Below are 115,343 nucleotides of genomic sequence, written 5' to 3'. Positions count from 1 at the left end.
AATTCCCAGTTAGCAGTTTCTAAATCGGTAGATAATACTCCTAATGAACCGTTAATGGTGTTCCAACGTAATAATAATTTAATATCATCAACAGAACGCTCGTTTAAAATTCCGCTTAATGCTTTAAAGTATCCAAGATCGGTAACAATTATTTTTTCGATATCGTTAACTCCAATACCTTTTAAGTGTGCTGCCCAGTCGATTGCAGGAGCCAATTCGCTTAATTCAGCAACTGTCATAGGGTTATACATTTTACGTGTATCTCTGCGCTCTTCTTTGGTCATCATTGGTGTTGCTAAACTTTTTTCGAAAGCAACAATAGTTTCTGCATTCTTTTTAGCTGTAGCTTCATCATCACCAAAAGTAACTAACATCTTAGCAACAAATTCTTGATACTTAGCTAACTTGTCTGCTACTTTAGTATCTACGTAATAATCACGCGATAAACCTAAACTACCAGCGCCCATATAACCTGCGTATTGGCTACTGTTTTTTAAATCGTTATACACCCCAAAACCATAAAAACCACCGCCACCGTAAGGTGCCATGTTTGTAATATAGTTTTCTACATCTTTTTTAGATTTTATTTCATCAATTTTAGCTAAAAAAGGTTTGATTGGCTCAATACCTTGTTTGTTTCTGGCAACAGTATCCATGATGGTTTCGTAATAGTTTACTGCTTTTTCTTGATCAGAATCTATTTCGTTTCCTTGAGCGTCTTTTACTTTTGGAAAATTACCTTCTTCAATGGCTTTGTTTAAAATAACTAATACATCAGCATCTGTTTTTTTACGTAATTCACCAAAACCTCCCCAAGAAGTTCGGTCGGCAGGAATTTCGGTTTTATCTAACCAACTTCCGTTTACGTATCTAAAAAAATCATCTGTAGGTTTTACAGAAGTATCCATGTTTTCTAAAATAATTCCTTGAGATTTCTCTTCAGGACTTTGCTGAGTTTTTGGACCTGTTTTACACGAGGCAATAGCTAAAGAAGCAACAGCAGTGGTAAACAGCATTTTGTGAATGGTTTTCATTGTGTATGATTTGATTAATTTGATTACAAGTGATATTTAACCGTTTTCTTTCTTCTTTAGCTTTTCTTTTCTTGTATAAGAGTATTAAAAATTAAAATTGTTACAGTTTTAACTTTTAATTTTTGATTTAGGATTATTTGGTAATTGTTTAAAGCCCATATTATGTAATGTGAACCCGAAAATATCAGCATATTGCTCGATAGTTTTTGCTACCGGAGTTCCTGCTCCGTGACCTGCATTAGTTTCAATACGAATTAACACAGGGCTTTTACCTTGTTGTTTGTCTTGTAATTCTGCTGCAAATTTAAAACTGTGTGCTGGTACTACACGATCATCATGATCACCAGTGGTTACCATTGTTGCTGGATATGAAACTCCTTTTTTAACGTTATGTACAGGTGAATATCCTTTTAAATAATTAAACATTTCTTTGCTTTGTTCTGCAGTTCCGTAATCGTAAGCCCATCCTGCGCCAGCAGTAAAGGTGTGGTAGCGTAACATATCTAAAACACCAACGGCTGGTAAGGCAACTTTCATTAAATCTGGTCGTTGTGTCATGGTTGCACCTACTAATAAACCTCCGTTTGAACCTCCTCGTACGGCAAGGAAATCAGATGAAGTATATTTTTGGTTGATTAAATACTCAGCAGCAGCAATAAAATCATCAAATACATTTTGTTTTTTTAACTGTGTTCCTGCATCGTGCCATTTTTTACCATATTCACCACCACCACGTAAGTTTGGTACGGCATATACACCTCCTTGTTCCATCCAAACAGCGTTTGCAATACTAAATGATGGCGTTAAGCTAACATTAAATCCACCGTAACCATATAAAATTGTTGGGTTTTTACCGTTTAATTCTAATCCTTTTTTATAAGTAATAATCATCGGAACTTTTGTTCCGTCTTTTGATGTGTAAAAAACCTGTTTACTTTCGTAATTATCTGGATTAAAAGATATCGCTGGTTTCCAATAAAGAGCGTAGGTTCCGTCGGTTGGATTAAATTTATAAGATGAACTTGGCGTATTGTAATTGGTAAATGAGAAATACAATTCTTTAGCGGTTGTTTTTCCTCCAAAACCACCAGCAGATCCAACTCCTGGTAACTTTACTTCACGAATTAATTTTCCATCAAAATCATATTGTAAAATTTTTGAAACCGCATCTACCATATATTCTGCAAAGAAATATCCAGCTCCTGTTGATGGAGATAATACATTTTCAGTTTCAGCAATTAAATCTTTCCAGTTTTCTGGAGTTGGATTTTTAGCATCAACAGTAACAATTTTTTTATTAGGAGCGTTTAGGTTTGTAACTAAGTATAATTTATCATCACGATTATCAATTACGTAAGTATCACTATCATAATTATCTAAAATAGTTACTAGTTTACTATTAGGTGTTGTTAAATCTTTTAAAAACAGCTTGTTTCCTGAGGTTGAGGTTGAGGCTGAAATAATTAAATAGTTGTCATCTTCGGTTAAAGAACCTCCAACATATCTGTTTTTTTCTTCGGCAGTTGCGCCAAAAATAACAGGATCGTTACTTTGCTTTGTATTTAATTTATGATAATATAATTTGTGTTGATCTGTTTTTGCAGAAAGTTCACTTCCTTTAGGTTTGTCGTAACTAGAGTAGTAAAAACCTTCGTTTGCTTTCCATGCAATTCCAGAAAATTTTACGTCAACTAAAGTATCGCCAATAATTTCTTTGTTTTTGGCATTCATTACAATAATTTTACGCCAATCGCTACCACCTTCAGAAATTGAATAAGCAACAATACTACCATCTTTTGAAAAATTTACGGCACCTAAAGAAGTAGTACCATCTTCAGAAAATGTATTTGGATCTAAAAAAACCTCTTCTTTTCCGTTTTCATCTTTTCTATATAACACATACTGATTTTGCAATCCGTTATTTTTATAAAAGTAAGTATGTTCACCTTCTTTAAAAGGAGTTCCTATTTTTTCGTAATTCCATAGTTCAGATAATCGATCTTTTAATTGTTCGCGGTATGGTATTTTACTTAAATAATCAAAAGTAACTTCATTTTCAGCTTTAACCCAAGCCTCAGTTTCTTTACTTTTATCATCTTCTAACCAACGGTAATTATCGGTTACTTTGGTACCAAAGTATTCATCTACAACAGGTTTTTTTGCTGTTTCAGGGTAATTCAAAATAGGGTCGTTTTTAACTTTTTTTTCGGTGTTACAAGATACCAATAAAGTACCTGCACAAATAATTGGAAGCAGTATTTTTTTCATGATATAAGAATAGTTAATTCTTTCAAAGTTAGCAGAAAAAATAAGTAGCCTCTTGTTTTTAAGAAGACTTTAACACTTGTTTAAGTTTATGTAATTTTTAAGAAATAAAAACGACTACCTTTATACTTTTAAAATAGCTGATAAAAAGTAGTAAAACAATAATAAGATGACAGAAAATTTAACAAAAGAAACTTTTTTAAAAAAAGTATTTAATTTTGAAGCAGGTAAAGAGTGGAAATTTGAAGGAGATAAACCTGCTTTGATTGATTTTTATGCAGATTGGTGTGGTCCTTGTAAATCTTTAGCGCCAGTTTTAGAACAATTAAGTGAAGAGTATGAAGGAAAAATAGATATTTATAAAATAGATACTGAAGCTGAACAAGAATTATCGGCAGCTTTCGGAATTCGTAGTATACCATCTATGTTGTTTTGCCCTATGAATGAGCAACCACAAATGGCAAATGGTGCATTACCAAAACAACAAATAGAACAAATTATAAAAGATGTTTTAAAGGTAGAAAAATAAGCCTAAAAATGATTTTAAAAAGTGATGTGAAAACATCACTTTTTTTATACAAAAAAACCAAAATAGGAAACTCAGTGATTATCACTACGCAAGCTTATTTTTACTTTGTAAGTACTTGTTTTAAAGTTGTTTGTGCTTTTGTTAAAATGACGCAGTTTTATCTTTTTTTAATGATTTGTTGACAACTTCAAGGGATTTGTGAATAAGTATAGCTTTTAGTTTTTAGCAATTTTTTGAATCTTTGTTTCTCCCTGAAGAGAAGAAAATAACGAACAAAATTTAGCACAAAATAAGCATGGCTGTTACCGAACCAATTTTACAAGAAAACAAAGATAGATTTGTAATATTTCCAATTCAACACGACGATTTATGGGAGTGGTATAAAAAACAACAAGCTTGTTTTTGGACCGCAGAAGAAATTGACTTACATTCTGATTTAAATGATTGGAACACCAAATTAACAGACGATGAACGTTATTTTATTAAACATATTTTAGCCTTTTTTGCAGCTTCAGACGGTATTGTAAATGAAAATTTGGCAGAAAACTTTGTAAATGAAGTGCAATATTCTGAGGCAAAATTTTTCTACGGATTTCAAATAATGATGGAGAATATCCACTCTGAAACCTACTCTTTATTAATAGATACTTACGTAAAAAACGAAGAAGAAAAAGATAACTTATTTAAAGCTATTGAAGTTTTTCCGGCAATTAAGAAAAAAGCAGACTGGGCTTTAAAATGGATTGAATCGGACTCTTTTGCTGAGCGATTAATTGCTTTTGCAGCCGTTGAAGGAATTTTCTTTTCAGGATCATTTTGTTCTATCTTCTGGTTAAAGAAAAGAGGATTATTACCAGGACTAACTTTTTCGAACGAATTAATTTCTCGTGATGAAGGAATGCATTGTGACTTTGCTGTTCATTTACATAATCATCACATGGTAAATAAAGTGCCTAAAGATCGTATTCGTGAAATTATTTTAGATGCTCTTAACATTGAAAGAGAGTTTATTACAGAGTCTTTACCAGTAAGTTTAATAGGTATGAATGCTAAATTAATGACGCAGTACCTAGAATATGTAACTGATAGATTATTACTAGAATTTGGATGTGATAAAGAGTATGATGCTACCAATCCGTTCGATTTTATGGAAATGATTTCATTAGAAGGTAAAACAAATTTCTTTGAAAAAAGAGTTTCAGAATATCAAAAAGCAGGTGTATCATCAGGTGGTACAGGAGATATTAGTTTCGACGCTGACTTTTAAAAAGACAAAAAACATCACTGCTAATCCCCTACATGCGGTAATTTTTGCCAAAGCATAGTAATGCTTTAGCGCCCTAAGTTTCTGTACAGAAACAACAACATTTAACAACTAAATTAAGTTACTATAAAACCATAGTGTTCTTAGTGACCCTATTAACCAAATTAAAACCAATAATAATATGTATGTAGCGAAAAGAGACGGTAGAAAAGAACCTGTAATGTTCGATAAAATTACCGCAAGGGTTAAAAAAATGTGCTATGGATTAAACAATATTGTTGATCCAGTTAAAGTAGCCATGCGTGTTATTGAAGGTTTATATGATGGTGTAACAACATCTGAATTAGATAATCTAGCAGCAGAAGTTGCTGCAACAATGACAACTGCACACCCTGATTATGCTAAATTAGCAGCCAGAATTGCGGTATCTAACTTACATAAAGATACCAAAAAATCGTTTTCAGAAACAATGGTTGATTTGTACGAATATGTAAATCCTCGTACCGAAAAAAAATCGCCTTTATTAGCTGATGATGTGTATGAAATCATCATGAAAAATGCTGATAAATTAGATTCTACTATTATTTATAGTCGCGATTTTAATTATGATTATTTTGGATTTAAAACTTTAGAACGTTCATATTTATTAAAACTTAACGGTAATATCGTAGAGCGCCCACAACATATGTTAATGCGTGTATCTATTGGTATACATAAAGAAGATATTGACGAAGCAATTGCTACATACGAGTTAATGAGTAAAAAATATTTTACCCATGCTACGCCAACATTATTTAACGCAGGTACACCAAAACCACAAATGTCGTCTTGTTTTTTATTACAAATGCAGGATGATAGTATTGAGGGTATTTACGATACATTAAAACAAACGGCTAAAATTTCACAATCAGCCGGAGGTATTGGTTTGTCTTTACATAACATTCGTGCTACAGGAAGTTATATTGCGGGTACTAATGGTACATCAAACGGAATTGTACCAATGTTAAAAGTATTTAATGATACGGCACGTTATGTAGATCAAGGAGGAGGAAAACGTAAAGGTTCTTTTGCGATGTATTTAGAGCCTTGGCATGCTGATATTTATGACTTTTTAGATTTAAAGAAAAATCACGGTAAAGAAGAAATGCGTGCGCGTGATTTGTTTTACGCAATGTGGATTTCTGATTTATTTATGGAGCGTGTTCAGCAAGATGCAGATTGGACGTTAATGTGCCCGCATGAATGCCCTAATTTATTTGACACTCATGGAAAAGAATTTGAGCGTTTATACACCAGTTACGAAGCTGCCGGAAAAGGTAGAAAAACCATAAAAGCACGTGATTTATGGGAGAAAATATTAGAATCGCAAATAGAAACAGGTACACCGTACATGTTATACAAAGATGCTGCTAACCGTAAATCGAATCAGAAAAATTTAGGAACCATTCGTTCTTCAAATTTATGTACAGAAATTATGGAATATACTGCTGAAGATGAGGTGGCAGTGTGTAATTTAGCATCGATAGCAATACCAATGTTTGTTGCTGAAGATGAAAATGGGAACAAGTTTTTTGATCACGATAAATTATTTGACGTAACTAAAAAAGTAATCAGAAACTTAGATACTGTTATTGATCGTAACTACTATCCTGTTATTGAGGCTGAAAACTCTAACGTTCGTCACCGTCCGGTAGGATTAGGAATTCAAGGATTAGCAGATGCTTTTATTATGTTGCGTATGCCGTTTACATCTGATGAAGCTAAAAAGTTAAATCAAGAAATATTTGAAACTTTATATTTTGCATCGGTAACTTCATCAATGGAAATTGCGAAGGCAAAAGAACCATATTCTACCTTTAAAGGTTCACCAATGTCACAAGGAGAATTTCAGCACAATATGTGGGGAATTAAAGAAGAAGATTTAAGTGGTCGTTGGGACTGGAGTAATTTACGTAAAGAGGTAATGGAGAACGGAGTTCGTAACTCATTATTAGTAGCGCCAATGCCTACTGCATCAACTTCTCAAATATTAGGAAACAACGAAGCTTTTGAGCCTTATACCTCTAATATTTATACACGTAGAGTATTATCTGGTGAGTTTATTGTAGTAAATAAACACTTATTAGAAGACTTGGTTGAGTTAAATTTATGGGACAATAATATGAAAGAAGATATTATGCGTGCCAACGGATCTATCCAACATATTGAAAGCATTCCGCAAGACTTAAAAGATTTATACAAAACAGTTTGGGAAATGAGTATGAAAGATATTATTGATATGGCGCGCCATAGAGGGTATTTTATCGATCAGTCACAATCGTTAAACTTATTTATGAAAGACCCTGATTTTGCAAAGTTAACATCAATGCACTTCTATGCTTGGAAAAGCGGTTTAAAAACAGGAATGTATTATTTACGTACCAAATCGGCAGTAAATGCAAAACAGTTTACATTAAATATTGAGAAGAAAGAAGAAGTAATTGAAGATGATAAACCAATGAGTGCTTCTGAATTTAAAGCCATGGTAGATGCTTCTAAAAACGGAGCACCAGACGATGATTGCTTAATGTGTGGTTCTTAAAAACCATAAAACTAAATTAAAAGTGATAAAAGAGAAGTCGAAAGGCTTCTCTTTTTTTGTATTTTCGATAAAATTTTGGAAATCTATGGAGATAAAATACTATATAATTCTTGGCATTTTTTCCGCAACTGTTGCTATTTTAAGAAGTAATAACAGAATTGACTCAGAAAAAATAGAAAAGAAAAAAGCTGTTAGGAGCAAAGCAAAGAGTTTGTTAAGTAAATTTAGGAGTTCTACTGATTACAATCACCCAATATCTAAAAGTATAATTAAATTACTCGAAAACTATCATTATCACGACAATGTTGGAAAAACATTAATTGATGAAGAAATTAAAATAATTGAAGAGAAGTTAAATCTAAAACTCCCAAAGTCATATAAACTGTTTCTGAAATATTTTGGAGATGGAGGCGATTGGGTTTTTGTACAAAATATAGATAGTATCCAAAATGGAGGCTTTTATAAAGAGTACGATTATCATAACACTTTAAAAGAATATGTTTACTTAGAAGAAGAAAAGGTTATAACAGAAAGTTTACTTTCTTTAATGACCGAAGATTCAAATGGCGGAGCATGGTGTTGGTTAACTCATGAAGAGAAAAAAGATAATGAATGGTCATTAGTTTATTATATAGATGGATGTTTGCATTACAAAGTAAAAAATTTTACAGAATGGTTAGAGGTAGTTGCTTTTGAAAAGGAGGTTATTAGAGAATATGATGTAGAAGAAAAACTAGGTTTAGGGTAAAGATTTCGTAATTTCGACAAAAATTTTAGAAGATGATGAATTGGGAACAACTCCTTTCTTTAAAACGTTTTGGCGATACGCAAAAACGTGAACGCATATTACAAGACGAAACCCGATTAGGCTTTGAAGTAGATTTTGATAGAATCATATTTTCATCGGCCTTTCGTAGCTTACAAGATAAAACACAGGTAATTCCGTTATCAAAAACCGACTTTGTACACACACGATTAACACACAGTTTAGAAGTATCAGTAGTAGGTAGAACGTTAGGAAGACGCGTTGGTAAAGTATTGTTAGAACGTCATCCGGAGTTAGTAAATTTAGGCTACACTTTTAACGATTTTGGAGCTATTGTTGCTGCTGCATCCGTAACACATGATATTGGGAATCCGCCTTTTGGGCATTCAGGAGAAAAAGCTATTGGAGAATATTTTAAAACCGGTAACGGATTAAAATATAAAGAGCAACTTACAGAAAAAGAATACCAAGATTTAATAGATTTTGAAGGAAACGCGAACGGATTTAAGATTTTAACCGAAAATAATCACAGTAGCGAAGGTGGTTTGCGTTTAAGTTATGCAACCTTAGGAGCATTTATGAAATATCCGAAGGAATCATTGCCTAAAAAACCAACAACACATATAGTTGATAAAAAATACGGCTTTTTTCAGTCAGAAACAGCTGCTTTTTTAGATGTTGCCAATGATTTAGGTTTACAGAAAAAAGAGAGCGACGGAATTTCATATTACCGTCATCCATTAGCTTATTTAGTTGAAGCTGCAGATGATATTTGCTATACAATTATCGATTTTGAGGATGGAATTAATTTAGGACTAATCGATGAAGATTATGCCTTAGAGTATATGATAAAGCTCGTAAAAAACACCATTGATAGTAAAAAATATCACTCTTTAAAATATACAAAAGATCGTGTAAGTTACCTGAGAGCCTTAGCAATAGGGGTATTAATTAACGAAGCAGTCGACATTTTTTTAGAAAACGAAACAGCTATTTTAAATGGTAGTTTTGATAAATCGTTATTAGATAAGTGTAAATATGAAGCTCAAATTAATGACATTATTAAAATTAGTATAGCTAAAATATATCGTAGCAAAGATGTTATTGAAAAAGAAGTAGCAGGTTATAAAATTATTGCTGATTTATTAGATGTTTTTGTAACAGCATTAAATAATAAGTATAACGGAGTAGCATCAAATTACGATACCTTAGTTTTAAATTTACTTCCCGATCAATATCAGCAAGAAAAAGAACAATTATATGATAGAATCATGCAAATATGTAGTTATGTATCAGGTTTATCAGATAGTTTTGCAATACGATTATTTAAAAAAGCAAAAGGAAATATTGCCTAATTAGTTATTAAATAAACATAGTTTGTATTAAGTTTTTAGGGTGATTTTAATACTAACTGTTATTATATCACAAATAAAATTATTATGAATAAAAGAAGGCTTTTTTTTGGCTTTTTCACACTATTAGCCATAGGAATTGTTGTTTTGAAATCAACAAATAGTCAAGGTATAGATATTGATAAATTAAGAAATCAACATGCTGAATTTTTAAAGAATCACCCTTTTCAAAAAACAGGAAAACTTCCTAAAAAACAAAGAAAAGCACAAGGGTTACCCCCAAATGCATACTTTGAACAAAAGTATTTAAGCGAAATAAATCCATCTACAGGAAAAACCCATAAAGAAAATGTCTTAGCACTTCAAAAGAAGTTAAATGATTTAAGGGCAAGTAGAAGAGCGCCAGGAGAAGTAGATAATAATTGGGTTGAAAGAGGGCCAAATAATGTAGGAGGAAGAACAAGAGCCTTACTTTTTGATCCTAATGATGCTACTAATGAAACAGTATTTGCAGGTGGTGTAAGCGGAGGTTTATGGAAAAACACCAATATTTCAAACAGAAATTCAGCATGGGTACGTGTTGGTATTCCAGAAAATTTAGCAGTTTCCTGTATTGCTGTAGATCCTAATAACTCAAAAATATTTTATATTGGTACGGGTGAATCGTATGTAAATGGCGATGTAAATGGCGATGGATTATGGAAAAGTGTTGATGGCGGTAATACTTGGGATAATGTTTTTGGAGGTATTACTTCAGCTTCTTATTTAGATACAAATTCTAGATTAACAATTAACACACCTTCTAGTATTTCAGGAAATTATGCAACGGTGTTAACCACAGAGTTTGGCGGAGGTTTATCAATTGATATTACAAAAGAATTAGTGTTAGTAAATGATGGAACCAATCCAACAGAAGATGGTTGTGAAACGATTACAAATGGTTCAGAATTAGCAGGGAAAATAGCAGTAATTCTTAGAGGAACGTGTAATTTTTCAGCAAAAGCAAAAAATGCGCAAGATGCTGGTGCTATAGCAGTAATAATTGTTAATAATCAAAATACGGCGCCATTTAATATGGCAGCAGGTGATAATGGAGCAGAAGTAACCATTCCAACAGTAATGATTGGTAAAAGAGATGGTGATGATTTAATAAACGTTTTAAAATCTGGAACAGTTACAGGTACATTATCTGCAACAAATACAAACTCTAGTAATCTTACATTTGTACCTGGAGTACAACATATTAATGATATAGTTGTTAGAAATAATAATGGGAACTCAGAAGTTTATGTAGCAGCAGGAGAATCTGCTTATACAGGAGCAACATCTTTAGGAGGAGATAGTTATGGAGTATATAAATCGGTTGATGGAATTAATTTTTCAAAATTAAATATACCAAAAACAGCAGCTGGTTATGAGCATGAACCTAATAATATTAAGATTGCAGCAGATAATTCATTATATATTAGTACTACAAGAAGTGATACAAATGGTGATGGTGGAGGAGTCATTTTTAAATCTACAGATGGTATTACCTTTAGTAAAGTATATACCATAACAAATGGAGTTAGAACAGAAATAGCGGTTTCGCCAACAAATAAAAATACAGTATATGTTTTAATAGAAATGAATACCTCAGGAGCACCAGTAAAGATGTTTAAAACAACTGATAATTTTGCAAACATAGCTGAGTTGCCATTGCCTAATGATGCTGACACAGATATTGAAGCAAATGATTTTACAAGAGGACAAGCTTTTTATGATTTATTACTAAGGGTAGATCCTAATAATGAAGATGTTTTATATGTTGGAGGAATAGATTTGTTTAAATCAACAGATGGCGGAGCCACGTGGAATCAATTGTCGCATTGGTATGGTGGTTTTGGTTATCAGGATGTACATGCCGATCAACATGGTTTAGCATTTGCATCATCAAGTAAGATGGTTTTTGGTAATGATGGGGGAGTGTATTATTCAAATAACTCTGGAACAAATATTTTACCAAGAAATAAAAATTATAACACCTTACAATTTTACACAGTAGGTGTTGCTCCAACAGCAGTATTTGGTGGTAAAGAATATTTTATTGCTGGCGCACAAGATAACGGAACACAATTGATAGAAGAAGCTTTACAGGGAGTTAACAGCTCTATTACAGCATCTGGAGGAGATGGAGCTGCGAGTTTTTTTGATATTGATGGTTCCGATGAATACTTTATAACTAATTATGTGTACAATCAAAGTATTCTGTTATATAATTATAAAACAAACCAATCAATAGAAATTAATGAAGAAAATAGTTCTAATGGTGATTTTATAAATCAAGAAGAATTAGATTCAAATCTTAATATTTTGTATTCGAACTACTCAAATAATAGTGGTTTTATTGTAAAAAGATATTCAAATTTATTAGAAACAATTATTAAAGTAGATTTAACAAATTCATTGATGGACAATGCGCCATCAGCACTAAAAATTTCACCATATACAACAACGTCTAGTAAATTATTTTTAGGATTAAAAAATGGTAAATTATTAAGAGTAGAAAATGCCAATGTAGGAGCTGGTACTTGGACAGAAATAACGGGCTCTAATTTTATAGGCTCAGTTTCTGATATCGAATTTGGTAAAAATGAAGATGAAATTTTTGTTACTATGCATAACTATGGAGTTGTAAGTATATGGTACTCTAATGATGCAGGTGTAAGTTGGATAAGTAAAGAAGGTGATTTACCAGATTTACCCGTTAAAACAATAATGCAAAACCCTTATAATGAAAATGAAGTTATTATTGGTACCGATTTAGGAATTTGGAAAACAAGTAATTTTGATGCGGTTACTCCAACATGGAAACAAGCATATAATGGAATGAGTAACGTACCAGTTTTAGATTTAAATTTAAGAGATGATAACGTAGTTTTTGCCGCAACGTATGGTAGAGGTGTATTTTCAGGTAGTTTTTTAAATCCTAATGAGGATGAGGATAATGACGGAATAAATAATGATGTTGATAATTGCCCAACAACAGCAAATCCAGATCAAGCAGATGTAGATGATAATGGAATAGGTGACGTGTGCCAAGATACAGATGGTGATGGGATTTTAGATATCAATGATAATTGTGTAAATAAAATAAATCCTAATCAAGAAGATGTTAATAATAATAGCATTGGAGACGCATGTGAAGATATAGATAATGATGGAGTTGCAGATAATATTGATAATTGTGTAAATACACCAAATGCCGATCAAAAAGATATTAATAATGATGGGATAGGCGACGTGTGTCAGGACTCAGATGCTGATGGAATTTTAGATGATGTTGATAATTGCCCAACAACAGCAAATCCAAATCAAACAGATGCAGATAATAACGGAATAGGAGATGCGTGTGAAGATGCAGATAATGATGGAATAATTGATACGGTAGATAACTGTATCAATACAGCAAATCCAAACCAAGAAGATGCAGATAATAATGGAATTGGAGATGCTTGTCAAGATTCTGACAATGATGGCGTTATGGATGCTGTAGATAACTGTCCAAATACATCAAATCCAGATCAAGCCGATGTTAATAACAACCAAATAGGAGATGTATGTGATACTAGTTATTTAGATGAAAAGAATATATCTATTCAAACTACATCAGAAACCTGTGTCAATGAAAATGACGGTAAAGTTACCGTTAATGTTAATGAAACATTTGTAAGTTACACTTTAACTTTAATAGGAAATACAACAAATGAAACAATACAATTAACATCAGCATCGTATACTTTTGAAAATTTAGCACCAGGAAATTATGAGGTATGTGTCGTTGTTGATGATAAAAATTACAAACAATGTTTTGAAATAAAGGTAAAACCAGCCAGTACTGTTTCTTTAAGATTAGCTAAAAATAACCAATCTAAAAATTATACTGTAAACGTAAGTTCTGGAACAGCACCTTACAAAGTATTTTTAAATGGAGATTTAGTTAATACGTTCAATCAATCAACATTTAATGTAAAAGTTAAAGGCAAAGGACTTATTGAAGTAACCACTGCAAAAGCTTGTGAAGGTAAATTTACTACAACTATTGATAATGTTTTCTTAAGGAGTAATCCAGTTATAGAATCTATAGAATTATTAGTACCACTAGAAACACCAATAAAAATTAAAGCAACGGTATTTGATATAACAGGTAAAGTCGTATTAAACGAAAACATTGAAAGACAAGGAAATGAATTGTCAATTCCATTTAGTAATTATAAATCAGGAATTTATATATTAAAATTAGGAAACGATAAGAATAATACCTTTAAAATATTAAAAAAATGAAAAAAGTAATAAATAAAATCGCTTTATTTTCAGTTTCATTATTCATTGCTTGTGGTGGCAGTACGAGTAAAGAACCAGAAGTAGTTAATGAAGCACCAAGTACTGTTAATTTAGTGTATCCAACAGAAAATTTACTATGTATAGATAACACGGTTGTTTTTGATTGGTCAGATGCTACAGATGCTAATAATGATAACATTCGTTATAAAGTAGAGTTTTCAAATAGTAGAGATATGGCTGTTATTGTTAAAACAGAAACAGTAAGTTCTTCTACAAAATCAATTACAGTAGATAAAGGAGTTGCTTATTATTGGAGAGTAACTGCAGTTGATAGTAAAGGTAAAGCAGGTATACCGTCTTCGGTAAATGCTTTTTATACAAAAGGAGAAGGAGAAACTAATACCGCACCGTTTACAGCAAAATTAATTGCACCTTTAGATGAAGGGACTATAAATACTGTAAATTTTAATTTACAATGGAAAGGAGCTGATTCTAATACATCAGATACTTTAACATATGATGTTTTTTTTAGCGAAAATACTGACCCAGAAAAAGTAACAACCAATTCAATTAGTGACGAATTATATGAAGTAACTGTTGAAACTGGTAAAACCTATTATTGGAAAATAAATACGATTGATAACTCAGGAGCAAAGTCTATTGGTCAAGTTTGGAGTTTTAGTGTAAACTAAATATACCAATGAATACATACAAAAAAACGACGCCAATGGCGTCGTTTTTTTATGGTAATAAGAAATCTACTTACTTTCTTCTTTTCGTTTTTCGGCTATTAATTCTAATTCATCATACCAATTTTGGCCAAATTTTCTAACCAGTGCTTGTTTTACAAATTTATAAACAGGTACTTGTAACTCTTTTCCTAAAGAACAGGCATCATCACAAATTTCCCATTTATCGTAATTTACTGCAGAAAATTCACTGTAATCTTTAACCCTTACAGGATAAAGGTGACATGAAACAGGCTTTTTCCAATCTACAATTCCTTGATTATAAGCTTCTTCAATAGCACATAAAGCCGTGTTTTTATCATCAAAAATAACATAGGCACAATCAGCATCGTTAATTAAAGGGGTTTCAAGCTCACCAAAATCACTGGTAATCCAAGTTCCTTGTTTTTCAATCGCCTCAATACCTTCTTTACGTAAAAAAGGTTTTATCTTAGGATAAATGTCTTCTAAAATAATTGTTTCTTCTTTATTTAATGGCGCTCCAGCATCTCCATCAATACAACAAGCTCCTTTACAGGCTGATAAATTACATACAAAGTCTTTGTCAATAAGATCTTCTGAAACGATGGTTTTTCCTAATTGAAACATAAAATATATTTAAAAGTGTATAGTTAACAATAACTTTACATAAAATTTAGTTGCAAAAATACTAGATTGTAACAATACTTGTATAATTTTGCAGCTGAAAAACAAAATATTATGAATTTTAACTTCAAAGAAATTTTTACAGCCTTTATGGTGTTATTTGCGGTGATTGATATTATTGGAAATATTCCTATTATTATTGACTTACGTAAAAAAGTAGGACATATTCAATCTGAAAAAGCCTCACTAATAGCTGGGGTAATTATGGTTATTTTTCTTTTTTTAGGAAAACAATTATTAAGTTTAATTGGTATTGATGTACATTCTTTCGCGGTAGCGGGAGCATTTATACTTTTTTTCATTGCTTTAGAAATGATTTTAGGTATTACACTTTATAAAGAGGATGAAGATGAAGCTTTAACAGCAACAGTTTTTCCATTAGCTTTTCCATTAATTGCCGGACCAGGTAGTTTAACAACCTTACTTTCTTTACGAGCAGAATTTAATATAGAAAATATTATAGTAGCTGTATTACTTAACGTAATACTAATATATGTGGTTTTAAAAACCTCCTCAAAGATTGAAAAAATTATTGGAGCTAACGGTATAAAAATTATTAGAAAAATATTCGGAGTTATCTTATTAGCAATTGCAGTAAAATTATTTGCAGCTAATTTTAAAGAGTTATTAGGATAACATGATATATGATTGCTTAATTATTGGTGGTGGAGTTTCGGGCATGCAATGTGCCTTGGTTTTAGGATCGGCATATAAAAAAGAGTATGCTAAAAATAAAAATATTGGTATTATACTACATCAACGAGCTTCTCATTTACAAGATGCACTATTTAATAATGTTTTAGGGTTGCCTTCAGCAACATTAGGAAGTGATATTTTAGTTGAAGGAAAAGCGCAATTAAAAACTCAATATCCACACGTTTCTCAAATTGAAAATGAAAAAGTAGTAGCTGTTTTAGAGGATAACACTGAATATAAAATTATCACTAATAAAAATGAGTATAGTAGTAAGTCAGTTGTGGTAGCCTTAAATTATTCTAAACCATTTGAAATAGCTGGTTTAGAACAATATGTAGAGCCACACATGCGAGCTAATGCTATGAAAAATAGAATACAACTTCGAAACTTTAATCACTTAATTAAAAAAGGGTTATACGTTTGCGGAACTTTAGCAGGTTGGCGCAGTCAATTTGCTATTGCAGCAGGAAGTGGTGCAAGTGTAGCTACTGATATTTTAACAGTATGGAATGATCATGTTCCAACGAAAGTACACGACAAAATAGAGAGTAATAATTAAAAACAAATAGAATAATGAAAAAAATATTAATATTAGGCTTTACAGCTTTGATACTTGTTAATTGTGGTCAAAATGGAATTGATGATAATATAATACCAGAACCGCCTGTAACTAAAGTTGTAGCCGTTGATGATTTTTATGAAACAATTGAAAATGTACCTTTAACTATTTCTGATTTTTTATCGAATGATACATTTACCAATACTACTATAAGCGTAGGAATACCAAACCCAAATAGTACAGTAAATAACGGAAATATTACACTTAACGATGGTAAGTTTATTTATACACCTGCTACCGATTTTATTGGAGAAGATTCTTTTGAATACACAATTTGTAGCGCTACAACCACCACAAATTGTGCTACAGCAACAATTAAAATAACTGTAAAAGCTGAATCAACTACAACTCCTGGTAGTTTTAATATTCCTGCTGCACTAACATCTTATTATAGTGGGGTAGATTTTACATTAACAGGAGCTGCATTAAAAGATGAACTTGCTACTAAAATAACGAGTACTCATACTACTTTTTTAACCTATACACCTGGTGTTTGGGAAGCTGTAAAAAAATCAGACTTAGATCCTTCAGATAATAGTAAGGTTTTATTAATTTATGGTTATAATGATACTGACGGAGATTATGTGACAGATAGATCACGTAGTAAAAATGCTAATGGAGGTAGTCAAGGAACAGAGTGGAATAGAGAGCATGTGTACCCTAAATCATTAGGAAACCCTAATTTAGGTACAGCTGGTGCTGGTTCAGATGCACACCATTTAAGACCATCTGACATTCGTATGAATTCTAATAGAAGTAATAAGAAATTTATCAATGGATCAGGTACAGCAGCTGCAGTTTCTAATGGTTGGTATCCTGGAGATGAGTGGAAAGGTGATGTTGCTCGTATGATGATGTATATGTATTTACGATATGGTAATCAATGTTTACCAAAAAATGTTGCTATTGGTACTGTTAATGCATCAGATAGTAATATGATTGAATTGTTATTACAATGGAATGCTCAAGATCCTGTTTCTGATTTTGAAAAAAACCGTAATAATGTAATTGCTGAAGAGCAAGGTAATAGAAACCCTATGATTGATAACCCTTATTTAGCAACTGTTATTTGGGGTGGTACTACTGCCAATAACACATGGGAGTAAATAATTAGAACATAAAACTATTGGTTAGCTTGTAAGTTAACCAGTAGTTTTTCTTTATAAGTTCTGCCAATTGGTAGAACTTTATTGTTTATATATAGGTTGGTGCTGCTGTATTTTTCTACCTTTTTTATATTTATGATATATGATTTATGAATTTGCAAAAATGTATTATCACTTAATTTATTTTTCCAATTTTTTAAAGAATCAATAACTGTAAGTTTTTTGTTTATCATATAAAAGGTTACATAATTTCTGTCTGATTCTAAATAAAGTATTTCTTCTAAATATATTTTATAAATAGTTTTATCTATATTTAAATAAATGGCTTCTTTTTCTTTTGTTTCTGTGGTGTTTATCTGTTTTTCGGCTTTGGTTATTGCTTTTAAAAAACGATCAAAAGAAAAGGGTTTTACAAGGTAATCAACAATAGTATCTAGTTCAAAACTAGTAACAGCATAATCAGGATAAGCAGTTGTAACTATTATTTTAGGTGGATTTTTAATTGTTTTTATAAAATCTAAGCCAGATATATCTGGCAGATTTATATCTAATAAAACAACATCAATTTTTGTATTTTTTAAAAATTGATGTGCACTTATTGCTGTTTGAAAAGAATTGATTAACTCTAAATCAGGAATTTTACGAATATAATTTTTTAATACATTTTGTGCCGGAAGCTCATCTTCTATAATTATACAATTCATTTATTTTAAGTTTAAAGCTAATGATATCGAAAAGCTATCTGTTTTACTTATAGTTAGTTCATAATTATTTTGATATAATAAGTTTAACCGCTTTTTAAGGTTTTTTAAACCGATTGACTCAGTATTTTTTATTGATTTATCATCATAATCATTTGTGCAAATACAGATCAATTTATTTTTTGTTGCCTTAATGTTTATATCAATAGTACTATTAATAACACTGTGTTTAAATGCGTTTTCGATAATAGTAATTAATAACAATGGAGCAATTTTGTAGCTTTCATTATCGGTAGAGGTTTTATAATTTATCTGCTTAATCCCCTCAGTTCTAATTTTATGAAAAGCAATATAATTGTCTATAAATTGTATTTCTTTAATCAAACTAACTTTCTTGGCATTGCTTTCGTACAAAACATGTTTTAGATTATCCGATAGTCGTAAAATTAAGTCAGGGGCTTTGTCAGGTTTTTCAATAGCGTATGAATAAATAGTATTTAAATTATTGAATAACACATGTGGATTAATCTGTGATTTTAAGAATTTTAATTCCATCTCAGCTCTTTCTTGCTCAATTTTAGCTACTTTTTCGGATTGATCAATATACCGAAATAACATCCATATAAAGGAAAAGAATAATAACGGAGTTAAGGTTTGCCATAAATAATCACTTAAACATTTTATAATCGAACATCCGCAGCGCGCAAAAACGTAACAATACAATTGTGTTGCTAAAAATGATATAGATAAAAAAAGAAAACTATATAATGCATACCATTTCTTTTTCATAAAAAAAGGTAATAGTATTTGATTGTTTATATATACGATACTAACAAGGATGAAAAAATACTGTAAAAACGGATTTTCAGTCCAATAATAAGGCGTAAAAACAAACAATGATATAATGATAAACAACACCCAAAAAAGTAGGTGTATTAAAGTCTCAGCGCCGTGTTTTTTTAATGTATTCATATACAGTTAAAAATAGGTAAATTTTAAAGAGTAATTTATAAATAAAGTACCAACTACATTAATACGAGTATCAACTACAAACTAAGGGTGTTTTGCATAAGTTTACAGGTTGTTTATACTGATGTTTTTATTAAGTATTAGTTATCGTTTACATTAGACAAACTATTAATTAAACAATGTAAATATGAAAAAATTAGTATCATTTATTGTTATTTGTTTTATAGCAATTACCGTTAATGCACAGGAATTTAAGTTTGATAAAACTACTATTGATTATGGTAAAATAGCACAAGGTGCTGAAAAAAAACGTGTGTTTGAGTTTACCAACATTGGTGATACTCCTTTAATTATTAAGCAAGTAGTTTCTACTTGTGGTTGTGCTGTACCTAAAAAACCAGAACAACCTATTATGCCAGGAAAGAAAGGAAGCATAGAGGTGTCGTATGATACTAGTCGATTAGGAGGGTTTTCTAAAATGTTTACCATTATTTCAAACGCAAAATCAAAAAGAGAAGTGTTAAAAATTAAAGGGTTTGTTAGCAAAAAAAATCTTGTTGCTTCTAAATAAAAAAATCCCGAGTTTAATACTCGGGATTTTTAATTTTTATATAAGAGGGTTTATCCTTTTAAACTAGCTTTCATAAACTCAGTATTCATACGAGCAATGTTTTCTAATGAAATTCCTTTCGGGCATTCAACTTCACAAGCTCCTGTATTTGTACAGTTACCAAAACCTTCAGCATCCATTTGAGCTACCATGTTTAAAACACGGTCTGTAGCTTCAACTTGTCCTTGTGGTAATAAAGCATACTGAGATACTTTAGCTCCAACAAATAACATTGCCGATGAGTTTTTACAAGTAGCCACACAAGCACCACAACCAATACAAGTTGCTGCATCCATTGCGTCGTCAGCATCTTTTTTAGGAATAGGAATTGAGTTAGCATCTTGGGTGTTTCCTGAAGTATTTACAGAAATATACCCTCCAGATTGCTGAATACGTTCAAAAGAACTTCTATCAACAACTAAATCTTTAATTACTGGGAAAGCTGCAGCTCTAAATGGTTCAATTGTAATTGTATCACCATCTTTAAACATACGCATGTGTAATTGACAAGTAGTTACACCACGATCAGGACCATGTGCTTCACCATTAATGTACATAGAACACATACCGCAAATTCCTTCACGACAATCATGATCAAAAGCAACAGGTTCTTCACCGTTGTTAATAATCTGTTCGTTTAAAACATCCATCATTTCTAAGAAAGACATGTGTTCAGAGATGTCGGTTACTTTATAATCGACCATTTTCCCTTTATCACTTGCGTTTTTTTGACGCCAAATTTTAAGTGTTAAATTCATAATATCCTCTTATTTGTATGAACGTTGTTTTAATTCAATATCGTTAAACTCTAATTCTTCTTTGTGTAAAATTGCCTCTGCAGGTTCTCCTTTATATTCCCAAGCAGCAACATACGCGTAATCTTTATCATTACGTTTTGCTTCTCCTTTTTGTAATCCGTCTAACTCAACAGATTCTTCTCTAAAGTGACCACCACATGATTCATTTCTGTTTAAGGCATCTTTAGCAAATAACTCTCCTAATTCTAAGAAATCAGCTACACGACCTGCTTTTTCTAATTCAGGATTCATTTCATTTGCATCTCCAGGAACTGTTACGTTTTTCCAGAAATCTTCACGCAATGCTTTAATTTCAGCCATTGCTTCTTTTAAACCTTGTTCGTTACGTGCCATTCCACATTTTTCCCACATAATTTTTCCTAATTTTTTGTGGTAATAGTCTACAGAATGTTCTCCATTATTATTGATGAAGAAATTGATACGTTCAGTAACTTCTTTTTCAGCTTCTTCAAATTCTTTAGTATCTGTTGGTATTTTTCCAGTACGGATATCTCCAGATAAATAATCACCAATTGTATATGGTAATACAAAATAACCATCGGCTAAACCTTGCATCAAAGCAGAAGCTCCTAAACGGTTAGCACCATGATCAGAGAAGTTTGCTTCACCAATACAATACAATCCATCAACGGTTGTCATTAAGTTATAATCAACCCAAACACCACCCATTGTGTAGTGTGTTGCAGGATAAATCATCATTGGAGTTTCGTATGGATTTTCATCTACGATTTTCTCGTACATTTGAAATAAGTTTCCATATTTAGCTTCAACAATAGCTTGTCCTAATTCGTATACTTTTGCATCCGAAGGATTTGATATGTTTTGTAATTTTGCTTGCTCTCTACCGTAACGGTCAATTGCCGATTTAAAATCTAAATACACCGCTTCACCAGTTGCATTTACTCCGTAACCAGCATCACAACGTTCTTTTGCTGCACGAGAGGCAACATCACGAGGTACTAAGTTACCAAATGCAGGGTAACGTCTTTCTAAATAATAATCTCTTTCATCTTCAGACAATTCGGTTGGTTTTTTACGACCTTCTCTAATTGCCATCACATCTTCCATGTTTTTAGGAACCCAAATACGACCATCATTACGTAACGATTCTGACATTAAAGTCAATTTCGATTGATAATCTCCTGAACGAGGAATACATGTTGGGTGAATTTGTGTATAACAAGGGTTTGCGAAATATGCTCCTTTTTTATGAATTTTCCAAGCTGCAGTTGCATTAGAACCCATTGCGTTGGTTGATAAGAAATATACATTTCCGTATCCACCAGAGGCAATAACAACAGCATGGGCCGAGTGACGTTCGATTTCACCAGTAACTAAGTTACGAGCGATAATACCACGAGCTTTTCCACCAACTTTAACAACATCTAACATTTCATGACGATTGAACATTTCAATCTTACCACGAGCAATTTGACGGTTCATTGCAGAGTATGCACCTAATAATAATTGTTGCCCTGTTTGTCCTTTAGCGTAAAAAGTTCTTGAAACTAATACTCCACCAAACGAACGATTGTCTAATAAACCACCATAATCACGAGCAAAAGGTACACCTTGCGCTACACATTGATCAATAATGTTTGCTGAAACTTCAGCTAAACGGTGAACGTTTGCTTCACGAGAACGGTAATCTCCTCCTTTTACCGTATCGTAAAATAAACGGTAAAAAGAATCTCCATCACCTTGATAATTTTTTGCTGCATTAATACCTCCTTGTGCTGCAATAGAGTGTGCTCTACGAGGAGAATCTTGATAAGCAAATGCTTTTACATTGTAGCCTAACTCAGCTAAAGTTGCAGCAGCTGAACCACCTGCTAAACCTGTACCAACCACAATTACGTCTATCAAACGTTTGTTTGCTGGGTTTACCAAGTCAATTTTGTCTTTATAAGTTGTCCATTTATCTTTAATTGGACCTTTTGGAATTTTTGAATCTAAAGCCATACTTGTTTCGTATTAGTGATTGAAATGGTGAAATAAAGCAATGATGATAAACCCTACAGGAATACCAATTGCATACACTTTACAAAATGTTTTCAATCCTTTAGTGTATTTGTTGTTTGCTCCAACTGATTGGAATGCAGATGAAAATCCGTGTAATAAGTGTAATGCTAAAAATACAAATGCTACGATGTATGCACCAACTCTAAGTGGATTTACAAATTTGTGTTGTAATTCTTCAAAGTATCTAAGTCCGCTATCAGCCACATTTGGGTCGATAAGTCCAGACATATCTCCTTGAATAAATTTGGTATTTAATTCTGGAAACCAGAAATCAATAAAATGTAATACTACAAATGCTAAAATTGCAGCTCCAGACCAAATCATGTTTCTACTCATCCAAGTAGAGTTTGCGGCTCCGTTATTTTTAGCATAGCTTACTGTACGTGCACTGTTGTTTTTTAATTCTAAGATGAATCCCATTACAAAATGAAACACTACACCAATAATCAAAACAGGTTGCATAACATATTGTATTAACGCATTAGTACCCATAAAATGAGATAATTTGTTAAATGTTGCTCCGTTGTCTGGAAAAATTGAGGTGATGTTTATTGCAAAATGTTGTAATAAAAAGAACATCAAGAAGAACGCCGAAAGTGCCATGGCAAATTTTCTTCCAATAGAAGATTTTAATAATCCCATTATTTTGTTTGTTATATTAAATATATAACACAAATTTAAGGGGTACGCACTACTTGCACAAATTTTGCGAATTGTTTTATTAAATATTTAGAATGGGTTTAAATAAACGAGTAGTGTTTTGATTTAAAGATTAAATCCAATTAAGTAGATTCGCTAACTCTTCGGGCTTTTCTAACGGAATCATATGCCCACAATTTTTGATGATTATATGTTTTCCATTTTGTAATTTAGATACTAATATTTTTACATCTGCAATTGAAATTAATGCATCGTTTTCGGCAGCAATAAGTATTATTGGAATGTTCAGGCTTAAAACTTGTTCCGTAATATTAAGTCTAGAAGAAGTGGCTTTTAATTGACGAATTAAAACTTCTTTCCCTAAAGTTGCATCCATTTTTTTAATAATACTTATAATTTCTTTATTTTGATGATTGGGGTGTAAAAATTGCTGTATTCTTACCAGCGAAATACCTTTGTACTTTTTGTTTTGTAAAAAATCAATGGTGCTTTTTCGTAACTGAACTTCATTATCATTTAAACCATTTGTATTTGCTGCAATTATTACAAGTTTTTTTACCTTCTCAGGGTAGTGAGTCGCAAAGTTTAAGGCTGAAAACCCGCCTAAAGAAAACCCTACAATTATAGCTTTTTCATCAATTTTTGATAAGATTATTTTGTTAATTTCATCAAAAGAAGTAGCTAAAGTAATATCAATATGAACTGGAAAAATATTTTCTAAACGAGGAAATACAAATTGCCATAAATCGACTGTACACATTGTGCCTGAAATAAAATATACCTTTTGCATTTATTTTATAGTTTATCAAGTATTAATTAGTTTATTAATCTTAAAAAACTTAGTAACAAGTTTGTTACTGTAAGGTAAAGATTAACATTTATACACCGTGTAAGTTAAACTTTTTAGGTGTTTTAGTAAATAAATATATTGTATCTTTTTGTTAAATTGTAATCAATATAAATCTACGAGTATAAACAGATTTAATTTAGGTATTATATTGTTTTGTTAGCTAATTATATTTTAACGACCAACAATAAAAAGAAGTTATAAAATGGCTATTCAAGATATAAAATCATATAAATATCAAGATGTTTTTTCGTTAAAAACCGTACAGTTTGAAAAAGCTTGTGTGGTTAATAAACCTACACAAATTAATAGCTATAAAATTTTTTGGATAAAGGAAGGCGAAGGAACTTATCATATCGATTTTGAAAGTTATTCATTTAAAGGAGGAGTATTATTTTTTTTATCTCCTGGACAAATGTTCTCGGTTACTTCAGAAAAAATAAAAGAAGCTTATCAATTAAGTTTTGTACAAGATTTTTACTGTATTCAGGCGCATGATTCTGAAATTTCTTGTAATGGAGTATTGTTTAATAACATATATGAAACCCCGTTTGTAAGACCTTGTAAAAAAGATATTGAAAAATTTAATTTTATAATCGAGAGCTTAGTAGATGAATTTGAAAACAATGAAACAGCTCAATACGATATGTTGCAAGCTTATTTAAAACAGTTTATAATACATGCTGTACGGATAAAAAAAGAATACCACATACTTAAAAAAGATATCGAAACAAAGTTGTTTAAAGACTTTAGTTTGTTGGTTGAGTTAAATTTTAAAAACTTACATAGTGTTACTGATTACGCTAATCGTTTAGGTATTTCTCCTAAATCATTAACCAAAAACTTTCAAAAAATAGGGATTGAAAGTCCCAGTGACTTTATTAAAAATCGAATTATAATAGAAGCAAAGCGTAAATTAATATATTCTACAGATATTATAAAACAAATAGCTTTCGACTTAGGTTTTAATGACCCAGCATATTTTACGCGTTATTTTACCAAGGCAACTGGAAAATCTCCAAAACAATTTCAAAAAGAGCATAAAAAAAACCCATAACACACAAGTTAGGGGTTGTTTTTTAAGGGATGTTATTATTTAAGGGGGTATAACATATAGGGGGGTATGCTACTTATAATAACATTACAAATGTACAACAGGTTTGTAGTTAATACATTAACCTATGTTTATAATGGTTTTTTAATTTAAAGAGTAACGTTTATTATAAAGAATCCTTTTCTATTTTTAATATAAGAAGCAATTATACCGCATAAAAAAACCCATAACACACAAGTTAGGGGTTGTTTTTAAGGGATGTTATTATTTAAGGGGGGTAACATATAGGGGATATGCTATTAATAATAACATTACAAATGTATAATGTTTTTACAATTAAAATGTTAACATAGGTTAAGAAATCATTTTTTTTAAGTTTTTATTGAAATCTAAGTTTAAGGAACCTTTGTCCATTTTTAAAAGATGTTATCTATCGCATCTTTGTAGTATAATTTTTAACCATGGTTTTATCGGTTATATAAAAATAAAAAGATGAAAACAACAGACACTTATCAATGCCCTAATTGTTGGGGATATCAAGAATACGACGAGCAATTTCCTGAAAGAGAAATGTGTAGTTGTGAGCAACCTAAATAATAATTAAAGAATCTAAAAAATGAGTACAAGAATTAAAACATTAAACCCAGAAACAACAACAGGAAAATCAAAAGAATTATTTGATGCTGTACAAAACAAACTAGGTTTTATACCTAACTTAATAAAAGTATTTGGTAATTCACCAGCTACATTACAAACCTACTTAAGTCTAGGTGATTTAACCGCAAGCGGAAATTTTTCTAATAAGTTTAGAGAACAACTAGCATTAGCAATTGCTGAAGAGAACGAATGTGATTACTGTTTATCTGCACATACAGCAATAGGTAAAATGAATGGCTTAACAGATGCTGAAACAGAACAAAATAGACAAGGATTATCTTCAGATGAAAAAGTAGCTGCAGGATTAAATTTAGCTCAGAGCATTACTAAAAATAGAGGAAATATAAGTGCTGATGAAATTGCAGCAGCAAAAGTAGCAGGATATACAGATAGTGATATTTTAGAAATAGTTTTAAATGTAGTTTCTAATACATTAACAAACTATGTAAATCATATTGCAAAAACCGAAATTGATTTTCCAGAAGTAAACTCAGGAAAATTCACCATAAACGCATAATAAAAAATTGAGGGATTACTTTTTATAGTAATACTCATCATATAAATATATAATCAAAAAGTAAATAAAAATGAAACGTATTATCGCAATTTTAGTATTCGTATTAACTGTTAATTTTCAAGCAAACGCACAAGAAGTAAAAACAGTGTCTTTAGAACAAACCAAAGGTAAGTTTATACAACAAAAGCTAACATTAAAGGAAGGAACTTATGTTTTTGAAATTTCTAATAATAATGTAGGACATGATGTTGGTTTTGTATTAGCACCTAAAGGAATGGTAGAAGCAGCACATCATATTAAAGATGCTTATGTAACTTCTTTAGTTAAAAACAATGCTAAATCTACTTCTAAAAAAGTAACTTTAAAAAAGGGGGAATATGTATATTTTTGCCCATTAAACCCTACACCTCAATATAATTTAACAGTTAAGTAAACGCTTAAATACAGTTTTTATATAAATAAAATCCCCGCTAATTGCGGGGATTTTATTTATATAAAAATTACTTATTCATAATATCTTCAATTTCATCTGCATCTATTGGTATGTTACGCATTAAATTAAAAGGGTCTCCTTTTTCTTGAATAACAACATCGTCTTCTAATCGAATACCAAAACCTTCATCAGGAATGTAAATCCCAGGCTCAACAGTAAAAACCATATTCGCTTCCATAGGTTGGTGTAGCAATCCGTAATCGTGTGTGTCTAATCCCATATGGTGTGAAGTACCATGCATAAAGTATTTTTTATAGGCCGGCCAGTTTTTATCCTCATTTTGCACATCGGCTTTATCTAATAAACCTAAACCTAATAATTCTGAAGTCATTAATTTACCAACTTCAACATGATAATCAGCCCAAATAGTTCCTGGAATCAATAATTTTGTAGCATCGTTTTTTACACGGTTTACAGCATTGTATACAGCTTTTTGTCGGTCAGAAAAACGACCAGAAACAGGTACAGTTCTTGTCATATCTGACGAGTAGTTTGCATATTCTGCTCCAACATCCATCAAAATTAAATCTCCTGCTTTACATTGCTGATTGTTTTCTATATAATGTAATACATTTGCATTGTTACCAGAGGCAATAATTGGCGTGTAAGCGAATTTTTTAGAGCGATTTCTAATAAACTCATGAATAAATTCAGCTTCAATTTCATATTCCCAAACACCTGGTTTAATAAAATCTAACACACGTCTAAATCCTTTTTCGGTAATATCACAGGCTTGTTGTAATAAGTCTAGTTCTATCGGGTCTTTTAATGAGCGTAAACGTTGTAAAATAGGGTTACTTTTTGCAACAGAATGTGCAGGGTATTTTGCTAATAACCATTTTGTAAAACGTGCTTCGCGTGTTTCAGTTTCAATAGTAGCACGGTAATGTTCATTGGTGTTTATATAAACAGTTTCGGCAAGTGCCATCATTTCTGCTAAAACTTTTTCTAGGTCTTGTAACCAAAAAACGGTTTGTATTCCACTCGTTTTTAATGCTTTTTCTTTGGTTAGCTTTTCACCTTCCCAAACGGCAATATGTTCGTTAGTTTCACGTAAAAATAATACTTCACGTAAATTTTCCTTCGGACAATCAGGAAATAATACTAAAATACTTTCTTCTTGATCAACACCACTTAAAAAAAAGATATCACGATGTTGTTCAAACGGAAGCATACTATCTGCACTTACCGGATACACATCATTAGAGTTAAAAACAGCTAAACTATTTGGCTTCATTTGCGCCATAAAGTTTTTACGGTTTTTTATAAATAAGTCACGGTTTATTGGGTTGTATTTCATAATAGGTTCAATTAAATTACTAAACGTGTTTCAAAAATAAGAAAAGATACTATGCAAATATTAGCCATTTGGCGCTATTTTATATTTTTACGAATTCTACTCATATGTCTGGTAGAAATTCCTAAAAAAGAAGCTAAATAATGTAGCGGAACCTCTTGTAGTAATTTTGGTTCGTTGGTAAGTAGTTTTGTGTAGCGTTCTTCTGGTGTAAGTGTAAGTAAATCAATGCGATATTCATCAATTAAAAAAATTTGATTTTCAATTAAACTATAATAAAACTGATGAAATGCTTTATTATTTTTCAGTAAATAATTAAAATCATCCACTAGAACCACTTGCAAATTACAAGTACTTAGCGCTTTAATGTTTTTGCGTGATGGTGTTTTTTGTAAGTAACTTTTTAAGGCAGATGTGCATGAATTTTTTAAAGCTAAATAGGTAGTTTTTTCTTCTTCGGATGTTTCAATGGCATGTTGTAAAATACCACTTTCTATATAGCAAAAGTATTTGCAAATGTTTCCTTTTTTAACTAAAAAACTATTTTTTGTTAATGTTAACGGAGTAAAAAAACGTAAAATCTCAGTAATTTGATTTTCAAACTGCTGAGATTTTAATACATTTTCTATGTAGCTATAAAAATTCATCTTATAGTTTATCTACGTTTATTTTTTCTTGGAGATTTTCCTTCGTTTTTTCTTGATTGATCACTAGGGCGTTCTCTTTTAGGTTTTCTATTAACCGCACCTCTATGAGTAGCGCCTACTCCTTTTTTCTTTCCGTTACCAGATTTTTTCTTTTGAGTTGCTGCTCTTTTTGGCCCTGCAGTATCGGTAGGTTCGTACCCTTCAATTACTTCAGTGTTTAATTTTTGACGCAGTATTTTTTCTATCTCTTTTTGATATTCGGTTTCTTCACTACACACTAAAGAAATAGCTTCTCCTTTTGCACCAGCTCTACCAGTTCTACCAATTCTATGTACATAATCTTCAGGTACATTTGGTAATTCAAAGTTAATAACATGTGGTAATAATGGAATATCAATTCCACGTGCAGCAATATCAGTTGCTACTAAAACACGAATAGCGTTACTCTTAAAATTAGCCAATGCTTTTGTTCTTGCAGTCTGACTTTTATTACCATGAATTGCAGCGGCAGAAACACCTGAACCAATTAATTTTTTAGTTAATTTATTGGCACCGTGTTTGGTTCTGGTAAAAATTAAAACCTGACTCCAATTACCATCTTTTATTAAATTGGTAACAACTTCTGTCTTTTTTCCTTTATCAACTGTATATACTTTTTGAGAAACTTTATCCGCAGTTGAGTTTTGCGGAGCAGCTTCTACAGATACAGGGTTTTTTAAAATACCCTCTGCAAGTTTTTTAATTTCTTTTGAAAAAGTTGCAGAAAACAATAAGTTTTGACGCTTTGTAGGCATAAAACTGATAATTTTGTTAATATCTCTAACAAAACCCATATCTAGCATACGGTCAGCTTCATCTAAAATAAGTACATCAATTCTTTTAAACGATACTGCTTTTTGATCATGTAAATCTAACAATCTACCAGGAGTAGCTACCAAAAAATCAACACCATGACGCAATGTTTTTATTTGACTAGCTGCTTTTACGCCCCCAAAAACTACGGTAGATTTTATATCTAAATACGTACTATATTCTCTTACATTATCGTAAACCTGCGCAGCCAGTTCTCTCGTGGGTGTTAATACCAAGGCTCTTACAGGTCGGTATTTTGGGTGTTTGGTTTCTGATAAATATTGTAAAACTGGTAATGTAAAACCAGCTGTTTTACCGGTACCAGTTTGTGCAGATGCTAATACATCTTTTCCTGCTAAAATATGTGGTATCGCTTTTGCTTGTATTGGCGATGGAGTGTCGTATCCTTTTTCGCTGATAGCTTTTAACAAAGCATCAGATAATCCTAAAGATTTAAATGTCATATATAATATTTTAGAAATACACTTAAAATAAGTATTTCTATGAAGTTGCAAAGGTACTGCTATTTATTAGGATGTATTATAAAATTAAAAAGACACCTTTTTAAGATGTCTTGATTAATAATATATATTTTAAATGATTATTTTTTCATGGCACTTTTAATAAGTCCAACAATAATTAAAAGTACTGACCCTCCAACACCGCTACCAGCAATATTTCCTAAAATACCACCAATATCAATACCAAGCATTCCTAATAGTTGTGCACCTATACCACCTCCTAAAATACCTATAACAGAATTCCAAAGAGTTCCTAGCGAGAATTTTTTTAATTAGGCACCTGCTACGTTACCTCCAATTGCACCACTTAATAAACTGATAATTAATTCCATAATTTATTGTTTTAATTAGTTAATTGGAATTAAAGAAAGGGAAAAATAATACACAATAAAAATGTAATTGATTGATTATTAGGTTTAAGTTAGTTTTTCTTCTAATGATTTTACAATAGCTTTTCCTATATTATCTTTCGTATACGCTTCTATTCCTTGTAAACCTGGCGTTGAATTTACTTCGATTAGCAACGGTCCCCTTTTTGATCGAACCATATCAACACCAGCAATTGGTAAGTTTAAATATTTTGCTGCTTTAATAGCTATTTCTTTTTCTTCGAATGATAAATTAACTTTAAATCCATTGCCCCCTTGATGAATATTTGAGCGAAAATCATCTTCCAAACCTTTTCGTTTCATAGACGAAACTACTTTGTCATTTATTACAAAAGCACGAATATCTTCGCTATTGCTTTCAGCTATAAACTCTTGTAATAAAATACTCGTATTGGTACTATACATCGTGTCAATAATCGATTTTGCAGATTTTTTACTTTCGGCTAAAATAACTCCCGAACCATGTGTACCTTCTTGCAATTTTATAATAATAGGAGCTCCGCCCAAAAAATCTATTTGTTCACCTATGTTTTCAGGGTTTACAGAAAACAATGTATCTGGAGTCGGAATATATTTACGATTCATAATCTGTAAGGTACGTGCTTTGTTTTGCGATTGTAAAATACCTAAAGAAGTTGCCGTAGTATACACTCCGTTCATTTCAAACTCTTTAACAATAGCAGCACCATGTCTCGATGCAGAAGTTCCAATTCTGGGGATAATTACATCCGGAATATCAATAATATTTTCCCCTTTGTAAATTATTTCAGATATACCATTGGTAAGTTTTATAGAACACATCAAGTGATTAATAATTTTAACTTTATGCCCACGACGATTAGCTTCTTTAAATATTCTTTGCGTTGAATAGATAAGATCGCTAACAGAAAGAATAAAAATTGTCATAGTTTTATATGTTGAAATATCACAAATCTACTCTTTTTTTTAGTCGAAAAAAATGAAGTTTAAAGTTATAAGTATCAATGTTTTGTTAATTTTTATGATATTGGCTTTACATGTAGTAATTTCATCAACTCTAAACAAACAACAATGAAAACCCTTTTTACACTTGTTGCTTCTCTTTTTACATTAGCAGCAATAGCACAACAACCAACAAGCTATTCAGAAATTAAACAATCACTTCAACAAAAAGAAGCGTTAACTAAAACATCAATGGTTAAAAACATCGCTTTTAAAAACATTGGACCAACAGTAATGAGTGGTCGTGTAGTTGATATTGATGTAAATCCAAATAATACCACTGAATTTTATGTTGGATATGCTTCGGGTGGAGTTTGGTATACAAACAATAACGGAACAACCCTTACGCCAGTTTTAGACAATTCAGCAACACAAAATGTGGGTGATATTGCAGTTGATTGGAATAGTGGAACTATTTGGGTAGGAACAGGTGAAAATAATTCATCACGCTCTAGTTATGCCGGAATAGGTATTTTAAAATCTACGGATAAAGGAAAAACTTGGACAAATGTTGGTTTACCAGATAGTCATCATATTGGTAGAATATTAATCAACCCGAACAATTCAGATGAAGTTGTAGTTGGAGTAATCGGTCATTTATATTCCTCAAATACCGAACGCGGAATTTTTAAAACTACCGATGGCGGAAAAACATGGAATAAAACCCTGTTTATTAATGAAAACACCGGAATTATAGATATTGCAGTAGCACCAAAAAATTTTAATGTAATGTATGCAGCTTCTTGGGAACGTGAACGTAAAGCGTGGAATTTTGATGGTAATGGAAAAAATTCATCAATTTATAAATCTACAGACGCAGGTACAACTTGGGCAAAAATTTCTGATGAAAGTGGATTTCCTGTTGGAGACGGAGTTGGTAGAATTGGATTAGCGGTTTTTAATGAAAACATTGTGTACGCTTTACATGACAGTCAATATAGAAGAAAATCCGAAGGTAAGAAAACAGCATCTTTTAACCTTTCTAAAAAACAATTTGAAAATTTAAGTTCTGCTGATGTTTTAGCGTTAAGAAACAAAACTTTAGATAATTATTTGAAAGCTTATGGTTTTCAAGAAAAATTTAGAGCAGAAAATGCAAAACAATTATTAAGACCTGGAGGTGTTAAACCAAAAGAATTAATGACCTTTTTAGAAGATGAAATGGCTATTGTTTTTGAAGAACCTGTAATAGGAGCAGAGGTTTTTAAAACAACAGATGGAGGTGAAAATTGGAAAAAGCAGCACACAAGTTACTTAGATGGAATTTATAGTTCTTACGGGTATTATTTTGGTGAAATAAGAGTAGACCTACAGGATGAAAATAGTATTTATGTTTTAGGTATTGGAATTATTAAATCTAAAGATGGAGGTAAAACATTTACTTCTATTAATAGTGAAAACATGCATTCAGATCATCAAGCATTATGGGTAAACCCAAACAAACAAGGGCATTTAGTTGAAGGAAATGATGGCGGTTTAAATATTTCTTATGATGATGGAGAAAATTGGATTAAATTAAATAATGCAGCTCTTGGACAGTTTTATTCGGTATATGCAGACAACCAAAAAAAATATAATGTGTATGGTGGTTTGCAAGATAACGGTGTTTGGTATGGTCCTAACAACGCAAAAATTGATAAAAGATGGCATCAAACAGGTCAAAATCCTTATAAATCAATTATGGGAGGAGACGGAATGCAGGTTCAAGTAGATGATAGAAATCCTAATATTGTGTATACGGGTTATCAATTTGGAAACTATTATCGTATTGATATAGAAACCGAAAAGCAAGAATATATTCAACCAAAACCGAAAAAAGGAGAAAAGCCTTATCGATTTAACTGGCAAACTCCAATTCAGTTATCAAAACACAATCAAGATATTTTATATTTAGGAGGAAATAAATTACATAGATCATTAAATAAAGGAGATACTTGGGAGACAATTTCGAGCGATTTAACGCAAGGCGGAAAAAAAGGAAATGTTGCTTACGGAACATTAACATCAATATCTGAAAGCCCGTTTCAATTCGGATTATTATATGTTGGTTCTGATGACGGATTTGTGCATGTTAGTAAAAATGCTGGCGGAAGTTGGGAAAAAATATCAAACTCTTTACCACAAAATTTATGGGTAAGTCGTGTAATTGCCTCAAAACATAAAAAAGAACGCATATATGTAACCTTAAACGGATATCGATTTGACGATTTTACAAGCTATGTGTATATGTCGGACGATTATGGGAAAACATGGAAAAACATAGGCAAAACCATTCCAACATCACCAGTAAATGTGATAAAAGAAGATCCGAAGAAAGAAAATATTTTATACTTAGGTACTGATAACGGATTGTATGTTTCTTTTAATAAAGGTACAAAATGGGAATCATTTAAAAACGGATTACCAAACGTTGCAGTACACGATTTAGTAATTCAGCCAACAGCAAAACACTTAATTGTAGCAACACACGGACGTAGTTTGTATAAAGCCAATGTTGCACCTTTACAAGAGTTTAACAGTCAAGAAGCTGCTTTTTCTATTAAAAATATTAGAAAAAGAGATTCTTGGGGAAGTTCATGGAGCAAATGGTTACAACCAAATACTCCAGAAGTAGCAATTCCGTTTTATAGTAATACATCAGGAAAAACTAAAGTAAAAATTTACGCGAAAGACATTTTAGTAAACTCGATAGAAGTAACAATTGATAAAGGATTTAATGAAGCGGTGTACGATGTTTCTTTTTCTGTAAAAGGAAGAAAAGCATATCTTAAAAAATATAAAGAAGCAGTAGTTAAAAAAGCGAAAAATGATGTTTATTATTTACCTAAAGGAATTTATAAAGTTGTAATTAATAATAATGAACAGACTTTTGATGTAAAGTAAAAACAGTATTTTTGTAATAAGATAATACTTGGTTTTTATTCGATAATCTGAACTTGTTTCTGGTTCTCATGATAAATAATCATTAATAAATTTTAAAGTGGGAATTATACGTGTAAACAACATCAGATTATTTACAAATCATGGATGTTTAGAAGAAGAAGCTAAAATAGGCTCAGAATATAGAGTTGATATAGAGGTGAAAGCAGATTTACAAAAATCAGCAAAAACAGACGAACTTACTGATACTGTTGATTATGTGCACTTAAATCATATTGTAAAAGAAGAAATGGCAATTCGATCTAAATTATTAGAACATGTTGCACAAAGAATTATTGATAGAATCTTTAATGAGATACAACTGGTTGATGAAGTGGAAGTTAGCGTTGCTAAAATCAATCCGCCAATTGGTGGTAATGTTGCCGAAGTAGTAATTGTATTAAAAGATGTGCGTAAAAGTTAAAAAAAGCTTGCGTTAAAAAATAAAAACTGTAAATTTGCAGTCTTAATTAATAAAAGGTGTCTTGGCCGAGTGGCTAGGCAATGGTTTGCAAAACCATGTACAGCGGTTCGAATCCGCTAGACACCTCAAAAAAACCTCAACTTCTTTATTGAAATTGAGGTTTTTATTTTTATAAAAAATAGTTGCTGAAAATTCATTTATCAAAAAAAGTTGGCACAAGTAATTGAAACTCTGTTTTACCTTTATCGGTTAAGTACGGATATAATAAAGCTATTAAACTATTTGTTTGATTATTAATATACTTGTTTGTAAACCCTTCTTTTTTATATATAGACGATGCATACAACCATGTATTGCCGAAATTAATCATTCTTTCAACTAAAAATTCACGTTCTTTTTTAAACTCAAAAGGTTTTAAAATTTGTGTCTCAATAAAATGATTAAACACAAAATCAAGTCCATTTTTTCTTCGGATGTAAACAGTATTAAAATGTGTTTTTATCTTTTTATTTAATGAAAGTAAATTATACAAATCGCTCCAAAAAAAAGTATAATCAACCATTCTTTTCATACTCGTTTTAATATCAATTTGCATTTTATCCAAAGTGATAGTTTGTTGCTCTAAATTAGCAATACGTTCATCAAAAGTAGCAACCATTTCAAAATAAAGCGCTTCTAAAATATCTTCACGTTTTTTAAAATGATAATTTAAATTACCTGAACTCATATTTAACTTTAAAGCAATCATTCTAATGGTGACATTGCCATATCCTAATTCATTAAATAAAATTCTAGAGGTGTTTAGTATTTTTTCTTTGGTTTTACTCATTTTTAAAGTGTGGTATACATCAATGTATTTGGTAGTTTTGCTTCAAAATTACAAAAATTAATGGCCGAATTATTTAAGAATATTTATAATCAAGATTTTTTTAATCAATTTACTAAGATTATTAAACAAGTAATTCCTGATTTTGACACACAATCATTTCTCCAACATATTTTTGATATTGATTGGGATAACAAAGAGTTAAAACAACGAATGCGACATATTACCGTTGTTTTAAAAAATCATTTATCAGAAGATTACGAGAAAAATATAAATTTTATTTTTAAAATAATTGATCAATTAGAAAAAAATAATATAAGCGAAAAAAGCATAGAATATATGTTTTTTCCTGATTTTATTGAAGTTTACGGATTGGATAATTATACGATTTCAGTAAAAGCAATCGAAAAAACAACGCAATTTACAAGTTGTGAATTTGCTGTTAGACCTTTTATAATTAATTATTCATCTACTATGATTCCACAGTTAATTGAATGGTCAAACCATAAGCATGCAATGGTTAGAAGGCTTGCTACCGAAGGCTGTAGACCAAGATTACCTTGGGGAATTGGGATTCCTGCTTTAAAAGAAAATCCATCAGAAATTCTTCCAATTCTTGAAAACTTAAAAAACGATGTTTCAGAATCTGTTCGTAGAAGTGTGGCGAATAATTTAAACGATATTTCAAAAGACAATCCAGTAATTGTAATTGATATTGTTAAAAACTGGCAAGGAAAAACGGTTGAGGTTGACAAACTTTTAAAACATGCTAGTAGAACTTTGTTAAAAGAAGGCAATCAAGAGATAATGATTTTATTTGGTTTTGGTGCTGTTGATAAAATAAAGATTAACAGTTTTAAAATTCAAACTCCAGATGTAAAAATTGGAGAGGCTTTAATGTTTTCATTTGATCTTTTAAATACCGATATTGTTGCTGCTAAAATTCGTTTAGAATATGGCTTGTATTATCAAAAAGCAAACGGAACCTTAGCTAAAAAAGTATTTAAAATTAGTGAAAAAGTATATGCCGAAAACTCAGCTACATCAATAACTAGAAAACAGTCTTTTAAAATAATTACTACGCGTAAATTTCATATTGGTAAGCATCAAGTATCCATTATTGTAAACGGAATTGAATTTGAAAAATTGAGTTTTGATTTGGTATTATAAATATAGAGCCAATGTTATTAAATAATATGATCCGGAAACTATTCGTTAAAAAAAATAATAATTAATCAATTGGTTTGTAGTTGTTAGCGAGGTGTGTTAAAAACATTTATGCTATTGGTTTTTAAAAAATTATTACCATAGTAAAAAGCTGAAAATTATTATTGTAAATCAAAGACATAAATTAAAAAAAGCGACTGAGCTATATAATATATATCTTGTTAAATTCCCTACATCGGCTCTTATCTATAATAGCTTGGGAAATGCCTATAAAAAACTAGGAAAAAAGAAACACGCAAAGCAAGTTTATACAAAAGCTATTAAATTAGCAAAAAAACAAATGGATGTTAATTTAAAAAAGTATCAATTAAGTTTAAAAGAATTATAAATGCCTATTGACAAAGAAAAATACATCGCAGATCTTTTTAAAAAATTTGAAAGTTATGCTCCTATTTCAGAAAACTCAAAATCACTCATAGCTTCCATTGTTACCTTTCAAGAACTTAAAAAAGGAGAAGTGTTATTGCGTAACGGACAAACCGCCTCACAAATTCATTTTATTTGCAAAGGTGCTTTAAGAGCTTATGTAACCGATTATGATGGTAATATTTACAATAAAAATATTTTTTTAGAAAATGATTTTGCTGGATCAACGGTTTCGTATTTAAAAAACACACCTTCAAATTTTACATTAGAAGCATTGGAAAAAACTGTTTTAATCAGTTTAAATTATAAAAAATATCGTCATTTTATCGATACAAATAATGATCTTAAAGAGTTTTATATTGCTTATTTAGAAAAAAATTGGATTGTAGAAAAAGAACAACGAGAAGTAGCTTTGGTTATGGAAAATGCGACCGATAGGTATTTAATGTTACTCGCCAAACATCCAAATATTGATCAAAGAATACCACAATTACATATTGCAGCTCATTTAGGAATTACACCAACTCAATTAAGCCGAATTAGAAAAGATTTAAAAAAATAAGTAGCACATCAACATATGTTGATGTGAACAATTTAAATTCCATATAATTTTGTGTTATCATTATAAAACAAGATTATTATGGAACTTATAAAACATTTAAATTGGCGTTATGCTACCAAAATTTTTGATTCGGCAAAAAAAGTCTCTCTTACAGATTTAGAAAAAATAAAACAAGCAGTACAACTCTCCGTTTCTTCATACGGATTGCAACTGTATAAGGTGTTAATTATTGAAAAAAAAGCAATAAGAGAAGAATTAAAACCAGCATCTTGGAATCAAAATCAAATTACAGATGCTTCTCACTTATTTGTGTTTTGTAATTATACAAAACCTAAAAATGAAGATATAGATGCATTTTTAGAATTAACAGCAAATACACAACAAATAGCTGTTAAAAACTTAGAAGAATATGGCGATTTTATGAAAAGTAAAATTGATGAAATGAGTTCAAAAGAGAAAATCAATTGGACAAAAAGACAAACGTATTTAGCGCTTGGGAATTTACTAAATGCCTGTGCCGAATTACAAATTGATGCTTGCCCGATGGAAGGTTTTGAGGTTGAAAAATACAATGAAATTTTAGGGTTAGATGCACAAAACTTATCGGCAGCAGTTATTGCTCCAATTGGTTATCGTTCTTCAGAAGATCATACACAGTTTCGCCCTAAAGTTAGAAAACCATTAACAGAATTATTTCAAGAAATATGAATCAATACAGCTTATCATTACTCGCCGTAATTGGTGGTGTTTTTTTGGCAGCTCAAGGTGGCTTAAATTCTAATTTAGGAGTGTTATTAAAAAACCCATTAATGGCATCTGTAGCAGCTTTTTTTAGTAGTACAGTTTTTGCGATTGTTTTTATTTTTATAAGCTCTAAAAATTTACCAACAGCAGGAACTATTAAAGAAATTCCAATTTATTTATGGTTTACAGGTGGTTTGCTTAGCGTAATCGGTATCAGTTTGTATTATTATACCATTCCTAAATTAGGTATTTCAACAATGATATCGTTGGGCTTATTTGGTCAATTGGCGTTTTCTGTAATTGCAGGTCATTTTGGGTGGTTAAATTTACCAACCGAACCCATAACTATTAAAAGAATTATTGGTGTTTTTACCATGTTATCAGGAATATTATTAATTAATTTAAAATGAAAAAAGAAAAAAATATACAACAAAAAAATATTGAAAATTTAACAGAGTTATGGAAAACAGTTGGAGTTTATTTTAATGGATATCATCAATTTCCAGCATTTGAATATGCTGAGGTTATTGGAACGCAATGGCCAAATAGATTGTGGTTTGATCAAAAAATAGATCAAAAAAATATTGATGAGATAAAAGGCAAGTTAGCAACAATTTCTTCAAATATTACCATTCCTATTTGGGATTATTATCCGAATAATAATATACAGCTTTTTGTAGCCAATGGTTTCAAATTAAAGTTCGAACAAGTAGGCATGTCTTTAAAATTAGAAAAATCTTACGATTTAGACGAGAATTTTAAATTATTACTTGTTTCAAACAAAAAAGAAGCAACAATTTGGGCAGAGCTGTTTCAAAAATCTTTTGGATATGTGATTGGTGATAAAACAGTGTTAAAAACATTAAAAAACATTAACTATTACCTTGCCCTTGATGGAAACAAACCTGTAGGAACTACGTTGACATTTGAAACTGATTCTATTATTGGCGCACATTCAGTTGGCGTTCCTCCACATAATCGTAGAAAAGGATATGCAGATAAAATCATGAAGGCATTGATAAATAAAGGTATCGAAAACAATAATGAATATATGGTTTTACAAGCTTCGGAGATGGGAAAAGGTTTGTATTTAAAACTAGGTTTTCAAGCTGATTTTTTAATCAAGAATTACGTTTTATAGATGGATGGTCGTTTAATTTTTTTCTATTATCTATAGATTGTAACTTCTTTTTAGAATTAAGAAAATAAGCTTTATCATCAATATTTAACGATTGGTGGTATTTAACTAACAGTTCGTCACAAAATTTTATATACCTCTGTAATAAGCTTTATTTTTATGGCACTAACTGTATAAATTTGTTAAAGCAATAATGAATAAAAGCATTACTTATTACATCACTTTATTAGTTTTAAAACTAAAAGACGTAAAAAAGACCTTTAGTGCCGAGCCTATAGATTATAAAAAAATTAGGAAAGAAAATGTGCATCATCCAAAAACAAGTTCTTTTAAAAATAAAAAAATAAGAAGTTTTAAAATCAGTAAAACCTCAATTACAGAGATAAAATCAGAAAAAACGTTAGATAAATTAGTGCTATTTATTCACGGCGGTGCTTTTATTTCTGGGCCAGCAAAACACCATTGGGATACTTTGCGTGAAATAGCAAAACATACAAATTTAACCATTTGGATGTGTAATTATCCGAAAGCTCCTGAACACAAAATAACTGAAATCTCAAACAATATTGATGCTGTATATCAACAAGCATTAAAAAAGTATAAAGGAAAACAAATAACATTAATAGGTGATTCTGTTGGAGGTACTTTAGTTACCACTTTAACACAGCGATTAATCAAGAATAATGATGAATTACCTAATAAAATCATATTGATTTCTCCTATGATGGATGCAACAATGTCTAATAAAACAATTGCTATTGTTGATAAAAAAGATCCGATGTTGTCTAAAAAAGGAGTACTAAGCGCTAAGAAAATGTGTGTCGGAAATGTTGATTTAAAAAATGAAATAATTTCCCCTCTTAACGGAAGTTTTAATCAGTTTCCGAAAACTATTTTGTTTTTAGCTGAAAACGATATTACATATCCAGATCAACAATTAGCTGTTCAAAAAATGAAAAAATACAATGTGGAGGTTGAAGTTGTTTTTGGAGATAAAATGCCACATATTTGGCCGTTATTACCTGTTATGAAAGAAGCTAAAAAGGCTTTAAGTGAATTAATTAAAAGATTGTAAAAGAAAAAATGTCGATAACAAAAGAAGAAGAATTAGTAGGAATGCAAAAAGTTAGCGAAGCAGTAGGTACAACGTTAAAAAAAATGAAAACTTTTGCAAAAGTGGGTATGTCTACCAAAGAATTAGATGATTATGGTGCTGAATTGTTAAAAAGTTACGGTGCAAAATCGGCTCCTTTCGAAACTTACGGATTTCCAGGGTATACTTGTATTAGTGTAAATGAGGTTGCAGCGCATGGAATTCCATCAAAAAAAATTATTTTAAAAGAAGGGGATTTAATAAATATTGATGTTTCTGCCGAATTAAATGGTTTTTGGTCAGACAACGGAAGTTCTTTTGTTCTTGGAAAAGATATTCATAAACATCAACCATTGGTTAACGCATCAAAGGAAATTTTAATGAAAGCAATTAATAGTACAAAAGGAGGTGTTAAAATTGCAGACATTGGTCATGTAATTGAAACTGAAGCTAAAAAAAGAGGCTTTAAGGTAATTGAGAATTTAGCAGGTCACGGTGTTGGAAGAAGTTTACACGAAAAGCCAGAAAACATTTTAAATTACCGAGTTAAAAGCAACAGAGAGCGTTTTAAAAAGAATACAACTGTAGCTATAGAAACTTTTATTTCAACTAAGTCAACGGTAGCGGTAGAGTTAAAAGATGGTTGGACACTGGTTGGTAATAAAGGAGGTTATGTAGCACAACATGAACACACTATTTTAATTACTGAAAAAAAACCAATCATTTTAACAGCAGCTAACGGTAGTATTTAAAAATGAGAAATAGCTTCTATTTATTCGTAGTGTTTTTTGCAATAAGTGCTTGTAAAAATAAAGTTGAACACAAAAGAAAAGAAATTGTTAATCTTGAAATTAAGAAAGTAATAGAACCTGAATTTCAGAAAATTATAAACGATAAAAATGTAACAGGAGCTGTACTAATTTATGATTTAAAAAAGAACACCTATTATTCCAATGATTTTGATTGGGCAACAATTGGTCGTTTACCAGCCTCTACTTTTAAAATTCCGAACTCTATTATTGCCTTAGAGTTAGGGATTGTTAAAAATGATAGTACTTTATTTGCTTGGAACGGCGAAAAGAGAGCGTACAAGATTTGGGAACAAGACCTAATTTTAAAAAACGCATTTCATTATTCGTGTGTGCCTTGTTATCAAGAAATAGCAAGAAAAGTTGGTGTAAACAGAATGCAAAACCTTCTTGATGAATTAGAATTTGGTAACATGAAGTTTGATACAATCACCATTGATAATTTTTGGTTAGAAGGAAGCTCTAAAATCAATCAATTTGAGCAAATTGATTTTTTAAAGCGACTTTATGAATCAAAACTTCCTATTTCTAAAAGAACAGAAGGGATTATGAAAAAAATGATGCTTGTAAAAGATATAGAGAATTTTAAATTAAGAGGAAAAACAGGCTTATCTGTTAGAAGTGGTAAAAGAAATGGCTGGTTTGTAGGATATCTTGAAAAGAACAAAAATGTCTATTTTTTTGCAACAAACATTGAACCTAATTTAGATATCAATCCTAATCTATTTACCAAAGCTAGAAAAGAAATAACTATTGAAGCTCTTAAAAATATAGAATAAAACCATGAGGAAATTGATCAGTTTTATACAGAAAAACATATCAGGAAAAAAGGTGTTATTACTTTTTGTATTAACCAATATAATCTACGCTTTGATGTTAACAATTACAATTCCTGGAACAATGAAGTTTTCAAACGGAATGAAATTGTTAGATATGATGCCTACAGGATATGATTATAATTATGTTACCGAGTTGTTTACATCACTTGGTGATGTTGGTCGTAAAACCTACTTAACAAATCAACTTCCCGTTGATATGATTTACCCTTTTCTTTTTGGTATTTCTTATTGTTTTCTTTTTGGGTATTTTCTAAAAAAAATAAATAGATTTAAAAAACCTTTTATATATCTGTGTTTACTCCCATTAATTGCTGGGCTATTTGATTATTTTGAAAATTTTGGAATAATTGTAATGCTCAATAATTATACAGAAATAACTCCTACATTAGTAAAAGTAACAAGTGCGTTTACAATTATAAAAAGTATTACAACTAGCGCATATTTTATAAGCTTGGTTGTACTATTCATAGTATTCACTGCTAAAAAAATAAACAAAAAAACAAGCTAATTATGACAGGACCAGATACAACCCAAAAATTTCCATTAGCTAATTACGATCGACTTTGTTTTTTAAAAAACATCATTAAAAACCCGAATATTATTGTTGGCGATTATACCTATTATGATGATTTTGAAAATGTAGAAAACTTTGAAAAAAATGTAAAATATCATTTCGATTTTACAGGCGATAAATTAATTATTGGTAAGTTTTGTATGATAGCTTCTGATGTAAAGTTTATTATGAATGGAGCAAATCATTTAACCGATAGTATTTCGACTTATCCGTTTGCAATTTTTGGAAATGGATGGGAAAATGCGATGGAAGGAAAAACCTATCCGAAAAAAGGAAATATTAACATTGGTAACGATGTTTGGATTGGTTACAATGCAACAATTATGGCAGGTGTAACTATTGGCGATGGTGCTATCATCGCTACTAATGCTACCGTTGTAAAAGATGTACCTCCATATACAATTGTTGGAGGTAATCCAGCAAAAGAGATTAAAAGACGCTTTTCTGATGAAAAAATAGCACAACTTTTAGAACTGGAATGGTGGAATTGGGATATTGAAAAAATTACCAAAAACATTCAGAATTTAACTGATAATGAAGTTGAAAAACTGCTTAAATAATAGCCATGAAAACATTAGTAGTTGGCGCAAGCGGCGCAACAGGATCAAAATTAGTAGCACAACTTTTAGCCCAAAAACATAAGGTAAAAGTAATTGTTAGGTCACTTAAAAAAATACCTGAATTTTGGAAAAATAGTTCTGATATAGAAATTATTCATGCAAATATTTTAGAGCTAAATGATGAGGAAATGAGTAGAATCGTTGCCGATTGTACTGCAATTGCTTCGTGTTTAGGGCATACATTGAGTTGGAAAGGAATTTATGGAAAACCTAGACGATTGGTTACTGATGCGGTAATTAAACTTTGCGATGCTGTAAAAAATAACAACCCAAATCAAACAATTAAGTTTGTTTTAATGAATACAACAGGTAATAGAAACCGTGACTTAAACGAGCCGATTTCTATTGCACAAAGATTCGTGATTTTTTTACTTCGATTATTATTACCTCCACATGTTGATAATGAAAAAGCAGCTGATTATTTACGTACTCAAATTGGTCAAAATAATAAATATATTGAATGGACTGCTGTTAGACCTGATTCATTGATTAATGAAAATAAAGTTACCGATTATGAAATTCATCCTTCACCAACAAGAAGTGCTATTTTTAATGCAGGTGACGTTAGCAGAAATAATGTAGCTAGTTTTATGAGTAAGCTAATCACAAAAAATGAACTTTGGGAACAGTGGAAAGGTAAAATGCCTGTAATTTATAATACATCAGAAATAAGCAAAAAAATAAGAGTGTAGTAACTAATTATGTTTTTTTAATCACCCTTTAATAATTAACATTTTTTTGACGCATAAAAATAGGGTTAAAATTATTAATTTTAGTAAACTTGTCCTAAATTTTAAAAATGAACTCACTTTATAAATCTATAAAAGGAAAAATAGCAATTTTAAATCTCTACAATGAAAAATTAAGAGATTTGAATATTGATTATAATTCGAGAGAAATTACTACTTCTTTCGGAAAAACAAATGTTATTGTAACAGGCAATGCGTCAAGTCCTCCGATGTTAATTGTGCATGGCTCTAATGGCTGTGCACCCATTGCTTTAGAAACTTACAAAGGGTTAGAATCAAGTTTCCAAATTTTTGCTATTGATGTATTAGCACAGCCTAATAAAAGTGCCGAAACTAGGTTGTCGATGAAAAACGATGATTACGGAAAATGGATGCATGAAGTAATTGATGCCTTACATTTAAAAAATGTATCGCTTGCCGGATTTTCCTTTGGAGGATTGGTTATTTTAAAAACATTAGCGTTTAAACAAGAAAATATAAAAGAAGTTTTTTTAACAGCTCCTGCGTACATTGTAAATGGGAATCCGTTAAAAGCATTGTTTAAGGTTTTTATTCCGATGAAACGTTATATGAAAACAAAAAAAGAGAAGTATGTACAGCGTTTTTTAAAAGAGTTATTTACAGAACAAGACAATTTTGCAATACAGTTTTTATCAGAAGTGTTTTTACATTTTACAATGGATTTTACACCCGTTCCTGTAATCAGTACAAAAGCTGCACAAGTAATTACTACTCCTATAACGCTTTTTGCAGCTAAAAATGATTTAATGTTTCCTGGCGAAAAAATGATTAAAAGAGCTAAAAAAATATTTCCATCATTAAAAAAAGTGATTTTATTAGAGCGGTCTAAACACGTACAGAGTTCGGTTGATAATATCTTAATTGTAAACGAAATTAAAAACTCATTATAAATGAACCGATTTTCATTATTATATAGTTTTTTAATTTGTAGTTTTTTGATGCTATCAGCATGCAAAAATCAACATAAAATAGAAAAACCTAAAATTTCATTTTCGTTTGATGATGGTGCTACACAAGATTTTCCGGGGTATAAAAATGCTGATTGGAATCAATTATTACTAGGTAAACTGGCAGCAGAAAATGTAAAAGCAGTGTTATTTGTTAAAGGAAAAAACTTAGATAATGAAGCAGGAAAAACAATTATAAAAAGTTGGAATGATGCGGGGCATTTAATCGCAAATCACACGTTTTCTCATCCGTATTTTAATAGTAAAAAAGTAAGTTTAAATCGTTTTAAACAAGAACTATTAAAAAATGATTCTTTAATTAACAAGTATTCAAATTTTACAAAATTATTTCGGTTTCCGTATTTAAAAGAAGGCAACACTGTTGAAAAAAGAGATGGCTTTAGAAAATTTTTAAAAGAACAGAATTATAAAACTGGCCACGTAACAATTGATGCTTCTGATTGGTATATTAATCAGCGTTTAGTAAAACGTTTAAAAGAAAATCCGAAAAGTGATATTTCAGGATATAAAAATTACTATTTAAAACACCTTTTTAATCGCGCGGAATATTATAATTCTTTAGGAAAAGAGTTAACTGGCAGACAAATTCATCACAATATATTATTGCATCATAATTTAACATCAGCATTGTTTATTGATGATTTAATCAAACACTTTAAAAAAAATGGTTGGGAGATTGTTAATGCAGAAAAAGCTTATAAAGATCCTATTTATGCTAAAACTCCTGTGACAATTCCAGCAGGCGAAAGTCTTTTATGGGCGTTAGCAAAGCAAACAAAAAAATACGATTCAATTTTACGTTATCCAGCAGAAGACAGTCGTTATGAAAAAGAAGCAATGGGTCGTTTAGGTCTCTAAAAAATAAAGAATAACAAAATAAACTATGAAACAAGAATTAGAAGCATTTAAAATAATTGGTATTGCAGTAAGAACAACCAATGAAAATAATCAAGCCGCCAAAGACATAGGCACATTATGGAACACTTTTGTGACGGAAGGTATTTTAGAAAAAATTCCGAATAAAACAGCATCCGATATATATTCAATATATACCGATTATGAAAGTGATTATACCAAGCCGTATACTACAATTTTAGGATGCCGCGTAAACAATATTGATGAAATTCCTGAAGGTTTTGTCGCAATAACGATAGAAGCTTCATCATATAAAAAATTTATAGCAAAAGGAGATTTAACCAAAGGAGCTGTTTATGAAAAATGGAATACTATATGGAAAACAGATTTAGATAGGAGTTACACCGCCGATTTTGAAATATACGGAGCAGCAGCTCAAGATCCATTAAATGCCGAAGTAGATATTTTTATCGCTGTAAATTCTTAAAAGATAAAACAATGCAATACGATAAAGATTTAGAATCTGTACACAAAAGTCTTTTTTTAGAAGCACGAGCATTTCTTTTGTCTTTTGATGGAATTATAGAAACAAAAAAGGAACGCATTACAACGTATGCTAATAAAAATGGTGGAATTTGTTATTTAAGAACCATGCCTTATGGTATTGATTTTGGGTTTTTAAAAGGCGCAAAAATGAAGGATGAATTAGGTTTCCTTACAGGAAAAGGAAAAGCAATTCGGGTTTTATCAGTAAAAGAGTTTGATAAGAATGTGGTTACATATTATCTAAAATAAGCCATAGAAATAAATGAACTACAACGAAGTCATACAATGCTTATATGATTTACAAGACCCAGAAAAAATTGTTTTTAAAGAGCAGAAATTCGGAATTGTAGCGCATAACTCTTTGGGTATTTATCACAAAGAATTAAAAATGATTGCCAAAGAAATAGGAACAAATAATGAATTAGCGTTGCAGTTATTTGATAGCGGAATTTATGAAGCACGACTTCTGTGTAGTAAAATATTCAACCCAAAAGATATTACGGAAGAGTTAATGGAAAAATGGGGTGTAACTTTTGAAAATTGGGAAATATGCGACAGTTTTTCTATGGGATTATTTGCAAAAAGTGATTTTGCATTGGCTAAAATATTAGAATGGACAAATCGAAAAGCTGAATTTGAAAAAAGAGCAGGGTTTGCAATTTTAGCATCCTATTGTATGGCCAATAAAAAATCAGACAATGAGCTTTTTGAGCAATTTTTTCCGATTATTATACAACAAGCAACAGATGATAGATTGTATGTTAAAAAAGCGGTGAACTGGGCGTTAAGAAATATCGGAAAACGAAATGTTGACTTAAACGAAATGGCAATAGAAGTAGCCAATGATATTCTAAAATTAGAAAATAAATCAGCAAAATGGATAGCAAAAAATGCATTAACAGAACTGCAGAAAGATACCGTTAGAATGTCTGATTATCCTAGAGAAATTTATAGGAAAAAGGTGAAAATTAACGAATAAACTTAACAACTAAAAAAATGAAAATGAAATACCTTTTTACAACGATGATATTAGTAGGAATCATAATGATTTCTTGTTCAAAAAATGATGATATAGAAGAAACACCAATAAGTAAATTTATACGGATACCTGATGTGAACTTTGAAACAGAATTAATAAAACAAGGTATTGATTCTGATGGTGTTGTAAATCAGCAAGTTCTTCAATCTGATATTAAAGAAATAGAGTATCTAGATTTATCATACCCAAGTTCATCAGAAATGATTAAAAACTTATCTGGTATTGAGGGTTTTACAAAATTAAAGAGACTTTACGTTATAGGCAATAGACTTGAAAATATTGATTTAAGTAGTAATACAATGCTAGATACTTTGCATTTAATGGCTAATGATTTAAAAAGTATAAAAGGATTATCAAAAGCAACCAATTTAAAATGGTTAAATCTATCACATAATTTGTTTGAAGAATTTACATTAGACAACACTAGTTTAACTAACATTTTAATGAGCCATAACGAATTAGTATCGTTTGACGCTAGTAAAGCCATTAATTTAGAAACAGTGTATTTATTAACCAATAAAATACTGTCAATAGATTTTGCTAATAATCCTAAATTAGAAGCTATTAATGTATCTAATAATAAGTTAACCAACATTAATTTTGGGTTAAAAAACAAACTTTATTATTTATCAATCTTCGAAAACTTTATAACTCAATTAGATGTAAGTAATTTTGATAACCTAGATTATTTATTAGCAGACAGAAACCCTAATCTACCTTGTATAAAAATTAAAAATGGTCAACATATACCAACTTTACAACTGTCAGACTATCAGCAAGTAAATCTAAGTTGTTATTAAAATAAACAACTCAAATTAATATGAAAAAATTAGTCCCTCTATTATCAATATGTATTTTACTATTTACAGCATGTAATTCAGATAATGATGACATACCAATTATCGTTGCCACAGAAATATATAATTTTACAGGTACCGTTGTAGACGGTTCAAATGCGCCTATAGAAAATGCAACAATAACTTTAACCACACACGAAGTAACTACGGATGAAAATGGTAATTTTACATTAAATAACGTAACCTTAGAAACCGATTATGCGTATATTAAAGTGACTAAAGATGATTATATAGGTGGTTTACGGATGCTGACCAGTTTAGAAGAAAACAACACTATAAAATTTTCTTTATTAAACGATCATTTAGTAACAATATTAGGTACTGGTGGTGATAGTGAAGTGAATTTTCCGACTGGATTAAAATTTAAAATTAATGGTAATATTAAAAAAGAAGATGGAAGTCCTTTCGCTGGATTTATGTATCCAGTTATTCATCATATAACTCCATTTAATCTAGCTATAGAAACTATAATTCCTGGAGAAAATAGTATGAGTGAAGATAATTATGGATTTGTATACGTAAAGTTAGAAGACGCAACCAAAAACTGGCTAGATATTGCAAACGGGCATTCTGCTACGTTAGAGTTTGATATTGACGACGATTTATTACCAACAGCTCCTGAAACTGTAAAAGTTTATAACTTTAATAAAGAAACAGGTTTATGGATATTGTATGGAACCGCTACAAAAACAAAAATCTTAGATGTTTGGGTTTATCAAACAACCATAGCATCTTTTAAAAATGCTTGGTTTAAATTAGAGGCTGAATAGTAAAAGTATTTAGATTCGTTAAAACATAAACCTCAGAATTAAACTTAATCCTGAGGTTTTTTGTTTACAAAAGGCTCTTCTATTTAAAACGGATATCTCTTAACGTTTTTATGCTGCCATAAAAGATTAACAATACTCCATTTACCATCAAGTTTTATTAAATGCAAATATTCTACCCAATTATCAGAATATAATTTAACGGTTGCTATACGATGATAAACATCTAATATTTTAATTTGATTGTTTGGGGTAGGTGGAAAACGAGTATTTGATTTATTCCAATTTGCAGCATTTTTAAGCATTCTTTTTTTAGGAATGGCTGTAACAACCTCTTTTCTTAATTTTCTATTATAACCTATCGTTACCTTGTTTAAGCTATCATTCATAACCTCTTGCATTAAATTAGGTTTTAATTCTTGCAGCGCAATTAAATAACCCAATGAAATTCGCTTAATTTCTAAGCTGTCTTTTTGTGAAGCTTTTTTGCTTAAAGTAATATGTTGATTATTAGCAATATTTCGTCCTCGTAAAAATTTCATATTTGGATCGTAATGACCTTGTTTGATATAATTTCCAAATTTATCATACTCTTTAGTACCAATTGAAAACCCAAATTGATTTATAACCAACTTATTATTTTTATCATGATAAGTATACTTTATGTGGTTGCCGTTTTTATCATAAGTATCCTGATATGAGGCAACTCCAACAGAATTATTTACAACATCTAAATTTTTATTTAAATTATAATTTCCTATTGGTGATCCGTCTTTTCTAAAGGTCATTCCTGTAATACCAAATTCAAAATAGTTTGAAATATTTCTTGGTTTATTATCTAAATCAAATCTTTTCTCAACCACCATTTTACGGTTTTTAAACCATTGGTAACAGGCAATTTGCCAATTAGATTCCATTGGTTTATTATTTATATCAAAAAATTCTAGCTTCGAATAATTTCCTTTTTTATCAACAGTAAAAACTTCTTTATAAACTTGTCTATCATTGGTTATTCTTTTTCCATTTTTATTAAAAAAAGTCCTCGTTTCTGTATTATTTATGTAAGTAATTATTGTTTTGTATGCGCCGATTGAAGCCAACGGATGTCTTCTTTCAGTAAAATAATGATTGTTTGTTATTTCAATAAGTTGATTAGCATTATTGTATGTAAAAATATAATGCGACGTTTTTTTGGCTGTTACCGCATTAATGGGATAAGTTCCGGTTAGTTTTATATAAGGCGAAACATGATTGTACCGTAAATGTCTAAAATAATTATTGGTGTTTTGGGCTAGTGTAATGCTAGTAATACACAGTGTAAGTAACGAAATTGCTAATTTTTTAATGGTCATTTTTTTAATTTTAAAAATCAAACGAAACTAGAAAAGTAATTGACAGCTTTATTTATTTGTAGACTTAATGAGTCAAAACGTTGACAGAAAATACTTTTTTATATTTAGAGCGATTAATTTGCTTAAAAAAACTGTTTAACCATACTTTATAAGCTTTTGTCTATTAAAATCAGCAGCAATAATTTATTTTTTTAAGTTTGAAGTAAAACGTGATTTTAGCGTTCGCATAAATTGTATATTTAATATTGATGAAAAAAATTGTACCTGCAAACGTTTTACAAAAAACAATCTTCTGGATTGTTATGTTTATTTACTTGTTAAGTACTTATTGGTTTAAACAACACGATAAATTATTTGTGGTGCAGTATATTGCGTTTAAAGTATTTTTGCAGTTTCTATTTAGCATTTTTACCTTTTATCTTCTAATTCCGTATTTTTTAAATAAAAAACGAATTGTTTTATTTGTACTAGGGGCTTTAATGGTTATTTACTTATTACGATTTTTTTATATCGTTGTTATTATCAATTATTTTCAAATTTCTTTTCCTGAAATTTATAAAATGCGACCGCCTTTTTTATTGTGGGATCGATTACTTTCTTTGGTTTCTTTTATCAATAATATTATGTGGCTTGTTTTTCCTTCAATCATATTAATTGCTATAAAATATTATCAAGATCAAAAGGATATTATTGCTTTAAAGGAGCAAAAAAAAACGACCGAACTTAATTTACTTAAGCATCAATTAAATCCACATTTTTTATTTAATACCTTAAATAATTTATATGCATTGGCATTAAAAAAATCAGATAAAACCCCAGAAGTAATAGCCAAACTTTCTGAAATTTTAGATTATATATTGTATCAATGTAAAGATAAATATGTGCCTATTGCTAAAGAAATAGATTTACTAGAAAACTACATCGCTTTAGAAAAAGTTAGGTATGGAAATAGGGTAAGAGTTATTTTTGAAAAAAATAGTAATCAAAATGTAAAAATAGCACCATTAATTTTGCTAACTTTTGTTGAAAATGCTTTTAAACACGGTATAAGTCAAGAATTAAACAAAGGAATTATTGAGTTAGATTTATCAGCTACTACAAAAGAAATTATTTTTAAATTAAAGAATACTAAACCTAAATCACATCAAAGAAAAGAAGATGTTGAAAAGCATTCAATTGGTATGAAAAACACCCAAAAACAATTAAATTTATTGTATCCAAATAATGGATATTCTTTAAAAATTAATAATGAAGAATTAAGTTATTATTTAGAATTAAAATTAACGGTATATGAAAAAGTATAAATGTTTAATTGTTGATGATGAAGAATTGGCAAGAGAGTTAATTGCTACACATTTAAATCAATTACCAGATTTTGAAATTGTGGCTGTTTGCGCATCAGCAATAGAAGCCAGTAGTGTGTTAAAAACTGAATTGGTAGATTTAATGTTTTTAGATATTGAAATGCCTGTTTTAAAAGGCATTGAATTTTTAAAAAACTTAGCCAACAAGCCTAAAGTAATATTTACAACCGCACACAGAGAATATGCTATTGAAAGTTACGAATTAAATGTGGTTGATTATTTATTAAAACCTATTGTTTTTACTCGGTTTTTTAAGGCGATAGAAAAATTTTTAGACACACAAACGGTAGAGAAACCTGCTAATAAAAAGGAAGAGGCTACACACATGTTTGTTCAAAGTAATAAAAAAAACATCAAGGTTTTGTTTGAAGATATTTTATATATAGAAAGTATAAAGGATTATATCAGAATACATACGTTAGCTGCTAAGTTGGTAATTAAACATGGTATTTCAGCTTTTGAAGAAAAATTAGACAATCGTTTTATAAGAGTGCATCGTTCATATATTGTAAACTCTCAAAAGGTAACTGCATATACGAAACAAGATATTGAAATAAGTAAAATTGAAATTCCGATAGGTGATTTGTATAAAAAGAATGCCTTAGAAAGATTAAAACTATAAAAGGAATACTAAATTTAGTACTCCTTTTTTTATGATTCTTTATTCGGTTACCTTATAATTTCCAGGAGTAAATTGAAATACTTTCATCAATCGAGTCCACGTATTTATTTGTGATATAGCCAAAGCTAAGTAGCATATTTCTTCTTTAGAAAAGAATTCTAACAACGGATTATAAATTTCATCTGGAATAATACCTCGCGACAATTTTGTTAAAGCATCAGTAAACTTTAAAACAGCCCTTTCTTTATCTGTAAAATACGGAGTTTCTTCCCAAACACATAACGAGGATAATCGCAATTCGGTCTCGCCTGTTTTTTTGAGCTCTTTATAATGCATGTCTACACAATAAGCACAACCATTTTTTTGTGCTACTCGTAATCTTATAATTTCAAGTAATTGCATTTCCAATGCAGATTCTTCAATAAAGTTTTCAATTTCTCGTAATTTTTCAAACATCCCATTTGGAATGTCTTTGTAAGCTATTCGTTCCATACTATTTGTTTTTAATTATGAAACAAAGGTATTTTACAGACAGATGAAGTTTCCTTAAGATATCTTAAGAAATTAATTTTGATTCCCTTTTTTTCTAATTTCACTCAAGTATTCTGGTGTAATATCCAGATAAGAAGCAATCATATATTGCGGAACTCTTTGGGCAAAATCTGGTATTTGAGCTACTAAAATAAAGTAACGCTCTTTACTGCTTTTTTTCATGTAAATTTCATCTTTACGTTGAAGTGCAATCAATGTATTTTCAGCAATTATTCTAAAAACACGTTCTAATTGCGGAACTTTTACATATAAATCTTCTAATTGCGTGTTTGTAATTTGAAGTACTGTAGTTTCTTCTATCGCTTGAATTGAGTTAATTGTAGGTGTTTTATTTATAAAGCTATCTAAATTGGTAATCCACCAGTTTTCAATCCCAAAAGCACTGATGCTTTCATTGCCATTTTCTTCCACTCTAAACTGACGTACCAATCCTTTTAGGATAAAATACTTGTATTTACAAATATGATTTTGTTCGATTATAAATTCTTTTTTCTGGTAGATTTGTTTAGTGCAAGTACTATAAATGAGTTGAATTTCATGGTCAGTAAATTCAGCATAACGTATTAAGTATTTTTGTAATTGCTCTTTCATTATAAATATTTACTATTACAAAGGTGCTTAAAATTTATTCAAACTCCATAACCTCACCATCTTTTGGTATGAAAGTTTTTTTAATAAGTTGATGTTTCGTTAATTCTGTTTCTAATTGTTTTCTAGTAGTAGGGCAGTGGTTAACCGCTTCTAAATGATTAGCAATAACAAATTTGGGCGCATTTTTAACAAATTTGGTAATATCTTTTAAGGTCATTAAAAGCGGTTTAAAAATGTCTAGTTGCGCTGTTCCGCTTGCTACAATACTAATATCTGGTTTGTATTCTTTAAGAACTTTATCAACATCATTAGTGTAAATAGTATCAGCACTTATATAAATTGATTTTTCATTTTTAAGATTGATAAAAAATCCCATAACGTTACCCATAGGCTTGGCAATAAATCCATAACCGTGTTTTGCTGGAATACCTTCAATTGTTCCGCCAAGAAAATCGGATTGTTTCCAATATGCCACCGTTTGAGTTACATTTAAACCTCTTTTTACAAGTATTTTTTTGTCTTTTATACTACAAATTACTGGAGTATTTCTTTCTTTTAAAAACGTTTCAGCTGCTCTATCTAAATGATCTGGATGTAGGTGTGTAATTAAACAATGTGTGGTTTTGTTTACGATTTCCATTGCATTATCAGGTAAATCGAGTATTGGGTTCCGTAATGGTTTAAACCTAAACAATGTAAATGGCGGACCAGCAGTTCCTTTTTTTCCTAACATTGGATCTACTAAAATAACTTTATCATTAGCTTCAATAACGAGTGTAGCATTTCTTACATGATGTATTTTCATAATTATATTATTTAAGACACAAAATTGAAAAAAGAAAGATCAGTATCCATTGATTCAAATCAAGAAATGCGTTTTCGTATTCTGCTTAAGGTTTCTGGAGAAATATTTAGATAAGAAGCGATGTGATATTGTGGAATTTTCTCTAACCAAGTAGGTTTATAAATAAACAATTCTTTATAAAGCTCATCAGCGGTTTTCGTAATTCTGTTATATTCTAAAAGCTCTTTGTGTTTTAATAATTTTTGAAAAGATAAATCGATAAATGACTTTCCACATTCATATTTTTTTAAGAGTTCTCCAAACGCATTTTTATCAACAACAAGAAGTGTTACTTCAGTTAATGTTTCTTGATTTTTTTTGGTTTTTAAATCGTTATTAAACGAAGATAAATCGGTAATAAATTGTGGTTTGGTATAAAAATTAATGTTAGTTTCTTTTTCTGAAGTAGCAAAATACTCTCTTATAACTCCAGAATTTAAAAAACGAAGTTGTTTTTCTTCAGTGTCAGCTTTTAATATTTGTGTACCTTTTTTTATAGTTTCTTTTTTAAATAAACAAAGCAACTCTTTTAATCCATTTTGATTTAAAGGATATTCTGTTTCAAAAAAATTAGATATTTCGTTAAAATCACTCATAGATACTGTTTTTCTTAAGTTTTCAATGTAGCAAATTTAGGTTTTCAAAAGTAAAAAATAATACAGGTTTTTACTTTTGAAAAATCAACTATTTTATTTGGAACAATCATTCTGTTATTTATATATTTGCAAACGGAACGATTGTTCTAGTATTGTTTAAAACATAAAAAAAATAGAAATTATGAGTAATTTAAATAGAAAAGTAGCTGTAGTAACTGGTGGAAATAGTGGTATTGGTTATGCGTCTGCTAAAGAATTAAAAAGCAAAGGTGCTACCGTAATTATTACAGGAAGAAATGCCGAAAAAGTAGCAACAGCAGCGAAAGAATTAGGAGTAAAAGGAATTGTTGCAGATGTAAACGATCTAAACGCTATTGATAGCTTAGTGGCATCAGTAAAAAACGATTTTAATAAAGTAGATGTGTTATTTGTAAACGCAGGAATTTTTGCACCTGCACCTGTTGGACAAATAACAGAAGAAATGTTTGATCATCAAATAGGAATTAATTTTAAAGGCGCTGTATTTACTACCGAAAAGTTTTTACCAGTTTTAAATGATGGTGCTTCAATTATTAATTTATCGTCAATAAACGCGTATACAGGTATGCCAAATACAGCAATTTATGCAGCTTCAAAAGCAGCATTAAATTCATACACACGAACGGCAGCTACTGAGTTAGCACCAAGAAAAATCAGAATTAATTCGGTAAATCCAGGGCCAATAGCAACGCCAATTTTTAGAAAAACAGGTATGCCAGAGGAGCAATTAAACGGTTTTGCAGCAACCTTGCAAAATCGCATACCTTTAAAGCGATTTGGTCAACCAGAAGATGTTGCCAAATTAGTATCGTTTTTAGCAAGTGACGACGCATCATTTATTACAGGAAGTGAATATAATATTGATGGTGGAACGAATGTAAATCCGCTAGTGAGTTAAATTTTTTTATTATTTTTTGGAATGATGATTCCAATAATTTTATCTTTGTGGAAGTGTTTTACGCTTCCACATTTTTTATATATGCCAAGAGTTAAGTTATTTGATGAGAATGAAGTTTTAATCAAAGCAATGAATTTGTTTTGGAAACAAGGATATGCTGCAACTTCAATTAATGATTTAGTAAGCCATTTAGGTATTAACAGAGCTAGTTTGTACAGTACTTTTGGTGATAAGGATACGTTATTTAAAAAAGCGTTTCAGTATTACAGAAAAACAGGAATTGAAGGTTTAAGACAATTTTTTAAAAATCATGAAAATGTAAAGGAAGCATTTTCTAAATTATTTGAAATAGCCATTGATGAGGCAATTTGTGACGCTGATAAAAAAGGTTGTTTTGTGGTAAATGCAACAACCGAATTGGTTCCTGGAGACCCAACAATTTTTAAAGCATTAGAAGAAAATAAAAAAGAATTGGAAACAGTATTTTTTAATGCTTTACAAAAAGGAAAAGATAAAGGACAATTAAAATCAAAGCAAGATTTAAAAACAGTAGCTTCTTTATTATATACCATCTATAGTGGGGTACGAGTAGTTTCAAAAATTAATCCAGATAAAAAAGAATTAACAAGTTCCGTAAATTTAGCATTATCATTATTAAATTGAAAAAAAGCGCAAGTAAAAAATACTTACGCTTAAAATTTACTTTGAATTAAATTTTAAAATTCTAAATCAGCAACTAAGTCAAATTCATCATAAATAGCTTTGTCTTTTAAATTATCGAAAAAACTTGTAGAACCATATTTTACATTAAATTTTGAACGATCAATTTTTAAAGATACACTAGCTTTATTTCCATACACAGATAGTGTAAATTTAACAGAGTTTGTTTTTCCTTTAATAGTAAGATCTCCAGTAACTTTGTAAGCATTTTTTCCAATACTTTTTACCTTTTTAAACTTTAAAGTTGCTGTTGGAAATTTTTTAACTCCAAAAAAATCATCCGATTTTAAATGCCCTTCCAATTTACCTTTGTATTCTCCGTCTAAGTCGGTATTATTAATAGATAGCATATCAATAACAAATGCTCCCCCAGTTAATTTATTGTCATTAAAATTTAAATGACCCGATTTTATTGCAATAGTTCCTTGGTGTGATCCTGTAACTTTATAACCTTTCCAAATTACATTACTTTTAGTAACGTTAATTTCCTTTCTTTCCTTTTTTATAGTTGTAAAAGAAAAAGTTAAAAGAGCCATAAAGGCAATAGTTGCGATGTTTTTTATTGATTTATTCATTGTTTATTTTTTTTAATTGTTAATGTTATAGTTTAAGCTCCGTAATAAAATTTTTCTTTAATTATTTTACCATCTTTCCAGTCTTGTACGGCAACTTGAGTGTAGTTTCTAATTCCCCAATCTTTATGGGTATAATCAAAATGCCATTCAACCATAGTGGTGTTTTCGCCTATGGTTACTTTTAAAGGTTGGGCGCCTCTAAAATCGGTAATTGCAGCAAAAAATTCTTCTTCGCGTTGTCTGTTAGCTGCTTTTCCTTTAATAATTGGGTTGTCGTTTTCTTGCATTACAACATCGTTATGATAAAACTCATCAAAAGCTTCTAAAGCTTTTCCTTGTAAAATCATATCGTTAATTGTGCTAATTTTTTCTAATAATGTATTCATCTTTTGTGTTTTAAATATGATGATACAAATGTCTAAAACAAAACATTTTTAGAAAATGAAGTAGATTATGAAATGATGTTAAACTAGATTAACATTTATTGATTTTGGATAAGTTGACTTTTAATTTTACTTAAAAACTCTTTGGTGATTCCTAAATAAGAAGCAATCATATATTGCGGAACACGTTGTTCTATTTTAGGATAGGTTTCTTTAAAGAGAAGGTATCTTTCTTTTGCGGTAAGGCTAAAATTACTAACAATACGTTTTTGTGAAGCAACTAAGGCGCGTTCAATAATTTTTCTAAAAAATCGTTCTAACTTCGGAATTTCGATATAAAGCTCTTCAATAATATTGTAAGAAATCTGAAAAAGTTCGGTATTTTCTATACATTGTATATTATAATCGGCAGGGGTTTGGGTTATAAAACTTCCCATATCAGATGTCCACCAATCTTCAATAGCAAACATTACAATATGTTCTTGCCCTTCATCATCAACATAAAAAGTTTTGGTACATCCAGACAAAATAAAACATTCTGTTTTACAAATATCTCCTTGTTGTACAATATATTGATCTTTAAGATATTTTCTGCGAACTATTTTAGAAAGCAACAAAGCCTCTTCATCAGAAGTTAAATTGATATATTTATGTATATAATTTAATAAGGATGTAGTATGCATTGTTTTCAATTAAAAAAAGTAAAGATAGTATAGAAAAGAAAGAGTCACTAATTAATATTTAAAAAAGATAAACTAAAAGGTGCTCATAAATAGAGTATCTTTTTTGTTTTTCTTAACAAAAAGTTACGTTAAAATTCCGCATATTTGTAGTTATGCGAATTTATCCCATAGAAACAGGTAATTTTAAATTAGACGGTGGCGCTATGTTTGGCGTAGTTCCAAAATCAATTTGGCAAAAAACAAACCCTGCCGACGATAAAAACATGATATCAATGAGTATGCGTTGTATGCTTATTGAAGATGGAAATCGATTAACTTTAATTGATACAGGAATCGGAAACAAACAATCCGATAAATTCTTCGGATATTATTATTTGTTTGGCGATTTTTCTTTAGACGTTTCCTTGGCAAAACACGGTTTTCATAGAGATGATATTACCGATGTTTTTTTAACACATTTACATTTTGATCATTGCGGAGGGTCTATTCAATGGAATAAAGACAAAACAGGATACGAGCCAGCATTTAAAAATGCTCGTTTTTGGAGTAATCAACGTCATTGGGATTGGGCAGTAAACCCAAATCCACGAGAAAAAGCATCATTTTTACAAGAAAACATACAACCAATTAAAGAAAGCGGACAACTTAATTTTTTACACTTAAATGCAAAAGATTATGTTGGTTTTGATGTATTGTTTAAAGATGGACATACCGAAAAACAAATGCTACCAAAAATTCAATACCAAGATAAAACTATTGTTTTTATGGCCGATTTATTACCAACCGCAGGTCATATACCTTTACCGTATGTGATGGGCTATGATACCAGGCCATTATTAACATTAAAAGAAAAAGAAGCCTTTTTAAATGAAGCAGCTGATAAAGAGTTTTATTTGTTCTTAGAGCACGATGCTTATAACGAGTTGATTACAGTAAAGCACACCGAAAAAGGAGTACGATTAAAAGAGAGTTATAAATTTACAGATATATTTAATTAAGATAAAGATTATGAGAGTTTTGAAACCCGTATTTTACTCAGCAATTGCAATTACTACATTAGTAGGTTGTTCATCAGTAAGTAAAGTGGCAGTACCAACAGGAAGTAATACTGTGGTAAATATTTCAGCAAAAAAAGCTGAATTAACAGCTTATGAAAAAGATAATTGGCAACATTTAGATTTAGCTACAGATACTATTCCTGGAATGAGTGTTAATAAAGCTTACGATTTCTTAAAAGGAAAAAAAGGAGTTGAAGTTGTTGTTGGAGTAGTAGATTCTGGTACCGATTTAAAGCACGAAGATTTAGTAGATGTTGCTTGGGTAAACACTAAAGAAATTGCCGGAAACGGGATTGATGATGACAAAAATGGGTATGTTGATGATATTAACGGATGGAACTTTTTAGGAAGCTCTTATAAAGAACATTTAGAGTACGAACGTATTTTAATGAATCCTTCTGTTGCTGATGCAGAAACTTTAAAAGAAGTAAAAGCATTTCAAAAAACAAAAGTAGATGCAGCTAAAAAGAATGCAGCCCGTTATAAAAAAATGTTAGATGGAGTAACTATGGCTGATGCAGCTTTAGCAAAACATTTTGGAAAAGCAGATTATACAAAAGAACAAGTATTAGCTTTAAAAACTACTGATGTTGCTTTAACAAAGGCTGCTGAAGGTGCAAAACAAATGTATGGTTTTGGATTAAGTTCATTAACACAAGCAAAAGAAGAATTAGCTAAGTTAGTTAAAACTGCAAATGCAACAATAAATGGAGATAACTTAAAAACAGATTACCGTACTGTTGTAGGTGATAATGCTTATGATATTAACGATAAGCCTGGTTATGGAGATGGAAATATTGGGCATTCAGAAAAAGGAGAAGCACACGGTTCTCATGTTTCTGGTATTATTGGTGCTACGCGTAACAATGGTAAAGGAATGAATGGTGTTGCAAATAATGTGAAAATGATGGCAGTACGTTCAGTTTCTGACGGAGATGAGTATGATAAAGATGTAGCTTTAGGTATTCGTTATGCAGTTGATAACGGAGCAAAAGTAATTAATACTAGTTTTGGTAAAGCATTTTCACCAAATAAAGAATGGGTTTACGAAGCATTAAAATATGCAGCTTCTAAAGATGTTTTAATTGTAAACGCAGCAGGTAACGATGGTAAAAATATCGATGTTGAAAAAACTTTTCCTAATGATGCACCAGATTTAGTAAACGAAATTTCTGATAATGTATTAACGTTAGGAGCAATGAGTGCTAACTATAATGAAAAATTACCAGCAACTTTTTCTAACTATGGTAAATTAAATGTAGATGTTTTTGCACCAGGAGTACAAGTACACTCTACTACACCTGATGGTGAATACAAAAAATTTAGCGGTACTTCAATGGCAGCACCTTCAGCTGCAGGTGTAGCTGCTTTAGTTCGTTCTTATTACCCAGAATTATCAGCAAGTCAAGTAAAACATATTTTAATGAACTCTGGTACTAAAATTAATTTAGACGTTAATAAACCAGGTACAGGTGCTAGATATGGTAAGCCAGTTGAAAAAGTTCCTTTTGCAGATTTATCAGTTTCTGGACGTGTTGTAAATGCATACAATGCAGTTAGAATGGCCGATAGAATGGTAAACGGTAGAAAATAAAATGTAGAATTACAAAGTAAAAAAGAGCATTATTTTTGATGCTCTTTTTTTGTTATAAAACGCCTTATGCAGTTAGAGTTTGATAAACAAAAAGAGTTATTAATTATTAAAGATGATGTTCCATTACATTCACGTTTAGTACTAATATTATTATCAGTAAATGTAGTTAATATGAGTTTTCAATTGGTTTCTATAAGTTATTCTAAAAATGAAATTTTATTTATTTTCATGTTATTGTTAGGAGTAATATCAGTAGTAGCAATACTCTTTTATTTATTTAAAAGATCATGGAAAACAACCTATAAGTTATCTAAAATTGAAGGTGTAGAAACTAAGAAAATTTATGGTAAAGAACGCATTTTTTTAAAATTACATAACGGAAAAAAAAGAAGTTTTTCTATTTTAAAAAATGAAAACGAATTTAATAGTTTAAAAAACACCCTAACTACAATAGGAATTAAATCAATTTAATATGAAAAAAATAATTTTAGGACTTTCATTATTATCAATTGTTTCTTGTGCAGCAACAAGCAAACAGGTAACAGAAAATCCAATAAAAAAAACAAAAAGTCAAAACTATTGGCAACAACATATTGATTATACGATGGATATTGATATGGATGTAAAAACATATCAATATAAAGGAAAGCAAAAAGTGGTGTATACAAACAATTCGCCAGATGTTTTAGATAAAGTTTTTTATCACTTATATTTTAATGCTTTTCAACCAAATTCTCAAATGGATATTCGTTCGAGAAACATTAAAGATCCAGGTAAAAAGATTGCCGACAAAATTGTAAAACTATCGCCAACAGAAATAGGCTACATAAAGGTTAACTCGTTAACACAAAATGGAGTTGCAGTAAACCACGAAACAGTAGGAACTATTTTAGAAGTAACATTAAATAAAGCAATTCAACCAGGAGAAAGCGTAACGTTTGATATGGTTTTTGATGCACAAGTGCCAAATCAAATTCGTCGTTCTGGGCGTAATAGTGCCGAAGGTGTTGCATTATCAATGAGTCAATGGTATCCTAAAATGGCAGAATATGATTTTGAAGGATGGCATACACCACCATATATAGCTAGAGAGTTTCATGGTGTTTGGGGTAATTTTGATGTAACACTTCATATTGATAAAAATTACGTAGTTGGAGGTACAGGTTACTTGCAGAATCCACAAGAAGTAGGGCATGGTTATGAGAATAAAAATGAAGCCTTAAATCTTCCTTCAGGAAAAAAATTAACATGGAAATTTAAAGCACCAAATGTGCATGACTTTACTTGGGGTGCCGACCCAGAATATATTCACGACACCTATAAAATGGATAACGGAATCGACTTACATTTCCTTTACAAAAAAACATTAGAGGCTAAATATCTAGAAAATTGGAAAAAATTACAGCCTAAAACTGCTGAATTAATGAATTATTTTTCTGAAAACATAGGGCAATATCCATACAAACAATATTCAGTAATACAAGGTGGTGATGGTGGAATGGAGTACGCAATGAGTACTTTAATTACCGGAAAACGTAGCTGGGGAAGTTTATTTGGTGTAACAGCACACGAAATGGCACATACTTGGTTTCAGTTTTTATTAGCAAGTAACGAAAGCAAGCATCCATGGATGGATGAGGGGTTTACTACCTATATATCTAACAAAGCAGAAAATGCAATTTTAGGTAAAAATGTAAAAAATCCACACAGAGGTTCATATATGGGCTACAATTATGTAGTAAAAAATAACATTGAAGAATCATTATCTACACATGCAGATAGGTATCATACAAACACAGCTTACGGTGTAGCAAGTTATTCTAAAGGAAATATTTTCTTATCACAGTTAGAGTATATTATTGGAGAGGAAAATGTAGCAAAAACATTAAAAAAATACTTTACTGATTTTTCATTTAAACACCCAACGCCAAATGATATAAAAAGAACTGCCGAAAAAGTTTCAGGAATTCATTTAGACTGGTATTTAAACGAATGGACACAAACAACGCACACCATAGATTACGGAGTAAAATCGGTTAACGGTAAAGAAGTGGTGTTAGAAAGAATAGGAAGAATGCCGATGCCTATTGATGTTGAGGTAACTTACACAGATGGCAGTAAAGAAACATTTAATATTCCGTTACGTATGATGCGTGGCGAAAAACCAACCAAAGCAACAGTAATAACTGATTGGACTTGGGCGCACCCAACCTATACTTTTGCAACTTCTAAAGAAGTAAAATCTGTTGAAATTGATCCATCAAAATTAATGGCAGACATCAATCAAGAAAATAACTCGTTTGGTAAATAAACTTTTGAAGGTTATTCTGAATTTATTTCAGAATCACACTATAAAATGGTATTGATAAAAAAGTGAAAACTCTATGTAGAGTTTTCACTTTTTCTTTTTTTAGGATAAAATTTTCTTCAACAATTTTCCGTAATTTTGCACTTCAATTTCAACAGAAGATGTCAGAAGAAAAAAAATCATTGAATTTTTTAGAGCAAATCATAGAAGAAGATTTAGCAAACGGATTGCCAAAAGAAAATTTACGTTTTCGTTTTCCGCCAGAACCTAATGGATATTTACATATCGGTCACACGAAAGCTATCGGAATTAGTTTTGGTTTAGGTGAAAAGTATAACGCACCAGTAAACTTACGTTTTGATGATACAAACCCAGCAAAAGAAGAGCAAGAATATGTTGATGCTATTAAAAAAGATGTTACTTGGTTAGGGTATAAATGGGCAAATGAATTGTATTCGTCTGATTACTTTCAGCAATTATACGACTGGGCAGTTTTATTAATAAAAGATGGTAAAGCGTATATTGATAGTCAATCTTCTGAAGAAATGCGTACTCAAAAAGGAACACCAACAAAGGTTGGGACTAATAGTCCTTTTAGAAATAGATCGGTTGAAGAAAATTTAGATTTATTTAGCCGAATGAAAGCTGGTGAATTTGATGAAGGAACGCATGTTTTACGTGCTAAAATTGATATGGAGTCGCCAAATATGTTAATGCGCGATCCTTTAATGTATCGAATTTTAAAAAAAGCACATCACCGTACCGGAAACGATTGGTGTATTTATCCGATGTATGATTGGACACATGGTGAAAGTGATTATTTAGAACAAATTTCACACTCGTTATGTTCGTTAGAGTTTAAACCTCACCGTGAGTTATACAATTGGTTTCGCGATAATGTATACGAATACAGCAAGACAGAATTTCCAAATCCACCAAAACAGCGTGAATTTTCGCGCTTAAACTTAAGCTACACAATAATGAGTAAGCGTAAGTTATTAACATTGGTTGAAGAAGGAATTGTAAAAGGATGGGACGACCCAAGAATGCCAACAATTTCTGGATTAAGACGTCGTGGGTATACACCAGCATCTATCCGTAATTTTATCGAAACAGTAGGCGTATCAAAAAGAGAAAATATTATTGACGTTTCGTTGTTAGAGTTTAAAATACGAGAAGATTTAAATAAAACAGCCAACAGAGTAATGGGGGTTTTAGACCCTGTAAAAGTGGTGATTACTAATTACCCAGAAGATAAAGAAGAGGTTTTAATTGCAGAAAATAATCCTGAAGATGAAAATTCAGGAACAAGAATGGTTCCTTTTTCAAGAGAAATTTATATTGAAAGAGAAGATTTTAGAGAAGAAGCAAATAAGAAGTTTTTTAGGTTAAAATTAGGAAAAGAAGTTCGTTTAAAAAATGCCTATTTTATTACAGCTAATAGCTGTACAAAAGATGCAGAGGGTAATATTACAGAAATTCAATGTACGTACGATCCGTTAACAAAGTCAGGAAGTAATACAGAAGAAAGTAAACGAAAAGTAAAAGGAACTTTACATTGGGTATCGGTAAAACACGCTGTAAAAGCTGAGATAAGAGCCTATGATCGTTTATTTTTAGATGAAGCACCAGATAGTCATAAAGACAAAGATTTTATGGAGTTTGTAAATCCAAATTCTTTAGAAAAAATTACCGCATTTGTAGAACCAAGCTTGCAAACAGCAACAATAGGGCAACAATTTCAATTTCAACGTTTAGGATATTTTAATGTTGATGACGACTCGACTGCCAATAATTTAGTATTTAATAAAACCGTTGGTTTGCGTGATAATTGGGCAAAAAAGAACTAAATAGCAATAGTTATTTTAATTAGCAACCTTTCTTAATTTTTATAAAATTAAGAAAGGTTTTTTTATGAAAAAATTCCATTTTTAATTTTCGATAGAATACGTATCTTTACTGATTAAGGAAAGTTGTGATAATTAATTTTTATCTAACTGAAAATCAATAATAAAAAAGTGTTTTTTGATACTGGGAAAATTCAGATTTAAAAAGCATTTCTAATAATATACTATTTTATGAGTTGTAGCAGTTGCTCAACTAACAAAAACGGTGTGCCTAATGGTTGTAAAAGCAATGGAAATTGTGCAACAGGTACTTGTGGAAGTGGAAATAAACTTGCCGTTTTTGATTGGTTATCGAATATGACTTTACCTACGGGTGAAGCACCATTTAATATTTTTGAAGTTCGTTTTAAAAACGGACGTAAACATTTTTATAAAAATACCGAGAAACTAACTGTTTCTATGGGAGATGTCGTAGCGGTTGAAGGGTCATCGGGGCATGATATAGGTATAGTTGCCTTAGCAGGAGAGCTTGTAAAAGTTCAAATGAAAAAACGAAAAATTAGTGTAGATAGTGAAGATGTAAAGAAAATTTACAGAAAAGCTACTCAAAAAGATATTGATATTTGGCACACCGCCAGAGATAGAGAACAAGAAACTCAACGAAAAGGAAGAGAGATTATTAGCCGTTTAGGGCTAAAAATGAAATTATCTGATGTTGAATATCAAGGGGATGGTACCAAAGCTACTTTTTATTATACTGCAGATGAACGAGTAGATTTTCGTCAATTAATTAGAGATTTAGCAGGAACTTTTTCTATTCGTGTAGAAATGAAACAAGTAGGTATGCGTCAAGAAGCAGCGCGCTTAGGCGGTGTTGGTTCTTGTGGTAGAGAGTTATGTTGCTCTACTTGGTTAACCGATTTTAGAAAAGTAAATACAGCAGCAGCTCGTTACCAGCAACTATCATTAAACCCGTTAAAATTAGCAGGACAATGTGGTAAGTTAAAATGTTGTTTAAATTTTGAGTTGGATACGTATTTAGATGCTTTACAAAGTTTTCCGAAGCAAGATAAAATACTGAAAACAGAAAAAGGAGATGCTGTTTTTGTAAAGATGGATATCTTTAAAAAAATACTTTGGTACACTTATAAGCATGAAAGTTTTAAATGGTTTCGATTATCATTAGAGCAAGTAAATGAAATTATCGAATTAAATAAAAATAATGAAGTTGCTTTACCGTTAGATGAATATGAATTAGATATTATAACGGAGCCAACGGTAGATTTTGAAAATGTTGTAGGACAAGATAGTTTAACTCGTTTTGATGCTCCTAAAAAGAAATCTCGTAATAGTAGAAGAAAATCACGAAAACCAGCAAACAACTCAGAGGGTGATCAATCAAACGAAACCAAACCAAAAAGAAGACCTCCAAGAAAACCAGTAAATAAAAGAAATGGTACGAAACCTGGTGAAGTAAAGACAAATAAAAAACCTCAAAGAAAACCAGGACAAAAAGAAGGTAATAAAAACACAGGTGTTGCCTCAGTTGAAACAAGGAAACCGAAACCTAGAAAAAATCCTAGAGAGAATAACCAAAAAACAGATAAAACCCCAAATAATAAAAGCAAAGGTGTTCAACCTCAAAATAAAAAACCAAACAATCAGAAAAGAAGAAATAATAATCAAAGAAATAGAAAACCGAACGAAAATAAATCAACCAAACCTAAAAATGAAAAAGAATAGTATACTAGCATTAGTTTTTGTTTTTTTAGCAATGACATCATGTGACTCAAAAAGAGTTTATGATGAGTATATAACATTGCCAAATAGCCTATGGAATAAAAATAATACTGTTACGTTTACTTTTTCGATAAAAGATTCAATACAAAAGAAAAACTTGTTTATAAACCTTAGAAACAATCAAGATTACGAGTACAGTAATTTGTTTTTAATAGCACAAATAAACTTTCCTGACGGAGAAACAATTATAGATACTTTAGAGTATGATATGGCAGATGTTACAGGGAAATTTTTAGGCAAAGGTTTTTCAAATATTAAAGAAAATAAATTATTTTATAAAGAAAATATAACATTTCCTAATACAGGAGAATATACTTTTAAAGTAAAACAAGCCATGAGAAAAAATGGTGAAATTAAAGGAATAAATACACTTGAAGGTATTTCTGAAGTAGGATTTAGAATTGAAAAAATGCAATAATGAAAGAGAAAAAAACAACTAATTTTAATAAATACATCAAGTGGTTTTGGGGAATCATATTAGGTGGTTTCCTTCTTATAGGGTCCTTATTTTTACTTGCTTCTTGGGGAGTTTTTGGAGCATTGCCAACCTTTGAAGAGTTAGAAAACCCTAAAAGCGATTTAGCAACTGAAGTAATTTCTGCTGACGGAAAAACTTTAGGAAAATATTACGTAAAAGCAAACCGTACACCTATTAAATACAAAGATTTACCAGAAAAATTAATAAAAACATTAGTTGCCACTGAAGATGAACGTTTTTATGAACATTCTGGGATTGATTTTAGAGGTTTGGCAAGGGCAATTTCAAAATTAGGAGCAGGTGGTGGTGCAAGTACTATTACACAACAATTAGCAAAAAATTTATTTAATAAAGGAGGAGCAAGTAATAAATTAATAAGACTTACTCAAAAGCTTAAAGAATATGTAGTTGCTGTTAAATTAGAACGACAATATACTAAGCAAGAAATTATAACCATGTATTTAAATACACAAGGTTTTTTATTTAATGCGACTGGTATTCGTTCAGCATCACGTATTTATTTTGGTAAAGAACCGATGGAGTTAGACTTGCAAGAGTCCGCTATTTTAGTAGCCATGTTAAAAAACCCAAGGCAGTTTAATCCATATAGAAAGATATCAAGAAATAAATCATTACAACGTAGAAATGTTGTGTTTGCTCAAATGGCAAAAAATGATGTGATAACTGATCAAGAAAGAGATTCATTACAAAAATTACCACTAAAAATAAATTTCACACCAGAAAGTCATAGTGATGGATTGGCAACTTATTTTAGAGAAAACTTAAAACAGCGTTTAAAAAAGTGGGCAAAAGAAAATCCGAAAGATAATGGAGAGTTTTATAACATTTATAAAGATGGATTAAAAATACATGTTACGATTGATTCTCGTATGCAAAAATATGCCGAAGAGGCAAGTAGAGAGCATATGGCAAACCTGCAATCTTTCTTTTTTAAAGAACAAGAAAGAAATAAAAAAGCCCCTTTTTACGATATCGACAAAAGAACGATTACCGGAATAATGAAACGAGGTAAACGTAATTCAACACGCTACAAACGATTAAAAGCTGCAGGTAAATCAGAAGAAGAGATTGAAAAATCTTTTAATACTGATGTTGATATGCGTGTTTTTTCTTGGAAAGGAGAAATAGATACTGTTATGACACCTTATGACTCTATACGTTATTACAAACACTTTTTAAGGTCAGGATTAGTTTCTATAGAGCCTCAAACAGGTCATATTAAAGCATGGGTGGGAGGTATTAATCATAAATATTTCAAATATGATGCGGTAGAACAACAAAAACGTCAAGTAGGTTCTACTTTTAAACCTTTTGTATATGCAACAGCAATTAATCAGCTAAAAATGTCACCTTGTGATCAGTTGCCAAATGTATTGTACACCATTCCTAAAGAAAAATATGGAATGCCAGAAGATTGGACACCTAAAAACTCCAGTAATAAATACGGTGGTGAGTTAACATTAAAAAAAGCATTAGCAAATTCAGTAAATGTAGTGTCAGCTCAACTAATTGATAAGGTTTCACCAATAAATGTTGCGCGTTTAGCAGCATCGGCAGGAATAAAATCAAAGATTGATGCAAATCCATCAATAGCTTTAGGTGCTGTAGAGTTATCGTTGATAGAGATGGTAAGTGCGTATTCAACTTTTGCAAATAAAGGGTTACGTGTAAGTCCGATGATGATTACTCGAATTGAAGATAAAAACGGAACAGTTTTAGAAGAATTTGTGCCTGAAACAAAAGAGGTTTTAAGTGAAGAATCTGCCTATGTAGTGTTAGATTTAATGAAAGGAGTAACAACAGGAGGGTCAGGTATTCGTTTACGTTTATCGAGTAAATACCCTGATTATATTACAGGGCATCCATATAAATTTACAAACCCTATTGCAGGAAAAACAGGAACAACTCAAAATCAGTCTGACGGTTGGTTTATGGGAATTGTACCAAATTTAGCAACAGGAGTTTGGACAGGTGGTGAAGATAGAGCAACCCACTTTGCAGGAATCGGAAAAGGGCAAGGAGCAGCAATGTCGTTACCAACATGGGCATTATTTATGCAAAAATGCTATGCTGATAAAAGCTTAAATATTAGTCAGTCAGATTTTGAAAAGCCATCAGAAAAACTTTCCATTGAAATTAACTGTGCTAAGCAGAAAGAGGAAAATAAAGATGAAAAATCATCCGAAGAAACTGATTTTTAAGATTGTAAGAAATTTTTAGTATTAAACAAACAACTACAATGATAAATAAAAAAGTAAATAACGTACAAGAAGCTGTTGCTGGTGTAAAAGATTCTATGACTTTTATGTTAGGAGGTTTTGGTTTATGTGGTATACCAGAAAATGCCATTGCTGAACTTGTAAAGTTAAATGTAAGAAACGTTACCTGTATTTCTAACAATGCAGGGGTTGATGATTTTGGATTGGGTTTATTATTACAGAATAAACAAATTAAAAAAATGGTTTCTTCTTATGTAGGAGAAAACGACGAATTTGAACGTCAAATGTTATCGGGTGAGCTAGAGGTTGAGCTTACACCACAAGGAACTTTAGCAGAAAAATGTAGGGCTGCACAAGCAGGATTTCCCGCTTTTTATACACCAGCAGGTTATGGTACAGAAGTAGCCGAAGGAAAAGAAACGCGTGAGTTTGACGGAAAAATGTACGTGTTAGAACCAGCTTTTAAAGCAGATTTTTCATTTGTAAAAGCATGGAAAGGAGATACTGCCGGAAATTTAATTTTTAAAGGAACAGCACGCAATTTTAATCCAAATATGTGTGGAGCGGCAACAATTACCGTAGCTGAGGTTGAAGAATTAGTGCCAGCAGGAGAATTAGATCCAAATCAAATTCATATTCCTGGAATTTTTGTGCAACGTATTTTTCAAGGAGAAAAATATGAAAAGAGAATTGAACAACGAACGGTAACTCCAAAAGCGTAATAAAATGGCATTAAGTAAACAACAAATAGCGCAACGAATAGCAAAAGAATTACAAGATAAATGGTATGTTAATTTAGGAATCGGAATTCCGACTTTAGTGGCTAATTACATTCCAGAAGGTATTGAAGTGGAGTTTCAATCAGAAAACGGATTGTTAGGTATGGGACCATTTCCGGTTGATGGAACTGAAGATGCAGATTTAATAAATGCCGGTAAACAAACAGTTACTGTTTTAGATGGAGGGTCTATTTTTGATTCAGCAACTAGCTTTTCTATGATTCGAGGTAAACACGTTCAATTAACTGTTTTAGGAGCGATGGAAGTTGCACAGAACGGTGATATTGCTAACTGGAAAATTCCCGGTAAAATGGTAAAAGGAATGGGCGGAGCGATGGATTTAGTAGCATCGGCAGATAATATTATTGTTGCTATGATGCATACGAATAAGCGTGGCGAATCTAAAATATTAAAAGAATGTTCATTACCTCTAACAGGTGTTGGTTGCGTAACCAAAGTAGTTACCAATTTAGCTGTTTTAGAAGTTAAAAATGGTGCTTTTCATTTGTTAGAAAGAGCTCCAGGAGTATCTGTTGAAGAAATTAAAGAAGCTACTGAAGGAACTTTAATTGTTGATGGAGAAATTTCTGAGATGAATATTTAATATGGAAGGTTTTTTTAAAAAATTTCATAGATTAATTTATCCTCTTCATGCAATACTTTTTTTGTTGATTTTAGATAAAATATTTCATGTAGAGCCTGATTGGTTACGAATAGCGATAGCAATTGCTTTAGGATATTTTTTATCACCAAGAATAAAAATAATAGAAACGCAAACAGGAAAAAGGAAGCAGCTAACGTGGATTTTTCTTAAAAAACCAATATTTTTAGATTAATGAAAATAATCTCATACAACGTAAACGGAATTCGTGCTGCATTAAAAAAAGGATTTATTGATTGGTTACAAGCTGCAAACCCAGATGTAATTTGTATTCAAGAAACCAAAGCACACAAAGAACAATTAGACCTATCTGAATTTGAAAATGCAGGTTATCCTTATCATTATTGGTTTTCAGCACAAAAAAAAGGCTACTCATCGGTAGCTGTTTTTTGTAAAAAAGAACCCAATCATATTGAATACGGAACAGGAATTGAATCAATGGATTTTGAAGGGAGAAATTTACGTGTAGATTTTGATGAAGTTTCGGTAATGAGCATGTATTTACCATCAGGAACCAATGCTGCAAGATTAGATTATAAGTTTAATTATATGGATGAAATTTTGGAATATGCGACCGATTTGCGTAAAACCATTCCAAATTTAGTTATCTGTGGCGATTACAATATTTGTCATGAAGCAATAGATATTCACAACCCGAAAATGAAAGGTGTTTCTGGGTTTTTACCCGAAGAGCGTGAGTGGTTAACGAAGTTTATTGATAGCGGATTTACTGATAGTTTTCGTCATTTAAATCCAGAAAGACAAGAGTATTCTTGGTGGAGTTATCGAGCAAATTCTAGAGCCAATAATAAGGGGTGGCGATTGGATTATGCAATGGTTTCTGAGCCGTTAAAAGATAAAATTTCAAGAGCCTATATTTTACCAGAAGCAAAACACTCAGACCATTGTCCGATTGTTGTTGAATTAACGCTATAAAACTACTTATGAAAAATATTTTAGGATTACTTTTTTTTACACTTTCAATTGCTGCACAGCAACCTGTTGATAGTGTTTTTGTAACAAAAGAGCAGGTAAAAATAGTTGTTGATTCAACATTAATAGCTAAAGATACTATCAAAACACAACAAATTGATACGTTATACACTGATGCCGATTTAAAAATTATTGATAGTTTATTAATAGAAGAAAAATTTAATTCTTCGCTGTTTGATAGTATTCAATATGTAATTAACGATAAAGAAATTATAGGTAATACTACCACAATACTTTCTACCGATTTATTAAAAAAACGATTGAGTGACTTAAATTTAAAAACACCTTTTAATTTAGCTTATAACCCAGCGTTAGAAAAAGTAATTAATAGTTATTTAAAACACCGTAAAAGATATTATCCAGCCTTAATGGCAAAGGCACAGTATTATTTTCCGATGTTTGAACAGTATTTAGATCAGTTTGATGTGCCGCTAGAAATGAAATATTTAGCGATTGTTGAATCTGCCTTGCGTCCTGCGGCAAAGTCAAGAGTTGGAGCAACGGGTTTGTGGCAATTTATGTACGGCACAGGAATTCAGTTTGATTTGAAGGTAAACTCGTATGTTGATGAACGTCAAAACCCTGTAAAAGCAACTATAGCAGCCTGTAAATATTTAAGTCAATTATATAAAATCTTTGGCGATTGGGATTTGGCTTTAGCAGCCTATAATTCAGGGCCAGGAAACGTTTCTAAAGCAATAAAAAGATCAGGGGGATATCGAAATTATTGGAATATTCGTCCGTTTTTACCTCGCGAAACAGCCAGTTATGTACCAGCATTTTATGCAACGATGTATATTTTTGAATATGCAGAGCAGCATCATATTTACCCGAAGCCACCAAATATTTTTCATTTTGAAACTGATACTGTTCGCGTAAAAAGAACGATTAGTTTTGATCAAATTTCAGAAAAAACAAAGATAGATACAGAATTATTATCTTTTTTAAATCCGTCATATAAATTAGATATCATTCCTTATGTAAAAAGTAAAAGTTATGCAGTTCGATTGCCTCGAAAAAACATAATAGATTTTTTAGATAAAGAAAAAGAAATTTACACATTAGCAAATGAAGATGATGCAAAAAGAGAAAAACCATTGCCAAAGTATTTTGAAATGGACAAACGCATTCGCTATAAAGTGCGTAGTGGGGATTATTTAGGGAAAATTGCAAACAAATTTGGTGTAAGGGTTAGTGATATAAAACGATGGAACGGTATGAGAAGCCATCGCTTAAAAATAGGGCAACGTTTAAGTATTTATCCAAAGAGATTAGCGGTTTCAAAACAAGTTTCAAAGAAAAAATATAAAGTGCCAATAGGTAAACACGATGTTTATGTAGTGCAAAATGGAGATTCGTTATGGACGATATCTAAAAAATATCCATCAGTTTCTATAGAACAAATTAAAAAGTGGAACAATATTTGGAGTGTAAAAAGTCTGAAACCAGGAATGAAGCTAAAAATATTTAAGAGTTAAAAAATCAACACTAAAAACTACAAACTATGAAAAAAATAATTTTACTTGTATTGGTATTTATAGGGATGTCATGTAAATCAGGTGCAGGCAAAGAAGGTTATATTTTACCAACATCTAATGGTAACACCAATAAAATAATGGTGGTTGTAAAAGGTGCAGACTGGCAAGGAAAATTAGGAGATCAAATACGTAAAGTATTTGGTGAGCATCAAGTAGGATTACCACAGCCTGAAACGTTATTGTCAGTAAGCCAAATAGATCCTGTTGGGTTTAGTAGTTTTATGCGACATGGAAAAGCTATTTTAACCTTAAAAGAAGGAGAAAAAGAAGCTATTACTATTGAAAATAATAGATATGCCTCTCCTCAAATTATAGTTCATGTAACAGCAAAAAATAAGCAAGGGTTAATAAACGTTTTAAACACTAGAGGTAAAGAAATTATTAAGATATTTAAAGATGAAGATATTAAATTTACACAACGTCTCTTTAAAAAAGATAGAATCGATGAAACAGCATTTAAAACTATAAACAATATAGGACTAACGTTAGATATTCCAAAGAGATTTAGATTGGTAGAAGATACAGGTGAGTTTATTTGGTTTCGTCAGCATTTAAAAAGTGGAATAGCTAGAGGAGATGGTACAAATAACATTTTAATATATAGTGTCCCATTAGGCGATGAAAATGCGGTTGCTGATAATATTACTGCAGTGCGTGATACTATTGGTAAAAAATACATACCAGGAAGTAAAGAGGGTATGTATATGATTACCGAACAAGCCTATACACCATTTACTTTTGATGCTGAAATAGATGATAAAAAAGCCTATGAGACAAGAGGAAAATGGGAGGTTAAAAATGATTTTATGGCAGGGCCATTTATTAATTATACAATAGTTGATAAGAAAAATAATCGTTTAATTATTTTTGAAGGGTTTACCTATGCACCATCGGTAAACAAACGTGATTTTTTGTTTGAATTAGAAGCAATTGCTAAATCAATGAAAATAAAATAATTGAAATATACAGGAATCTATTGAAAAGCATCAAATATTTATTTGATGCTTTTTTTTATTGTATTTAGCTATAAATCATGGGTTTATAAAAATTAAATTTAATTTTTTGATATGCGTATTAACAGCATTTCTACCTATAATTGTAGGGTTTATTTGGTATGGACCACTTTTTGCAAAATCATGGATGAAAGAAATGGAGTTTACTGAAGAAAGTTTAAAAGGGGGTAATATAGTAATGATTTTCGGATTGTCATATGTAGCTAGTTTTTAATAGCTTTTTTGTTACAAACTTTAGTAATACTTGAAAGAAAAAGTTTTAAATATATAGCAATTAATACCAGTTATTGATTAGTGATTTTAGCTATTATAGGAGGTGTATTATGTAAATGGGTATAAATAAAATAACTGTTAAAGTTATATAATAATAAAAAGCACTACTATTTAGTAGTGCTTTTTATTATTATCATTATTGATTAATCCCCCAATTTATCAATACGATTTCCTCGTGTATTACAGTGCAAACATACTATGTAAATATATTTTATAAAATAGTTAATGTGTAAATGGTGTTTATTAATGTATAAATGGTTTTTGTTTTGTGGTTTTAGGTGTTTTTTGTGGAGTTTAAGTGTTGTTTCACTACTTTTTGCGTTTTAATATTGCATTAATATAAGTTATATTTGATTAAAAAAGTAGTAAATGTTGAAAGCCGTAATTGTAGATGATGAACCAAAAGCAATACAAGGTCTTACTTGGGAGTTATCTAATTTTAATAATGATTTAGAAGTTATAAAAACCTTTACCGAAGCAGAAAAGGCGATAAAGTATATTAATGAAAATACTATTGATTGTCTTTTTTTAGATATTGAAATGCCTACGATGGATGGCTTTCAATTACTTGAAAAATTAAAGAAAAAAGATTTTGCAATTGTAATTACAACAGCCTATAATGAGTATGCTATAAAAGCATTAAAAAATGAAGCTATTGATTACCTTCTCAAACCTGTGGATTCAGACGATTTAGAGGAAACAATAAAAAGAATTAAGACCTATCATACCAAAAATACAAATAATGATAAGTTTGAAGAAATACTCTTAAAATTCAATAAAAAATTTAATAAAAGAAAAATTACTATAAATACTGATGGAAAATTAATTTTTTTAGAAGAATCAGATATTTTATTTGTTGAATCTGATGGTAATTATTCTTCTATACATACAGTTAACAATAAAAAAATAGTAGTAACAAAAAAGTTAAAAGAAGTAAACTCATTATTACCTGATGAACATTTTTTTAGAATTCATAATTCATTTGTAGTAAATTTAAATAAAATTAAAGAGTTTTTAAAATCTGATGGATATATCGTATTAGAAGATAACCATAAAATACCTGTTTCACGTCAAAGAAAATCTGACTTTTTAGATAAATTTTAATAATGAAAAACACCTTTATAATAGTTTTATTTTGTTTGATAACTAGTATTTGTCTATCTCAAAAAAATGTAGATAGTTTAATATTAGCAGGAATAGAAAAAAAAGAACAGAACTATTTTAAACTTCAAAAATTCTTTAACAACGTTTATTTTACCGATCAAGAAACAAACTTTCTTTTAGAAAATAGTAAGCAAAATAATTATCTTTTAGGGGTTGTTTATGCAAAAAATATTCAAGGGCGTTCTTATAGAAACAAAGCTGTATACAATAAAGCAATTAAAAAATATAATGAAGCGTTAAAAATAATAAAAACAATAAATAGTATTGAAGCTGAAATAGTAACATTAAATCAATTAGGAGTTGTTTACAGGCGTCAAGATAAAATTAGATCAGCATTAAATTATCATCAACAATCTTTAGAAATTATAAATAAGATAGGTGTTACTTCTAATGATTTAAAGAAAAGTAAAAGTATTGCAATAAATAGTATTGGAAATATTTATTTAACACTTAAACAGTATGAAAAAGCATTAGATAAATTTAAAGAATCAATTATAATACAAGAAAAACTTGAAGATATAAGGGGTTTAGCTATAAATTATCAAAACATTGGGTTTGCGCATAAAAATATTGGAAATATAGATATAGCCTTAAATAGTTATAAAAAATCATTGTTTTATAATAATTTAAATAATGATAGTTTAGGGAAAGTAATTTGTCATAATAGTATTGCAGCCGTTTTAATTAAAAAAGGAGCTTTTGAAGAAGCTAATAATTACATTACAGAAGTAGTTACTGCTATTGAAAAAATAGGAAATAATTATTACTTATCCGAAGTATATAACACTTTAGGTTGGGTATCTATAAAATTAAATAAATATAAAAAAGCAGCGGAATATTTAAAAAAATCTTTAAAAATAGGATTAAAAAATAACCTTCCTTCAAATTTGGTTTCAACATATAATCATTTATCTGAATTACATCAGAAAAAAGGAAATTATAAAAAAGCATTAGACTTTTATCATAAATCAATGGAGTTAGAAAATCAAATATCTAGTAATAATAATATTAGGTATATGAACAGTCTTATTAATAAGTATGATAGTGAAGTACACACTAATAAAATAAAAGATTTAGCAAAGGAAAATGAAATAGCTAAGTTAAAGTTATTAAGAAACCGTAACATCTTAATAATAGCATTAGTATCTATTGCTTTATTCGGGGTGTTATTGTATTCAATTTATCGACAAAATTTATTGAAAAATGATAAGCAAATTTTACATTTAGAACAAGATGCTTTACGTATTCAAATGAATCCACATTTTGTATTTAATGCACTAAATTCGATAAAATTATATATTATAAATAATGAACAAAAAAATGCTGTTCGGTATTTAAATAAGTTTTCAAAGTTAATTCGTAGCATATTAGAGTCATCTACTGTAAAGGAGGTAACTCTTGGAGAAGAGTTGAAAACGATGGGGCTATATATGAGTATTGAAAATATTCGGTTTTCAAATGAAATAGATTATGAAGAGAATTTTAATAAAAACCTCAATTTAGAGACAGTTAAAATTCCTCCTTTAGTTTTGCAACCTTTTTTAGAAAATTCTATTTGGCATGGTTTGTCTTCAAAAAAAGGAGAAAAAAAAATAAAATTATCTGTAAATAAATTATCTGAAAAATTTTATCAAATAGATATAGAAGATAATGGGGTAGGACGTAAAGAAGCTTTTAGAATTAAAAGTAATAAAACATTAAATCGAAAATCAATTGGAATAAATTTAACCAAAGAACGATTAAGTAATTTTTCGGTGCAATTTGAGAATGATTATTCATTGGATTATACAGATTTAGTTGACGAAAATGATAATGCATGTGGTACCATAGTATCGTTAAAAATACCTTTGGTTTAAAAGTTAAATTTTAATTGAACCCATGTTGATTCTTTTTTTTTAGTATTTAAATTACTAAATGAAATACCAAGTAATCGAACAGAATTTTTTAAAACATCTTGATATAACAGTTCTTTTACTATTGGATAAAATTTTTTTTTATCTTGAATATAATAGTTTACAGTCTTACTTCTGGTTTGTTGTGTAAAATCACTGTATTTAATCTTTAAAGTAACTGTTTTACCTTTCGTACTCGTTTTTTGCATTCTACGCTCTAATTCATCAGCAATTTTATCAAGGCGCTGCAACATAAAAACTTCAGAAGATAAGTTTTCATTAAAAGTAATTTCGGCTGCGATTGATTTTCTAACCCTGTTAGGTTTTACTTTACTGTTGTGAATTCCTCTCACAATATTGTAATAATGCAAGCCAGATTTACCAAACAATAAAGATAGTTCTTCGAGAGTCTTATTCTTTAAATCAATGCCTTTAAATATACCTAAATTATGCATTTTAGCCGCTGTAACTTTACCAACGCCATAAAATTTATTTACAGGCAATTCTTCTAAAAAAGGAATTACTTCTTCTGGATTTATTGTTTTTTGCCCGTTAGGTTTATTAATATCTGAGGCAATTTTTGCAACAAATTTATTGATTGATATTCCTGCGGATGCTCTTAATTGTAGTTCATCCCAAATACGTTGCCTAATTTCTTGAGCAATTAAACTAGCAGATAAATTACTTTTTTTATTTTCAGTAACATCTAAATAGGCTTCATCTAAAGAAAGTGGTTCAACCAAATCGGTATAATCATAAAATATAGCCCTAATTTTAGATGATATTTCTTTATATCGATCAAATCTGGGCGGAACAAAAATTAGATGGGGACATTTTTTTTTAGCTAAAAATCCACTCATTGCAGATTTAACTCCGAATTTTCGAGCCTCATAACTTGCAGCAGAAACTACACCGCGAATTTCATTACCACCAACAGCAAGTGGTTTGTTTCTTAATTTAGGATTATCGAGCTGTTCTACCGAAGCATAAAAGGCATCCATATCAACATGAATAATTTTACGATAAGGTGGTTTCAGCGGCATTTTTTAGGGTATAGTTAGAATATAAAATTACATATTTAAAAAGAAAAAAGCACTCAATTGAGTGCTTTTGATTTGTTTTATTTTTTAAATTTTAAAACTTCTGACCGTCCTTTTTTAAATATCTTATTGCTATTTCCTTTCCCTTTTCGCAATTCTTTTTGCTCTTCAAAAGATAATTGGATTATTTCTTGGCAATTAGTAGAACAAGTATTTTCGGTTTTCTCGGCGCATTCACTGCATTGAATAAAAAGTAAATGACACGCTTCGTTGGCACAATTTGTATGTGTGTCGCAAGCTTTACCGCATTGATGACAATTAGAAATTACATCATCGGTAATACGCTCGGCTCTTCGGTGGTCGAAAACAAAATTTTTACCAATAAATTTATTTTCTATTCCTTCGTCTTTTACTTGTCGAGTGTATTCTATAATTCCGCCTTCTAACTGAAAAACATTTTTAAAACCTTTGTGTTTATAGTATGCAGAAGCTTTTTCACAACGAATTCCGCCAGTACAATACATCAATAAGTTTTTATCTTCTTTATTATCTTTTAAATCTTCTTCAATAATATCTAACGAATCTCTAAATGTATCAACATCCGGGGTTACAGCCCCATCAAAATGCCCAATTTCACTTTCGTAATGGTTGCGCATATCAACACAAACCGTATTTGGATTGGCTAACATTTCGTTAAATTCCTTGGCGTTTAAGTGTATTCCTTTGTTAGTAACATCAAAAGTGTTGTCATTTAACCCATCAGCAACAATTTTGTTACGAACCTTTACTTTTAATTTTAAAAACGATTTATTGTCTTGTTCAACTGCAACGTTTAAACGAATATCTTTTAAAAAAGAAATCGCATCTAGTTGTTCTTTTAATTTTAAGAAATTTTCTGCTGGAACAGAAATTTGCGCATTGATACCTTCGTAAGAAACATAGGTTCTACCAAGAACATCAAGCTCGTTCCATTCGATAAATAATTTATCTCTAAAAATTTGTGGATTTTCTATCTTGTAATATTGATAGAAAGAAATGGTTAAACGGTCTTTTCCCGCTTCGTCAATTAAAGCAGCGCGTTCTTTTGCGCTTAACTTGTTGTACAGTTGCATGCTATACTTTTTTAAGTTTTACAAAATGTTTTTGATTTATAAAAAAATCGCTACAAATGTACAGTTTTTTTGCTCTTAACTGTTTAAAAACATACTTTTTGAATTAATTTGATATTTTTTAAACTTTACTTAAAAATATCAATAAAAACAGATACAACTAATTCAATTTTTTTAAACCTTTGTATATATTAATTTTAGTAACACATTAAAAAATGAAAGTTGCAGTTGTTGGCGCTACCGGAATGGTAGGAAACGTAATGTTAAAAGTATTAGCAGAAAGAAATTTTAAGGTAACAGAATTAATTCCTGTTGCTTCAGAACGTTCTGCTGGAAAAAAAATAAATTATAATGGTATCGATTATACGGTGGTAACTTTAGCAACCGCAGTAGCAATGAAACCAGATGTTGCGTTGTTTTCTGCAGGAGGAGATACTTCGTTAGCATGGGCTCCAAAGTTTGCCGAGGTTGGTACAACTGTTATTGATAACTCATCGGCTTGGAGAATGGATCCAACAAAAAAACTAGTGGTTCCTGAAATCAATGGAGATGTTTTAACTGTTGATGATAAAATTATTGCAAACCCTAACTGTTCTACAATTCAGTTAGTAATGGCGTTAGCACCGTTACATAAAAAATATACTATGAAACGTGTGGTAATATCTACATACCAATCTGTTTCAGGAACAGGAGTAAAAGCAGTAACACAATTAAATAATGAAGAAGCTGGTATTGATGGAGAGATGGCGTATCCTCATAAAATAGGAAGAAATGCTTTACCACATTGCGATGTTTTTTTAGAAAATGGTTACACCAAAGAAGAAATGAAATTGGTAAAAGAGCCTAAGAAAATTTTACGAGATGATTCTTTTTCTGTAACGGCAACTGCAGTAAGAATTCCAACAGCAGGAGGGCATTCAGAGGCAGTAAATGTACAGTTTAATAATGATTTTGATTTACAAGAAGTTCGTGAAATTTTAAACAATACAGATGGAGTTATTGTACAAGATGATTTAGCAAATAATTTGTATCCGATGCCAATAACAGCACATAATAAGGATGAGGTTTTTGTAGGAAGAATTCGTAGAGATGAATCGCAAGAAAACACGTTAAACCTATGGGTTGTTTCTGATAACTTACGTAAAGGAGCAGCAACAAATACAATACAAATAGCCGAGTATTTAGTGGCTAATAATTTAATTTAGACATAAAAATTGTCTTAGTTATTAGAATCCTGTGTTTTTTTAACACAGGATTTTTATTTTTGAAAAATGGATACACAACAAACAATAAAAAACACCATAGTATTTGTAAAAAAGACGTTACAAGGTGCAGAAGGTGGACATGATTGGTTTCATATTGAACGTGTTTACAAAAATGCTTTATTAATAGCTGAAGATGAAAATGTTGATAATTTTATCGTTTCATTAGGGGCTTTATTACACGATATTGCTGATGCAAAGTTTTATGATGGTGATGAAACAATTGGTCCTAAATTAGCACGTAAGTTTTTAGAGAAACAAGAAGTGGATGAAGAATCAATTGTTCATATAGAAAATATTATTCAATATATTTCTTATAAAACAAGTTTATCAGATGGAGTTAAATTTAGCTCACCAGAGTTAGCTGTAATTCAAGATGCAGATAGATTGGATGCAATTGGTGCAATTGGTATAGCGCGTTGTTTTAATTACGGAGGGTTTAAAAATAGGGTTTTATATGACCCAGAAATTAAACCTAATTTGAACATGACAAAAGATGAGTATAAAAAATCAACAGCGCCAACAATTAACCATTTTTATGAAAAGCTACTACTTTTAAAAGATAAAATGAATACTCAAAGAGGGAAACAAATAGCAATTCAAAGGCACAATTATATGGAGTCATTTTTAAAGCAATTTTATATTGAATGGAATGCATTGAAATAGAGTGTTTTGTGGTTTTTGCTTCGGTAAATGTGTTGTTTTAGTGAAAAATAATTAATTAAATTAGCTGTTTATTGATAATAATGTATATATTTACTTCATTAAGTAATAATCCCCTTAGTTATAAATTTTTTCCCCTTAAAATTAAAAAAGCATCTAGTTATCTAGATGCTTTTTTAATTTTAAATAATATTTTTTATTTATTAGGAAAATTGGGTTTTCTTTTTTCTAAAAAAGCAGTAGTACCTTCTTTAAAATCTTCTGTTCCAAATGAATCACCAAATTCAGCTATTTCAGTTTCAAAACCGTTAACACCATCTTTAAAATTATCATTCACGGCTCTAATAGCAGCACTAATTGCTACTGATGAATTACGCATTATTTTACTAGCTAATTTTTCAGCTAGAGGTAAAAGCTCTTCCAGGTTAACAACATGGTTTACTAATCCCCATTCTTTAGCTTCTTGTGCAGAGATCATTCCTGCGGTCATAATTAATTCCATCGCCTTTCCTTTACCAACTAATTGAGGTAAGCGTTGCGTACCTCCATAGCCAGGAATTACTCCTAAAGATACTTCTGGTAACCCCATTTTTGCATTATCTGATGCTATTCTGAAATGACAAGCCATCGCTAATTCTAGTCCGCCTCCCAAGGCAAAACCATTTACAGCTGCTATTACAGGTGTTGCTAAATTTTCTACTAAATTAAAAAGAGATTCTTGGCCTAGTCTAGCTAAATGTGCTCCTTCTTCTACAGAGAAATTAGCAAATTCAGCAATATCAGCACCTGCAACAAAAGCTTTTTCACCACTACCGGTAATAATAATTGTTTTTACGGTAATATCGTCTTCTAAAGTTTCAAAAGCGATACTTAATTCTTTTATAGTTGTACTATTTAAAGCGTTTAATTTTTTTGGTCTGTTGATGGTAATAGTTGCTAATCCGCTAGCAATAGTTACTAAAATGTTTTCGAATTTCATTGGATTAAGTTTTGGGTAAAATTACGGTAAAAACGGTTCCGATACCTTCGGTTGATGTAAAGCTGATGGTTCCGTTATACGCTTCAATTATGTTTTTTATCATGGCTAAACCTAAGCCCATACCACTTGTTTTGGTGGTGAATTTAGGTTCGAAAATTAATTCTTTGTTAGTATCTGCAATACCTTTTCCGTTATCAGAAACAATAATTTTTAAATTATTACTATCAGAAGTTACTTTTACTTCTATTTTTGGGTTGATTTCATTTTGTTTAATAGCTTGTGTAGCATTTTTAACTAAGTTTGTTACAACACGAATTAATTGAGTTTTATCTAAATGTGCAAAGATTTCGGTTTCTTGTGGTATGTAATGAATATAGTTTTCGTTAAAAATATCAAGAGAATGTTTAACAATATCAACAACATTTAGTTTTTCACGACGTTGTGTAGGCATTTTTGCAAAGTCAGAAAAAGCAGAAGCAATGGAGCTTAGTACATCAATTTGTTGAATTAATGTTTCGCTATATTCAGACATTTTTTCTTTAATATTTGGGTCTTCAGGATTGAATCGTCTGTCAAAACTTTGCACAGAAAGACGCATTGGTGTTAATGGGTTTTTTATTTCATGCGCCACTTGTTTAGCCATCTCTCTCCAAGCTTGTTCACGCTCGCTTTTAGCTAATTTTACAGCACTTTCCTCTAGTTGATCAATCATATTATTGTAAGAGTCAATAAGAGAGTTTATTTCAGAGCTTGCTGAGTTTAGGGTTATTTTTTCATTCCGCTGATTTAAACGGGTTTCTTTAATTTTTGCAGAAATTGTTTGAATAGATCGGGTAATATAACTCGATAAAAAATAAGCCAAAGCAATAGCAATTATAAACATTAAAAGATAAACAAGTAATAAGCGCGATATAAATTCACGTAATTCATGTTTTTGTTCCTCATTATTTTGGGCTATTTGTATTTGTAAAATACCAATTCTTTTAAATCTAGTATCTGTTAAATAAGAAAAAGATGATTGATAGGTAATTCCTTCTTTTATTTCAATTCCTGGTATTCGGTGTTCAGAGCTGTTGGCAAGCTTATTAACGGTTTCTTGTGTTAAGTTTTTGCCTTCTTTCTTGTCAAAATTATAAGGTATTGACGATTTTAATAATTGCCCATTCATATCAAACATAGATATTGTTAATTTATGAACGTACGCAATATTATAAATCCGGTCTTGAAAAATTTTAGCTAAATTACTAGTGGTTACAGGGTATGTTGTTCTACGCTTTAATTCAATTTCAATATCATTTTTAGTAGATGTTTCTTTACGTTCAAAGCGAAGTTTATTATAATCATCCGTTTGTTCACCGTATTGATATATAGTAACACTTATAATTAAAATAGAGGCCAATAATACCAATAGTATCATTGATAAAAAAATTCTAATTCGTAGCGATATGTTTTTAATATTTAGCAAACTTATTGTTTTAGTCTTTTAGTATTCATAATTAAGGTATCGTCAAACTCGCCATCGTTATCCCAATCGTATATTACGGTTCCTTTAAAACCTTTTTTTGTTTTATTTATTTTATACCAGGCTTGTACTTGTTTTCCTAAATATGTATAATTAATATATAAACTATCGTTTTTGGTTTTCCATTTTCCGCTAGTTTCATCTATTTTTTTACCATCCGGTTGTTTAAACCAAGCTGAAAATGTTCCATCTTTTTTATAAGAAGATTGGGCTTTACCTGTATTGGGTTTACTAAAATTATCTTCAAAAACGGATGTACTATCAGTTTTATTTACGGTAACCATTTTTATTTTTAAATAAGTGGTTTCCCAATTACCAATCATATAATTTTTAAGGGTATCTTTTTTATTTTGATTACAGGTAGCAAAAAGTAATCCGAAAAGTAAGATAAAAAGGTGTTTTATTTTCATAATTATGATTCAATTTTTTCTTCTTTACTATGTAAAAGACGGGTTAATTTAATAGATAAATCTAATAAAATTATTTTAGCATTTCCGTTTCTTTCAATATGATATTGAGCTTCACTTACTTCTTTTTCAATAGTTAAAATATTAGCACTGTGTATAAAAGGAGCGAACTTTGAAAGTTGAAAATTTGCAGATTTTGTTTCTAAAAAAACCAAATCAGGTGTGCCGTAATTTAATAATAGAGCTTGCCTAAAAAACTGTAAACAATATTGTAAAAATTGTTTTTGTGTTTCTCTACCTGATTTTGCAATAATTTCAGACCAGCCGATTAAATCTTGTATAACGGCAGCATTACCTTTAGCCTTAAAAGCTGCACGAATCCAAGTAATAAACCATTCTTCAAAAATTAAATCATTTGAATTATTATTTAAAATATGCAATGCTTTGTTGTAATTTCCTTCGGATTGATGCGCAATTTTAACCGCTTCATTTTCCAAAATGTTTTCGTTTTCAATTAAAGCATCGGCAATATCTGTATCACTTAGTGAAGGAAAGTTTAATGCTTGGCATCTTGATTTTATGGTGTTTATAATTTGCCCTTCATCTTCAGTAATCAATAAAAAAATTGTTTTATTAGGGGGCTCTTCAATCAATTTTAATAACTTATTTGCGGCTGCAATATTCATTTTTTCCGCCATCCAAATAATCATTACTTTAAAACCACCTTCATACGATTTTAGTTGTAGTTTTTTAACAATATCTTGCGCTTCATCAACCCCTATTTGCCCTTGTTTATTTTCTACACCAATATGTTTAGACCAATCAAAAACGTTTCCATAAGGTTGTTTTTCGATAAAACTTCTCCAGTCATTCAAAAATAAGTTGCTAACAGGGTGTTTTTTTACCGAATCGTTGGTGGTTACAGGAAAAGCAAAATGCAAATCAGGATGCTGTAATTTATTGCATTTTATAGCACAAGCCTCTTCGTTACTTGATGATTTACATAACAAAAATTGAGCATAAGCAATTGCCATTGGTAATGTACCTGTACCTTCTTTACCAATAAAAAGTTGCGCGTGTGGTATTCTATTATTTTCAGCAGATTGCTGTAAATGTTTTTTTATATGTTCTTGTCCTATAATTTGATCGAAAGTCATGCAACAAATATAAGATTTCAAATACAGAGAACAACCTTAAAAATGAAAGGTAAGATAGTTACAAGTGTATTGTTTAGAATGGTTCTATTTTAGTATCTTTGCAAGCCAATTTATATGTGTTATTTTGAATTCAATTGCAACTTTACTTATCGGAGAACGTGGAATTATATCTGAAGACTGCTTAGATATTATCCCTTTAAAATTATTAGAAATGGGCTGTTTGCCAGGTACAGAAGTTGAATTAATGCAAGTTGCTCCTTTTAATGATCCGGTTTATATATGTGTAGATGGAAGTCATTTAGCAATACGAAAAGAAACGGCAAGTAAAATTACAATTACCAAAATATAACTGATGAACAAGCGTATTAAAGTAGCTTTAATTGGAAATCCGAATACCGGAAAAACATCATTATTTAATCAATTAACAGGGTTAAATCAAAAAGTTGGTAATTACCCAGGGGTAACGGTTGATAAAAAGGAAGGAACTTGTAAATTATCAGCCAAAAAATCGGCAATTATAACCGATTTGCCAGGGACTTATAGTATTAATCCAACATCAATTGATGAAAGTATTGTTTTAAAAACATTGTTGAATGCTGATGAAAATGAAAAACCTGATGTAATTGTAGTTGTTGCTGATGTTGAGAATTTAAAACGAAATTTGTTGCTTTTTTCTCAGATTCAAGATTTAGAAATGCCTACTATTTTAGCCTTAAACATGGCTGATCAGATGCAGCGTAAGGGAATTTCAATTGATATTAAAAAGTTAGAAAAGGATTTACATACAAAAGTAGTATTGATATCAGCAAGAAATAATAAAGGGGTAGGTGCTGTAAAAACTGCAATAGAAAATTATAAAGAGTTAGATACTTATTCTAGTTTTAATGAAATTTCATCAAAAATAGACACAAATTATTTTAAGGAATTACAAAAGATAAATCCTAGTTTTCTATCTTATAAATTGTGGATGATGCTTACCCAAAAGCATACTTTTTTATTATCTGAGGATGAGAAAAAAGAGCTAGAGTTGTTTGAGAAAAATGAGCCAAAGCAAAAAAGTTATCAGCATAAAGAAACCATTTATCGTTATCAAAAAATAAATTCAATTTTAAAAGAAACCTATACGGTTGATACATCAAAAGCAACCGATTTACGATCGAAATTAGACAGGGTTTTTACACATAAAATATTTGGGTATTTTATTTTTTTCGGATTGTTATTGTTAATCTTTCAATCTGTTTTTGATTGGGCTTCTATGCCAATGGATTTTATAGACGGTTTGTTTGCTAACATTGCTGAGTTTACAAAGATGAACCTTTCGTCAGGTAAATTAACTGATTTGTTAACCGAAGGAATTATTCCAGGAATTGGAGGAGTAGTTATTTTTATACCACAAATAGCTATATTATTTTTATTTATAGCTATTTTAGAAGAAACAGGTTATATGAGTAGAGTGGTGTTTTTAATGGATAAAATTATGCGCCGTTTTGGAATGAGTGGTAAAAGTGTAATACCCTTAATTTCAGGAACAGCATGTGCTATACCAGCAATTATGGCAACACGTACCATATCTAGTTGGAAAGAGCGTTTGATAACCATTTTAGTAACACCGTTTACAACATGTTCTGCACGTTTGCCTGTGTATGCAATTTTAATAGCTTTGATTGTTCCTGATACAAAAGTATTTGGAGTTTTAAGCTTACAAGGGTTAACTTTACTAAGTTTGTATGTTCTTGGTTTTGGTGCTGCAATAATTGGCGCTTATATTTTACATAAAACTTTAAAAATAAAAAATAACTCGTTTTTTGTAGTTGAAATGCCTAATTATAAGCTACCGTCATTAAAAAATGTGTTTTTTGACGTGTTAGAAAAAACAAAAGCCTTTGTTTTTGGAGCAGGAAAAATAATTTTAGCCATCTCTATTGTATTGTGGTTTTTAGCATCGCACGGACCAACATCATTTAAAAATGTAGAAAAAAATGTGATTGAAAACCCAGCTAATCAGCAGTTATTACCCTCAGAGTTATCACAAAAAATTGCCTCAGAAAAATTAGAAAATTCCTATATAGGTATAGCTGGTAAAACGATAGAGCCAGTGGTAAAACCATTAGGTTATGATTGGAAAATAGGAATTGGTTTAATTGCATCATTTGCAGCACGAGAAGTGTTTATTGGTACTTTGGCAACTATTTATAGTGTTGAAAATGATGGTGAGGATATTACAACGATTAAAGAAAAAATGGCGTCAGAAATAAATCAAGAAACTGGTAAAAAGCGCTTTAATTTTGCAACAGGAATGTCCTTATTACTATTTTATGCCTTTGCAATGCAGTGTATGGCAACTTTAGCAATTGTTAAAAGAGAAACTAAAAGTTGGAAATGGCCAATTATACAATTAGTAGGCATGGGAGTTTTGGCGTATCTATCTGCCTTTGCAGCTTATCAAATATTGAGTTAATGCAAGAAATTATTACATATATAATTGTAGGTTTAGCAGTCCTTTTTTTAGTAAATAAGTTTTTTATTAAAACTAAAAAAAGCAAAAATTGTAATACCGACTGTGGTTGTTCTTGATAATAAAGAATAGATTATTTTATTGGTAGCACGTTCTGTAATTAATGTATGTTTGTGGTATTGTAATTGATAGTTAAAGTTACGTATAACAATAATTGATTTAAAATTTAAAGATGAAAAAAATACTTTTAATAGCTGTAGTTTTAATCAGCTCATTTTCACAGGCACAACAAGAAGTAAAAATCGATATTTTTGATGCATTGGCATTAAAAACCCTAGAGGTTTCGTATGAACATTACACGGCCAGTCGTTCATCAATAGGATTGTCAGCTTTGTTTAATTTTGAAAAAAAATCATCTGATTTTGCTTACAACGAAGAATGGATGATTACTCCTTATTTTCGTCACTATTTTACAGACAATAGTAACTGGAATTATTTTGGAGAAGTATTTTTAGGAATTAATAACGGCATTAACAATAATAACGAGTATACAGATGGTGCTTTGGGTTTAGCAATAGGATCTAAATATATTTCTGGTGGTGGTTTTGTAATTGATGTTTATGGAGGACTAGGTAGAAATATGTTTTCTTCAGAATCTCGTTCTGTTGTACCAAGAGTGGGTATAAACTTAGGGTATAGGTTTTAATAAAGTTATGTGAAAATAAAAAAGCTTGCGTTATGCAGGCTTTTTTATTTTTATAATATTGGTTAAGATAAAACTTATAGTAGCCGGTAATACCCAACCTAAATGCTGATTTGCTAGTGGAATTATAGTTTTAACTTTAGTTAAGTATTCTTTATCAATAAAAAATTCTAAAAAATCAGGAACACTAAAAACAAAAGTTATAGCTACCACAATTTTAAAAACTAGTGCAGAGGTGTATTTATCTGAAATAACATTTAAAATTATTAGCACAATAGTAATTGGATAAATAAACATTAAAACAGGTAAAGCAATGTTTATAATATTACGAACATCTAATTGACCTATTAAAACGCCAAGAGCACAACCAATAATAGCGGTTGCTATATAAGTTTCTTGTAAATTATTAGTAATTCCTTTTATATAATCGGCAGTTCCGGTAATAATTCCAACAGCAGTAGTAAAACAGGCCAAACTAACTAGTACGCTTAAAAATAGTGTGCCAATATTACCAAGAGTTTGCGTGCTTAATGCGGTTAAAACTTCAGATCTAGTGGCTGTTTGATTAAAAATTGAGTTAAACAATGCACCATTATAAATCAACCCAGCATAAATAATTAATAGTCCTAATCCGGCAATAAAACCAGCTTTGGTAATTAATTCTTTCTTTGCCTTAAAAGAAGTTTCTTTATTAAAGTTGATAGAAATTACCAAAATACCACCAACAACAATAGCCCCAATCGCATCAAAAGTTTGATATCCTTCTAATAATCCACTAATAAAAGGTGTTTTAAAAGTAGATAAATTCATTGTTTCTGGAGATGAAAACATTCCAATAATTATAATCGATAATAGGATTAAGATTATTAAAGGAGTTAAAAATTTGCCTAATAAATTTAACACTTTTGTTCGGTTCATAACAAAAACAAAAACCAAACTAAAATAAATACTACTTGTTATTAGTGAGCTACTATTAAAATAAGGAGCAATTGCCATTTCATGAGTAACGGATGCTGTTCTTGGAGCTGGTAATGCAATTGAAATAGTGTAGATAAGGAGGCAGTATACGGTGCTAAAAATAGGAGATACTTTTTTACCAAAATCATATAAAGTTCCTTGTAATTTGGCATGTGCCAAAATTCCTAAAATAGGAATGAATACTGCGGTAATAAAAAAACCAATGGTTACCCAGCTCCATAAATTTCCTGCATTTTTACCTAAAAAAGGAGGTAAAATTAAATTACCTGCACCAAAAAACATAGAAAACAACGCGAATCCAGTAACATATATATCTTTTGTTTTATTCATTTTTTGTGGTGTTTTTAATAATAAGAGGGATAAAATTTATAGCCAAGTATATAAGAGCAATTGAGATTATTGTAAATTTTATAAAAGCACAATAATAGGCTATTAAACTCCAATTACTATTGGTACTACCTAGTAACAATTGTATCAATCCAATGTTTTCAATAGTATCAAGAATGGCGGTTAAGAGTTGTGAAAATAACAAGATTATCCCTACAAAATAAAAAGAGTGCCCTTTCCAAATAATTTCATTAAGCTTGTGAATTAATAAAGCAATTAATAGCGGATAAATCATTAAAAATAAAAAATCTAGCCCTAGGCTAATTCCAGCACAAATTTTCGATTTCGTACTCCAAGAGTTTAAAATAGTTTTTGAAATGTTAAAATCTTTTGCTAATTCGAAAGATAAAATTCCGTTTTCACAAACATCATTTATTAAATAATAATCAATCCTTAACATGCCATATAGTATACAAACAGTAGCAGTAGCAAGAAATAAAGTAAGTTTTTTTTCTGCAATATCTGATAAGGAAGAAAAAGGTGACGTTAACATGGTTTTAGAATAAATACTAGCGAAAGATACATATTTTTGCAAGATGGAAAAGATTCTCATTTATAAAAATAGTAAAATAGCATATTCAGACGTTGGTAAAGGAAGTGCTATTGTGTTACTGCATGGATTTCTTGAAAGCAGTATAATATGGAATGATATTAAAGGAGAGTTGATAAAAAAGAACCGAGTAATTTGTATTGATTTATTAGGGCATGGAAATACAGATAGTATTGGTTATGTACATACAATGGATGACATGGCTATGGCTGTAAAAGAGGTTTTAAATACTTTACTATTGCGTAAATTTTATATGATTGGACATTCAATGGGTGGTTATGTTTCGTTGGCTTTTGCAGAACTCTATCCGAAAAATATAAAAGGAATATGTTTATTAAATTCAACTGCACAGGCAGATTCTAACGAGCGAAAAAGTTTGCGTTTAAGAGCTTGTGAAATGGCAAAAGTAAATTATGATAACTTAGTTAAAATGTCTGTAGCTAATTTATTTACGCCTCAAACCCGCGAGCAGTTTTCTGTAAAAATTGCTGAGGTAAAAAAAATAGCTAAACAAACTTCAGTACAAGGTTATATTGCAGCAACAAAAGGAATGCAGTTAAGAGAAAATAAAGAAGCCACTATACAAACTATTGATAAACGATTAATTGTTGTAGGTAAAAAAGATACTGTTTTAAATTATCAATCTGTCATTGAAGAAGCAGCACGCACAAAAACTCCTTTTATTGAACTGCCTAATGGACATATGAGTTATATTGAAGACAAAGAGATTTTAATAGAGGTGTTAAAAAGATTTATTAATTAGTAATAACTATTTTTTTGTTTAAGGATACCCCTTTTTTATTTACATTAAACCCCTCTTTTTTGTAATTTAGCTATAAATAAATTAAAGTATGAAAATTCATCATCTAGCAAAAGAAACATCAATTTTAAATAAATATTTAAGAGAAATTAGAAGCATCGGTATTCAAAAAGACACCATGCGATTTCGTAGAAATATTGAAAGAATTGGCGAGATATTAGGATATGAATTAAGTAAAAATTTAACCTACGAACGATTAGATATCGAAACCCCTTTGGGTGTAAAAGAAACAAAATTTCCTGTAAATAGATTGGTCGTATGTTCTATTCTTAGAGCCGGATTACCATTACATAACGGATTGCTAAATTATTATGATGACGCTGAAAATGCTTTTATATCAGCATATCGTAATCACCCTAATAATGATACTGAGTTTGATATTGTAGTTGAGTATTTAGCTTCTCCATCAATTGAAGGAAAAACATTATTGTTAGCCGATCCTATGATTGCTACAGGAAAATCGTTAGTGGCAGTTTATGAAGCGTTAAAAAAACACGGAACCCCTAAAGAAATTCATATTATGTCAGTAATAGGTGCTACCGAAGGTATTGAATTTATAGAAAAATTTTTCCCAGAAAATACCAATTTATGGATTGCTGATATTGATAAAGAGCTTAATAGTAAAGGTTATATTGTGCCTGGTTTAGGAGATGTTGGTGATTTAGCTTTTGGAGCAAAACTATAATTTTATACAAATATTATTAGTATTGAGCTAATTAAAAAAAGTAATAATAATACATCAACAAACCACTTTTTTTGAAACAATTCTAAACCATTTGCTAATATTACAGCAGTAGGAAAAAACAAGAACAGTAATTCACTACCATTTTTAGGATTTATCAATAAAACAACAATTATTGAGGTTGTAAGGTGGATAAAAGTTAAAATCCAGTTTTTTCTAAAAGTATTTAAAACAGCCAAAGCCTTCGGGCTTTTTAGCATAAAAGCTAAAATCACAAAAATTCCGATAATAATATTAGGAAAAAGATACTTCGTGCTTAAGTATAAGTCAATATTATATAAATAACTCCAGTTAAAAAGTAGGTAAAAATCAGCCGTTTTTTCATACCAAAAACAATATGTAAAAAATAAAAAAATAACACTACCAAAGCTGATTAAAGGAGTTAATAAGGTTTGATAGGTAAAGCGTTGGTGCAAATACGTTGAAGCGTACAATAATATTGCAAACACAGCAGTGTAAGGTTCAATTAAAAAAGAAATACCTAGCCACAAACCGCCATCAAACAATTTGTGAAGCGTATTTTTGGATGATTGTAAACTATATACTTTGCGTAAAAAAAGCAATATGGTTATAGTAGCATATAATGTATAATTAATCTTTATTACAGTAGGAAAAAAACCAATAAGTATTACAAAAAACAAAAAAGCATAAGAATTGTCAAATGTTAATTGATTTTTTGCAAGAATAAAGTTGAAAACAGCAAAAATAACCACAAAATAAAATAATTCTTTAATCGAATTAAACGAGATTTCGGTGTAAAAAAAATGCAAAAAAAAGTACACTAAAAACAACGTGAAAATCACGAGAAAATTAACAGGCTTAGATTTACCGAAAAAATTGGCTAACATAGTTTCTTTTTATACTTTTGCAACTGTAAAGATAATCAAGTTATGTTAGGATTAAATATTTTTAGATTAATTGGAGATTTATTTGAGTTCATTTTAGTGCCATTTAAGTGGTTGCGCTTAGAAGTTGCAAAAGGAGACTTAGGATGGTGGACCTCAAATGCTGTTAACTGGGGGTTTTTATTAATCTTATTAGTGTTATTTGCTTATTGGATGAAGCAATCTGCTACTTTCTTAAAAGAAGGAACAGAGGATAGAGCTTAATTTGTAGAAACATTGGGAAGCAAAAATAAACTAAAACGTTTCAAAGAAAATGAAACGTTTGCAAATGTAATTCAGCCAACAAGAGAAGAGGTTATTAACGATTTTTCATTGAAAGGAAAATGGAATACCTTTTTTAAAAACGATAATCCTATTGTTTTAGAGCTGGGGTGTGGTAAAGGAGAATATACAATTGCATTAGCAGAAAAAAATCCGAATAAAAATTTTATTGGTATTGATATTAAAGGAGCTCGTTTTTGGCGTGGAGCAAAAACAGCAATAGAAAACAATATGCAAAATGTTGCCTTTATTAGAACTCAAATAGAATTAGTGGCACATATTTTTGCTGAAAATGAAGTGGATGAAATTTGGATAACTTTTCCAGATCCACAAATAAAATACCAACGCACCAAGCATAGAATGACCAACACAGCATTCTTAAAAAGATACCATACAATTTTAAAAGAAGATGGTATTATGAACCTAAAAACCGATAGCGAATTTATGCACGGTTACACCTTAGGTTTATTGCATGGCGAGGGGCACGAAATAATACACGCAAACCACAATGTGTATAAAAATGAAGGCGCTCCTGAAGAGGTAACTTCAACACAAACCTTTTACGAAAAACAATATTTAGAAGTTGGGAAACCAATAACCTATATTCGGTTTAAGTTAAATTACTAATATCGAAAAAAGACATTCCTGCAACTAGTAGGAATTTTTTTTTGCAATTTTTTTTGGACGCTCCCCTTTCGGGGCGTGCTTTCAGCCTTACACTATAACTTACTTCAATCACTAACGCAATATTAAGTATTGTTTAGCCAAAGATTAAAAATTAGGTATATTTACAACCATGTCAGATAAAAATTTCTTTGAAAAAGTATATGAGGTAGCGCGATTAATTCCACACGGAAAAGTAACCAGTTACGGAGCAATTGCTGTTTATTTAGGTGCTGCAAGATCTGCAAGAATGGTAGGTTGGGCAATGAACAAAGCACATAATTTAGACGATATTCCTGCGCACAGAGTTGTAAACAGAAAAGGACTTTTAACAGGTAAGCATCATTTTGAAGGTACTAATTTGATGCAACAATTACTAGAAAGCGAAGGAGTAGTTGTAGTTGAAAATCAAATTCAAAACTTCGATAAAATATTCTGGAACCCATCTACAGAATTACAATAAAAACTCCTTATTACCTCATAAATTTTCACAATCTAAACACTTTATTTTCTAAGTGTTAAAATGTATCTTTGTAACTTGTAATTAATTAAATTAAATACTCTAATGAGTTTTAAAAAACAAGATATATACAAAGCGTTAGAAACTATTACTGCACCTGGTGAAGGTAAAAGTTTAGTTGAAAACGAAAATATAAAAAACATTGTTACTTTTGGAAACGAAGTAATTGTAGATGTAACCATCTCAAATCCATCTTTACAAGCAAAAAAGAAGGTAGAAGTTGAAATAACAAAAGCAATTAACGAACATGTTGATAAGGCAATTGACGTGAAAGTGAATGTAAAGGTTGAGGCAAAACCAAAAGAAAACCCAACACAAATAAAAGGAAAAGAAATTCCGAATATTAAAAATATTATTGCAATTGCATCAGGTAAAGGAGGTGTAGGTAAATCTACCATAACTTCTAATATGGCTGTTTCTTTAGCAAAAATGGGTTTTAAAGTAGGTGTTTTAGATGCCGATGTGTACGGGCCATCACAACATTTAATGTTTGATGTAGCTTTAGAAAAACCTTTAGCAGTAAAAGTTGATGGGCGATCTAAAATGAAACCTGTCGAAAATTATGGCGTAAAATTATTATCATTAGGATTTTTTACCGACCCTAATCAAGCAGTAATATGGCGTGGACCAATGGCATCAAAAGCATTAAACCAATTAATATTTGATGCAGATTGGGGAGAGTTAGATTTCTTATTAATTGATTTACCCCCTGGTACCGGTGATATACACTTATCAATCGTACAAGCAGTGCCAATTAACGGAGCGGTAGTAGTAAGTACACCACAAAACATAGCCTTAGCTGATGCTAAAAAGGGAGTTGCAATGTTTAAACAAGAAAGTATTAACGTACCAGTATTGGGAATTGTAGAAAACATGGCGTATTTTACACCGGCTGAATTGCCAGACAATAAATACTATATTTTTGGTCAAGGTGGCGCTAAAAATTTAGCAACAGATATTGAAACAAGTTTCTTAGGAGAAATACCATTAGTGCAAAGTATTCGTGAGGCAGGTGACGTTGGTCGCCCAGTAGCATTACAAGAAAATAGCCCTTTAGAAAAAGCATTTACCAATGCAACTAAAGAGATGCTTTCTCAACTATTAAAAAGAAACGAAAATTTACCAGCAACCGAAGTAGTTCGAATCACTACCATGAGTGGTTGTAGTACTAAATAATAAAAAAGTTATGACAGCAGCAGAAATAGAAAGTAATGTAGAAAAAGCTTTAGAAGAAATTCGCCCTTTTTTAGTAAGCGACGGCGGTAATATTAAGCTATTGTCTATCGAAAATAATACCGTAAAAGTTCAGTTAGAGGGAGCTTGTAGTGGTTGCTCAGTAAATCAAATGACCTTAAAAAACGGTGTCGAAGCAACCATAAAAAAATATGCACCAATAATAGAAGAAGTAATTAATGTAGCATAAAACTTGATTTTTATCAGCTTTTAACAACTACAAACTTATTATTTTTGGGCGTTCGAGCGTGCTTTCGCTACTCGCTTTTTTAAAATATAAAAAAATATTTTAAAAAGAGCTTAAACAAACCGCTCAATCACTAACGCAAAATATTCCTGTCTTTTATTTTAAAGACAGGAATATCAGTATAAAAAAGAAAATTTTAGAAGTAAAATGATACAAACAGATATATTAATTATAGGAGCAGGTCCCACAGGATTATTCACCGTGTTTGAAGCAGGATTGCTAAAATTACGATGTCATTTAATTGATGCATTGCCACAACCTGGAGGGCAATGTTCAGAAATTTATCCAAAAAAACCTATTTACGATATCCCCGCATATCCAGAAATTTTAGCAGGCGATTTAACCGATAAACTGATGGAGCAAATTAAACAATTTGAACCAGGTTTTACCTTGGGTGAACGTGCTGATACTATTGAAAAACAAGAAGACGGTAGTTTCATAGTAACCACCAATAAAGGTACTAAGCACCAAGCGCCAATAGTAGCAATTGCAGGAGGTTTAGGAAGTTTTGAACCACGTAAGCCGCCAATTCCAAATATTGCTAACTTTGAAGATAAAGGAGTAGAATATATGATAAAAGAACCAGAACTTTACAGAGATAAAGATGTGGTAATTGCAGGAGGTGGAGATTCTGCCTTAGATTGGTCTATCTTTTTAACAGACGTAGCAAAATCGGTAACTTTAGTACACCGTAGAAATGAATTTCGTGGTGCTTTAGACTCTGTAGATAAAGTACAAGAATTAAAAGACGTTAAAAAATTAACACTAATAACTCCAGCTGAAATTAAAGGAATCGAAGGAGAAAATAAGGTAACTGGAGTTGTAGTTTCAAAAAAAGGAGAAGAAGAATATGTTTTAAAAACAGATCATTTTATTCCATTATTTGGATTATCACCAAAATTAGGTCCCATAGCAAATTGGGGATTAGAAATTGAAAAAAACGCCATTAAAGTAAACAATGCGTTAGATTATCAAACAAATATTCCAGGAATATATGCCATTGGAGATGTAAATACGTACCCAGGAAAATTAAAATTAATTTTATGCGGATTTCACGAAGCTACTTTAATGTGTCAAAGCGCATTTCAACGTATTTTTCCTGATAAAAAATATGTAATGAAGTACACCACAGTTGGTGGTGTAGACGGTTTTGATGGTACACGTAAAGAAGCGCCAAAAGCTGTCGTAAAAAAAATTGAGTAAATTTTTAACAACTTTAAAATTAAAACAATTGGCATTAGCAGATTATATACAGCAATTATCACAAGATAAGCTTTTGTATTTTGTCTTACCTATATTTTTTATTTCAATGGTTATTGAATATAAAATATCAAAAGAAAAATACAGTTTGAATGATACTAAAGTTTCGTTACTGATGATGCTTTTTTCTGCAATTATTGAGTTTATTCCTAAAATTGTAGCGTTTATTGTTTTTTTCTTTTTGTATGAGTTAAGTCCCTTAAAAGATACTGTTGGTCGTCAATGGTGGGCGTGGATTATATTGTTTTTAGCCGATGATTTTGCCTACTATTGGTTTCATCGCTTAAATCACGAAGTTCGTTTATTTTGGGCAGGTCATGTGCCACATCACTCATCAATATATATGAATTTAGGAACTGCTTTACGCCAAGGAGTTGGTGAACGTGCTCATAAGTTTTTGTTTTGGATATGGATTCCTTTACTCGGTTTTGATCCTTTAATGATGTTTACCATGATGGGAGTTAGCTTAATTTATCAATTTTTTATACATACCGAATTGATTGATAAACTGCCAAAACCAATTGAATATATTTTTAATACGCCATCACACCATAGAGTACATCACGCATCAAATATTCGTTATTTAGATTGTAATCATGCAGGGATTTTAATTATTTGGGATCGTTTATTTGGTACTTTTTCAGAAGAATTAATAGCGGTAGAAAAACCTATTTATGGATTAACCGTAAATATTAATACCTACAATCCTATAAAAGTAGCAACACACGAATATGGAGCAATTTGGAATGATGTTAAAAGAGCTAATAAGTTATCAGATAAATTGAATTATATATTTAATTCACCTGGTTGGACACATGACGGTGAAGATAAACGTGCTAAAACACTACGTAAAAAAATGAATTTGTAAGATGGAACAAGATATTACCCTAAAAATAACAGATAGAGAAGGTGTAACACACGAAGTAGTTGCGCCAACTGATATGGCTATGAATTTAATGGAGGTTGTACGTTCGTATGAACTAGCTCCTGAAGGAACTATTGGTATTTGTGGCGGTATGGCAATGTGTGCATCGTGTCAATGTTATGTAAAATCAGATCATGAATTACCAGAAATGGGAGATGATGAGGATGCAATGTTGGCTGAGGCATTTAATGTTGAAGATAATAGTCGTTTAGGATGTCAAATACAAATAAAGCCAGAAATGGACGGTTTGGAGGTAGAATTAGCTCCTGAGGGGTAAAACAATATATTATTGTGATAAAAAATAAAACGGTTGCTAATAATGAGCAACCGTTTTTTGTTAAAAATTTAAGCTTGATTTATTAAGTTATTTTTTAAAATAGTTAACCATTTTAATAATCTTTCTTGTGTTAATTCTGGCTGATTGTCTTCATCAATTGCTAAACCATAAAATAAATCTTCATTTTCAATTTTAGCTTTCGATTCAGTATAATCGTAACCTTTGGTAGGCCATTTACCTATTATATTACCTCCGTTTGCTATAACAACTTCAGCTAACATACCTACGCCATCTATAAAATATTCCCCATAACCATACTGGTCTCCTAAACCATAAATGGCTACTGTTTTATTGGTAAAATCAATGGTTTTAAACTCATCAAAATAACTTTGCCAATCACTTTGTAAATCGCCATCATACCAAGTTGAGAGTCCTAATATAATAAAGTTAAATTTATCAAAATCAGAACTATTAGCGTTATTAATTTCTATAACTTCAATGTCAGTAACGTCCCACTCATCTACAATAGTGTGCGTAATTTCTTCTGTCATGCCTGTGTCAGAGCCATAAAATAAACCAATTACAGTATTCATTAACTTACTTTTTTAATACGATTAATGTATATTTTCTATTTACTAAATTACCAGATTTACTTTTTACTTGTTCAGTTTTTTGTAGTGTGTTAACTATTGTAAAAACAGTATTTTTTAGTAATAGTTTTATGTTCTCGTTTGAGTATAATTTAAATTTGTTATTTACAAAAGGAAGACTTTGCATAAAATTTTTTTGAGCAAAAGTTATAATACATATACCATCTTTTTTTAAAACTCTTGATAATTCTGTTAAAAAATTAATGGGGTTTTTCCAGAAATAAAGAGTATTTACAGTGAATATTTTGTCAAAGTAATTGTTTCTAAAAGGGATTTTTTCTCCATCATATAATTGAAAAGATATGTTTTTAGACCTCTGCTGTTTATCCAATTGTAAAAGAGCTTCTTTCATCATTGTTTCAGAAATTTCTAAACCGATGTAATTAATGTTAGTAGCTTTATTTAATATATATTTAAGGTGGCCACAGTTTCCATGACCAACCTCTAAAATTCGATTACTATTTGAAATTTTTAAGGCATCAATAGAGTTTTTGGTCATACTAATGTTACTTAAATTCATCGAGTTCGCTATTTCTATCCCTTTAACACCGGTAGGACAACTTAATTGCTTTTCAATTTCTTCTAATTGTTTCTTTGTAAATTCTTGTTTCATAATTTTTTTCAAATTATGCTTCTTTCCTAATCCATTTGTAAATATTGATAATTAAAAATATACTAGCTATGGCAACTAATAAAAGCATAAAAATTTCTGAAATATTAGTAGATTCATGCATTATAGCTTCAAAGAAATGGTATACGTTATATAAGGTGGCTATGCTTGCCCAAACAAGAGATGTTATTTTAAACCATTTTTTTGATATTTCGATGGTTAATAATGCAAATAATAAGCACATGCCTTCAAATAAAATACGATAAATATGATGAATTACAGGAGCTTTTCCTGTTGCTCCTTCCATCATTAATGTTTCGTTGTAATAAATATTAAACAACCCGTATATGTGGTGTACTATCCAGCCAATGGCTAAAAATATCCAAAGAATAATAATTTTTGTTCGCATAGGTATATGATTTTTGTCGTCTTTTTTAGTTATTAAATTAGTTTTTTCAAACGTTTCAGTTTTTAAATGTTTGATGTTTTTATAATCAATTGGATTTTTATTAAATGTGCTCTGCATTGCCTCTTTGGGTTTAATTTTAAAATAGCATAGTAAAGCGGTTACCGAAATTATTATCCAAAGTAAATCAACTGTTAGTATTTCGTATTGTTTGTTAGCAATAGTAGTCCATATCCAGTTTCCTGAGTTAATTCCATTTACAATTGGTATCATAAATCCAAAAATTGCGCCTAATAATAAACTAACTTTATTGGTGTAATAGTTGTTTCTTTTAAAGCGAAAAAAGAATATGAAACCTATCCAAGTTATAAAATAAAAGAGGTAAATGATGCTTTTTTTATTTTCGAAATTACCGTTTGCAAATTTTACAAAAAGAAAGGATAATGCGGTAACGGGTAACATAGATAAGCAAATAGCTAAGTATATATGCCCTACTTTTGCGGTATATAATCGTTGCTTTAAAGACATGCTTTTTTTGTTACGTGCTTCAATCCAAATTAAAACACCTGTTATAATAACAAAACAGGTAATTAGCGCTAAAATAAAATAGATGGTTTTTAGTAATATTCCTCCAAAATTAGCAAAATGTAAACGCCCGAAAACAAATTGAGAATCTTCAACATAGCTTAATTTTGTAGGATCTTTGGAAGCCTCTATTTTTTTTAGATAAGGATTAAAAGTTATGTAACCAGTTCCAACAAAGCGATCTTTATAATCTAATTCACCCATAATGGTGTATTTCATAGAGTTTCCTCCATAATTTTTTATAAATCCACGTGTTAGTCGAAAGTTATCCCATTTTTTAGCTGTTTTTTTAGCAAAATAATTAAAACTAGGTGTTTTTTGATTTGATACTTTAACCCATTGATAATTTTTGGTTATAGGTCGTAAATCTTCCATTAATTTAGCTTGATTTCCTTCGTACAAAAAATTAGCGGGTAATAAAACAAGGATACTAATAGAAAAGTAAACACCAGTAACGGCAAAAATAAATTGAAAAGGTAAACCTATAACACCTAAAGCAGTATGTGCATCAGTCCAAACTCGTTTTAAAATAATTTTAGGATTAAAGCTATAAAAGTTTGGAATAATCTTTTTCCAGTGAACTATAACACCAGTAACTATAGCAAATAAAAAGAAAAAGGTAACAAAACCTGCCAAATATATTCCGATTCTTGGTAGTTGATGAAAAAAATGCAAGCGATATAAAAATTCGCCTAAACTATATTGTTCATCATATTTTTTAGTTTGTAGAGTGTTTATATCAACATAAAAAAAAATACTTTCTTTTCCTTTATTTGATGCTAAACTATCTTTACTGGCACTCATAAAAACAGCTATTTTGTCTGTTTTTTCACCAAAAGTCATTTGTAGATCTCTTCCTGTTAATTCATAAGTTTTATTTAATTGATGCAGTATTTTATCAAAATTTATGTTTTTTGAATGTGTGTGTGAAACGGTGTTACCTTCTTCCCAAATTTTAATTTCATCTTTAAACAAAGCAAAAGCTCCTGCAAAGAAAATTATATATAAAGCAACACTAATAACAATACCACTTACTGTATGCGTATTAAAAAATACATTGTAATTTCTTTTACTCATTATATAAAGGGGTTGTTTTGTTTTCCAATAGTGTAAATACAGTAAAGTAAAATTGTAGCTATAAAGTATACTAACCATGCACTCCAACCATTTTTAAATAAAAAAGGAATAATTAATAAAGCGCACCACACTATAAAAAGGGTGAAAATAGAAGTAATAACTATTTCTTTTGGGTTAGGTAACCACAATGGTAAGCACATGTGTATTAATGCTGTAATAATATAACCACCTATAATACCAGCGGTTATTTTTGCAAATTTTTGCAAAGGAGATTTTGTTAAATATTTTGGATTAGCTGGCATGTTATAATAGTATTTCAATTAAAAATGAAATTGCAAAAAGAAAAGTTATGTGTTTGTAGTTAATTTTTTTAAAGGGTGCAATTATTATAATTAAGCTTAAAATAAGTGTTATCGTAAATAACCAAAATAATACTCCCGATGTTGTTCCGAACTGGCGAATCATTAATAGTAGTGTTGCCATTAATATTAGAACACTTATTGTATTAGCTGTCTTGGTGTTGTTTTGTATCCAGGTTTCTATTTTTTTTAAATTACTTAATTCAATTTTTTTTGAGGTGTTGTATTTAAAAAATAATCCTATAAAAATTAATAAAAAACTACTTGTTGTCATATTACTTTTATTAGCCAAGCAACTCTAAGTTTATAAAACTTAGAGTTACAAGGGTTAATATAAACTTAATTCAAATTGCACTTAAAACTTATATTGTATCGTACCTAAAAATGCCCTAGGTGCTTGAGCATTAATAGTACTCCATCCTTTGTAATAGGTTTCATCAGTAAGATTATTTACTTTAAAGCCTACTTTAAATTTATTTGCATTGTAATAAACAGAAGCATTGTAAATAGTGTAAGATGGTAAGGTAAACTCTCCTGATACTCCGTTATTCATCATTAAATGTTTTGATGCTCCGTTAAAACCTGCTCCGACTCCAAATTTCTCTAAAAAAGTACCTTCTAAAAATTTGTAATCTGCCCAAAAGTTATAAATGTTTTTAGGCCCTGCTTCTTCAGGTCTTCTATCTTGTAATGCAGCATATGCTGTTTTTGTTTTATTGCTATATGCCTTTGTAATTTTACTATCGTTATGAGAAAAAGAAGCTCTTAAGTTTAAACCATCAAAAGGATTGGTGTTTATTTCAAACTCTAGCCCTTTGCTTACAGTTTCTTCAATATCAATACTTGTTGGAAATAAAATACCATTAGGGTCAGAATTAAGAGCGTCGTTAACGGTAATGTGATAATAACTAATACCTGCATTTAATTTACCATTAAAGAAATTTGTTTTAAATCCACCTTCAAACTGAGTAGCTTTTGTTGGTTTAAAAGTATCTACTGTTCCGTCTTGATTTACAACAGGATTATTATTTACAAATCCAGTTTGGTAATTTGCAAATACGCTTAATTTATTTAAAAAAGGTTGATATAAAACTCCTGCATTTGGCGATAACGTTGTTTTAGTATAATTATCTAAATCATTATTTTTATTTCCTTTTTGATTAAAATAATCTAAACGTAAACCTAAATTTACAGTTAATTTTTTTGAGATATTAATAACATCAGAAGCATATACAGCAAAAGTTGACGAACCTGTTTCTATTTCACGCGTTGGAACTTGATTAAATACAGCATCTAAATCAGTTTTTTTAACAGTGTGTTTTGTGTTTGGGGTAAAGTTATTAGGTATAATTGTCCCATCTGCGGCAAACATTCCATCAAAATAAGGAAATCCTGATAATTGCGCTTGTAAACCTAACGCAGTATTTGCTGGCACATGGTTGATAGTTTCTAAATATGTTAATGTTTGTAAAATTCCTGAAAATGTTGGAGTTGCAGCCAAAGTAGGATTTCCGCTTTGGTTGTTTGTTTTTGAATTTCTGTTTACATAATCTAAACCAATTACCAAACGATTTCTAACATCGCCCAATTTAAAATCACCTGTAAAATTTTGTTGAATGTTAAATTTTGTTGCATTGGCATCGCGTTTATCGTAAATTCTTGTAAAAGCATCTCTTTGTAGTAAAGATTGTGATTCTAATAAAATATCATTTACTCCTGGTACAGCTGCTAAAGGTTGTAAAACTAAAAATGCAGCTCCAGCACCTTCAATCATGTATTGATAATATCCATTTGCTTCAGAATAACTACTAGCAAAAATTGTTTGAGAGTTCCATTGGTCAGAAATTTTATAATCTGCAATAGCTCTTGTATTAAAAATAGGACTTGATAATGTGATATCATTTGAAGTAAATGATTTATTAGGGTTTATACCTAAATCTTTTACATTTCTTGACACCATTGGTAAACCTCTTCTAACAAATAACATCGAAGGGTTTGTTTGTTCTGTATCAGAATATTCAATACCAAAAGATAAATTTAAGCGATTATTTGCACGGTATGTTAATGATGGAGCAACAAAAAAGGTTTTTCTAAAACCAGCATCTTGCCAACTATCTTGTGTTAAATAAGAAGTATTTAATCTAAAAAACAAATCGTCATTTGTACCTAAAGGAGTGTTTATATCTGCTGAAATACGGTTCATACCAAAAGAACCAGCAGTGTAAGAAACACTTCCACCAAAACCTTTATAAGGTTTTTTAGTTACTACATTTATCAACCCTCCTAATGAAGTTACAGTACTACCAAATAATGTTGCCGAAGGGCCTTTTACCACCTCTATTCTTTCAATATATGAAGGGTCAATAGCACTAAAAGTAAAGCCAGGAACACCATCAACTAAAGAAGGTTGTGTAGCAAAACCTCTGGTTGAAAAATATCCGGTTCCTTCTCCGGGCGCTCTACCGGTAGATTCCCAAAGTTTACTAATTCCTGTAGCATTGTTTATAGCATCATCAAAATTGGTAATAATTTGAGATTCTAGTAACTCGGTTGTTATTGTAGAGTATACTTGAGGGTTTTCTATATCTTTTAAAGGTAGTTTTGAAACATAAGCGGTTTTTTTACGTGAAAAAGAGTTTTTTCTTGATTGAACAACAATTTCTTGTAAAAGCTCATTACCTTCTAATAAAACGATAGTTCCTAGGTTTATATTTTTATCACCTGAAACAGTTATTTCTTTAGTTTTATACCCAATATACGATATTGTTAAATTAATATTTGTAGTAGGCTTTTTTAATATTTTAAAATTACCATCAAAATCAGATTGTACGCCAGTTTTTGAACTTTTTATATAAATATTAACGCCCGTAAGTGGTGTTTGATTCTTGTCTGTTATTGTTCCGTTAATATAGTTTTGTTGTGCAACGATATTAAGGGTAAATAAAAGGATTGTTATTTTTAGTATAAGTTTCATTATTTCTTAGAGTAAGAATGCTTTTTATAAGTATTAAAATAAATTATAAGTTAAAGATATTCTACCATTTATACCTGGTTCAGATTGCCAGTATAAATAGCTACCATAATTGGCGCCAGAGTATAGGTGTTTGTTTAGTAAGTTGTTTACATTTAAAGCAACACGTAATTTGTTATTTTTCCAATGCACACCACCATCTAATCTAAAATAGTTAGGTAATTCGGTATTATTATCAGCATCCCAAGTCCATGAAGATCTATCAATTGAGTATTGGTACCCTAGTGATACACCAAAGCCTTTTAATGTTGAGTTTTTGTTAAATTTATAATTTAACCATCCATTAGTTATGTGTTTTGCATGTCCAGCCATTCTTGTGCCAACAGTGTTAGGAATATCTGATTTTGCTATTTTTACATCTATATTGGCATAATTTAGCACAACATCAAGCTCATTACTAATATTTGCTTGCATGTCAAATTCAAATCCTTTAGATTCTATTTCACCAAGTAAAATACTAAATTGACGAGTAGTATCAGTTGGATCATTAGTTGTTATATTATTCTTATTAATTAAATAAGCACTTAATGAAGCATTTATTTTTCCGTTTAACCAATTGGTTTTAAATCCAGCTTCATAAATGGTACCTTCAATAGGGGCAAATCTTTTTCGTGTACTGTCTATGGCATCGTTAGCCAAAAATGATTGATCAAACAATCCATAAGCGGTAATTTGCGGTGTAATATCAGCACTTATACCAATTCTTGGCGTAATTTTTTTTGTCGTTTTATCTCCTTTAGGACTAAGGTGTGTGTATCTACCAGCTAATGTTAGTCTTATTTTATTATTTATAAAACCTATTTCATCCTGTATGTATAATGAATTAATTTTTGTACCATATGTGTATAAAGTAGCACGGTCTTTTAAAGGAACACTTCTGTCAAATACTGGAAAGACACTGTTTCCATAAGTTGGGTTGTAGATGTTAAAAGGAGCACTAGGAGTGTCTATTAATCCATTTTGACCAAAGTCAGCAAAATACTCTTTATCGGTATGGTCGTAACCAGCCATAACTTTATGACTTATTGATCCAGTATTAAATTTTCCATTAGTATATAATTGAAAATATTCACTTTCAGAAACAGCATCCCATAAACCTACAGATCTAATAGCATTTCCATTGTCTTCAATATTTCGAGCCCAAGCTGAAGCTCCTTGTTGTGTATAAAGCATAGTAACATACTTTGCTTCTGCCGACCAGTTTTCGTTGAATTGATGACTTATTTTGTTTAATAAACTAACTTCTTTTATATCGGTTTCAGGAAAACCTTTATCAATCATTGTAAAGTTTTTAGGTAAGCTTCCAAAACCTTTATCAACAGGACCAAAAATATAAGCGGCACCAATTAGTGTATTTAGTTTTTGATAAGAAAATTCAGTTAAAAAATCGGTTTTATCACTTATTTTGTATGATAAAGAAGGTGCTATACCTATACGTTCAGTGTTTTCAAATTTTCTATGACTTCCAGTGTTTTGATATAAAACATTTAAACGAGCAAGTAATCGCTTATCCTTAGTTAATGCACCCCCAAAATCAGCGGCAGCTCTATAGGTATCAAAACTTCCGCCCATTACATTTATAGTACCTATTTTTTCTTCAGTAGGTTTTTTAGTAACTACGTTATAAAATCCACCAGGTTCACCCGCGGCCATCATAAATCCAGAAGGCCCTTTTACAAATTCTATGCGATCTACCATAAAAGTATCTTCAGAAAGAGGTCCCCATGAGTCTTGAATGTTTACACCGTTTCTAAATGCAGGTAGTCTAAAACCACGCATATTTATGCGTGCAAAATGTCCCCAATGTTCAATATTACTAACACCACTTACATTTCTAAAAGCACCCTCTAATAAATTAGTAACTTGCTGGTCTTGTAGAATTTCTGAGCCAACTACTTGAATGTTTTGAGGTAGCTGCTTAATTGGTGTTTGTAAGCGTAATGATTTAGAAACCTTTTTTTTAGAATATTTGTTTTTTACACCGTTAATTGTAACTTCATCTAGTTGATTAATTAATTCTTTTAAAACTATTTTCCCTACATTTTTCGATTCGTTACTTTTAAGATTAACAGTAATTGATTTTTTTTCAAAACCAACCATTGAAAAATTAATTGTATAGTTGCCTTCTTTAAGGTTTTTAAATTCAAAAGCCCCGTTTTTGTTACTAATAGTTCCTTTTTTATTAGAGTTTAATACTATGTTAACTGAAGGTATAGCATCATTTTTTACTGAAAAGAGGTTCCCTTTAATAGTGCTATTTTGAGCAATTATTGTTGTTGTGATAAATAAAAACAATACCAATGATGTGGGTATGATTTTGTGCATTTTATTTTAATTTAGATTTAATTCAAATAATTATCGACAAAAATACCTTACTTGAAAACAAATACAAAACTTATTTAGACTTAATTTAAATAAAAAAATAAAACTATTTGAATTTTAAGAAGATATAATGTTTTTTTTATTTCTGTATATTTGTAAAACAAGCAACTAAAAGTTCTAACAAATGTATTTAGACTTATTATCACACTTAAAATTTTTGATAAAACGCAATCCGGAATAAGGTTTTAATGTACTAATTTATCAGTGTAAAAATGTAACAATCTTATGCTCTTGCTAATTGTAACATTATTTATTAACTCATTAATACATTAACAAAATGCCTTTTTATCATAAGTTAGGGAATATTCCACCAAAACGTCATACGCAATTTCGTAAAGAAGACGGTAGTTTATACTACGAACAATTATTTGGTACGATTGGATTTGACGGAATGTCTACCAACAGTTATCACGAGCACAGACCAACAATGGTCAAAGAAATTCGCAAACAATATTCTGTTGCGCCAAAAATAGCCAAAGCCAATAATATTCAATCATATCGTTTTCGCGGATTTCAAGTTCCGCCCGAAAACGACTATTTAGAAAGTAGAAAAGTTGTTTTAACAAATTCTGATTGTAATATTATTCTTTCAGCTCCAAAACACTCTACCAACGATTATTTTTATAAAAATACCGATGCAGATGAGGTAATTTTCATTCATAAAGGAACAGGGAAATTAAGAACACATCTTGGAAACATCGATTTTAAATACGGAGACTATTTAGTAATTCCCCGTGGAATTATTTATAAATTAGATTTTGATGATGAAAATAACCGACTTTTTATTGTCGAATCTTACAGTCCAGTATACACACCAAAGCGTTACCGAAACTGGTTTGGGCAACTATTAGAACATTCGCCATTTTGCGAGCGCGATTTACGCAGACCGCAAGAATTAGAAACCTATAATGAGTTAGGAGATTTTTTAATCAAAGTAAAAAAACAAGGCGAGATCATAGAAATGGTCTATGCTTCGCATCCTTTTGATGTGGTTGGTTACGACGGATACAACTTTCCTTATGCATTTTCAATTCACGATTTTGAGCCGATAACAGGTCGTATACATCAACCACCACCAGTGCACCAAACATTCGAAACAAATACCTTTGTAATTTGTAGTTTTGTACCACGTTTATACGATTATCACCCAAATTCAATTCCAGCACCATACAATCATAGTAATATAGATTCTGACGAAGTATTGTATTACGTAGACGGTGATTTTATGAGTAGAAATGACATCGATCAAGGTCATATATCATTACATCCAGCAGGTATTCCTCACGGTCCACACCCAGGAACAACCGAAAAAAGCATTGGTAAAGAAAAAACCGAAGAATTAGCAGTTATGGTAGACACTTTTAAACCTTTAATGGTTACAGAAGAAGCCATGAAAATTGCCGATGAAGATTATTATAAATCGTGGTTAGAGTAAAATAATTATTAGAAGCTATTTCCTGCTTTTCGCACTCGCTTTTTTTATTTAGAAAAAAAAATAAAAAAGAGCTCAAACAAATGCTTCAATCAGGGCTAAATTTGTTTGAATAAATAATGCTTTATCAAAGGAATCGCTAATTTATAAATATAAGACCTCACAGGTTTTTAAAATCTGTGAGGTCTAGAAAAAAATAAACACAATGAGTAAAAAAGAAATAAAATCAGTAAACTACGGTTTAGAAAAAATATTTGAAGGAGCACAAGACTTCTTGCCACTTTTAGGAACAGATTATGTTGAGTTTTATGTAGGTAATGCAAAACAGGCAGCACATTTTTATAAAACAGCATTCGGATTTCAGTCACACGCTTATCGCGGATTAGAAACTGGCGCAACAGATTCTGTATCTTATGTATTAACGCAAGACAAAATCAAGTTAATGCTAACAACTCCATTAAATAGTAAATCGCCAATAAACGACCATATTGTACAACATGGTGATGGTGTTAAAATAGTAGCACTTTGGGTAGAAGATGCACGAAAAGCATACGAAGAAACTACCTCAAGAGGAGCAAAATCTTACATGGAGCCAACGGTTGAAAAAGATGAGCATGGTGAAGTAGTAAGAGCAGGAATATATACCTACGGAGAAACCGTACACATGTTTGTAGAACGTAAAAACTATAATGGTGCATTTTTACCAGGTTTTCAAAAATGGGAATCAGAATACAACCCACCATCAGCAGGATTAAAATATATTGATCACATGGTTGGTAATGTAGGTTGGAACCAAATGGATGTTTGGGTAAAATGGTACGAAGATGTTATGGGGTTTGAAAACTTTTTATCTTTTGATGATAAGCAAATTCATACAGAATATTCGGCATTAATGAGTAAAGTAATGTCTAACGGAAACGGTAGAATTAAGTTTCCAATAAACGAACCAGCAAAAGCAGCAAAGCGTTCGCAAATTGAAGAATATCTAGATTTTTACGAAGGTGCAGGAGTACAACACATTGCTGTTGCAACAGATGATATTTTAAAAACAGTGTCGCAATTAAGAGCAAATGGAGTAGAGTTTTTATCAACACCACCAGACGAATATTACAAATCAGTTCCTGGTCGTTTAGAGGAATTTAGTCATGAATTAAACGAAGATATCGAAAAGTTAAAATCTTTAGGTATTATGATTGATGCTGATGAAGAAGGATATTTATTGCAAATCTTTACAAAGCCAGTAGAAGACAGACCAACCTTATTTTTCGAAATTATTCAAAGAATGGGGGCTCGTGGTTTTGGAGCAGGAAACTTTAAAGCCTTGTTCGAATCTATAGAAAGAGAACAAGAAAAACGAGGAACTTTATAATTTAAATGGATAATTATAGAAACATTAAATCACCATTTTCATAAGTAATAATACTTATAGAAATGGTGATTTTAATTAATAATGTTTATATAAAATATAAAAATGAATAAAGAAGCGCTTTTAAAAGCAATAGAGGACAAATACGAAAAATTAGGAGTCCCGTTAGAAACCATGTTAGAGGGGTTGTTGCATAGTACACCAATAACTTATTGGGATTATATTCAAACAGACGCCTTGTTAGGTTTGCAAATACCAAGAACAACTGAGCCTGATGAAATGGTTTTTATTATGTATCATCAGGTAAATGAACTGTTGTTTAAAATGATTTTATGGGAAATTGATCAAATTTCATTAACTGAAGAAGTAATTAGTGCAGATAAATTTTCGAAACATTTAATGCGTATTAGTAGGTATTTTGATATGTTGTGTAATTCTTTTACGGTAATGCAAGACGGAATGGATGTAGAACAATACCTGAAATTTCGAAACACCTTGGCACCTGCAAGCGGATTTCAATCAGCACAATATCGTAAAATAGAATTTGCATCAACAGAGTTAATTAATTTAATTGACGCACGTTATAGGGAAACAATTGATAGGGGTTCGTCTTTTAAAAATGCTTTTGAACATTTGTATTGGCAAGCAGCGGGTAAAAATCATCAAACAGGAAAAAAATCAATATTAATTAAGCTTTTCGAAAAAAAATACATGGGCGATTTTATTGATTTTATGGAAGATTATAGGGATTGTAATCTATCATCAAAATTTAAACAATTGCCAGAGGGTGTTCAAAAAAATCCTGAATTAATAGCTGCAATGCGTCATTATGATTACACCGTAAACGTAAAATGGGTAATGGCACATTATAATGCTGCGGGTAAATATTTAGGTGGTGGCGATAAGGATTTAGAAGCTACAGGAGGTAGTAATTGGCGTAAATATATGCATCCAAAATATCAGCGAAGAATATTTTTCCCATATTTATGGAGTAAAGAAGAGTTAAAAAATTGGGGAACATTTTAAACTCAATAATAAAATATAAAAAGTTGTTTGATTTTTAAATTCAAACAACTTTTTATATTTTGGAACAATAATTGTCTTACTTTTTTAATAAGTTTGAAAATCATGAAAAGAAAAGTATTTTTTATTTCCGTATTATTTTTTACCGTAATTACTTTTAGTCAAGAAAAGGAACCTGTATTTAAAGATGGTGAATGGCTTAAATTTAAAATGAGTTATAGTGGCTTTTTAAAAGCAGGTAACGCTACATTATCGCTAAATGAAGAAAGTTTAAAAGGTAAAAAAGTACTACATGCCACGGCTAAAGGTTGGACAACAGGAATGATTAAGTGGTTTTTTAAAGTAAATGATAATTATCAATCGTATTTTGATAAACAAACAGGAAAGCCGTATTTATTTAAAAGAAAAATTGATGAAGGCGGGTATAAAAAAAATAAACAAATAGCTTTTAATCAGCAAAAAAATACTGTTCATATTCAGGATTTTATAAAACAAAAAGCAACCACCGTAAAGGCTGTGAATGTTCAAGATATGATTTCTGCTTTTTACTTTTTAAGAAAGCATAACTTAAAAAAGATGAAAAAAGGTGAGGAAATTAAAATTGATATGTTTTTTGACGGAAAAACAAATCCATTTAAATTACGCTTTTTAGGGAAAGAAACCATAAAAACAAAATTTGGTAAAATCAAAACCCTAAAATTTAGACCTTTTGTACAGGCAGGAAGGGTTTTTAAAGCTAAAGAAAGCGTAACAATTTGGATAACGGCTGATGATAATAAAGTTCCTGTAAAAATTAAAGCCTCTTTATCAGTCGGTTCTTTACGAGCAGAATTAGATGCTTATAAAGGTTTGGCAAACCCTTTTGAAATTGTAATTAAGTAAATAATAATAATAAGTTGTTTACTGACTGTTAAAGTGTAATAATCAAAACTTTTTATTTGTATTTTTGCGGATAACCACAATCTTAAAAAAAAATTGTTTTTTGAAAAAATATAGCCTTCTGTTATTTGTGTTTTCTCTCTTTTTTTCATGTAAAAAAGATAATAAAGAAGATGTAAAAATACCTGTAAAGATAATAAAACCCAAGCCTACGTATGTTTTTGGTTTTAATAAGGATAAATACAAGATAATACATGATACCATAAAAAGTGGCGAAAGTTTTGGAGGTATTTTAGATCGTCATCATGTAATGTATCCAAAAATTAATAAAATTGCAACAACTATTAAAGACACTTTTGATGTAAGACGCGTACGCTCAGGTAAAACATACACAATTCTTGCCTCAAAAGACTCATTAGAAAAAGCGCAAGTTTTTATATATAAACACAACAAAGTAGATGCAACAGTAATAAATTTTAAAGACTCTATTATTGAGGCGTATAAGGTTCGAAAAAAAATTAAAACGGTAGAAAAAGAAATAGCAGGAGAGATTTTTTCAAACTTATCGGTTACCATGGATAGTTTAGGTTTAAAATCAACATTAACCAATACTGTAGCAGATATTTACGCTTGGACACTTGATTTTTATCGCCTTCAAAAAGGAGATAAATTTAAATTAATTTATGAAGAAAAGTTTATAAACGATACTGTTTTTGTTGGTTATGGAGAAGTGAAAGCAGCAGTTTTTAATCATGGAGGAGAAGATTTACATGCCTATAAATTCATTGGAGACACAATTCGTAAAATACCTGAGTTTTATGATGAGAAAGGGAATATGTTACGAAGAGCTTTTTTAAAATCACCAATTAAATTTCAATACAGAGTATCTTCACGATATAATTTGAGAAGAAAAATAGCGCTTTATGGTAGAGTTCGACCTCATAGAGGAACTGATTTTGCTGCTAAGTACGGAACAGAAATAATGACTACTGCAAGTGGAACTGTTGTTGAATCTGCACGACGAGGAGGAAACGGAAACTATGTTAAAGTAAAACATAATAGCACTTATTCAACTCAGTATTTACATATGAAAAAGCGTAATGTTAGAGTAGGAGATTATGTAAAACAAGGAGATGTTATAGGTTGGGTTGGTATGACAGGAAATACAAGTGGACCACACGTTTGTTATCGTTTTTGGAAATATGGAAAACAGGTAGATCCGTTTAAAGAAAAATTGCCATCAGCAGAACCTCTAGACCCTAGTATTAAACCAGCGTATTTTGAGTTTATAAAACCACTTAAAAAACAATTGGATAGTATTAAGTTGTATAAAAAAGATACGCTTTTTACACCAGTAATAGAAAAAGAAACAGCACCTACATATTAATATTATGCCTTTACAAAATATAAATCCCATTCAAACAGAAGCGTGGAAAAAACTAACAGAACATTTTTGTGAAGCAAAAGAATATGAATTAAAAACGCTTTTTAGAAAAGATAAAAATAGAAAGGACAATTTTTCAGTATGTTTAGATGAATTAAAATTAGATTATTCAAAAAATCATATAACTCAGCAAACAATTGACTTATTAATATCTTTAGCAGAAGAAACAGCGTTAAAAGATGCAATTGATAAATATTTTTCAGGACATAAAATTAATGTAACCGAAAACAGAGCGGTGTTGCATACTGCTTTGAGAAGTAATTCAGCAGA

Annotated in this window: 115 protein-coding genes and 1 tRNA gene (2 of these 116 running past the window's edge); 78 read left to right on the top strand and 38 right to left on the bottom strand. The window is 30.4% G+C overall.

From position 1 onward, the window contains the following. Nucleotides 1-1,034: the 5' portion of a M13 family metallopeptidase gene (locus Q4586_RS01540; protein ID WP_303525719.1), read on the bottom strand. The gene continues 1,057 nt to the left of window position 1, outside the view; only the first 1,034 of its 2,091 coding nucleotides appear in the window; its start codon is at nucleotides 1,032-1,034; its stop codon lies off the left edge, out of view. Nucleotides 1,035-1,142: 108 nt separating this feature from the next. Beyond that, nucleotides 1,143-3,302 (bottom strand): prolyl oligopeptidase family serine peptidase, encoded by a 2,160-nt coding sequence (locus Q4586_RS01535; protein ID WP_303525717.1) that lies wholly within the window; start codon nucleotides 3,300-3,302, stop codon nucleotides 1,143-1,145. A gap of 166 nt (nucleotides 3,303-3,468) precedes the next feature. Between Q4586_RS01535 and trxA the strand changes: the two genes are divergently transcribed. From trxA to Q4586_RS01500, 7 genes are all read left to right on the top strand, one after another. Beyond that, nucleotides 3,469-3,828 (top strand): thioredoxin, encoded by a 360-nt coding sequence (gene trxA, locus Q4586_RS01530; RefSeq protein WP_068701970.1) that lies wholly within the window; start codon nucleotides 3,469-3,471, stop codon nucleotides 3,826-3,828. Nucleotides 3,829-4,123: 295 nt separating this feature from the next. Continuing rightward, nucleotides 4,124-5,095, top strand: a complete 972-nt coding sequence (locus Q4586_RS01525) for a ribonucleotide-diphosphate reductase subunit beta (protein WP_068701967.1) — start codon at nucleotides 4,124-4,126, stop codon at nucleotides 5,093-5,095. Nucleotides 5,096-5,273: 178 nt separating this feature from the next. Beyond that, nucleotides 5,274-7,673 carry a ribonucleoside-diphosphate reductase subunit alpha gene (locus Q4586_RS01520; protein ID WP_303525712.1) on the top strand — a complete coding sequence of 800 codons (2,400 nt, stop codon included), beginning with the start codon at nucleotides 5,274-5,276 and terminating at the stop codon, nucleotides 7,671-7,673. Nucleotides 7,674-7,758: 85 nt separating this feature from the next. Further along, nucleotides 7,759-8,421 (top strand): SMI1/KNR4 family protein, encoded by a 663-nt coding sequence (locus tag Q4586_RS01515; protein WP_303525710.1) that lies wholly within the window; start codon nucleotides 7,759-7,761, stop codon nucleotides 8,419-8,421. A gap of 35 nt (nucleotides 8,422-8,456) precedes the next feature. Then, nucleotides 8,457-9,794: a deoxyguanosinetriphosphate triphosphohydrolase gene (locus tag Q4586_RS01510; protein ID WP_303525977.1), complete on the top strand. Its 1,338-nt coding sequence runs from the start codon at nucleotides 8,457-8,459 to the stop codon at nucleotides 9,792-9,794. 84 nt (nucleotides 9,795-9,878) lie between these two features. Then, nucleotides 9,879-14,114, top strand: coding sequence for a thrombospondin type 3 repeat-containing protein (locus Q4586_RS01505; protein WP_303525708.1), 4,236 nt, complete (start codon nucleotides 9,879-9,881; stop codon nucleotides 14,112-14,114). Continuing rightward, entirely contained in the window at nucleotides 14,111-14,806 is a 696-nt protein-coding gene (locus Q4586_RS01500) for a hypothetical protein (protein WP_303525706.1), read from the top strand. Before Q4586_RS01505 ends, Q4586_RS01500 begins: the two co-directional genes overlap by 4 nt. Nucleotides 14,807-14,872: 66 nt before the next feature. On the opposite strand, the gene Q4586_RS01495 is transcribed toward Q4586_RS01500, so the two are convergent. Then, nucleotides 14,873-15,451: a DUF3109 family protein gene (locus Q4586_RS01495; RefSeq protein ID WP_303525703.1), complete on the bottom strand. Its 579-nt coding sequence runs from the start codon at nucleotides 15,449-15,451 to the stop codon at nucleotides 14,873-14,875. 111 nt (nucleotides 15,452-15,562) lie between these two features. Between Q4586_RS01495 and Q4586_RS01490 the strand changes: the two genes are divergently transcribed. The 3 genes from Q4586_RS01490 to Q4586_RS01480 are packed head-to-tail and all read left to right on the top strand — an operon-like array spanning nucleotide 15,563 to nucleotide 17,929. Next, on the top strand, nucleotides 15,563-16,144 hold the full coding sequence (locus Q4586_RS01490) for a MarC family protein (RefSeq protein WP_068703886.1): 582 nt from the start codon (nucleotides 15,563-15,565) through the stop codon (nucleotides 16,142-16,144). 1 nt (nucleotide 16,145) lies between these two features. After that, nucleotides 16,146-16,763, top strand: coding sequence for an NAD(P)/FAD-dependent oxidoreductase (locus Q4586_RS01485; RefSeq protein ID WP_303525700.1), 618 nt, complete (start codon nucleotides 16,146-16,148; stop codon nucleotides 16,761-16,763). Between the two features lie 14 nt (nucleotides 16,764-16,777). Further along, complete coding sequence (locus Q4586_RS01480) at nucleotides 16,778-17,929, top strand: endonuclease (protein ID WP_303525696.1); 1,152 nt, start codon at nucleotides 16,778-16,780, stop codon at nucleotides 17,927-17,929. A 17-nt stretch (nucleotides 17,930-17,946) separates the two neighbouring features. Here Q4586_RS01480 and Q4586_RS01475 read toward each other — a convergent pair whose 3' ends face one another. Both Q4586_RS01475 and Q4586_RS01470 read right to left on the bottom strand, forming a co-directional pair. After that, entirely contained in the window at nucleotides 17,947-18,633 is a 687-nt protein-coding gene (locus tag Q4586_RS01475) for a LytR/AlgR family response regulator transcription factor (protein WP_303525693.1), read from the bottom strand. Continuing rightward, nucleotides 18,634-19,602 carry a sensor histidine kinase gene (locus tag Q4586_RS01470; RefSeq protein ID WP_303525690.1) on the bottom strand — a complete coding sequence of 323 codons (969 nt, stop codon included), beginning with the start codon at nucleotides 19,600-19,602 and terminating at the stop codon, nucleotides 18,634-18,636. 184 nt (nucleotides 19,603-19,786) lie between these two features. Here Q4586_RS01470 and Q4586_RS01465 point away from each other — a divergent pair, with 184 nt between their 5' ends. Continuing rightward, the gene (locus Q4586_RS01465) at nucleotides 19,787-20,170 is read left to right on the top strand and encodes a DUF1573 domain-containing protein (RefSeq protein WP_068701945.1); all 384 of its coding nucleotides are present in this window, start codon (nucleotides 19,787-19,789) and stop codon (nucleotides 20,168-20,170) included. Nucleotides 20,171-20,220: 50 nt separating this feature from the next. Here the strand turns inward: Q4586_RS01465 and Q4586_RS01460 are convergent, their stop codons facing one another. From Q4586_RS01460 to Q4586_RS01445, 4 genes are all read right to left on the bottom strand, one after another. Next, nucleotides 20,221-20,967: a succinate dehydrogenase/fumarate reductase iron-sulfur subunit gene (locus Q4586_RS01460; RefSeq protein WP_068701943.1), complete on the bottom strand. Its 747-nt coding sequence runs from the start codon at nucleotides 20,965-20,967 to the stop codon at nucleotides 20,221-20,223. A gap of 9 nt (nucleotides 20,968-20,976) precedes the next feature. Continuing rightward, the gene (locus Q4586_RS01455; protein ID WP_303525682.1) at nucleotides 20,977-22,989 is read right to left on the bottom strand and encodes a fumarate reductase/succinate dehydrogenase flavoprotein subunit; all 2,013 of its coding nucleotides are present in this window, start codon (nucleotides 22,987-22,989) and stop codon (nucleotides 20,977-20,979) included. Nucleotides 22,990-23,001: 12 nt separating this feature from the next. Next, nucleotides 23,002-23,694 carry a succinate dehydrogenase cytochrome b subunit gene (locus Q4586_RS01450; RefSeq protein ID WP_303525975.1) on the bottom strand — a complete coding sequence of 231 codons (693 nt, stop codon included), beginning with the start codon at nucleotides 23,692-23,694 and terminating at the stop codon, nucleotides 23,002-23,004. 127 nt (nucleotides 23,695-23,821) lie between these two features. Continuing rightward, a complete protein-coding gene (locus Q4586_RS01445; protein ID WP_303525680.1) occupies nucleotides 23,822-24,499 on the bottom strand; it encodes an alpha/beta fold hydrolase in 678 nt (225 codons plus the stop codon). 262 nt (nucleotides 24,500-24,761) lie between these two features. On the opposite strand from Q4586_RS01445, the gene Q4586_RS01440 reads away from it, so the two are divergent. From Q4586_RS01440 to Q4586_RS01430, 3 genes are all read left to right on the top strand, one after another. Continuing rightward, the gene (locus Q4586_RS01440) at nucleotides 24,762-25,613 is read left to right on the top strand and encodes an AraC family transcriptional regulator (protein ID WP_303525678.1); all 852 of its coding nucleotides are present in this window, start codon (nucleotides 24,762-24,764) and stop codon (nucleotides 25,611-25,613) included. Between the two features lie 613 nt (nucleotides 25,614-26,226). After that, complete coding sequence (locus Q4586_RS01435; protein ID WP_303525677.1) at nucleotides 26,227-26,784, top strand: carboxymuconolactone decarboxylase family protein; 558 nt, start codon at nucleotides 26,227-26,229, stop codon at nucleotides 26,782-26,784. 70 nt (nucleotides 26,785-26,854) lie between these two features. After that, nucleotides 26,855-27,217 (top strand): cupredoxin domain-containing protein, encoded by a 363-nt coding sequence (locus Q4586_RS01430; protein WP_303525676.1) that lies wholly within the window; start codon nucleotides 26,855-26,857, stop codon nucleotides 27,215-27,217. Between the two features lie 67 nt (nucleotides 27,218-27,284). Here Q4586_RS01430 and Q4586_RS01425 read toward each other — a convergent pair whose 3' ends face one another. From Q4586_RS01425 to Q4586_RS01410, 4 genes are all read right to left on the bottom strand, one after another. Continuing rightward, entirely contained in the window at nucleotides 27,285-28,577 is a 1,293-nt protein-coding gene (locus tag Q4586_RS01425) for an aminopeptidase P family protein (protein WP_303525674.1), read from the bottom strand. Between the two features lie 74 nt (nucleotides 28,578-28,651). Continuing rightward, a complete protein-coding gene (locus Q4586_RS01420) occupies nucleotides 28,652-29,221 on the bottom strand; it encodes a Crp/Fnr family transcriptional regulator (protein ID WP_303525672.1) in 570 nt (189 codons plus the stop codon). Between the two features lie 8 nt (nucleotides 29,222-29,229). Further along, nucleotides 29,230-30,537, bottom strand: coding sequence for a DEAD/DEAH box helicase (locus Q4586_RS01415; RefSeq protein ID WP_303525670.1), 1,308 nt, complete (start codon nucleotides 30,535-30,537; stop codon nucleotides 29,230-29,232). A 473-nt stretch (nucleotides 30,538-31,010) separates the two neighbouring features. After that, complete coding sequence (locus Q4586_RS01410; RefSeq protein ID WP_303525667.1) at nucleotides 31,011-31,889, bottom strand: RimK family alpha-L-glutamate ligase; 879 nt, start codon at nucleotides 31,887-31,889, stop codon at nucleotides 31,011-31,013. A 144-nt stretch (nucleotides 31,890-32,033) separates the two neighbouring features. On the opposite strand from Q4586_RS01410, the gene Q4586_RS01405 reads away from it, so the two are divergent. From Q4586_RS01405 to Q4586_RS01395, 3 genes are all read left to right on the top strand, one after another. Further along, entirely contained in the window at nucleotides 32,034-34,847 is a 2,814-nt protein-coding gene (locus tag Q4586_RS01405; RefSeq protein ID WP_303525664.1) for a WD40/YVTN/BNR-like repeat-containing protein, read from the top strand. 97 nt (nucleotides 34,848-34,944) lie between these two features. After that, the gene (gene folB, locus Q4586_RS01400; protein ID WP_303525661.1) at nucleotides 34,945-35,307 is read left to right on the top strand and encodes a dihydroneopterin aldolase; all 363 of its coding nucleotides are present in this window, start codon (nucleotides 34,945-34,947) and stop codon (nucleotides 35,305-35,307) included. 55 nt (nucleotides 35,308-35,362) lie between these two features. Next, nucleotides 35,363-35,433: transfer RNA gene (locus Q4586_RS01395), tRNA-Cys, on the top strand. 67 nt (nucleotides 35,434-35,500) lie between these two features. Here Q4586_RS01395 and Q4586_RS01390 read toward each other — a convergent pair. Then, complete coding sequence (locus Q4586_RS01390) at nucleotides 35,501-36,136, bottom strand: TetR/AcrR family transcriptional regulator (RefSeq protein ID WP_303525659.1); 636 nt, start codon at nucleotides 36,134-36,136, stop codon at nucleotides 35,501-35,503. A gap of 9 nt (nucleotides 36,137-36,145) precedes the next feature. On the opposite strand from Q4586_RS01390, the gene Q4586_RS01385 reads away from it, so the two are divergent. The 19 genes from Q4586_RS01385 (at nucleotide 36,146) to Q4586_RS01300 (ending at nucleotide 49,910) form a co-directional block, all read left to right on the top strand. After that, on the top strand, nucleotides 36,146-37,303 hold the full coding sequence (locus Q4586_RS01385; protein WP_303525658.1) for a DNA alkylation repair protein: 1,158 nt from the start codon (nucleotides 36,146-36,148) through the stop codon (nucleotides 37,301-37,303). 148 nt (nucleotides 37,304-37,451) lie between these two features. Continuing rightward, entirely contained in the window at nucleotides 37,452-37,688 is a 237-nt protein-coding gene (locus Q4586_RS14005; protein WP_084443013.1) for a tetratricopeptide repeat protein, read from the top strand. Beyond that, nucleotides 37,689-38,288, top strand: a complete 600-nt coding sequence (locus Q4586_RS01380; RefSeq protein ID WP_068701915.1) for a Crp/Fnr family transcriptional regulator — start codon at nucleotides 37,689-37,691, stop codon at nucleotides 38,286-38,288. It begins immediately after the preceding gene. A 78-nt stretch (nucleotides 38,289-38,366) separates the two neighbouring features. Then, nucleotides 38,367-38,996, top strand: coding sequence for an NAD(P)H-dependent oxidoreductase (locus Q4586_RS01375; RefSeq protein ID WP_303525657.1), 630 nt, complete (start codon nucleotides 38,367-38,369; stop codon nucleotides 38,994-38,996). Then, nucleotides 38,993-39,442 carry a DMT family transporter gene (locus tag Q4586_RS01370; protein ID WP_303525656.1) on the top strand — a complete coding sequence of 150 codons (450 nt, stop codon included), beginning with the start codon at nucleotides 38,993-38,995 and terminating at the stop codon, nucleotides 39,440-39,442. The genes Q4586_RS01375 and Q4586_RS01370 overlap by 4 nt, the downstream gene beginning before the upstream one ends. Continuing rightward, complete coding sequence (locus Q4586_RS01365) at nucleotides 39,439-40,173, top strand: GNAT family N-acetyltransferase (RefSeq protein WP_303525655.1); 735 nt, start codon at nucleotides 39,439-39,441, stop codon at nucleotides 40,171-40,173. The genes Q4586_RS01370 and Q4586_RS01365 overlap by 4 nt, the downstream gene beginning before the upstream one ends. A 190-nt stretch (nucleotides 40,174-40,363) precedes the next feature. After that, nucleotides 40,364-41,245 carry an alpha/beta hydrolase fold domain-containing protein gene (locus tag Q4586_RS01360; RefSeq protein ID WP_303525654.1) on the top strand — a complete coding sequence of 294 codons (882 nt, stop codon included), beginning with the start codon at nucleotides 40,364-40,366 and terminating at the stop codon, nucleotides 41,243-41,245. Nucleotides 41,246-41,253: 8 nt separating this feature from the next. Further along, nucleotides 41,254-42,015 carry a type I methionyl aminopeptidase gene (map, locus tag Q4586_RS01355; protein WP_303525653.1) on the top strand — a complete coding sequence of 254 codons (762 nt, stop codon included), beginning with the start codon at nucleotides 41,254-41,256 and terminating at the stop codon, nucleotides 42,013-42,015. Between the two features lie 2 nt (nucleotides 42,016-42,017). Then, nucleotides 42,018-42,851, top strand: coding sequence for a class D beta-lactamase (gene blaOXA, locus Q4586_RS01350; RefSeq protein ID WP_303525652.1), 834 nt, complete (start codon nucleotides 42,018-42,020; stop codon nucleotides 42,849-42,851). A gap of 4 nt (nucleotides 42,852-42,855) precedes the next feature. Continuing rightward, nucleotides 42,856-43,419 carry a hypothetical protein gene (locus Q4586_RS01345; protein ID WP_303525651.1) on the top strand — a complete coding sequence of 188 codons (564 nt, stop codon included), beginning with the start codon at nucleotides 42,856-42,858 and terminating at the stop codon, nucleotides 43,417-43,419. A gap of 2 nt (nucleotides 43,420-43,421) precedes the next feature. Next, nucleotides 43,422-44,045 carry a CatB-related O-acetyltransferase gene (locus Q4586_RS01340; RefSeq protein ID WP_068701899.1) on the top strand — a complete coding sequence of 208 codons (624 nt, stop codon included), beginning with the start codon at nucleotides 43,422-43,424 and terminating at the stop codon, nucleotides 44,043-44,045. A gap of 5 nt (nucleotides 44,046-44,050) precedes the next feature. After that, nucleotides 44,051-44,797 (top strand): NAD(P)-dependent oxidoreductase, encoded by a 747-nt coding sequence (locus Q4586_RS01335; RefSeq protein WP_303525650.1) that lies wholly within the window; start codon nucleotides 44,051-44,053, stop codon nucleotides 44,795-44,797. Between the two features lie 107 nt (nucleotides 44,798-44,904). Further along, the gene (locus tag Q4586_RS01330) at nucleotides 44,905-45,765 is read left to right on the top strand and encodes an alpha/beta hydrolase (RefSeq protein WP_068701896.1); all 861 of its coding nucleotides are present in this window, start codon (nucleotides 44,905-44,907) and stop codon (nucleotides 45,763-45,765) included. Then, on the top strand, nucleotides 45,766-46,701 hold the full coding sequence (locus Q4586_RS01325) for a polysaccharide deacetylase family protein (RefSeq protein WP_303525649.1): 936 nt from the start codon (nucleotides 45,766-45,768) through the stop codon (nucleotides 46,699-46,701). A 25-nt stretch (nucleotides 46,702-46,726) separates the two neighbouring features. Beyond that, nucleotides 46,727-47,185 carry a GyrI-like domain-containing protein gene (locus Q4586_RS01320; protein ID WP_303525648.1) on the top strand — a complete coding sequence of 153 codons (459 nt, stop codon included), beginning with the start codon at nucleotides 46,727-46,729 and terminating at the stop codon, nucleotides 47,183-47,185. A gap of 11 nt (nucleotides 47,186-47,196) precedes the next feature. Continuing rightward, entirely contained in the window at nucleotides 47,197-47,493 is a 297-nt protein-coding gene (locus Q4586_RS01315) for a hypothetical protein (RefSeq protein WP_303525647.1), read from the top strand. 13 nt (nucleotides 47,494-47,506) lie between these two features. Then, nucleotides 47,507-48,223 carry a DNA alkylation repair protein gene (locus Q4586_RS01310; protein ID WP_303525645.1) on the top strand — a complete coding sequence of 239 codons (717 nt, stop codon included), beginning with the start codon at nucleotides 47,507-47,509 and terminating at the stop codon, nucleotides 48,221-48,223. A 23-nt stretch (nucleotides 48,224-48,246) separates the two neighbouring features. Next, entirely contained in the window at nucleotides 48,247-49,083 is an 837-nt protein-coding gene (locus Q4586_RS01305) for a leucine-rich repeat domain-containing protein (protein ID WP_303525644.1), read from the top strand. 20 nt (nucleotides 49,084-49,103) lie between these two features. Further along, nucleotides 49,104-49,910 (top strand): carboxypeptidase-like regulatory domain-containing protein, encoded by an 807-nt coding sequence (locus Q4586_RS01300; protein WP_303525643.1) that lies wholly within the window; start codon nucleotides 49,104-49,106, stop codon nucleotides 49,908-49,910. Between the two features lie 83 nt (nucleotides 49,911-49,993). Here the strand turns inward: Q4586_RS01300 and Q4586_RS01295 are convergent, their stop codons facing one another. Further along, nucleotides 49,994-51,259, bottom strand: a complete 1,266-nt coding sequence (locus Q4586_RS01295; protein WP_068701881.1) for a nuclear transport factor 2 family protein — start codon at nucleotides 51,257-51,259, stop codon at nucleotides 49,994-49,996. 248 nt (nucleotides 51,260-51,507) lie between these two features. Between Q4586_RS01295 and Q4586_RS01290 the strand changes: the two genes are divergently transcribed. Further along, nucleotides 51,508-52,563, top strand: a complete 1,056-nt coding sequence (locus Q4586_RS01290) for a sensor histidine kinase (protein ID WP_068701879.1) — start codon at nucleotides 51,508-51,510, stop codon at nucleotides 52,561-52,563. Next, on the top strand, nucleotides 52,550-53,245 hold the full coding sequence (locus tag Q4586_RS01285; protein WP_068701876.1) for a LytR/AlgR family response regulator transcription factor: 696 nt from the start codon (nucleotides 52,550-52,552) through the stop codon (nucleotides 53,243-53,245). Before Q4586_RS01290 ends, Q4586_RS01285 begins: the two co-directional genes overlap by 14 nt. A 39-nt stretch (nucleotides 53,246-53,284) precedes the next feature. Here Q4586_RS01285 and Q4586_RS01280 read toward each other — a convergent pair whose 3' ends face one another. The 4 genes from Q4586_RS01280 to Q4586_RS01265 form a co-directional block, all read right to left on the bottom strand. Further along, nucleotides 53,285-53,737 carry a carboxymuconolactone decarboxylase family protein gene (locus Q4586_RS01280; RefSeq protein ID WP_068701874.1) on the bottom strand — a complete coding sequence of 151 codons (453 nt, stop codon included), beginning with the start codon at nucleotides 53,735-53,737 and terminating at the stop codon, nucleotides 53,285-53,287. Between the two features lie 72 nt (nucleotides 53,738-53,809). After that, nucleotides 53,810-54,388 (bottom strand): Crp/Fnr family transcriptional regulator, encoded by a 579-nt coding sequence (locus tag Q4586_RS01275; RefSeq protein ID WP_303525641.1) that lies wholly within the window; start codon nucleotides 54,386-54,388, stop codon nucleotides 53,810-53,812. A 34-nt stretch (nucleotides 54,389-54,422) separates the two neighbouring features. Beyond that, nucleotides 54,423-55,193 (bottom strand): MBL fold metallo-hydrolase, encoded by a 771-nt coding sequence (locus Q4586_RS01270; RefSeq protein WP_068701870.1) that lies wholly within the window; start codon nucleotides 55,191-55,193, stop codon nucleotides 54,423-54,425. Between the two features lie 59 nt (nucleotides 55,194-55,252). Beyond that, nucleotides 55,253-55,828 (bottom strand): Crp/Fnr family transcriptional regulator, encoded by a 576-nt coding sequence (locus Q4586_RS01265; protein WP_068701867.1) that lies wholly within the window; start codon nucleotides 55,826-55,828, stop codon nucleotides 55,253-55,255. A gap of 181 nt (nucleotides 55,829-56,009) precedes the next feature. On the opposite strand from Q4586_RS01265, the gene Q4586_RS01260 reads away from it, so the two are divergent. Both Q4586_RS01260 and Q4586_RS01255 read left to right on the top strand, forming a co-directional pair. Further along, entirely contained in the window at nucleotides 56,010-56,765 is a 756-nt protein-coding gene (locus Q4586_RS01260) for an SDR family NAD(P)-dependent oxidoreductase (protein ID WP_303525638.1), read from the top strand. Nucleotides 56,766-56,786: 21 nt separating this feature from the next. Continuing rightward, nucleotides 56,787-57,428 carry a TetR/AcrR family transcriptional regulator gene (locus Q4586_RS01255; RefSeq protein ID WP_245662307.1) on the top strand — a complete coding sequence of 214 codons (642 nt, stop codon included), beginning with the start codon at nucleotides 56,787-56,789 and terminating at the stop codon, nucleotides 57,426-57,428. Between the two features lie 53 nt (nucleotides 57,429-57,481). Here Q4586_RS01255 and Q4586_RS01250 read toward each other — a convergent pair whose 3' ends face one another. From Q4586_RS01250 to Q4586_RS01240, 3 genes are all read right to left on the bottom strand, one after another. Next, nucleotides 57,482-58,060 (bottom strand): YceI family protein, encoded by a 579-nt coding sequence (locus tag Q4586_RS01250; RefSeq protein WP_068701861.1) that lies wholly within the window; start codon nucleotides 58,058-58,060, stop codon nucleotides 57,482-57,484. A 32-nt stretch (nucleotides 58,061-58,092) separates the two neighbouring features. Next, a complete protein-coding gene (locus Q4586_RS01245) occupies nucleotides 58,093-58,446 on the bottom strand; it encodes a nuclear transport factor 2 family protein (RefSeq protein ID WP_068701859.1) in 354 nt (117 codons plus the stop codon). A gap of 95 nt (nucleotides 58,447-58,541) precedes the next feature. Continuing rightward, a complete protein-coding gene (locus Q4586_RS01240; protein ID WP_068701857.1) occupies nucleotides 58,542-59,126 on the bottom strand; it encodes a Crp/Fnr family transcriptional regulator in 585 nt (194 codons plus the stop codon). A gap of 152 nt (nucleotides 59,127-59,278) precedes the next feature. On the opposite strand from Q4586_RS01240, the gene Q4586_RS01235 reads away from it, so the two are divergent. From Q4586_RS01235 to Q4586_RS01160, 16 genes are all read left to right on the top strand, one after another. After that, nucleotides 59,279-60,124, top strand: a complete 846-nt coding sequence (locus Q4586_RS01235; RefSeq protein WP_068701855.1) for an MBL fold metallo-hydrolase — start codon at nucleotides 59,279-59,281, stop codon at nucleotides 60,122-60,124. Between the two features lie 10 nt (nucleotides 60,125-60,134). Beyond that, nucleotides 60,135-61,778, top strand: coding sequence for a S8 family serine peptidase (locus Q4586_RS01230; RefSeq protein ID WP_068701853.1), 1,644 nt, complete (start codon nucleotides 60,135-60,137; stop codon nucleotides 61,776-61,778). A 66-nt stretch (nucleotides 61,779-61,844) separates the two neighbouring features. After that, complete coding sequence (locus tag Q4586_RS01225; RefSeq protein WP_068701851.1) at nucleotides 61,845-62,249, top strand: hypothetical protein; 405 nt, start codon at nucleotides 61,845-61,847, stop codon at nucleotides 62,247-62,249. Between the two features lies 1 nt (nucleotide 62,250). Then, the gene (locus Q4586_RS01220) at nucleotides 62,251-64,089 is read left to right on the top strand and encodes a M1 family metallopeptidase (RefSeq protein WP_068701849.1); all 1,839 of its coding nucleotides are present in this window, start codon (nucleotides 62,251-62,253) and stop codon (nucleotides 64,087-64,089) included. A gap of 158 nt (nucleotides 64,090-64,247) precedes the next feature. Continuing rightward, complete coding sequence (locus Q4586_RS01215) at nucleotides 64,248-65,936, top strand: glutamine--tRNA ligase/YqeY domain fusion protein (protein ID WP_303525624.1); 1,689 nt, start codon at nucleotides 64,248-64,250, stop codon at nucleotides 65,934-65,936. Nucleotides 65,937-66,164: 228 nt separating this feature from the next. After that, on the top strand, nucleotides 66,165-67,676 hold the full coding sequence (locus tag Q4586_RS01210) for a PSP1 domain-containing protein (protein WP_303525621.1): 1,512 nt from the start codon (nucleotides 66,165-66,167) through the stop codon (nucleotides 67,674-67,676). After that, nucleotides 67,663-68,151: a gliding motility lipoprotein GldH gene (locus Q4586_RS01205; protein WP_084443009.1), complete on the top strand. Its 489-nt coding sequence runs from the start codon at nucleotides 67,663-67,665 to the stop codon at nucleotides 68,149-68,151. The genes Q4586_RS01210 and Q4586_RS01205 overlap by 14 nt, the downstream gene beginning before the upstream one ends. Beyond that, nucleotides 68,151-70,433, top strand: a complete 2,283-nt coding sequence (locus tag Q4586_RS01200) for a transglycosylase domain-containing protein (RefSeq protein WP_303525616.1) — start codon at nucleotides 68,151-68,153, stop codon at nucleotides 70,431-70,433. Before Q4586_RS01205 ends, Q4586_RS01200 begins: the two co-directional genes overlap by 1 nt. Nucleotides 70,434-70,471: 38 nt before the next feature. After that, nucleotides 70,472-71,173 carry a CoA transferase subunit A gene (locus Q4586_RS01195; RefSeq protein WP_068701839.1) on the top strand — a complete coding sequence of 234 codons (702 nt, stop codon included), beginning with the start codon at nucleotides 70,472-70,474 and terminating at the stop codon, nucleotides 71,171-71,173. 4 nt (nucleotides 71,174-71,177) lie between these two features. Beyond that, entirely contained in the window at nucleotides 71,178-71,834 is a 657-nt protein-coding gene (locus tag Q4586_RS01190) for a CoA transferase subunit B (RefSeq protein ID WP_303525613.1), read from the top strand. A 231-nt stretch (nucleotides 71,835-72,065) separates the two neighbouring features. Next, a complete protein-coding gene (locus tag Q4586_RS01185) occupies nucleotides 72,066-72,827 on the top strand; it encodes an exodeoxyribonuclease III (RefSeq protein WP_303525610.1) in 762 nt (253 codons plus the stop codon). 8 nt (nucleotides 72,828-72,835) lie between these two features. Further along, entirely contained in the window at nucleotides 72,836-74,362 is a 1,527-nt protein-coding gene (locus tag Q4586_RS01180; protein ID WP_068701831.1) for a lytic transglycosylase domain-containing protein, read from the top strand. 26 nt (nucleotides 74,363-74,388) lie between these two features. Next, a complete protein-coding gene (locus Q4586_RS01175; protein WP_303525606.1) occupies nucleotides 74,389-75,378 on the top strand; it encodes a DUF4837 family protein in 990 nt (329 codons plus the stop codon). Nucleotides 75,379-75,484: 106 nt separating this feature from the next. Then, nucleotides 75,485-75,649: a DUF1761 domain-containing protein gene (locus Q4586_RS01170; protein WP_303525604.1), complete on the top strand. Its 165-nt coding sequence runs from the start codon at nucleotides 75,485-75,487 to the stop codon at nucleotides 75,647-75,649. Between the two features lie 428 nt (nucleotides 75,650-76,077). Beyond that, nucleotides 76,078-76,812 carry a LytR/AlgR family response regulator transcription factor gene (locus tag Q4586_RS01165; RefSeq protein WP_068701829.1) on the top strand — a complete coding sequence of 245 codons (735 nt, stop codon included), beginning with the start codon at nucleotides 76,078-76,080 and terminating at the stop codon, nucleotides 76,810-76,812. A 2-nt stretch (nucleotides 76,813-76,814) separates the two neighbouring features. Further along, the gene (locus Q4586_RS01160) at nucleotides 76,815-78,728 is read left to right on the top strand and encodes a tetratricopeptide repeat-containing sensor histidine kinase (protein WP_303525601.1); all 1,914 of its coding nucleotides are present in this window, start codon (nucleotides 76,815-76,817) and stop codon (nucleotides 78,726-78,728) included. Here the strand turns inward: Q4586_RS01160 and dinB are convergent. After that, a complete protein-coding gene (gene dinB / locus Q4586_RS01155) occupies nucleotides 78,725-79,807 on the bottom strand; it encodes a DNA polymerase IV (RefSeq protein WP_303525599.1) in 1,083 nt (360 codons plus the stop codon). The genes Q4586_RS01160 and dinB overlap by 4 nt on opposite strands. A gap of 77 nt (nucleotides 79,808-79,884) precedes the next feature. Further along, complete coding sequence (trhO, locus tag Q4586_RS01150) at nucleotides 79,885-80,916, bottom strand: oxygen-dependent tRNA uridine(34) hydroxylase TrhO (RefSeq protein WP_303525597.1); 1,032 nt, start codon at nucleotides 80,914-80,916, stop codon at nucleotides 79,885-79,887. 212 nt (nucleotides 80,917-81,128) lie between these two features. Between trhO and Q4586_RS01145 the strand changes: the two genes are divergently transcribed. Both Q4586_RS01145 and Q4586_RS01140 read left to right on the top strand, forming a co-directional pair. Beyond that, nucleotides 81,129-82,118 (top strand): aspartate-semialdehyde dehydrogenase, encoded by a 990-nt coding sequence (locus Q4586_RS01145; RefSeq protein ID WP_068701821.1) that lies wholly within the window; start codon nucleotides 81,129-81,131, stop codon nucleotides 82,116-82,118. Between the two features lie 66 nt (nucleotides 82,119-82,184). Beyond that, nucleotides 82,185-82,841, top strand: coding sequence for an HD domain-containing protein (locus Q4586_RS01140; protein ID WP_068701819.1), 657 nt, complete (start codon nucleotides 82,185-82,187; stop codon nucleotides 82,839-82,841). A 193-nt stretch (nucleotides 82,842-83,034) separates the two neighbouring features. Here Q4586_RS01140 and Q4586_RS01135 read toward each other — a convergent pair whose 3' ends face one another. The 4 genes from Q4586_RS01135 to Q4586_RS01120 are packed head-to-tail and all read right to left on the bottom strand — an operon-like array spanning nucleotide 83,035 to nucleotide 86,903. After that, nucleotides 83,035-83,817: an enoyl-CoA hydratase/isomerase family protein gene (locus Q4586_RS01135; protein ID WP_068701817.1), complete on the bottom strand. Its 783-nt coding sequence runs from the start codon at nucleotides 83,815-83,817 to the stop codon at nucleotides 83,035-83,037. A 4-nt stretch (nucleotides 83,818-83,821) separates the two neighbouring features. Next, nucleotides 83,822-85,234 carry a sensor histidine kinase gene (locus Q4586_RS01130; protein ID WP_068701815.1) on the bottom strand — a complete coding sequence of 471 codons (1,413 nt, stop codon included), beginning with the start codon at nucleotides 85,232-85,234 and terminating at the stop codon, nucleotides 83,822-83,824. Between the two features lie 50 nt (nucleotides 85,235-85,284). Beyond that, the gene (locus Q4586_RS01125) at nucleotides 85,285-85,749 is read right to left on the bottom strand and encodes a hypothetical protein (RefSeq protein ID WP_068701813.1); all 465 of its coding nucleotides are present in this window, start codon (nucleotides 85,747-85,749) and stop codon (nucleotides 85,285-85,287) included. A gap of 2 nt (nucleotides 85,750-85,751) precedes the next feature. Continuing rightward, the gene (locus Q4586_RS01120) at nucleotides 85,752-86,903 is read right to left on the bottom strand and encodes a DNA polymerase III subunit (protein WP_303525587.1); all 1,152 of its coding nucleotides are present in this window, start codon (nucleotides 86,901-86,903) and stop codon (nucleotides 85,752-85,754) included. A 124-nt stretch (nucleotides 86,904-87,027) separates the two neighbouring features. Between Q4586_RS01120 and Q4586_RS01115 the strand changes: the two genes are divergently transcribed. The 4 genes from Q4586_RS01115 (at nucleotide 87,028) to Q4586_RS01100 (ending at nucleotide 90,064) form a co-directional block, all read left to right on the top strand. Next, entirely contained in the window at nucleotides 87,028-87,252 is a 225-nt protein-coding gene (locus tag Q4586_RS01115) for a FeoA family protein (protein ID WP_068701809.1), read from the top strand. 3 nt (nucleotides 87,253-87,255) lie between these two features. Beyond that, nucleotides 87,256-89,361, top strand: a complete 2,106-nt coding sequence (gene feoB, locus Q4586_RS01110) for a ferrous iron transport protein B (protein WP_303525583.1) — start codon at nucleotides 87,256-87,258, stop codon at nucleotides 89,359-89,361. Beyond that, a complete protein-coding gene (locus Q4586_RS14030; protein ID WP_472725597.1) occupies nucleotides 89,283-89,477 on the top strand; it encodes a FeoB-associated Cys-rich membrane protein in 195 nt (64 codons plus the stop codon). Before feoB ends, Q4586_RS14030 begins: the two co-directional genes overlap by 79 nt. A 113-nt stretch (nucleotides 89,478-89,590) precedes the next feature. Continuing rightward, nucleotides 89,591-90,064, top strand: a complete 474-nt coding sequence (locus tag Q4586_RS01100; RefSeq protein WP_068701805.1) for a DUF3575 domain-containing protein — start codon at nucleotides 89,591-89,593, stop codon at nucleotides 90,062-90,064. 30 nt (nucleotides 90,065-90,094) lie between these two features. Here Q4586_RS01100 and brnQ read toward each other — a convergent pair whose 3' ends face one another. Beyond that, nucleotides 90,095-91,369: a branched-chain amino acid transport system II carrier protein gene (gene brnQ, locus Q4586_RS01095; RefSeq protein ID WP_303525575.1), complete on the bottom strand. Its 1,275-nt coding sequence runs from the start codon at nucleotides 91,367-91,369 to the stop codon at nucleotides 90,095-90,097. Continuing rightward, entirely contained in the window at nucleotides 91,362-91,919 is a 558-nt protein-coding gene (locus Q4586_RS01090; RefSeq protein ID WP_303525573.1) for a hypothetical protein, read from the bottom strand. The genes brnQ and Q4586_RS01090 overlap by 8 nt, the downstream gene beginning before the upstream one ends. Nucleotides 91,920-91,962: 43 nt before the next feature. Here Q4586_RS01090 and Q4586_RS01085 point away from each other — a divergent pair, with 43 nt between their 5' ends. Continuing rightward, nucleotides 91,963-92,739 (top strand): alpha/beta fold hydrolase, encoded by a 777-nt coding sequence (locus Q4586_RS01085; protein WP_303525571.1) that lies wholly within the window; start codon nucleotides 91,963-91,965, stop codon nucleotides 92,737-92,739. 88 nt (nucleotides 92,740-92,827) lie between these two features. Beyond that, complete coding sequence (upp, locus tag Q4586_RS01080) at nucleotides 92,828-93,481, top strand: uracil phosphoribosyltransferase (protein ID WP_068701798.1); 654 nt, start codon at nucleotides 92,828-92,830, stop codon at nucleotides 93,479-93,481. A gap of 2 nt (nucleotides 93,482-93,483) precedes the next feature. Here upp and Q4586_RS01075 read toward each other — a convergent pair whose 3' ends face one another. Then, the gene (locus Q4586_RS01075; RefSeq protein ID WP_303525568.1) at nucleotides 93,484-94,386 is read right to left on the bottom strand and encodes a DUF6427 family protein; all 903 of its coding nucleotides are present in this window, start codon (nucleotides 94,384-94,386) and stop codon (nucleotides 93,484-93,486) included. 42 nt (nucleotides 94,387-94,428) lie between these two features. Between Q4586_RS01075 and Q4586_RS01070 the strand changes: the two genes are divergently transcribed. The 8 genes from Q4586_RS01070 to Q4586_RS01035 all read left to right on the top strand — a co-directional run bounded on the left by Q4586_RS01070 (nucleotide 94,429) and on the right by Q4586_RS01035 (nucleotide 99,829). After that, nucleotides 94,429-94,647 (top strand): DUF6341 family protein, encoded by a 219-nt coding sequence (locus tag Q4586_RS01070; protein ID WP_068701794.1) that lies wholly within the window; start codon nucleotides 94,429-94,431, stop codon nucleotides 94,645-94,647. Nucleotides 94,648-94,659: 12 nt separating this feature from the next. Continuing rightward, nucleotides 94,660-95,331: a tRNA (guanosine(46)-N7)-methyltransferase TrmB gene (trmB, locus tag Q4586_RS01065; protein WP_303525563.1), complete on the top strand. Its 672-nt coding sequence runs from the start codon at nucleotides 94,660-94,662 to the stop codon at nucleotides 95,329-95,331. 169 nt (nucleotides 95,332-95,500) lie between these two features. Next, nucleotides 95,501-95,830, top strand: a complete 330-nt coding sequence (locus tag Q4586_RS01060; RefSeq protein WP_303525561.1) for an MGMT family protein — start codon at nucleotides 95,501-95,503, stop codon at nucleotides 95,828-95,830. A 102-nt stretch (nucleotides 95,831-95,932) separates the two neighbouring features. Continuing rightward, nucleotides 95,933-97,063, top strand: coding sequence for an Mrp/NBP35 family ATP-binding protein (locus tag Q4586_RS01055; RefSeq protein ID WP_271405648.1), 1,131 nt, complete (start codon nucleotides 95,933-95,935; stop codon nucleotides 97,061-97,063). Between the two features lie 10 nt (nucleotides 97,064-97,073). After that, nucleotides 97,074-97,310, top strand: a complete 237-nt coding sequence (locus Q4586_RS01050; protein ID WP_068703880.1) for a NifU family protein — start codon at nucleotides 97,074-97,076, stop codon at nucleotides 97,308-97,310. A 204-nt stretch (nucleotides 97,311-97,514) separates the two neighbouring features. Beyond that, nucleotides 97,515-98,570 (top strand): NAD(P)/FAD-dependent oxidoreductase, encoded by a 1,056-nt coding sequence (locus Q4586_RS01045; RefSeq protein WP_303525558.1) that lies wholly within the window; start codon nucleotides 97,515-97,517, stop codon nucleotides 98,568-98,570. Then, nucleotides 98,563-99,495: a sterol desaturase family protein gene (locus Q4586_RS01040; protein WP_303525556.1), complete on the top strand. Its 933-nt coding sequence runs from the start codon at nucleotides 98,563-98,565 to the stop codon at nucleotides 99,493-99,495. Before Q4586_RS01045 ends, Q4586_RS01040 begins: the two co-directional genes overlap by 8 nt. A gap of 1 nt (nucleotide 99,496) precedes the next feature. Continuing rightward, nucleotides 99,497-99,829, top strand: coding sequence for a 2Fe-2S iron-sulfur cluster-binding family protein (locus Q4586_RS01035; RefSeq protein WP_068701784.1), 333 nt, complete (start codon nucleotides 99,497-99,499; stop codon nucleotides 99,827-99,829). A gap of 68 nt (nucleotides 99,830-99,897) precedes the next feature. Here Q4586_RS01035 and Q4586_RS01030 read toward each other — a convergent pair whose 3' ends face one another. The 7 genes from Q4586_RS01030 to Q4586_RS01000 all read right to left on the bottom strand — a co-directional run bounded on the left by Q4586_RS01030 (nucleotide 99,898) and on the right by Q4586_RS01000 (nucleotide 108,872). Continuing rightward, entirely contained in the window at nucleotides 99,898-100,422 is a 525-nt protein-coding gene (locus tag Q4586_RS01030; protein ID WP_303525553.1) for a flavodoxin, read from the bottom strand. Nucleotides 100,423-100,426: 4 nt separating this feature from the next. Continuing rightward, nucleotides 100,427-101,092: a class I SAM-dependent methyltransferase gene (locus Q4586_RS01025; RefSeq protein WP_303525551.1), complete on the bottom strand. Its 666-nt coding sequence runs from the start codon at nucleotides 101,090-101,092 to the stop codon at nucleotides 100,427-100,429. A 13-nt stretch (nucleotides 101,093-101,105) separates the two neighbouring features. Next, on the bottom strand, nucleotides 101,106-103,157 hold the full coding sequence (locus tag Q4586_RS01020) for a PepSY-associated TM helix domain-containing protein (protein WP_303525549.1): 2,052 nt from the start codon (nucleotides 103,155-103,157) through the stop codon (nucleotides 101,106-101,108). Then, complete coding sequence (locus Q4586_RS01015) at nucleotides 103,157-103,459, bottom strand: hypothetical protein (protein WP_068701778.1); 303 nt, start codon at nucleotides 103,457-103,459, stop codon at nucleotides 103,157-103,159. The genes Q4586_RS01020 and Q4586_RS01015 overlap by 1 nt, the downstream gene beginning before the upstream one ends. A gap of 1 nt (nucleotide 103,460) precedes the next feature. Continuing rightward, nucleotides 103,461-103,790, bottom strand: coding sequence for a hypothetical protein (locus Q4586_RS01010; RefSeq protein ID WP_303525547.1), 330 nt, complete (start codon nucleotides 103,788-103,790; stop codon nucleotides 103,461-103,463). 81 nt (nucleotides 103,791-103,871) lie between these two features. Beyond that, nucleotides 103,872-106,490, bottom strand: a complete 2,619-nt coding sequence (locus Q4586_RS01005) for a TonB-dependent receptor (protein ID WP_303525546.1) — start codon at nucleotides 106,488-106,490, stop codon at nucleotides 103,872-103,874. A 33-nt stretch (nucleotides 106,491-106,523) separates the two neighbouring features. Continuing rightward, nucleotides 106,524-108,872: a TonB-dependent receptor gene (locus Q4586_RS01000; protein WP_303525544.1), complete on the bottom strand. Its 2,349-nt coding sequence runs from the start codon at nucleotides 108,870-108,872 to the stop codon at nucleotides 106,524-106,526. A 334-nt stretch (nucleotides 108,873-109,206) separates the two neighbouring features. Here Q4586_RS01000 and Q4586_RS00995 point away from each other — a divergent pair, with 334 nt between their 5' ends. The 6 genes from Q4586_RS00995 to pgi all read left to right on the top strand — a co-directional run. Beyond that, a complete protein-coding gene (locus Q4586_RS00995) occupies nucleotides 109,207-110,364 on the top strand; it encodes a homogentisate 1,2-dioxygenase (protein ID WP_068701769.1) in 1,158 nt (385 codons plus the stop codon). 202 nt (nucleotides 110,365-110,566) lie between these two features. Further along, complete coding sequence (gene hppD, locus Q4586_RS00990; RefSeq protein WP_271405659.1) at nucleotides 110,567-111,730, top strand: 4-hydroxyphenylpyruvate dioxygenase; 1,164 nt, start codon at nucleotides 110,567-110,569, stop codon at nucleotides 111,728-111,730. A 102-nt stretch (nucleotides 111,731-111,832) separates the two neighbouring features. Then, nucleotides 111,833-112,753 carry a tryptophan 2,3-dioxygenase family protein gene (locus tag Q4586_RS00985; RefSeq protein ID WP_068701765.1) on the top strand — a complete coding sequence of 307 codons (921 nt, stop codon included), beginning with the start codon at nucleotides 111,833-111,835 and terminating at the stop codon, nucleotides 112,751-112,753. Nucleotides 112,754-112,855: 102 nt separating this feature from the next. Further along, nucleotides 112,856-113,632 carry a DUF3108 domain-containing protein gene (locus tag Q4586_RS00980; protein WP_068701763.1) on the top strand — a complete coding sequence of 259 codons (777 nt, stop codon included), beginning with the start codon at nucleotides 112,856-112,858 and terminating at the stop codon, nucleotides 113,630-113,632. 100 nt (nucleotides 113,633-113,732) lie between these two features. After that, nucleotides 113,733-115,016, top strand: coding sequence for a peptidoglycan DD-metalloendopeptidase family protein (locus Q4586_RS00975; protein WP_068701761.1), 1,284 nt, complete (start codon nucleotides 113,733-113,735; stop codon nucleotides 115,014-115,016). 4 nt (nucleotides 115,017-115,020) lie between these two features. Further along, nucleotides 115,021-115,343: the 5' end (the start) of a glucose-6-phosphate isomerase gene (gene pgi / locus Q4586_RS00970; RefSeq protein ID WP_068701759.1), read on the top strand. 1,246 nt of this gene lie beyond the right edge of the window; only the first 323 of its 1,569 coding nucleotides appear in the window; it begins with the start codon at nucleotides 115,021-115,023; its stop codon lies off the right edge, out of view.

The sequence above is a fragment of the Tenacibaculum soleae genome, assembly GCF_030549005.1.
Taxonomy (GTDB): domain Bacteria; phylum Bacteroidota; class Bacteroidia; order Flavobacteriales; family Flavobacteriaceae; genus Polaribacter; species Polaribacter soleae.
The sequence above is the reverse complement of the archived record's forward strand: the minus strand, read 5'-3'. Positions and strand labels throughout refer to the sequence as shown.

Coding starts and splice junctions, on each gene's coding strand:
- Q4586_RS01135 (WP_068701817.1), bottom strand. CDS start 83,817: ATGAAATTCGAAAACATTTTAGTAACTATTGCTAGCGGATTAGCAACT.
- Q4586_RS01430 (WP_303525676.1), top strand. CDS start 26,855: ATGAAACGTATTATCGCAATTTTAGTATTCGTATTAACTGTTAATTTT.
- Q4586_RS01305 (WP_303525644.1), top strand. CDS start 48,247: ATGAAATACCTTTTTACAACGATGATATTAGTAGGAATCATAATGATT.
- Q4586_RS01070 (WP_068701794.1), top strand. CDS start 94,429: ATGTTAGGATTAAATATTTTTAGATTAATTGGAGATTTATTTGAGTTC.
- Q4586_RS01015 (WP_068701778.1), bottom strand. CDS start 103,459: ATGCCAGCTAATCCAAAATATTTAACAAAATCTCCTTTGCAAAAATTT.
- Q4586_RS01295 (WP_068701881.1), bottom strand. CDS start 51,259: ATGACCATTAAAAAATTAGCAATTTCGTTACTTACACTGTGTATTACT.
- Q4586_RS01470 (WP_303525690.1), bottom strand. CDS start 19,602: ATGAATACATTAAAAAAACACGGCGCTGAGACTTTAATACACCTACTT.
- Q4586_RS01090 (WP_303525573.1), bottom strand. CDS start 91,919: ATGTTAACGTCACCTTTTTCTTCCTTATCAGATATTGCAGAAAAAAAA.
- Q4586_RS01420 (WP_303525672.1), bottom strand. CDS start 29,221: ATGAATTTTTATAGCTACATAGAAAATGTATTAAAATCTCAGCAGTTT.
- Q4586_RS14030 (WP_472725597.1), top strand. CDS start 89,283: ATGGCCAATTATACAATTAGTAGGCATGGGAGTTTTGGCGTATCTATC.
- Q4586_RS01275 (WP_303525641.1), bottom strand. CDS start 54,388: ATGAAAGAGCAATTACAAAAATACTTAATACGTTATGCTGAATTTACT.
- Q4586_RS00985 (WP_068701765.1), top strand. CDS start 111,833: ATGAATAAAGAAGCGCTTTTAAAAGCAATAGAGGACAAATACGAAAAA.
- Q4586_RS00980 (WP_068701763.1), top strand. CDS start 112,856: ATGAAAAGAAAAGTATTTTTTATTTCCGTATTATTTTTTACCGTAATT.
- Q4586_RS01340 (WP_068701899.1), top strand. CDS start 43,422: ATGACAGGACCAGATACAACCCAAAAATTTCCATTAGCTAATTACGAT.
- Q4586_RS01220 (WP_068701849.1), top strand. CDS start 62,251: ATGAAAAAAATAATTTTAGGACTTTCATTATTATCAATTGTTTCTTGT.
- trxA (WP_068701970.1), top strand. CDS start 3,469: ATGACAGAAAATTTAACAAAAGAAACTTTTTTAAAAAAAGTATTTAAT.
- Q4586_RS01360 (WP_303525654.1), top strand. CDS start 40,364: ATGAATAAAAGCATTACTTATTACATCACTTTATTAGTTTTAAAACTA.
- Q4586_RS01285 (WP_068701876.1), top strand. CDS start 52,550: ATGAAAAAGTATAAATGTTTAATTGTTGATGATGAAGAATTGGCAAGA.
- Q4586_RS01200 (WP_303525616.1), top strand. CDS start 68,151: ATGAAAGAGAAAAAAACAACTAATTTTAATAAATACATCAAGTGGTTT.
- Q4586_RS01535 (WP_303525717.1), bottom strand. CDS start 3,302: ATGAAAAAAATACTGCTTCCAATTATTTGTGCAGGTACTTTATTGGTA.
- Q4586_RS01075 (WP_303525568.1), bottom strand. CDS start 94,386: ATGTTAGCCAATTTTTTCGGTAAATCTAAGCCTGTTAATTTTCTCGTG.
- Q4586_RS01160 (WP_303525601.1), top strand. CDS start 76,815: ATGAAAAACACCTTTATAATAGTTTTATTTTGTTTGATAACTAGTATT.
- Q4586_RS01500 (WP_303525706.1), top strand. CDS start 14,111: ATGAAAAAAGTAATAAATAAAATCGCTTTATTTTCAGTTTCATTATTC.
- Q4586_RS01005 (WP_303525546.1), bottom strand. CDS start 106,490: ATGAAACTTATACTAAAAATAACAATCCTTTTATTTACCCTTAATATC.
- Q4586_RS01030 (WP_303525553.1), bottom strand. CDS start 100,422: ATGAATACTGTAATTGGTTTATTTTATGGCTCTGACACAGGCATGACA.
- Q4586_RS01195 (WP_068701839.1), top strand. CDS start 70,472: ATGATAAATAAAAAAGTAAATAACGTACAAGAAGCTGTTGCTGGTGTA.
- Q4586_RS01280 (WP_068701874.1), bottom strand. CDS start 53,737: ATGGAACGAATAGCTTACAAAGACATTCCAAATGGGATGTTTGAAAAA.
- Q4586_RS01405 (WP_303525664.1), top strand. CDS start 32,034: ATGAAAACCCTTTTTACACTTGTTGCTTCTCTTTTTACATTAGCAGCA.
- Q4586_RS01300 (WP_303525643.1), top strand. CDS start 49,104: ATGAAAAAATTAGTCCCTCTATTATCAATATGTATTTTACTATTTACA.
- Q4586_RS01315 (WP_303525647.1), top strand. CDS start 47,197: ATGCAATACGATAAAGATTTAGAATCTGTACACAAAAGTCTTTTTTTA.
- Q4586_RS01025 (WP_303525551.1), bottom strand. CDS start 101,092: ATGAAACAAGAATTTACAAAGAAACAATTAGAAGAAATTGAAAAGCAA.
- Q4586_RS01375 (WP_303525657.1), top strand. CDS start 38,367: ATGGAACTTATAAAACATTTAAATTGGCGTTATGCTACCAAAATTTTT.
- Q4586_RS01505 (WP_303525708.1), top strand. CDS start 9,879: ATGAATAAAAGAAGGCTTTTTTTTGGCTTTTTCACACTATTAGCCATA.
- Q4586_RS01390 (WP_303525659.1), bottom strand. CDS start 36,136: ATGAGTAAAACCAAAGAAAAAATACTAAACACCTCTAGAATTTTATTT.
- Q4586_RS01325 (WP_303525649.1), top strand. CDS start 45,766: ATGAACCGATTTTCATTATTATATAGTTTTTTAATTTGTAGTTTTTTG.
- Q4586_RS01175 (WP_303525606.1), top strand. CDS start 74,389: ATGAAAAAAATAATTTTACTTGTATTGGTATTTATAGGGATGTCATGT.
- Q4586_RS01365 (WP_303525655.1), top strand. CDS start 39,439: ATGAAAAAAGAAAAAAATATACAACAAAAAAATATTGAAAATTTAACA.
- hppD (WP_271405659.1), top strand. CDS start 110,567: ATGAGTAAAAAAGAAATAAAATCAGTAAACTACGGTTTAGAAAAAATA.
- Q4586_RS01415 (WP_303525670.1), bottom strand. CDS start 30,537: ATGACATTTAAATCTTTAGGATTATCTGATGCTTTGTTAAAAGCTATC.
- Q4586_RS01250 (WP_068701861.1), bottom strand. CDS start 58,060: ATGAATAAATCAATAAAAAACATCGCAACTATTGCCTTTATGGCTCTT.
- Q4586_RS01525 (WP_068701967.1), top strand. CDS start 4,124: ATGGCTGTTACCGAACCAATTTTACAAGAAAACAAAGATAGATTTGTA.
- Q4586_RS01410 (WP_303525667.1), bottom strand. CDS start 31,889: ATGACAATTTTTATTCTTTCTGTTAGCGATCTTATCTATTCAACGCAA.
- trhO (WP_303525597.1), bottom strand. CDS start 80,916: ATGCAACTGTACAACAAGTTAAGCGCAAAAGAACGCGCTGCTTTAATT.
- Q4586_RS01125 (WP_068701813.1), bottom strand. CDS start 85,749: ATGAAAATAAAACACCTTTTTATCTTACTTTTCGGATTACTTTTTGCT.
- Q4586_RS01265 (WP_068701867.1), bottom strand. CDS start 55,828: ATGAGTGATTTTAACGAAATATCTAATTTTTTTGAAACAGAATATCCT.
- Q4586_RS01245 (WP_068701859.1), bottom strand. CDS start 58,446: ATGAATACATTATTAGAAAAAATTAGCACAATTAACGATATGATTTTA.
- Q4586_RS01290 (WP_068701879.1), top strand. CDS start 51,508: ATGAAAAAAATTGTACCTGCAAACGTTTTACAAAAAACAATCTTCTGG.
- Q4586_RS01205 (WP_084443009.1), top strand. CDS start 67,663: ATGAAAAAGAATAGTATACTAGCATTAGTTTTTGTTTTTTTAGCAATG.
- Q4586_RS01480 (WP_303525696.1), top strand. CDS start 16,778: ATGAAAAAAATATTAATATTAGGCTTTACAGCTTTGATACTTGTTAAT.
- Q4586_RS01165 (WP_068701829.1), top strand. CDS start 76,078: ATGTTGAAAGCCGTAATTGTAGATGATGAACCAAAAGCAATACAAGGT.
- Q4586_RS01270 (WP_068701870.1), bottom strand. CDS start 55,193: ATGAAAATACATCATGTAAGAAATGCTACACTCGTTATTGAAGCTAAT.
- Q4586_RS01140 (WP_068701819.1), top strand. CDS start 82,185: ATGGATACACAACAAACAATAAAAAACACCATAGTATTTGTAAAAAAG.
- Q4586_RS01050 (WP_068703880.1), top strand. CDS start 97,074: ATGACAGCAGCAGAAATAGAAAGTAATGTAGAAAAAGCTTTAGAAGAA.
- Q4586_RS01240 (WP_068701857.1), bottom strand. CDS start 59,126: ATGCATACTACATCCTTATTAAATTATATACATAAATATATCAATTTA.
- Q4586_RS01055 (WP_271405648.1), top strand. CDS start 95,933: ATGAGTTTTAAAAAACAAGATATATACAAAGCGTTAGAAACTATTACT.
- Q4586_RS01515 (WP_303525710.1), top strand. CDS start 7,759: ATGGAGATAAAATACTATATAATTCTTGGCATTTTTTCCGCAACTGTT.
- Q4586_RS01370 (WP_303525656.1), top strand. CDS start 38,993: ATGAATCAATACAGCTTATCATTACTCGCCGTAATTGGTGGTGTTTTT.
- Q4586_RS01435 (WP_303525677.1), top strand. CDS start 26,227: ATGAGTACAAGAATTAAAACATTAAACCCAGAAACAACAACAGGAAAA.
- Q4586_RS01260 (WP_303525638.1), top strand. CDS start 56,010: ATGAGTAATTTAAATAGAAAAGTAGCTGTAGTAACTGGTGGAAATAGT.
- Q4586_RS01485 (WP_303525700.1), top strand. CDS start 16,146: ATGATATATGATTGCTTAATTATTGGTGGTGGAGTTTCGGGCATGCAA.
- Q4586_RS01510 (WP_303525977.1), top strand. CDS start 8,457: ATGAATTGGGAACAACTCCTTTCTTTAAAACGTTTTGGCGATACGCAA.
- Q4586_RS01230 (WP_068701853.1), top strand. CDS start 60,135: ATGAGAGTTTTGAAACCCGTATTTTACTCAGCAATTGCAATTACTACA.
- Q4586_RS01180 (WP_068701831.1), top strand. CDS start 72,836: ATGAAAAATATTTTAGGATTACTTTTTTTTACACTTTCAATTGCTGCA.
- Q4586_RS01020 (WP_303525549.1), bottom strand. CDS start 103,157: ATGAGTAAAAGAAATTACAATGTATTTTTTAATACGCATACAGTAAGT.
- Q4586_RS01460 (WP_068701943.1), bottom strand. CDS start 20,967: ATGAATTTAACACTTAAAATTTGGCGTCAAAAAAACGCAAGTGATAAA.
- brnQ (WP_303525575.1), bottom strand. CDS start 91,369: ATGAATAAAACAAAAGATATATATGTTACTGGATTCGCGTTGTTTTCT.
- Q4586_RS01330 (WP_068701896.1), top strand. CDS start 44,905: ATGAACTCACTTTATAAATCTATAAAAGGAAAAATAGCAATTTTAAAT.
- dinB (WP_303525599.1), bottom strand. CDS start 79,807: ATGCCGCTGAAACCACCTTATCGTAAAATTATTCATGTTGATATGGAT.
- Q4586_RS01465 (WP_068701945.1), top strand. CDS start 19,787: ATGAAAAAATTAGTATCATTTATTGTTATTTGTTTTATAGCAATTACC.
- Q4586_RS01520 (WP_303525712.1), top strand. CDS start 5,274: ATGTATGTAGCGAAAAGAGACGGTAGAAAAGAACCTGTAATGTTCGAT.
- Q4586_RS01345 (WP_303525651.1), top strand. CDS start 42,856: ATGAGGAAATTGATCAGTTTTATACAGAAAAACATATCAGGAAAAAAG.
- Q4586_RS01475 (WP_303525693.1), bottom strand. CDS start 18,633: ATGAATTGTATAATTATAGAAGATGAGCTTCCGGCACAAAATGTATTA.
- Q4586_RS01010 (WP_303525547.1), bottom strand. CDS start 103,790: ATGACAACAAGTAGTTTTTTATTAATTTTTATAGGATTATTTTTTAAA.
- Q4586_RS01320 (WP_303525648.1), top strand. CDS start 46,727: ATGAAACAAGAATTAGAAGCATTTAAAATAATTGGTATTGCAGTAAGA.
- Q4586_RS01440 (WP_303525678.1), top strand. CDS start 24,762: ATGGCTATTCAAGATATAAAATCATATAAATATCAAGATGTTTTTTCG.
- Q4586_RS01495 (WP_303525703.1), bottom strand. CDS start 15,451: ATGTTTCAATTAGGAAAAACCATCGTTTCAGAAGATCTTATTGACAAA.
- feoB (WP_303525583.1), top strand. CDS start 87,256: ATGAACAAGCGTATTAAAGTAGCTTTAATTGGAAATCCGAATACCGGA.
- Q4586_RS01210 (WP_303525621.1), top strand. CDS start 66,165: ATGAGTTGTAGCAGTTGCTCAACTAACAAAAACGGTGTGCCTAATGGT.
- Q4586_RS01335 (WP_303525650.1), top strand. CDS start 44,051: ATGAAAACATTAGTAGTTGGCGCAAGCGGCGCAACAGGATCAAAATTA.
- Q4586_RS01045 (WP_303525558.1), top strand. CDS start 97,515: ATGATACAAACAGATATATTAATTATAGGAGCAGGTCCCACAGGATTA.
- blaOXA (WP_303525652.1), top strand. CDS start 42,018: ATGAGAAATAGCTTCTATTTATTCGTAGTGTTTTTTGCAATAAGTGCT.
- Q4586_RS01190 (WP_303525613.1), top strand. CDS start 71,178: ATGGCATTAAGTAAACAACAAATAGCGCAACGAATAGCAAAAGAATTA.
- Q4586_RS01060 (WP_303525561.1), top strand. CDS start 95,501: ATGTCAGATAAAAATTTCTTTGAAAAAGTATATGAGGTAGCGCGATTA.
- Q4586_RS01130 (WP_068701815.1), bottom strand. CDS start 85,234: ATGATACTATTGGTATTATTGGCCTCTATTTTAATTATAAGTGTTACT.
- Q4586_RS01085 (WP_303525571.1), top strand. CDS start 91,963: ATGGAAAAGATTCTCATTTATAAAAATAGTAAAATAGCATATTCAGAC.
- Q4586_RS01035 (WP_068701784.1), top strand. CDS start 99,497: ATGGAACAAGATATTACCCTAAAAATAACAGATAGAGAAGGTGTAACA.
- Q4586_RS01455 (WP_303525682.1), bottom strand. CDS start 22,989: ATGGCTTTAGATTCAAAAATTCCAAAAGGTCCAATTAAAGATAAATGG.
- Q4586_RS01255 (WP_245662307.1), top strand. CDS start 56,787: ATGATGATTCCAATAATTTTATCTTTGTGGAAGTGTTTTACGCTTCCA.
- Q4586_RS01100 (WP_068701805.1), top strand. CDS start 89,591: ATGAAAAAAATACTTTTAATAGCTGTAGTTTTAATCAGCTCATTTTCA.
- Q4586_RS01445 (WP_303525680.1), bottom strand. CDS start 24,499: ATGCAAAAGGTATATTTTATTTCAGGCACAATGTGTACAGTCGATTTA.
- Q4586_RS01185 (WP_303525610.1), top strand. CDS start 72,066: ATGAAAATAATCTCATACAACGTAAACGGAATTCGTGCTGCATTAAAA.
- Q4586_RS01490 (WP_068703886.1), top strand. CDS start 15,563: ATGAATTTTAACTTCAAAGAAATTTTTACAGCCTTTATGGTGTTATTT.
- Q4586_RS01225 (WP_068701851.1), top strand. CDS start 61,845: ATGCAGTTAGAGTTTGATAAACAAAAAGAGTTATTAATTATTAAAGAT.
- upp (WP_068701798.1), top strand. CDS start 92,828: ATGAAAATTCATCATCTAGCAAAAGAAACATCAATTTTAAATAAATAT.
- Q4586_RS01120 (WP_303525587.1), bottom strand. CDS start 86,903: ATGACTTTCGATCAAATTATAGGACAAGAACATATAAAAAAACATTTA.
- Q4586_RS01215 (WP_303525624.1), top strand. CDS start 64,248: ATGTCAGAAGAAAAAAAATCATTGAATTTTTTAGAGCAAATCATAGAA.
- Q4586_RS01235 (WP_068701855.1), top strand. CDS start 59,279: ATGCGAATTTATCCCATAGAAACAGGTAATTTTAAATTAGACGGTGGC.
- Q4586_RS00995 (WP_068701769.1), top strand. CDS start 109,207: ATGCCTTTTTATCATAAGTTAGGGAATATTCCACCAAAACGTCATACG.
- Q4586_RS01145 (WP_068701821.1), top strand. CDS start 81,129: ATGAAAGTTGCAGTTGTTGGCGCTACCGGAATGGTAGGAAACGTAATG.
- Q4586_RS01310 (WP_303525645.1), top strand. CDS start 47,507: ATGAACTACAACGAAGTCATACAATGCTTATATGATTTACAAGACCCA.
- Q4586_RS01000 (WP_303525544.1), bottom strand. CDS start 108,872: ATGCACAAAATCATACCCACATCATTGGTATTGTTTTTATTTATCACA.
- Q4586_RS01380 (WP_068701915.1), top strand. CDS start 37,689: ATGCCTATTGACAAAGAAAAATACATCGCAGATCTTTTTAAAAAATTT.
- Q4586_RS01425 (WP_303525674.1), bottom strand. CDS start 28,577: ATGAAATACAACCCAATAAACCGTGACTTATTTATAAAAAACCGTAAA.
- map (WP_303525653.1), top strand. CDS start 41,254: ATGTCGATAACAAAAGAAGAAGAATTAGTAGGAATGCAAAAAGTTAGC.